The 115,343-nt window shown below is 72.9% G+C and carries 94 protein-coding genes, 2 pseudogenes and 1 riboswitch (2 of these 97 cut by a window edge); of the genes and pseudogenes, 48 read left to right on the plus strand and 48 right to left on the minus strand.

Going from position 1 to position 115,343, the window contains the following annotated elements; translation table 11 throughout:
• Positions 1–292, plus strand: partial view of a hypothetical protein gene (locus O7595_RS05880; RefSeq protein ID WP_269727666.1) — the 3' portion only. The gene continues 101 nt to the left of window position 1, outside the view; the window shows 292 of its 393 coding nt (coding positions 102–393); its start codon lies off the left edge, out of view; the stop codon is at positions 290–292.
• Between the two features lie 5 nt (positions 293–297).
• A complete protein-coding gene (locus O7595_RS05885) occupies positions 298–966 on the plus strand; it encodes a nucleotidyl transferase AbiEii/AbiGii toxin family protein (RefSeq protein ID WP_269727667.1) in 669 nt (222 codons plus the stop codon).
• A 648-nt stretch (positions 967–1,614) separates the two neighbouring features.
• Here the strand turns inward: O7595_RS05885 and O7595_RS05890 are convergent.
• The 5 genes and pseudogenes from O7595_RS05890 to O7595_RS05910 form a co-directional block, all read right to left on the minus strand.
• Positions 1,615–2,871 carry an ABC transporter substrate-binding protein gene (locus O7595_RS05890; protein WP_269727668.1) on the minus strand — a complete coding sequence of 419 codons (1,257 nt, stop codon included), beginning with the start codon at positions 2,869–2,871 and terminating at the stop codon, positions 1,615–1,617.
• Positions 2,868–4,121 carry a branched-chain amino acid ABC transporter permease gene (locus O7595_RS05895; RefSeq protein ID WP_269727669.1) on the minus strand — a complete coding sequence of 418 codons (1,254 nt, stop codon included), beginning with the start codon at positions 4,119–4,121 and terminating at the stop codon, positions 2,868–2,870. Before O7595_RS05895 ends, O7595_RS05890 begins: the two co-directional genes overlap by 4 nt.
• Positions 4,114–5,004 (minus strand): branched-chain amino acid ABC transporter permease, encoded by an 891-nt coding sequence (locus O7595_RS05900; RefSeq protein WP_269727670.1) that lies wholly within the window; start codon positions 5,002–5,004, stop codon positions 4,114–4,116. Before O7595_RS05900 ends, O7595_RS05895 begins: the two co-directional genes overlap by 8 nt.
• A 224-nt stretch (positions 5,005–5,228) precedes the next feature.
• Positions 5,229–6,053, minus strand: a pseudogene (locus O7595_RS05905) (ABC transporter ATP-binding protein); the annotation flags it as partial.
• Positions 6,050–6,913, minus strand: coding sequence for an ABC transporter ATP-binding protein (locus O7595_RS05910; protein ID WP_269727671.1), 864 nt, complete (start codon positions 6,911–6,913; stop codon positions 6,050–6,052). The pseudogene O7595_RS05905 and the gene O7595_RS05910, both read right to left, overlap by 4 nt.
• Before the next feature lie 354 nt (positions 6,914–7,267).
• Here O7595_RS05910 and O7595_RS05915 point away from each other — a divergent pair, with 354 nt between their 5' ends.
• The 3 genes from O7595_RS05915 to O7595_RS05925 all read left to right on the plus strand — a co-directional run bounded on the left by O7595_RS05915 (position 7,268) and on the right by O7595_RS05925 (position 10,880).
• Entirely contained in the window at positions 7,268–8,557 is a 1,290-nt protein-coding gene (locus O7595_RS05915; protein WP_269727672.1) for a PucR family transcriptional regulator, read from the plus strand.
• Positions 8,558–8,979: 422 nt separating this feature from the next.
• On the plus strand, positions 8,980–9,261 hold the full coding sequence (locus O7595_RS05920) for a hypothetical protein (RefSeq protein ID WP_269727673.1): 282 nt from the start codon (positions 8,980–8,982) through the stop codon (positions 9,259–9,261).
• A complete protein-coding gene (locus tag O7595_RS05925) occupies positions 9,261–10,880 on the plus strand; it encodes a sodium/solute symporter (protein WP_269727674.1) in 1,620 nt (539 codons plus the stop codon). The genes O7595_RS05920 and O7595_RS05925 overlap by 1 nt, the downstream gene beginning before the upstream one ends.
• On the opposite strand, the gene O7595_RS05930 is transcribed toward O7595_RS05925, so the two are convergent.
• Complete coding sequence (locus O7595_RS05930) at positions 10,870–11,196, minus strand: hypothetical protein (protein ID WP_269727675.1); 327 nt, start codon at positions 11,194–11,196, stop codon at positions 10,870–10,872. The two genes, O7595_RS05925 and O7595_RS05930, sit on opposite strands and share 11 nt — an antisense overlap.
• 655 nt (positions 11,197–11,851) lie before the next feature.
• On the opposite strand from O7595_RS05930, the gene O7595_RS05935 reads away from it, so the two are divergent.
• Both O7595_RS05935 and O7595_RS05940 read left to right on the plus strand, forming a co-directional pair.
• Positions 11,852–13,609, plus strand: coding sequence for a right-handed parallel beta-helix repeat-containing protein (locus O7595_RS05935; protein WP_269727676.1), 1,758 nt, complete (start codon positions 11,852–11,854; stop codon positions 13,607–13,609).
• Positions 13,610–13,646: 37 nt separating this feature from the next.
• Positions 13,647–14,261, plus strand: a complete 615-nt coding sequence (locus O7595_RS05940; protein ID WP_269727677.1) for a transposase family protein — start codon at positions 13,647–13,649, stop codon at positions 14,259–14,261.
• A 154-nt stretch (positions 14,262–14,415) separates the two neighbouring features.
• On the opposite strand, the gene O7595_RS05945 is transcribed toward O7595_RS05940, so the two are convergent.
• Positions 14,416–15,441 carry a hemolysin family protein gene (locus O7595_RS05945; RefSeq protein ID WP_269727678.1) on the minus strand — a complete coding sequence of 342 codons (1,026 nt, stop codon included), beginning with the start codon at positions 15,439–15,441 and terminating at the stop codon, positions 14,416–14,418.
• Positions 15,438–16,772: a hemolysin family protein gene (locus O7595_RS05950; protein WP_269727679.1), complete on the minus strand. Its 1,335-nt coding sequence runs from the start codon at positions 16,770–16,772 to the stop codon at positions 15,438–15,440. The genes O7595_RS05945 and O7595_RS05950 overlap by 4 nt, the downstream gene beginning before the upstream one ends.
• 439 nt (positions 16,773–17,211) lie before the next feature.
• On the opposite strand from O7595_RS05950, the gene O7595_RS05955 reads away from it, so the two are divergent.
• Positions 17,212–18,267, plus strand: a complete 1,056-nt coding sequence (locus O7595_RS05955; RefSeq protein WP_269727680.1) for a sporulation protein — start codon at positions 17,212–17,214, stop codon at positions 18,265–18,267.
• A 191-nt stretch (positions 18,268–18,458) separates the two neighbouring features.
• Here the strand turns inward: O7595_RS05955 and O7595_RS05960 are convergent, their stop codons facing one another.
• Positions 18,459–19,397, minus strand: coding sequence for a M56 family metallopeptidase (locus tag O7595_RS05960; RefSeq protein WP_269727681.1), 939 nt, complete (start codon positions 19,395–19,397; stop codon positions 18,459–18,461).
• 4 nt (positions 19,398–19,401) lie between these two features.
• Positions 19,402–19,812 carry a BlaI/MecI/CopY family transcriptional regulator gene (locus O7595_RS05965; RefSeq protein ID WP_269727682.1) on the minus strand — a complete coding sequence of 137 codons (411 nt, stop codon included), beginning with the start codon at positions 19,810–19,812 and terminating at the stop codon, positions 19,402–19,404.
• A 169-nt stretch (positions 19,813–19,981) separates the two neighbouring features.
• Between O7595_RS05965 and O7595_RS05970 the strand changes: the two are divergent.
• Positions 19,982–20,125, plus strand: a pseudogene (locus tag O7595_RS05970) (TerD family protein); the annotation flags it as partial.
• A 101-nt stretch (positions 20,126–20,226) separates the two neighbouring features.
• Here the strand turns inward: O7595_RS05970 and O7595_RS05975 are convergent.
• Positions 20,227–20,517, minus strand: coding sequence for a DUF5133 domain-containing protein (locus O7595_RS05975; RefSeq protein ID WP_269727683.1), 291 nt, complete (start codon positions 20,515–20,517; stop codon positions 20,227–20,229).
• A 203-nt stretch (positions 20,518–20,720) separates the two neighbouring features.
• Between O7595_RS05975 and O7595_RS05980 the strand changes: the two genes are divergently transcribed.
• Positions 20,721–21,383, plus strand: coding sequence for a pyridoxamine 5'-phosphate oxidase family protein (locus tag O7595_RS05980; RefSeq protein ID WP_269727684.1), 663 nt, complete (start codon positions 20,721–20,723; stop codon positions 21,381–21,383).
• Between the two features lie 25 nt (positions 21,384–21,408).
• Here the strand turns inward: O7595_RS05980 and O7595_RS05985 are convergent, their stop codons facing one another.
• A complete protein-coding gene (locus O7595_RS05985) occupies positions 21,409–22,305 on the minus strand; it encodes a YihY/virulence factor BrkB family protein (RefSeq protein ID WP_269727685.1) in 897 nt (298 codons plus the stop codon).
• A 263-nt stretch (positions 22,306–22,568) separates the two neighbouring features.
• On the opposite strand from O7595_RS05985, the gene O7595_RS05990 reads away from it, so the two are divergent.
• Together O7595_RS05990 and O7595_RS05995 are read left to right on the plus strand one after the other, a co-directional pair.
• Positions 22,569–23,069, plus strand: coding sequence for a MarR family transcriptional regulator (locus O7595_RS05990; protein ID WP_269727686.1), 501 nt, complete (start codon positions 22,569–22,571; stop codon positions 23,067–23,069).
• Between the two features lie 287 nt (positions 23,070–23,356).
• Entirely contained in the window at positions 23,357–23,878 is a 522-nt protein-coding gene (locus O7595_RS05995; RefSeq protein WP_269727687.1) for a MarR family winged helix-turn-helix transcriptional regulator, read from the plus strand.
• 46 nt (positions 23,879–23,924) lie between these two features.
• Here O7595_RS05995 and O7595_RS06000 read toward each other — a convergent pair whose 3' ends face one another.
• On the minus strand, positions 23,925–25,163 hold the full coding sequence (locus O7595_RS06000) for a PP2C family protein-serine/threonine phosphatase (protein WP_443071567.1): 1,239 nt from the start codon (positions 25,161–25,163) through the stop codon (positions 23,925–23,927).
• Between the two features lie 244 nt (positions 25,164–25,407).
• Between O7595_RS06000 and O7595_RS06005 the strand changes: the two genes are divergently transcribed.
• Positions 25,408–25,785 carry an STAS domain-containing protein gene (locus O7595_RS06005; protein WP_269727688.1) on the plus strand — a complete coding sequence of 126 codons (378 nt, stop codon included), beginning with the start codon at positions 25,408–25,410 and terminating at the stop codon, positions 25,783–25,785.
• A gap of 115 nt (positions 25,786–25,900) precedes the next feature.
• Here the strand turns inward: O7595_RS06005 and O7595_RS06010 are convergent, their stop codons facing one another.
• A complete protein-coding gene (locus tag O7595_RS06010) occupies positions 25,901–26,473 on the minus strand; it encodes a DUF4383 domain-containing protein (RefSeq protein WP_269727689.1) in 573 nt (190 codons plus the stop codon).
• 254 nt (positions 26,474–26,727) lie between these two features.
• Between O7595_RS06010 and O7595_RS06015 the strand changes: the two genes are divergently transcribed.
• Both O7595_RS06015 and O7595_RS06020 read left to right on the plus strand, forming a co-directional pair.
• Positions 26,728–27,246 (plus strand): MarR family winged helix-turn-helix transcriptional regulator, encoded by a 519-nt coding sequence (locus O7595_RS06015; protein ID WP_443071568.1) that lies wholly within the window; start codon positions 26,728–26,730, stop codon positions 27,244–27,246.
• Positions 27,247–27,499: 253 nt separating this feature from the next.
• On the plus strand, positions 27,500–29,623 hold the full coding sequence (locus O7595_RS06020; RefSeq protein WP_269727690.1) for an MMPL family transporter: 2,124 nt from the start codon (positions 27,500–27,502) through the stop codon (positions 29,621–29,623).
• Between the two features lie 149 nt (positions 29,624–29,772).
• On the opposite strand, the gene O7595_RS06025 is transcribed toward O7595_RS06020, so the two are convergent.
• Complete coding sequence (locus tag O7595_RS06025) at positions 29,773–30,549, minus strand: GAF domain-containing protein (RefSeq protein WP_269727691.1); 777 nt, start codon at positions 30,547–30,549, stop codon at positions 29,773–29,775.
• A 359-nt stretch (positions 30,550–30,908) separates the two neighbouring features.
• On the opposite strand from O7595_RS06025, the gene O7595_RS06030 reads away from it, so the two are divergent.
• The 3 genes from O7595_RS06030 (at position 30,909) to O7595_RS06040 (ending at position 33,280) form a co-directional block, all read left to right on the plus strand.
• Positions 30,909–31,301 carry a DUF2267 domain-containing protein gene (locus O7595_RS06030; protein ID WP_269727692.1) on the plus strand — a complete coding sequence of 131 codons (393 nt, stop codon included), beginning with the start codon at positions 30,909–30,911 and terminating at the stop codon, positions 31,299–31,301.
• Between the two features lie 148 nt (positions 31,302–31,449).
• On the plus strand, positions 31,450–32,328 hold the full coding sequence (locus O7595_RS06035) for an RNA polymerase sigma factor SigF (protein ID WP_269727693.1): 879 nt from the start codon (positions 31,450–31,452) through the stop codon (positions 32,326–32,328).
• A gap of 577 nt (positions 32,329–32,905) precedes the next feature.
• Complete coding sequence (locus tag O7595_RS06040) at positions 32,906–33,280, plus strand: STAS domain-containing protein (RefSeq protein WP_269727694.1); 375 nt, start codon at positions 32,906–32,908, stop codon at positions 33,278–33,280.
• Between the two features lie 107 nt (positions 33,281–33,387).
• Here O7595_RS06040 and O7595_RS06045 read toward each other — a convergent pair whose 3' ends face one another.
• The 6 genes from O7595_RS06045 to O7595_RS06070 all read right to left on the minus strand — a co-directional run bounded on the left by O7595_RS06045 (position 33,388) and on the right by O7595_RS06070 (position 38,951).
• Entirely contained in the window at positions 33,388–33,825 is a 438-nt protein-coding gene (locus tag O7595_RS06045; protein WP_443071569.1) for an ATP-binding protein, read from the minus strand.
• A gap of 130 nt (positions 33,826–33,955) precedes the next feature.
• Entirely contained in the window at positions 33,956–34,492 is a 537-nt protein-coding gene (locus tag O7595_RS06050; RefSeq protein ID WP_269727695.1) for a DUF6328 family protein, read from the minus strand.
• A 186-nt stretch (positions 34,493–34,678) separates the two neighbouring features.
• Positions 34,679–35,116: a response regulator gene (locus O7595_RS06055; RefSeq protein WP_269727696.1), complete on the minus strand. Its 438-nt coding sequence runs from the start codon at positions 35,114–35,116 to the stop codon at positions 34,679–34,681.
• Positions 35,113–36,747: a sensor histidine kinase gene (locus O7595_RS06060; protein WP_443071823.1), complete on the minus strand. Its 1,635-nt coding sequence runs from the start codon at positions 36,745–36,747 to the stop codon at positions 35,113–35,115. The genes O7595_RS06055 and O7595_RS06060 overlap by 4 nt, the downstream gene beginning before the upstream one ends.
• Positions 36,748–36,821: 74 nt before the next feature.
• Positions 36,822–38,117 (minus strand): PP2C family protein-serine/threonine phosphatase, encoded by a 1,296-nt coding sequence (locus O7595_RS06065; RefSeq protein WP_443071570.1) that lies wholly within the window; start codon positions 38,115–38,117, stop codon positions 36,822–36,824.
• 393 nt (positions 38,118–38,510) lie between these two features.
• Complete coding sequence (locus tag O7595_RS06070; RefSeq protein ID WP_269727699.1) at positions 38,511–38,951, minus strand: hypothetical protein; 441 nt, start codon at positions 38,949–38,951, stop codon at positions 38,511–38,513.
• A gap of 466 nt (positions 38,952–39,417) precedes the next feature.
• Between O7595_RS06070 and O7595_RS06075 the strand changes: the two genes are divergently transcribed.
• The 4 genes from O7595_RS06075 (at position 39,418) to O7595_RS06090 (ending at position 43,925) form a co-directional block, all read left to right on the plus strand.
• Positions 39,418–40,140 (plus strand): sigma-70 family RNA polymerase sigma factor, encoded by a 723-nt coding sequence (locus O7595_RS06075; protein WP_269727700.1) that lies wholly within the window; start codon positions 39,418–39,420, stop codon positions 40,138–40,140.
• 141 nt (positions 40,141–40,281) lie between these two features.
• Complete coding sequence (locus O7595_RS06080) at positions 40,282–41,520, plus strand: lycopene cyclase family protein (protein WP_269732385.1); 1,239 nt, start codon at positions 40,282–40,284, stop codon at positions 41,518–41,520.
• Between the two features lie 48 nt (positions 41,521–41,568).
• Positions 41,569–42,297, plus strand: coding sequence for a class I SAM-dependent methyltransferase (locus O7595_RS06085; protein WP_269727701.1), 729 nt, complete (start codon positions 41,569–41,571; stop codon positions 42,295–42,297).
• A gap of 38 nt (positions 42,298–42,335) precedes the next feature.
• Positions 42,336–43,925, plus strand: a complete 1,590-nt coding sequence (locus O7595_RS06090) for an FAD-dependent oxidoreductase (protein ID WP_443071571.1) — start codon at positions 42,336–42,338, stop codon at positions 43,923–43,925.
• Between the two features lie 404 nt (positions 43,926–44,329).
• Here O7595_RS06090 and O7595_RS06095 read toward each other — a convergent pair whose 3' ends face one another.
• The 9 genes from O7595_RS06095 to O7595_RS06135 all read right to left on the minus strand — a co-directional run bounded on the left by O7595_RS06095 (position 44,330) and on the right by O7595_RS06135 (position 57,556).
• The gene (locus tag O7595_RS06095; protein ID WP_269727703.1) at positions 44,330–45,388 is read right to left on the minus strand and encodes a DUF5914 domain-containing protein; all 1,059 of its coding nucleotides are present in this window, start codon (positions 45,386–45,388) and stop codon (positions 44,330–44,332) included.
• Positions 45,385–46,401, minus strand: a complete 1,017-nt coding sequence (locus O7595_RS06100) for a phytoene/squalene synthase family protein (protein ID WP_269727704.1) — start codon at positions 46,399–46,401, stop codon at positions 45,385–45,387. Before O7595_RS06100 ends, O7595_RS06095 begins: the two co-directional genes overlap by 4 nt.
• Entirely contained in the window at positions 46,398–48,020 is a 1,623-nt protein-coding gene (gene crtI / locus O7595_RS06105; protein ID WP_269727705.1) for a phytoene desaturase family protein, read from the minus strand. The genes O7595_RS06100 and crtI overlap by 4 nt, the downstream gene beginning before the upstream one ends.
• Entirely contained in the window at positions 48,017–49,567 is a 1,551-nt protein-coding gene (locus O7595_RS06110) for a polyprenyl synthetase family protein (protein ID WP_332328123.1), read from the minus strand. Before O7595_RS06110 ends, crtI begins: the two co-directional genes overlap by 4 nt.
• A gap of 644 nt (positions 49,568–50,211) precedes the next feature.
• Positions 50,212–51,747, minus strand: a complete 1,536-nt coding sequence (locus O7595_RS06115; RefSeq protein WP_269727706.1) for a cryptochrome/photolyase family protein — start codon at positions 51,745–51,747, stop codon at positions 50,212–50,214.
• 11 nt (positions 51,748–51,758) lie between these two features.
• On the minus strand, positions 51,759–52,763 hold the full coding sequence (locus O7595_RS06120) for a MerR family transcriptional regulator (RefSeq protein ID WP_443071572.1): 1,005 nt from the start codon (positions 52,761–52,763) through the stop codon (positions 51,759–51,761).
• A gap of 65 nt (positions 52,764–52,828) precedes the next feature.
• Positions 52,829–54,073 (minus strand): NAD(P)/FAD-dependent oxidoreductase, encoded by a 1,245-nt coding sequence (locus tag O7595_RS06125; RefSeq protein WP_269727708.1) that lies wholly within the window; start codon positions 54,071–54,073, stop codon positions 52,829–52,831.
• A 178-nt stretch (positions 54,074–54,251) separates the two neighbouring features.
• The gene (locus tag O7595_RS06130) at positions 54,252–55,634 is read right to left on the minus strand and encodes a cryptochrome/photolyase family protein (protein ID WP_269727709.1); all 1,383 of its coding nucleotides are present in this window, start codon (positions 55,632–55,634) and stop codon (positions 54,252–54,254) included.
• A gap of 356 nt (positions 55,635–55,990) precedes the next feature.
• Entirely contained in the window at positions 55,991–57,556 is a 1,566-nt protein-coding gene (locus O7595_RS06135) for an SDR family oxidoreductase (RefSeq protein ID WP_269727710.1), read from the minus strand.
• A gap of 358 nt (positions 57,557–57,914) precedes the next feature.
• On the opposite strand from O7595_RS06135, the gene O7595_RS06140 reads away from it, so the two are divergent.
• From O7595_RS06140 to O7595_RS06160, 5 genes are all read left to right on the plus strand, one after another.
• On the plus strand, positions 57,915–58,340 hold the full coding sequence (locus tag O7595_RS06140; RefSeq protein WP_269727711.1) for an ATP-binding protein: 426 nt from the start codon (positions 57,915–57,917) through the stop codon (positions 58,338–58,340).
• Between the two features lie 381 nt (positions 58,341–58,721).
• Complete coding sequence (locus tag O7595_RS06145) at positions 58,722–59,258, plus strand: hypothetical protein (protein WP_269727712.1); 537 nt, start codon at positions 58,722–58,724, stop codon at positions 59,256–59,258.
• A 351-nt stretch (positions 59,259–59,609) separates the two neighbouring features.
• Positions 59,610–60,050: an ATP-binding protein gene (locus O7595_RS06150; RefSeq protein ID WP_269732386.1), complete on the plus strand. Its 441-nt coding sequence runs from the start codon at positions 59,610–59,612 to the stop codon at positions 60,048–60,050.
• A gap of 229 nt (positions 60,051–60,279) precedes the next feature.
• A complete protein-coding gene (locus O7595_RS06155) occupies positions 60,280–61,305 on the plus strand; it encodes an alcohol dehydrogenase (protein WP_269727713.1) in 1,026 nt (341 codons plus the stop codon).
• Positions 61,306–61,432: 127 nt separating this feature from the next.
• The gene (locus O7595_RS06160; protein ID WP_269727714.1) at positions 61,433–62,221 is read left to right on the plus strand and encodes a GPP34 family phosphoprotein; all 789 of its coding nucleotides are present in this window, start codon (positions 61,433–61,435) and stop codon (positions 62,219–62,221) included.
• Positions 62,222–62,425: 204 nt separating this feature from the next.
• On the opposite strand, the gene aspA is transcribed toward O7595_RS06160, so the two are convergent.
• Together aspA and O7595_RS06170 are read right to left on the minus strand one after the other, a co-directional pair.
• Entirely contained in the window at positions 62,426–63,898 is a 1,473-nt protein-coding gene (gene aspA, locus O7595_RS06165; RefSeq protein WP_269727715.1) for an aspartate ammonia-lyase, read from the minus strand.
• Between the two features lie 75 nt (positions 63,899–63,973).
• Positions 63,974–64,993, minus strand: coding sequence for an asparaginase (locus O7595_RS06170; RefSeq protein WP_269727716.1), 1,020 nt, complete (start codon positions 64,991–64,993; stop codon positions 63,974–63,976).
• A gap of 216 nt (positions 64,994–65,209) precedes the next feature.
• Between O7595_RS06170 and O7595_RS06175 the strand changes: the two genes are divergently transcribed.
• Positions 65,210–65,665, plus strand: a complete 456-nt coding sequence (locus O7595_RS06175; protein WP_269727717.1) for an Lrp/AsnC family transcriptional regulator — start codon at positions 65,210–65,212, stop codon at positions 65,663–65,665.
• Between the two features lie 204 nt (positions 65,666–65,869).
• Here O7595_RS06175 and O7595_RS06180 read toward each other — a convergent pair whose 3' ends face one another.
• The 4 genes from O7595_RS06180 to O7595_RS06195 all read right to left on the minus strand — a co-directional run bounded on the left by O7595_RS06180 (position 65,870) and on the right by O7595_RS06195 (position 69,495).
• Positions 65,870–66,688: an ABC transporter ATP-binding protein gene (locus O7595_RS06180; RefSeq protein ID WP_269727718.1), complete on the minus strand. Its 819-nt coding sequence runs from the start codon at positions 66,686–66,688 to the stop codon at positions 65,870–65,872.
• The gene (locus tag O7595_RS06185) at positions 66,685–67,743 is read right to left on the minus strand and encodes a FecCD family ABC transporter permease (RefSeq protein ID WP_443071824.1); all 1,059 of its coding nucleotides are present in this window, start codon (positions 67,741–67,743) and stop codon (positions 66,685–66,687) included. Before O7595_RS06185 ends, O7595_RS06180 begins: the two co-directional genes overlap by 4 nt.
• A 119-nt stretch (positions 67,744–67,862) precedes the next feature.
• Positions 67,863–68,852 carry an ABC transporter substrate-binding protein gene (locus tag O7595_RS06190; protein WP_443071573.1) on the minus strand — a complete coding sequence of 330 codons (990 nt, stop codon included), beginning with the start codon at positions 68,850–68,852 and terminating at the stop codon, positions 67,863–67,865.
• Between the two features lie 250 nt (positions 68,853–69,102).
• Complete coding sequence (locus tag O7595_RS06195; protein ID WP_269727719.1) at positions 69,103–69,495, minus strand: (2Fe-2S) ferredoxin domain-containing protein; 393 nt, start codon at positions 69,493–69,495, stop codon at positions 69,103–69,105.
• A gap of 41 nt (positions 69,496–69,536) precedes the next feature.
• A riboswitch (cobalamin riboswitch) is annotated at positions 69,537–69,719 on the minus strand.
• 242 nt (positions 69,720–69,961) lie between these two features.
• Here O7595_RS06195 and O7595_RS06200 point away from each other — a divergent pair.
• From O7595_RS06200 to O7595_RS06215, 4 genes are all read left to right on the plus strand, one after another.
• Complete coding sequence (locus O7595_RS06200; RefSeq protein WP_269727720.1) at positions 69,962–70,360, plus strand: hypothetical protein; 399 nt, start codon at positions 69,962–69,964, stop codon at positions 70,358–70,360.
• Between the two features lie 181 nt (positions 70,361–70,541).
• Positions 70,542–71,144: a carbonic anhydrase gene (locus O7595_RS06205; protein WP_269727721.1), complete on the plus strand. Its 603-nt coding sequence runs from the start codon at positions 70,542–70,544 to the stop codon at positions 71,142–71,144.
• A 91-nt stretch (positions 71,145–71,235) separates the two neighbouring features.
• Entirely contained in the window at positions 71,236–72,831 is a 1,596-nt protein-coding gene (locus tag O7595_RS06210; protein WP_269727722.1) for a SulP family inorganic anion transporter, read from the plus strand.
• 350 nt (positions 72,832–73,181) lie between these two features.
• Positions 73,182–74,300 (plus strand): selina-4(15),7(11)-diene synthase, encoded by a 1,119-nt coding sequence (locus O7595_RS06215; RefSeq protein ID WP_269732389.1) that lies wholly within the window; start codon positions 73,182–73,184, stop codon positions 74,298–74,300.
• Positions 74,301–74,458: 158 nt separating this feature from the next.
• Here O7595_RS06215 and O7595_RS06220 read toward each other — a convergent pair whose 3' ends face one another.
• A complete protein-coding gene (locus O7595_RS06220) occupies positions 74,459–75,865 on the minus strand; it encodes a cytochrome P450 (RefSeq protein WP_443071574.1) in 1,407 nt (468 codons plus the stop codon).
• A gap of 452 nt (positions 75,866–76,317) precedes the next feature.
• Between O7595_RS06220 and O7595_RS06225 the strand changes: the two genes are divergently transcribed.
• Positions 76,318–77,652 carry a cytochrome P450 gene (locus tag O7595_RS06225; RefSeq protein ID WP_332328124.1) on the plus strand — a complete coding sequence of 445 codons (1,335 nt, stop codon included), beginning with the start codon at positions 76,318–76,320 and terminating at the stop codon, positions 77,650–77,652.
• Between the two features lie 363 nt (positions 77,653–78,015).
• Here the strand turns inward: O7595_RS06225 and O7595_RS06230 are convergent, their stop codons facing one another.
• Both O7595_RS06230 and xylA read right to left on the minus strand, forming a co-directional pair.
• Entirely contained in the window at positions 78,016–79,314 is a 1,299-nt protein-coding gene (locus O7595_RS06230) for an ROK family transcriptional regulator (protein ID WP_269727723.1), read from the minus strand.
• Positions 79,315–79,401: 87 nt separating this feature from the next.
• Positions 79,402–80,571 carry a xylose isomerase gene (gene xylA, locus O7595_RS06235; protein WP_269727724.1) on the minus strand — a complete coding sequence of 390 codons (1,170 nt, stop codon included), beginning with the start codon at positions 80,569–80,571 and terminating at the stop codon, positions 79,402–79,404.
• A 195-nt stretch (positions 80,572–80,766) separates the two neighbouring features.
• Between xylA and O7595_RS06240 the strand changes: the two genes are divergently transcribed.
• The 7 genes from O7595_RS06240 to O7595_RS06270 all read left to right on the plus strand — a co-directional run bounded on the left by O7595_RS06240 (position 80,767) and on the right by O7595_RS06270 (position 94,990).
• Positions 80,767–82,290 (plus strand): FGGY family carbohydrate kinase, encoded by a 1,524-nt coding sequence (locus tag O7595_RS06240; RefSeq protein ID WP_269727725.1) that lies wholly within the window; start codon positions 80,767–80,769, stop codon positions 82,288–82,290.
• A gap of 349 nt (positions 82,291–82,639) precedes the next feature.
• A complete protein-coding gene (locus O7595_RS06245) occupies positions 82,640–84,370 on the plus strand; it encodes a right-handed parallel beta-helix repeat-containing protein (RefSeq protein ID WP_269727726.1) in 1,731 nt (576 codons plus the stop codon).
• Positions 84,371–85,095: 725 nt separating this feature from the next.
• On the plus strand, positions 85,096–86,835 hold the full coding sequence (locus O7595_RS06250) for a right-handed parallel beta-helix repeat-containing protein (protein ID WP_269727727.1): 1,740 nt from the start codon (positions 85,096–85,098) through the stop codon (positions 86,833–86,835).
• Positions 86,836–88,295: 1,460 nt separating this feature from the next.
• Positions 88,296–89,957: a right-handed parallel beta-helix repeat-containing protein gene (locus tag O7595_RS06255; RefSeq protein WP_269727728.1), complete on the plus strand. Its 1,662-nt coding sequence runs from the start codon at positions 88,296–88,298 to the stop codon at positions 89,955–89,957.
• 608 nt (positions 89,958–90,565) lie between these two features.
• Positions 90,566–92,284 carry a right-handed parallel beta-helix repeat-containing protein gene (locus O7595_RS06260; protein ID WP_269727729.1) on the plus strand — a complete coding sequence of 573 codons (1,719 nt, stop codon included), beginning with the start codon at positions 90,566–90,568 and terminating at the stop codon, positions 92,282–92,284.
• 391 nt (positions 92,285–92,675) lie between these two features.
• Positions 92,676–93,320, plus strand: coding sequence for a TetR/AcrR family transcriptional regulator (locus O7595_RS06265; RefSeq protein ID WP_269727730.1), 645 nt, complete (start codon positions 92,676–92,678; stop codon positions 93,318–93,320).
• Complete coding sequence (locus O7595_RS06270; protein ID WP_269727731.1) at positions 93,317–94,990, plus strand: acyl-CoA dehydrogenase family protein; 1,674 nt, start codon at positions 93,317–93,319, stop codon at positions 94,988–94,990. Before O7595_RS06265 ends, O7595_RS06270 begins: the two co-directional genes overlap by 4 nt.
• A 171-nt stretch (positions 94,991–95,161) precedes the next feature.
• On the opposite strand, the gene O7595_RS06275 is transcribed toward O7595_RS06270, so the two are convergent.
• Positions 95,162–96,394 (minus strand): FAD-dependent oxidoreductase, encoded by a 1,233-nt coding sequence (locus O7595_RS06275; protein ID WP_269727732.1) that lies wholly within the window; start codon positions 96,392–96,394, stop codon positions 95,162–95,164.
• Positions 96,395–96,522: 128 nt separating this feature from the next.
• Positions 96,523–97,743, minus strand: coding sequence for an IS110 family transposase (locus tag O7595_RS06280; protein ID WP_269727733.1), 1,221 nt, complete (start codon positions 97,741–97,743; stop codon positions 96,523–96,525).
• 239 nt (positions 97,744–97,982) lie between these two features.
• Between O7595_RS06280 and O7595_RS06285 the strand changes: the two genes are divergently transcribed.
• Positions 97,983–99,281 (plus strand): cytochrome P450 family protein, encoded by a 1,299-nt coding sequence (locus O7595_RS06285; RefSeq protein ID WP_269727734.1) that lies wholly within the window; start codon positions 97,983–97,985, stop codon positions 99,279–99,281.
• A 380-nt stretch (positions 99,282–99,661) separates the two neighbouring features.
• Here O7595_RS06285 and O7595_RS06290 read toward each other — a convergent pair whose 3' ends face one another.
• The 3 genes from O7595_RS06290 to O7595_RS06300 form a co-directional block, all read right to left on the minus strand.
• Positions 99,662–100,486 (minus strand): anti-sigma factor, encoded by an 825-nt coding sequence (locus tag O7595_RS06290; RefSeq protein WP_269727735.1) that lies wholly within the window; start codon positions 100,484–100,486, stop codon positions 99,662–99,664.
• Positions 100,483–101,082 (minus strand): sigma-70 family RNA polymerase sigma factor, encoded by a 600-nt coding sequence (locus tag O7595_RS06295; protein ID WP_269727736.1) that lies wholly within the window; start codon positions 101,080–101,082, stop codon positions 100,483–100,485. The genes O7595_RS06290 and O7595_RS06295 overlap by 4 nt, the downstream gene beginning before the upstream one ends.
• A 352-nt stretch (positions 101,083–101,434) precedes the next feature.
• Positions 101,435–101,713 carry a hypothetical protein gene (locus O7595_RS06300; protein ID WP_269727737.1) on the minus strand — a complete coding sequence of 93 codons (279 nt, stop codon included), beginning with the start codon at positions 101,711–101,713 and terminating at the stop codon, positions 101,435–101,437.
• 433 nt (positions 101,714–102,146) lie between these two features.
• Between O7595_RS06300 and O7595_RS06305 the strand changes: the two genes are divergently transcribed.
• A complete protein-coding gene (locus tag O7595_RS06305) occupies positions 102,147–103,241 on the plus strand; it encodes a hypothetical protein (RefSeq protein WP_269727738.1) in 1,095 nt (364 codons plus the stop codon).
• Positions 103,242–103,374: 133 nt separating this feature from the next.
• Entirely contained in the window at positions 103,375–104,064 is a 690-nt protein-coding gene (locus O7595_RS06310) for a class F sortase (RefSeq protein WP_269727739.1), read from the plus strand.
• Positions 104,065–104,367: 303 nt separating this feature from the next.
• On the opposite strand, the gene O7595_RS06315 is transcribed toward O7595_RS06310, so the two are convergent.
• The 3 genes from O7595_RS06315 to O7595_RS06325 form a co-directional block, all read right to left on the minus strand.
• Positions 104,368–105,288 (minus strand): MurR/RpiR family transcriptional regulator, encoded by a 921-nt coding sequence (locus O7595_RS06315; RefSeq protein ID WP_269727740.1) that lies wholly within the window; start codon positions 105,286–105,288, stop codon positions 104,368–104,370.
• Positions 105,289–105,444: 156 nt separating this feature from the next.
• Entirely contained in the window at positions 105,445–105,924 is a 480-nt protein-coding gene (locus tag O7595_RS06320; RefSeq protein WP_269727741.1) for an SPW repeat protein, read from the minus strand.
• Positions 105,925–106,108: 184 nt separating this feature from the next.
• Positions 106,109–107,026 carry a DMT family transporter gene (locus tag O7595_RS06325; protein ID WP_269727742.1) on the minus strand — a complete coding sequence of 306 codons (918 nt, stop codon included), beginning with the start codon at positions 107,024–107,026 and terminating at the stop codon, positions 106,109–106,111.
• A gap of 335 nt (positions 107,027–107,361) precedes the next feature.
• On the opposite strand from O7595_RS06325, the gene O7595_RS06330 reads away from it, so the two are divergent.
• The 4 genes from O7595_RS06330 (at position 107,362) to O7595_RS06345 (ending at position 112,810) form a co-directional block, all read left to right on the plus strand.
• Positions 107,362–107,547: a hypothetical protein gene (locus O7595_RS06330; RefSeq protein WP_269727743.1), complete on the plus strand. Its 186-nt coding sequence runs from the start codon at positions 107,362–107,364 to the stop codon at positions 107,545–107,547.
• Positions 107,544–109,733, plus strand: a complete 2,190-nt coding sequence (locus O7595_RS06335; RefSeq protein WP_269727745.1) for an FUSC family protein — start codon at positions 107,544–107,546, stop codon at positions 109,731–109,733. Before O7595_RS06330 ends, O7595_RS06335 begins: the two co-directional genes overlap by 4 nt.
• Before the next feature lie 11 nt (positions 109,734–109,744).
• On the plus strand, positions 109,745–110,911 hold the full coding sequence (locus O7595_RS06340) for a PP2C family protein-serine/threonine phosphatase (RefSeq protein ID WP_269727746.1): 1,167 nt from the start codon (positions 109,745–109,747) through the stop codon (positions 110,909–110,911).
• Positions 110,912–111,133: 222 nt separating this feature from the next.
• Complete coding sequence (locus O7595_RS06345) at positions 111,134–112,810, plus strand: SpoIIE family protein phosphatase (protein WP_269727747.1); 1,677 nt, start codon at positions 111,134–111,136, stop codon at positions 112,808–112,810.
• Positions 112,811–112,894: 84 nt separating this feature from the next.
• Here O7595_RS06345 and O7595_RS06350 read toward each other — a convergent pair whose 3' ends face one another.
• On the minus strand, positions 112,895–114,229 hold the full coding sequence (locus O7595_RS06350) for a DUF6777 domain-containing protein (RefSeq protein WP_269727748.1): 1,335 nt from the start codon (positions 114,227–114,229) through the stop codon (positions 112,895–112,897).
• A 179-nt stretch (positions 114,230–114,408) separates the two neighbouring features.
• Between O7595_RS06350 and O7595_RS06355 the strand changes: the two genes are divergently transcribed.
• Positions 114,409–115,343, plus strand: partial view of a streptophobe family protein gene (locus tag O7595_RS06355; protein WP_443071575.1) — the 5' portion only. 340 nt of this gene lie beyond the right edge of the window; 935 of the gene's 1,275 nt are visible here — the first part of the coding sequence; its start codon is at positions 114,409–114,411; its stop codon lies beyond the right edge, outside the window.

Consider the following 115,343-nt stretch of genomic DNA (forward strand, 5'->3'; position numbering starts at 1 on the left):
GCCGGAGTCACTTGACGAGCTGCACGGACCGGCCCAGGGCGTCGTGGAGCTGCCGCTGCACCTGGCCTGGTCCGGGATGACCTCGTACGGCCTGGACAAACCTCGCCAGCGCATGGGCCTGTACCGCACCGTCCTGCACGAGGGCCTGCACGACGACCTGCCCCGCTACCTCAACCGGGATCTGCTCCTCGAGCTATGGCCCGTACTGCGCACCCTCGTCGGCCGCACCGTGCGCACCGTGTGGGAGGACGCCTTCCCCGAGCTCGCCTCCCGCACCCGGGCAGCCGCGTGACGGACATGCCGGAGCTGCACACGCGGCTCCTGGCGGATGTGATCGCCCTCGGCTCGCCGTATCCCCTGGTCCTCACCGGCGGGTACGCCGTGCGGGCGCACCGCCTCGTGAACCGCCCCAGCCAGGACCTCGATGTCGCCACTGAGAACCCGGCACCCATGGCCGACATCGCAGCCGCGCTCTGCAGCGGCCTGACAGCCCGGGGCTGGAAGGTACAGGCGTTGGAGACTGCCCCGCTGTCCGCTCGCTTCACCGTGACGGACCCCGCCACCGGGCAGGAGTGCGAAGTCGACATCCTCAAAGAGATCTTCTGGCGGCCCGTCGCCCAGAGCCCGTACGGGCCTGTCCTCGCCGAGGAGGACGTGATCGGGACCAAGGTTCGCGCCCTGGCTGACCGAGGAGCGCCACGCGACCTGATCGACGTGTACGCAGCCTCCCACCGCTGGAGTAACGCCGAGCTCGAAGAGTTCGGTCGCCGACACGCCCGCGGCCGTTTCGAGCGCGAGGACCTCCAGGCGAACCTAACGGGCGCCGAGTGGACCGACGACGAAGCCTTCACCGCCTACGGCCTCGACGAGACCACCATTAGCGCTCTGCGCGCCTGGGCCGTGGAGTGGGCCGACGACCTCGCGACCCGTCTGCTCGAAGAGTCCCATGACCGCGACATCGACTGATCACGCCCAGGCGAGACTCCATCTGGCAGGTACCCCCGTGCCAGTAGATCCGTTGCGGAGCGGAAAACCGTTCCTCAAAGGTCTCTACACTCACACCGACCCGCCGGGTTCACTCTCCAACGGCATCGCGGGCAGACGGTCTTCGAGGACTCGCCGAGCTTCTGCGAGCTGTGACTCGGCACGTTCCAGAGCAGCGATCAGCTTCGGGAGCCCTGTGCCTGGGGCCGGATCGTCATCGGCACCATCGGTGTACGTCTCGAGGGTGCGTGCCAGCCGAAGGAGGGCGTCCCGCGCCGCTCGTTGTTCGTCCTCTTCGAGATGCCCAGAGACCTGATCACCCATATTTCTGCAGGTCAGGGCCTCCCAGGTGGCGCCCACGAACCCCGCAGCACTTCTCCGGCCGCCGTGATGGGGCCATGTCCTCCAGCCCACAGCACCCCGCACCCGCGCCGAGAGACCTCTCGGGCGCGGACGCCGAGGGCCTCGCGCGGTACCGGGAGAAGTTCCGGCGCCGTCTGCCGTCGCCGGACGAGCTGCACGGGCCGACCCGCGGCGTCGTGGACTGCCGCTGCAGCCGAGGGACCGGGCGGGCGTTCTTCCCGGTCCGGATGCTGAGCCGCCGGTCAGCATCCGGACCGTCGGGGCGGCTCAGCCCTTGGGCAGGGTGTAGGTCTTCGCCGCGGGGACCTCGCGGGCCGGTTCGACGTTCGCGAGGCCGCCGGGGGCCGTCTTCGCCGGCTTGTGGATGAAGGACTGGTACGTCGCCGGCTTGGCGCGGTCCGAGAAGTCCAGCGGCACGCCGAGCACCGTGAGCTCGGACTGCTTGCGGTGAGCCGCCGCTATGCCCTCGCGGGTCAGGTCCTTCGCCCGGCAGGCCGCCTTCAGGTCCTCGCCGAGGACGCTGATCGCGTTCCAGCCGCTGACGACACCGGCGTCGAGCAGGTCCTTCGGGTACTTCGCCTTGTAGTCGTCGGCGAGCTTCTTCATCGCCGGGTTGTCGGCGCTGAACGCCGGGGCGGGGCTCACCACCTGGAGCATCTTCTCCAGGGCGGGACCGACCGGGGTCGCCAGCAGCTGCGGGGCGAAGCCCGGCGAGCTGGTGAGGACCGGGACGGCGAAGCCCGCGGCGGCCGCGGTACCGACCAGGGCGGCCGTCTGGCGCGGGCCGGCACTGATCAGGATCGCCTTGACGCCGGCCTGCTTGAGGGCGGTGACCTGGGCGGTCAGGTCCTGGTCGGTGGGCTTGATCTTCTGCCCGACGATCGTCAGCTTCTGGTTCTCGGCCGCGTACGTGGCACCGGCGAGCGCGTTCTCGCCGTACTCGCCCTCGAAGTAGACGTGGCCGATCTTGTCGCCCGCCTTCAGCTTGGCCGTGCGGACCACGAAGTCGACGCCGTTGATCATGTCGACGTCATACGTGGAACCGACCACCTGTACGTACTCGCGGCCCAGCAGGGTGGAGGCCCAGGCCATCGGGAACGTGAGCAGGTGCTTTGACTCCAGCTCCTGTTGGAGCGAGGACACCACGGGAGAGCCGACCATCTGGGACACGGCGGCCACGTTCGGCTCGGTCTCGGTGAACGCGGACACGGCCTTCTGCACGTCGTAGCCGTGGTCCTTCACCGTGATCTCGACGGTCCGGCCGCAGATGCCGCCGGAGGCGTTGAGCTGGTCGACGTACAGCTGCTGGGCGTTGACGATGCTCCTGCCGAGCGAGGCGTACGGGCCGGTGAGGTCGGTCAGCGCGCCCAGGGTGATGGTCTTCTCCGTCACTCCGGGGCCGGTCTTGATGCCGTCGCTGCCGGCGCTGTTGGCGTCGGTTCCGCTCTTGGTGCTGCAGGCCGTGGCGCTCAGGGCGAGTGCGGCGATGACGGCTGCGGCCGGGGCGAGTCGGGTGTGTCTCACGGGGTGTGCTCCTTCGGGGTGGTGCGGGTGCGGAGAGGGGAACGCCGGGTGCGGGGGGAGCCGTCGCCCTTGCGGCGCGGCCGTCGGTGGGCCAGTCCGGCCAGGCCGCCGGGGGCGAAGATCAGGACGAGGACGATCGCGGTGCCGTAGAGGTAGCGGGCCGCGTCGCCCGGGGACACGCCCGATCCCGTGGTGCCGGGAGCGGTGAGCAGGGGCAGGTCGTCGGCGTACTTGGTGAGCAGGTGGGGGATCAGGGCGACGAAGACCGCGCCGCAGGCCGCGCCGCCGACCGAGCCGAGGCCGCCGATGACGATCATCGCGAGGTAGTCGATGGACAGCAGGAGCCCGAAGTGGTCGGGGACGACGCGCTTGAACACCAGGGCCAGCAGGGCACCCGCGGCGCCCGCGTACATCGAGGAGATGATGAACGCCGAGGCGCGGTAGCGGGTGAGATGGACTCCCATGACGGCCGCGGCGACCTCGCTGTCGCGTACGGCGCCGAGTGCGCGGCCGGGGCGCCCGCGCAGGAGGTTGTGCGCGGCGAGCCAGGCCACGGCGACCAGGGCCAGGCCGACGTACCACAGGCGCTCCAGCCCGCCGAAGGGGACGCCGATGACGGTGAGACCGTCGGGTGAGGTGTCGGTGAAGGAGAAGCCGAGGATGTCCAGCGGCGGTACGGAGCGGCCGTTGAACCCGCCGGTGACATGCGGGGCGTTGAGCATCATGTGGTGGCCCAGGAAGACCAGGGCGAGAGTGGCGATGCCCAGGTACATGCCGCGCAGCCGGCCGGAGATGGGGCTGAAGAGGCCGCCCGCCGCACCGGCGAGGACGATGGCCAGCACGAAGGCGAGCACGGGCGGGAGCCCGAGGCCGTACAGGCTGCTGGAGCCGGTACCGGACGGCTCGGACGCCAGCCACACATAGCCGTACGCGCCGACGGCGAGGAAGAAGGCGTGGCCGAGGGAGAGTTGTCCGGTCGTCCCGGAGAGCAGGTTCAGCCCGATGGCGCCGATGACGGCGGCCATGGCGAACAGGCCCGTCTGGAGCCAGAAGGAGCTGACGTAGAAGGGCAGGGCCAGCAGGACCAGCACGCCTGCGGCGAGGGTGGCCGCACGCCGCCCGCGCGGGGAGACCTTGCCGGACCGACTGCCGGGGGCGGACGGGGAATGGGGGGCCGCGGCGGGAGCCGTCACGGTGCCCGTAGGTTCCGTGGGTTTCGTGGGTTCGGCAGTGGCGCGGGTGTCAGACACGGGTCAGCTCCTTCGATCCGAAGAGGCCGGTGGGCCTGACCAGGAGCACGAGCACCATCACGAGGTAGGGGGCCACATCCGGGAATCCGGCGCCCAGGACGCTGAGTTCGTTCTGGTAGCCGGCGGCCATCGCCGCCGTGAGGCCGATCACCAGGCTTCCGACGAGCGCGCCGACGGCCGAGTCCATGCCGCCGAGGATCGCCGCGGGGAAGGCACTCAGGGCGATCTGACTGGTCGTGCGATCGAGTCCCGGTGCGGGGAAGGCGGCCAGGAACACGGCGGCGACGGCGGCCAGTGCCCCGGCGACGCACCAGGCGATGAGGCGTACGCGGTCAAGCCGTATCCCCATCAGCGCCGCGGCCTCCGGGTCGGCGGCCGCGGACCGCATGGACAGGCCCCAGCGGGACCAGCGGAAGGCGGCGAAGAAGGCGCCGATGACGACGACCGCGACGACGATGCTCGCCATCCGCGCATCGGCGACGGTGATGCTGCCGAACCGGGTCACATCGGCGCCCCAGGGGTCGCCCATGGTGAGGTAGTCGGCACCGACCTGCCGGTTGAGTTCGGTGCTGAGCAGGACGTCCACGCCGATGGTCAGGATCGTCAGCGTGTGGATCTCCGCGCCGCGCAGGCCGCGGGCGGCCAGGAGCTGCACAAGGCCGGCCAGTGCCGCGGCGAGCACGGCGCCGACGAGGACGGCGGGGATGAAGCCGATGGCCTCGTGGAGGCGGGCCGTGACATAGCCGCCGAAGAGCAGAAGGGAGCCGTGCGCGAAGTTCATGACGCCGGACGCCTTGAAGATCACGACGAAGCCCAGGGCTATCAGCGCGTAGACGGAGCCGAGCGCGAGTCCGTTGAGGACGGTTTCGGCGAACTTGATCATGATTCTTCCTCCGAGTCGCACTCGGTGTCCTTGGCGGGGTCCGAGGCGGCGGCCGTGGCACGTCCCGGGTCCGGCTCGCCGTCCGGTTCGGTCCCGTCCACCGGCTCGGGTGCCGGGATGGGCTCCGGCTCGGGTGCCGGGCCGGCTTCCGCCTCGGGTGCCGGACCGGGTTCTGGTTCGCGTGCCGGGCCGGACTCTGGACCCGGTTCTGTTTCCTGGACCGGAGTGCCGAGATACGCGCTGATGACCACCCGGTCGTTCTGGATGCGCTCGGGCGGTCCGTCAGCGATGAGCCGGCCGAAGTCGAGCACCGTCACCGAGTCGGCGATCCTCATGATCAGGCCCATGTCGTGCTCGACGATGAGGATCGAGATCTTCAGGGCGTCACGGACCCGGGCGATCGTCTCGGCCATCGCCGAACGCTCGGTCGGGTGCATACCGGCGACGGGCTCGTCGAGCAGCAGCAACTGAGGCTCCATGCACAGCGCGCGCGCCATTTCCACCCGCTTGCGGTCACCGTAGGCAAGCCCGGCGACCGGCTTGTCGAATGCGGGGCCGAGCCCCAGGAAGTCGGCGATCTCGGCGGCCCGCTCCCGGTGGCGGCGCTGCTCGCGCACCGTGTGCGGCAGTCGCAGCGCGCTCGCCGTGAAGCCCGCCCGGGTCAGCCGGTGGCGGCCGAGCATGAGGTTGTCGGCGACTGTCCCGTGGGTGAGCACGATGTTCTGGAAGGTGCGGGCGACACCGAGCTGCGCGATGCGGTGGGGTGCGAGGCGGGTGAGGTCCTTGTCCGCGTACCGGACGCTTCCGGCGGTGGCTCGGTAGACGCCGGAGATGACGTTGAAGCAGGTGGACTTGCCCGCGCCGTTGGGGCCGATGAGGGCGTGGATCGTGCCGGGCGGGACCGTGAAGGAAAGGTCGTCGAGGGCGACCAGGCCGGAGAAGCGCACGGTCAGGTTCTCGACCGTGAGGGCCGGGACCGGGTCGGGCCCCGCGTCCGGTCCTGGGGCCGTGGCGGCCTCGGGGGTGGTGGCCGTCGCGTCGACGCTCATCCGTTCCACCTGCCGAGCTCGGTCAGTCCCGGTCCGGTCACGGCCGGAGTGCTCGCGGACGTCGCGTACCGCGCGTCGGCGTCGGGCGCGCCGCAGCCGGTCTCGTAGCTCTCGCCCAGATACAGCCGCCGCACCTCGTCCGCCGCGGCGAGATCGGCCGAGGCCCCCTCCAGCCGCACCTGGCCCACGTCCAGCACCGACGCGCGGTCGGACAGTTCCAGCGCCATGGCGGCGTTCTGCTCGACGAGCAGGATCGAGGTCCCCCGGGCGTTGATCTCACGGATGATCTCCGCGATGCGTCGGACCATCAGCGGTGCGAGGCCCAGCGAGGGCTCGTCGAGGAGGAGCAGGCGTGGCCCGGCCATCAGCGCGCGGCCCATCGCGAGCATCTGCTGCTCTCCGCCGGACATCAGCCCGGCGGCCTGCCGCCGGCGTTCGGCCAGTACCGGGAACTGCGTGAAGACACGGTCGCGGTCGGCTCGCAGCTCGGCGCGCGAGCGGCGTGCCGACCCGAGGAACCCGGCCTTGAGGTTGTCCTCCACGGACAGGGCGCCGAAGATCCGCCGGCCCTCGGGCACCTGCACCACCCCCGCGGCGACGGACCGCGTGGCGTCGCCGCTCAGCCGTACGCCGTCGAAGTGCACGGTGCCGCTGTCGACCGTGCCGCGGTGCAGGGCGAGGGTCCCGGAGACCGCCCGGAGCAGTGTGGACTTGCCCGCGCCGTTGGAGCCGAGCACGGCGACGATCCGGCCCTGCGGGACGGTCAGCGACACCCCGTGGAGCGCCTGCACGGACCGTCCGTAGCTGACGTGCAGATCACTGACCCGGAGGGTCCCGGCCTCGGTCTCTGGTGGGCTCATCTGGGCGTTCTCCTTGCTTCTCGGCGAGCGGGCGCCGGACTGGAGCGCTACGGGAACACGGCGGGGGCGGGGCGTCCATGGACGGGGAACGAGCCGCTGTCAGCTCCCAGCCGGGGCGCGCCGCGCTTGTGAGGGGGCACAATCCGTACCTCCTGCTGTGCGTGGGTCATCACGATTTGGCAGAGGTCCCGCCCCAATACGTGACCGACTGCTTAGCATGTGGATTCCTTGAAGGTGCGCCGCCGCCACACGCCGATCGCCGACCGGTGGAGCACCCGCACCTGCTACCCGCGCAGCACAAGACATGGCGACCCGCCGTGGTGTCCCAGCACGCCCCGTCCGTCTGGAGGGTCCATGCACACCAGTTCCGTCCGTGGCTCGGTCCGCCCTCGCGTCACCACCGTCGGTCCGCTGCCCCAAGCCGCCGCCGAGCCCTCGCCGCTCCAGCTGTTCGACCACGCCTGCCGGCGCCTTCTCGGGCGGGGCGCCTCCTTCACCGACTCCGTGGTGCACCAGATCCGCACCGAGGTGCCGTACTACGCCGACCCGGTACTCTCGCCGCCCGACCTCAAGCAGTCCGCGGACACCGGCATCCGCTTCGCGCTGGAGGCCGCCCTCGACCCGGGCCGCATCGTGGACATCGAGCGCTACACCCGTGAGCTCGGCATACGCCGTGCCGAGGAGGGCCGCCCCCTCGACGAGGTGATGCACGCCTTCCGGGTGGCCGGCTCGGAGGTCTGGAGCGGGATCATCAGCGTCGTGGAGCGGGACGGGCTCGGCGACCAGCGTCATCTCGTGCACGTGGCGGAGCTGGTGTGGAAGATGAACGACCGCGACGCCGTCCTGGTCGCCGACGCCTACCGGCAGGTCGCCAAGGGCGTGGCCAGCCGGCACAACGAGCGGATGCGCCTGATCCTCGCCGCCGTCCTGGAGAGCCGTAACGACCCGGCGTTCATCCGGGACGCCGCGTCGATCCTCGATCTGCCGCCCGACGGACGCTTCGCGGTGGCGGAGCTGCGGGCCACGCCGCCCTTCGGTCGAGCACCCGACGCCGTTCCGGAGATCCCCGGCATGCGCGTCCTGCGCCACGTCGGCGCACAGCGCGATGTGCTCGTCGCCCACCTCGGCGACCGCCCACTCGACGCGCTCGCCTCCGCCCTCGACGCCGGACCAGGCATGCGCATCGGCATCAGCCCCGTCGTCCACGGCCTGAAGAACCTGCCCCGGGCGCGGGACTTGGCCGGACTCGCCCTGCGCACCTGCCGCGCGGACGGGGAGGTCGCCCAGCTCGACGCCCGTCTACCCGACGGTCTGCTGGTCTCACGGCCCGACCTGTCCGCCGAGCTGGCCCGAGTGCTCCGGCCGCTGTACGACCTGGAGCCCGCCGACCGCGAAACGCTGATCGACACGCTCGGAGTGTGGATCGAGAAGGGCGGCTCCGCGGTCCAGGCGGCCCGGCACATGCTGTGCCACCGCAACACGGTGCTGAACCGGCTGCGCCGCTTCGAGCAGATCACGGGTCTCGAACTGTCCCGCCCCCGCCACCTCGTACGGCTCACGCTCGCCTTCGACACGCTCCAACTGCTCGGGCCTGCTGCCGTCCTCGGCTGCGGGGACGCCTGGGACTCCGACCCGGAGAGCTGAAGCCGCGGTACGCCCGTCCGGCACGGGTACGGCCGCACGGCGGTGGGCAACTCCCGACACGCGTACGGCTCCACGGCGGTGGGCAACTCCCGGCACGCGTACGGCCGCACGGCGGTGGGCAACTCCCGACACGCGTACGGCCGCACGGCGGTGGGCAACTCCCGGCACGCGTACGGCCGCACGGCCGGTACGCCCCTCCCCGCACGCGTATCACCATGGCCGGATTCCTTACCGCGGATGGCCGAATGGGCATCAGCACAGTCGCGCCCCTACGGCGTTGGGAGCGGACAGCGGGGTGTCCGAGGCGCATGGACTGACCGGTCGGTACGTGCTCTGGTGAGCCCTCGTCAAGGGGCGGTGCCTCGCCAGGCATCGCCCGAGCGAAGCGATGCGCGCGCATCCCTGCCCGCCAGGAGAGCTCCATGGCCCATCAGCACGCCCATCCGCACACCCCCCGCTTCCATCAAAGACCCCGGCCCCACCGGGTGAGCAGATCCTTCGCGCTCGTCAACGGAGTGACCTTCACGGTCCATCTCCTGCTTGCCTGCGCCGCAGAGGACCTGCTGGCCACCCCTGTCGCCGGACAGATCAACCTCGGCGTCGTCGCCCTTCTCGCGCAGGGCTCGCTCCTGTTGTGGACGGCGGCGCGTTACGACCGCGCCACCCACGAGGAGGCCGCGTACGAGTCGGCGGAGGAGCACTGATGCTTCCTCAGATCCTGCTCGCCGCAGGGGGTCCCGGCACCCTCGACCTGGACACGGACACCCGCTCCTGGGTTCTCGTCGGCTTCCTCACCTTCATCGTCCCGATCCTGCTCATCTGCGTGCTCAACGGACCCGAGCGGGACCGGGTCGACGACTTCTACACGGCGGGCCGCGGGCTGGGACCCGTCCAGGGCGCCCTCGTCCTCACCGGCGTCTACCTCTCCGCCGCGACCGTGCTCGGCACGACGGGAACCGTCGCGGTCTTCGGCTTCGACGGACTGTTCATCGCCCTGTGCACCGTGCTGTCGCTCGGCGTCCTGCTCCTGCTGTCCGGCCCGCTGCGGGAACGCGGCAGCTACACCCTCGGCGACACGTTCGCCCTGCGGGCCCCGGGGCCCTCGGTCAGGATCGCGGTCGCCGTCGTCACGCTGAGCGCGTGCGTCCCGTATCTGATCGTCCAGCTCTCCGGTGCGGGCAGGACCACCGCCATGCTGCTCGGCCTGTCCGGTCCCGGCGCCGAGCAGACCGCCATCGTCATGATCGGCACCCTCGTCGTCTGCGCCACGGCCTTCGGCGGGATGCGCGGCATGATCGCGATCCAGGTGATCAAGACGGTGATCCTGCTCGCCATGGCCGTGGCCGTGGCGGCGGTGCTGCTCCACCGCTTCCACTGGAGCCCCGACTCCCTCATCGAGGCCGCCGGGCGGGGCAGCGGCCGTCCCGAGGGCTATATGCGTCCGGGCCTGCGGTTCGCTGCCAGCAGCCCGGTCGAGGGGACCCTCGACTTCATCGGTCTGATGATCACCGTCGTACTGGGCGTCGCCTGCATGCCCCATGTCGCCACCCAGCTCAACACCGCGCCCGACACCGCCACGGCACGCCGTACGGTCCGCCACACCATCGCCATCGTCGGTGCCATCTGCCTGCTCACCACCGTGCTGGGTTTCGGGGCCGCGGCGCTGATCGGCGCCCCGAAGATCCTCGCCGCCGACCCCGGGGCCACCAGCAGCCTGCTGATGCTCACCGGCGATCTGGCGGTCGGCTCGTCGGCGCAGACGGGCGAGGCATGGCTCGTCGTGCTGGTCTCCTGCGCGGTGTTCCTCACCACGCTGGCGGTCGTCGCGAGCGTGACGCTGGCGGCCGCAGGCTCGGTCGCCCACGACCTCGTCACCAACGTCTTCCGCCGCGGGCGCACGACCGAGGGCCGGGAAGTGGCCGCGGCCCGTATCGCGTCCGCCTTGGTCGGAGTGCTGAGCATCTGCCTCGCGGTGTGGGTGCAGGGCTGGAACATGGGATTCCTGTCCACGATCTCCCTGGCGGTGGCGAGCTCCTGCCTGCTCCCGGCGCTGGTGTACTCGCTGTTCTGGCGCGGCTTCACGCACAGGGGGCTGCTGTGGACGCTGTACGGAGGTCTCGGCTGCGCGCTCGGACTCCAGGTCGTGAGCCCCGTCTTCTCCGGCAGCCCGATGGCACTGTTCCCCGAATGGGACATCTCCTGGTTCCCGCTGCAGACGGTCGCCCTGGTGTCGCTGCCCGTCGCGTTCCTGCTCGGCTGGCTGGGGAGCGTCACGGGACAGCGGCGTGCGACCGCGTTGCCGGAGCAGCCCGTCAGGGCGTGACGCACGAATGCGGCGGCCGGTGGAGCGCCCTCACACGCTCCACCGGCCGCCGCCCCGTGCGGCGTTCAGCCCGCGGCGACGTCGTCGATACGTCGACGCAGGCGCCGCATCCCGCGCAGCACCGGTCGGTGTCGCTCGCGCGGAAGGCGCGATGGTCCCGTACCTCACCGTGGGGAAGGATCCGGAACCGCCCGCCCTCCAGTCCTTTCATCACCTCGTCGGCCACGACCTCGGGGTCGAGCACCGGGCCGCCGGGCGACCCCGATGGCCCGAACCCGGCGCCGGTGACCACGACACCCGCGCCCTTGAGCTCCATGGGTGCCATCCGTCTCACTCGCCTGCGACGGCGAGCACGAGCTTGCCGTGGTTCTCGCCGCGGAAGAGCTCGAGCAGCGTGGAGCGGCCCCCCGTGAGCCTCCGCCAACGTGAAGCCGCAGGTCAAAGGGCTGGTCTGACGGTTGTTCTGGGTGCTCATGCTGGTCAGGGGCGGCAGTCTGTGCAGTAGATCATCCGTCATCCCGATCCCCAGTGCGACGGATGATCGGGGGTTGCAGAGCGGGGGCTGCCAAGGGACAGAACCTCTTGGTACATCAGCCGCGTTGGTATCTGGCTGCCATCGTGTGGAATACCTTCCTCGGTTCCCAGCGCCTCTCGTCGAGCATCCTGACGACGCCGTAGGAGCCAAGGTATTGCTTCCCGGGCGCTGTATCCGGCGAAGGTGAACCAGAGCGCGGTGTCCTCGAAAGCTCGAGTGCCGGGCCGATGGGCCGGTCACGTCGACCGACACTCCCACCTTCCACCCGATTATCGTATTTGCGACTTTTTCTGTGTTTTGATGCACCCGCTGGCGCTCGGGCGCTGCGGTGACGGCCCATCACAGAAGGAGAGCGTGTCGGATGTTCGGATCCCGGGGTAGAGATGACGCTGATCGCGCACGGCCGGCGACACTGAGCCGGCATTGGAAGACGGCCGTGGTGGCGGCCGCAGGCTTCGCCACCATCGCCGGCACGACGGCCCTGGTCGCCGTCACCGACGACGACAAGGCGGGAGCGAAGACCGCCTCCGCGGCGGCCGACCAGGCCAAGGGCACGACCCAGCCCGCACCCGCCAAGGACGCCACGACCCGCGGCGGAAGCGCCGAGGACACCGAGGACGACAAGGACGCCGACTACTGGGCCGAACACGCCGGAAACCCCGGCTGGAACGACAGCGACAACACCGAAGACCACGCAGGCAGCAGGGACGTGAGAACGGGCCCGGACACCACTGACTCCGGCAACCACGACGACAGCGACGCGGACGAAGACCACGACGAGAGCAGCGCCGACCAGAGCCACTCCGGCGAGCCCGAGGGGAAGCCCGGCCCGGCGGCCGCGGACACGCAGAAGCGCGCCGGCAACCCGAACGGCCCCGAGGGACAGAACGGCCCCGAGGGACACAGCAGCCACGACCGCGGCCATGACGGGCAAGGCGACCACGGCGAACAGACCGACCACGACAACGACAGCGACCGCGGTCGTGACGGGCAGAGCGGCCGCCACGAAGAATCCGGCCGCCAGGGGCAGGACGGTCACCGGGACTCCCGCGAGGCCGGGGACAAGGCGAGGTCCGTCGGCTGCGACCCCAACGACCTGATCTCGGCGATCATCGACGCCAACAGCGACGGCGGAGGAACCCTCTCGCTCGCCGAGAAGTGCACCTACACCCTCACCGCCAACCAGGACGGCAACGGCCTTCCCGAGATCATCCAGCCCATCACCATCCACGGCAACGGCGCCACCATCGCCCGCGCCGCGGGCGCCGACCAGTTCCGCATCTTCGAAGTCGGCACCGGCGGCGACCTCACACTCCGCCACCTCACCCTCACCCGCGGCAAAGCCGCCGCCGACGAGGACGGCGGCGCCATCAACGTCAACGCCGCCGGCCGCCTCACCCTCGACCACACCACCCTCCACAACAACACCGTCGACGACACGAGCACCGACAACGCCGGCGCCATCTACAACCAGGGCATCACCACCATCCGCAACAGCACCCTCAGCAAGAACTCCGGCGAAGACGGCGGCGCGATCCACAACGACAACGGCAAACTCGACATCGCCAAAACGGAACTCACCCGCAACACCGCCGGCGATGGCGGCGCCATCTACAGCGCCGGCTCCACGACCATCGACAAGAGCCTGTTCAAGAGCAACACCGCCAGCGGCGCCGGTGGTGCCCTCTACGTCCCTGCGGGTGCGACCGACATCGACAGCAGTGCCTTCCTCTACAACTACGCCGAAAGCGGTGGCGGCGCCTTCTACAACGACGGCGTCGGGAGCCTGTACGTCCGCAGCAGTACCGTCGCCCGCAATACCAGCGACGACGGTGGCGGCCTCTACGCCGACGGCAACTCCCACACGGTGATCTCGGACAGCCGCTTCCGTGGCAACACCGCCTTCGAAGGTGACGGCGGCGGCATCTACCAGGACGGCGATCTCGCCCTTCAGCGTACGGTGGTCAGCGGTAACCAGGCTCCCAGCGACGGTGCTACCGGCGGCGGCATCTACGTCGGAGTCGAAGTCCTGAACCTGACCGACGTCGAGGTCACCGACAACACCTCCGACACCGCGCCCGGCGGTATCGACAACAACGGAACCGTCACCACCCACGGCAAGATCAAGATCATCGACAACGTGCCGACCAACTGCGAGGGCAGCGCCAACCCCGTCCCGAACTGCTTCGGCTGACACCCCCACCAAACAAGGAAAACTGCCATACAAAGCAATGAATCACCCCGCACCCGCCCCCGGCACCCTGCCGGGGGCGGCCACGGGCACCGGCCGGGCGGAGCTGATCGGACTGCTCGCCGCCCAGGCCCCGCGCCTGGACCGCGTCCTGAAGAAGGTCGCCGGGCAGGGCGGGGAGGTGGTCCTGATCGACGGCACCCTCATCCGCACCCAGCGCCGTACACGCAGCGCCGACCGACGGAACTACTCCGGCAAGCACCGAACCCATGGCCTGCACTTCCCCACCCTGACCGACGAGAAGGGACGCCTGATCTGGATATCCGCCGCGCGGCCTGGCCGCACCCACGACAACACCGCCGCCCGCCACGACCACATCCTGGCCCACCTGCGCGCCGCCGGCCTCGGGGCGCTGGCTGACCTCGGCTTCCGCGGCCTGGACAACGACATCTTCGACCCAGTGATCGTCACCGGCTACGCTGCCAGCCGCACCCACAAGCTCACCCCAGGCGAGAAGGAAGCCAACCGCGTCCTCCCGTGGGACGCGCGCCGGTCGAGCACGGCTTCGCCCACCTACAGAACTGGCGGATCCTCACCAAGCTGCGCACCGACCCCGCCCGCGCCACCCAGCTCCTGCGCGCCCTGCTCGTCTTGACGAACCTCGAAGTCAACCGCTGACGGATGATCTTCGCCGTGGACTCCCGCCCACAACCAGCATGAGCGCCCCGAGGAGCGGTCACACCAGCCCTTTGACCTGCGACTTCAAGTTGGCGGAGGCTCCGTGCGGTGCGCGGTCGGAGGTTCGCCGATCAGGCGACCGCGTCGGGAGCGGGGCCCACCAGTTCCTCCAGGACGTCCTCCATGGTGACGAAGCCGATGACGGTGCCCTTGGTGCCGGTGACGGCGGCGAGATGGGTGCCGGCGCCCCGCATGGCGGTCATGGTGTCGTCGAGAGGGGTGTCGATGGCGACCTTGATGATGGGGTGCAGGGCCGTGCGCGGGAAGGGCTTCGTGCGGTCGGCGGCGCCGAGCGCGTCCTTGATGTGCAGGTAGCCCAGGATCGCACCGCCCTCCGCGACCACCGGCAGCCGGGAGAACCGGTTGGCGACGGAGGCCCTTTCCAGGCCCTGGGGGGTGATTCCGGCGCCGACGGTGAGCATCTTGTTGAGCGGCACCATCACCTCGCCGACCGGCCGGGTGCCCAGTTCCAGCGCGTCCTGCAGTCGCTCCCCGTCCTCCGGTTCGAGGAGCCCGGCCTCGCTGGAGTCCTTGACCAGGCGGGCCAGTTCGTCGTCGGTGAAGACCGAGGCGACCTCGTCCTTGGGCTCGACCCTCAGCAGCCGCAGGAGGGCGTTGGCGAAGGTGTTGATGCCGAAGATCACCGGTCGCAGGGCCCGGGTCAGCGCCACCAACGGGGGGCCGAGGAGCAGCGCGGTCGGCGCCGGGGCGGCGAGGGCGATGTTCTTCGGGACCATCTCGCCGAAGAGCATGTGCAGATACGTCGCCAGCGTCAGCGCGATGACGAACGCGATCGGGTGGATCAGCGCATCCGGGACGCCGATGGCGTGGAACGGGGGCTCCAGCAGATGGGCGATGGCCGGTTCGGCGACGGCGCCCAGCACCAGCGACGACACGGTGATGCCGAGCTGGGCCGTGGCCATCATCGCGGACAGGTGCTCGATCCCCCAGAGGGTGCTCCGGGCACGCAGGTTGCCCTTGACCGCGGCCGGCTCGATCTGGCTGCGGCGCACGGAGATCAGGGCGAACTCGGCCCCGACGAAGAAGGCGTTGGTGACGAGGGTGAACGCACCGATCAGCAACTGGAGGGTGGTCATCGGGTCTCCTCCACGCTCTCCGCCACGGCGGCGGGGGCGGTGATGCGGACACGGTCGGCACGGTGGTGCTCGGTGTGGAGCACGGCGAGCCGCCAGCCGTCGACGTCGAGGCGGTCGGCGGTGGTCGGGATGCGCTCCAGCCGCATGGCGATCAGTCCCGCCAGGGTCTCGTACGGGCCGTCGGGCGCGGCGAAGCCGATCTCCCGGAGCTGGTCGATACGGACGCTGCCGTCGGCGTGCCACACCGGACGGCCGTCGAGCGCGGGCTCGGCGGGCGCCAGGTCGGGCGTCTCGTGGGGGTCGTGCTCGTCGCGGACCTCACCGACGACCTCCTCGACGATGTCCTCGACGGTGGCGACGCCGGCGGTGCCCCCGTACTCGTCGATGATCACGGCCATGGTACGGGCTCTGCGCAGCCGGCCGAGGAGCTTGTCCACCGGCAGCGAGTGCGGCACCAGGAGGGGCGCGGTGGCCAGGTCGGCTATCGGCGTGAGCGGCCGCTTGTCCTCGTCGAGGGCGAGGACGTCGCGGATGTGCACGGTGCCGATGACCTCGTCGAGGCTGTCCCGGTAGACCGGGAAGCGGGACAGGCCGGTGGCGAGGGTGAGGTTCGCCGCGTCCGCCGCCGTGGCGTGCACTTCGAGGGCGCGGACGTCGACGCGGGGCGTCATGACGTTCTCCGCCGTCAGCTCGCCCAGGTGCAGGGTGCGGACGAACAGTTCCGCCGAGTCGGCCTCGATGGCGCCCTCCCGGGCCGAGTGCCGCGCGAGCGCGATCAGTTCCTCGGGTGTACGGGCCGACGCCAGCTCCTCGGCGGGTTCCAGCCCGAACCGGCGCACGATCCGGTTCGCGGTGTTGTTCAGGTGGTGGATCAGCGGTCCGAAGGCGGCGGTGAAGCCGCGCTGCGGCCCGGCCACGACCCTGGCCACGGCGAGCGGGCGCGAGATCGCCCAGTTCTTGGGCACGAGCTCGCCGACCACCATCAGGACGACGGTCGAGATCGCGACGCCGAGCAGCGTCGACACGGTCGGGACGACGCCGGGGGGCAGTCCCACCGCCTCGAGCGGGCCGCGCAGCAGGGCCGAGACGGACGGTTCCGCGAGCATGCCGATCACCAGCGAGGTCACGGTGATGCCCAGCTGGGCACCGGACAGCTGGAGGGTGAGGCGCTTCACGGCCTTGAGGGCGCTCTCGGCGCCCCGGTCGCCGGCCCGCGCCGCACGCTCCAGCTCACCGCGTTCGACGGTGGTGAGGGAGAACTCGGCCGCGACGAAGACGGCGCAGGCGAGCGTGAGCGCCAGGGCGACGAGCAGCAGGAGCACTTCGGTCACCGTGCCACCTCCCGGCCCTTGGAGAACGGTGGGCGGGACGGGGCACGGCTGGGACTGGGAGGTTCACCCATTGCGGGTCTGCTGCTCCTTCGTGGCTCGACGGACCGGGATCGGCCCTGTTGGGGTCATGGTCGGGACAGTGTCCGCCGAACCATGGTAAAGGAGGGGTAAAGCGACTGGCCATTCCCTTTGCACTGGCCACCCGTAGGGCGTTTTCGGCCGTTCCGGTGCCGCGCCCGGTGTGTACGGGCCGCGGCGGGTGCTCCCCTCCTATGCTTCTACATGCGTGTAGATAACGCCAGGGCGGTACGGGTTGTTCCCGCGGTACGGGATGTTCCCGGGGACGAGGAGCGGTGCCCCGCGGGCCCACCCCGCCCGTCCCCGCGGAATCGCCGCGTCGTCCCACAGGAATCCCGCACACGAAGGAGTGAACGCCACGATGGTGTTCAAGCGACTGCTCGGCTCGGTCGGCGTCGGAGGCCCGGCCGTCGACACGGTCCTCGCCCCCGGAGCCGTCCCGCCCGGGGGCACTCTCACCGGCGAGGTCCGGCTCGAGGGCGGGGACACCGCCTTCGAGATCGAGCACATCACCCTGGAGTTCGTCGCCCGCGTCGAAGCGGAGAGCCGGGAAGCCGGCGAAGGGGAGCGGGAGGCGGAGGTCGCCTTCGAGCGGTTCACGGTGGGCGGCGGGTTCCGGCTCGACCCGGGCGTGCGGCACGTCGTCCCCTTCGCGGTGACGGTGCCCTGGGAGACGCCGGTGACCGAGTTGCACGGACAGGCGCTCGGCGTCGTGCTCGGTGTGCGCACGGAGCTCGGCGTGGCCGGCGCCCGGGACAGGGGCGACCTGGACCTGCTGGCCGTGCGGCCGCTCCCGGTGCAGGAAGCGGTACTGGAGGCATTCGGGCAGCTCGGCTTCGGCTTCCGGTCCGCCGACATCGAATACGGACGCATCGGGGGCACGGGGCAGCAACTGCCCTTCCACCAGGAGATCGAGCTCACCCCGCCCCCGCACGACGCCCACGCGGTCGACGAGGTCGAGGTGACCTTCCTCGCCGGACCGGGCCGTGTGGAGGTGGTCCTCGAGGCGGACCGGCGGGGAGGGCTGTCCGCGGACGGCCACGAAGCGCCGGCCCGTTTCGACGTCGCCCACGACGAGGCCGGCGACACGGACTGGAAGACCAGGGTCCGCGCCTGGCTGCACTATCTGCTGGAGCACCGCTCCGGCCCCGCCGGGCACGGGCCGCACGGCGGCAACGCCGCCCACGGCCTCGTCCACGGCGGCGGGCACGAGGACCACCACCACGCCGGGCACCACGGCCACCACCGCGGCGGTCACCACGGACCCGGCACGGGCGCCGCGGTGGCCGTCGGCGCGGCGGGCCTGGCCGTCGGCGCGGGCATCGTCGGCGCGGAGGTCGTGGACGAGATCGGTGACGCCTTCGAGGACGAGGGCCCGGACGGGAGCGACGCGGAAGGCGAGGGCGAGGAGGGCTGACGACCGACCGATCCTCCCGTGCCCGCGCCAAGGGCTGCCCCGTGGTCTCCGGTGGATCAGGGCGCGGCGTCAGATGCGGTGCATCGCAAGGCGCAGGGTCGTCCTCATGCCGGGTGCATTCGGGCGATCCGACAACGCAGCGAGGTGCCGCAGCCGTCGTCGTGCGCCCGCTGGGGAGCACGGGACAGCCCTTACAGCGGCGTCGCGGCCTTCAGCACCAGGAACAGCGCCACCGCCGAGTTCGCCGACGACAGCGCGGAAACCGCCGCCCCCGCCGCGGCGGTCCAGAGCGCCGCGCCCGCGGCGGTGAAGGCGGGCGGCCAGGTCCCGGCGGGCGGTACGGGCCCCAGCAGGGCGGCGACACGCCGCGGTACGGGGCCCGTCGCGAAAGCGGCCGGGACCGGGAACGGGGCGCCCCGGGACACCAGGCCCGCCTTGCCGACCGCCCTGGCGGTCACGCGCCGGTCGCCGATGGCCCCGGCGGCCTCCTCGTCCGCCCAGCGCTCCGCGCAGTAGGCGACGGCGGTGTGCAGGGGCAGCAGGAAGGGATTGGCGCGGGAGGCCAGCCGGGCCGCGAGGAGATGGCGGTGGTGACCCGCGGCCAGATGCGCGCGCTCGTGCGCGAACAGGGCGCGGCGCTCACGCGAGTCGAGGCGGGCCAGCATGCCGGTGGACACCACGATCCGGCCCCGCACCTGGCCCCGGCCGCCGGGCAGCGCGTAGGCGTACGGCGAGTCGTCGGGCAGCACCGCGACGGGGGACGGCGGCAGCCCTTCCAGGGCGCGCTCCGCCCGGCGCCGGACGCGGTGGTGCCGCCACACCGTACGGACCGCGGCCGCCGCCACGGCGGCCAGCGCGGGGATGGCGGCCTTGCCGACGACCTCGTCGTACGGCACCGCCTCGCGCACCTCGGGGTCGGACCAGGTGTCCGGGAGCGGGTTGCCCGGCAGTTGCGCGGTGCCCACCACCATGATGAGCGCGAGGCAGAGGGTGCTGCACAGGGCCATCAGGGCGCCGACCCCGGCCAGGAGACGCGTGGCGGTGCGGGGGTGCAGATGCTGCTCGGCGAGGCGCGCGATCGGCCAGGCCGTCAGGGGCAGCACCAGCGGCAGGAAGACGAAGACGCCCACCCGGTCACTCCTCGGGATCGTCGTCCGCGTGGCCGAGCAGTTCGCGCAGCACCTGCTCGTCCTCGGGTGACAGGGAGGTGACGAAGCTGGTGAGCACCGCCTCCCGGTCCCGTTCGCCGTCGAGGACGCGGCGCATGCGCAGCGCGGCGAGCCCCGCCTGGTCGGCGGTCGCCTCCCAGGCGAACGACCGGCCCTCCCGCTGCCTGGTGACGGCGTTCTTGGCCTGCAGCCGGGACAGAATGGTCATGACGGTGGTGTACGCGAGCTGCCCGGGCAGGCGCTCCTTCACCCAGGCGGCCGTGACGGGTCCCGGCGCGGTCCTCAGCACCGACAGCACCTGTGCCTCGAGCTCGCCCTGTCCGCGTCTGCGTCCACCGCCCTCAGGGAGGGAACCGCCCGTTCCCCGGTTGCCCAACTCCGTCTCCCTCCCGCCTCGTCGGCGTCCTCGCGGCCTCGCCGCCTCATCGTACTGATTCACGGCGAGTCTGGGCGCGTCACCGGACAGGCGACTTCTACACATCTGTAGACTTCGAGTGTCCCCAGTTCCGTCGCCCGCGTGCCGCCGCATCCGGGCACTCACGTTCCTCTCCGAGGACGCCTCCACCGAGACCGCCATGGTGTTCGGGGAGCTGTAGCGCGACGGCGACGAGTGGAGGTTCCGCGCCGTGAGCCAGGGGCACGCCTCGGGGCTGACCGGCATCGCCTCCGACTTCGGCGGGGCGGTCTGACGCGAAACCCTGCGCCGCACGGCGGAACACCGCCCCGGGGCGAACGGCGCGATGCCGTTCGCCCCGGGGCGGCGCCTTGCGCGGCGCTGCGACACGTCCCGTCAGGCGACGAGGGTGATGCCGCTGTCGTCACGGGGCTGGGCGGTCTCCTTCGACGGTCCGGGGAGCGGACCGCCGGTGGCGGGCGGGGGCACCTTCCCCGCTGCCGCCGCCCCCTGCAGCAGCGCGTCGGCCCGTTCGAGCGCGTCCGCGACGGTGCTCGTGGCCGTCATCACGCACAACGTGTAGCTCACGTCGTCCAGAGCACGACGGTTCTCGTCGTTCTTCGGTGCGGCGATGCGCAGGTCCGCGTAACGCGCCAGGAGGCTCCGAAGCGCCTTGGGGTCCGGCATCAACACAGCGTCCACTCCTTCTTCTGATGTGCTCACCATGTGCCCCGGAATCACCGTCGCATGCACGGCATTTCAGGCGTCCCTCACACGACGTCACAAGCTCGCCCGTATGTCCGTACGGTCGACGACACCGTGTTCCGGCGGCGTTAGAGTGCCGGGGCCCACCCCCCGAACGGACGTCCCACAGGAAGACCGAGCCCTTCGTGAACGACATCCACGAGTCCGGCTCCGTCGGCGAGCGCCGTCTCCAGCAGCTCCTCGGCACCGCCGAACAGGCAGAGAACTTCTACGACCGCCAGGTGCAGTCACGCCTCACCGGGCGGATGGCGGGCTTCGTCGCCCGGCAGACGATGATGTTCCTGTCGACGGCGGACGCCGGCGGCGCCTGCGACATCACCTTCCGGGCCGGGCCGCCCGGCTTCGTCACCGTGCTCGACGACCGCACGCTGACCTATCCCGAGTACCGGGGCAACGGCGTGCTCGCCAGCGCCGGGAACATCACCGAGAACCCCCATGTCGGCCTGCTCTTCGTCGACTTCACCCACGACCACGTCGGCCTGCACGTCAACGGGACGGCACGGCTCCGGGCCGACGAGGAGCAGCGGCCGGCGTGCCCCGGTCTGCCCGTGGACACCGCTCCGGGGCGCCGGCCCGAGTTCTGGGTGCACATCACGGTGGAGGAGGCGTACGTCCACTGCTCGAAGCACATCCCGCACCTGGAGCCGGCGCCCCGGCCCCGCCAGCGGACCGACCGGCCGCGCGACGGCGAGTACTTCGTCGCGCCCGAGCGGCTCGGGGCCCCGGCGTACGGGCCGGTTCCGCCCGCCCGGCCCTCCGGCGCACCGCACCCCGGCGCCCCGGTGTGAGGCGCCCGGCACCGGGCGAACGCGGTCACCGCGCCCGCGCCTTGACGAGCTCGGCCTCGAACTGCGCGCCCGCAAGCAGGGCGAGGTTGGAGACCCACAGCCAGACCAGGAACACGATGAACCCGGTCAGCGGCCCGTACAGCCGGTCGTAGGTGCCGACATGGGCGGTGTACGAGGTGAACACGGCGGAGGCGGCGAGCCAGAGCAGAACGGCGAGTCCGCCTCCGAGCGCCCGCCGCCGCTTCCCTCGGGCAGGTACCGGTCCCGAGCGGAAGAGCACCAGCACCATCGTGGCCGCCAGGCAGAGCAGCAGGGGCCACTTGAGCACGTCCCAGGTGACGACCGCCGCCCCGTCGAGACCCAGCGCCCCGCCGAGCGCCACGGCCAGCTCGCCACTGAGGGTGAGCACCAGCGCGCTGGAGACGAGGGCGGCCAGCAGGACGCACGCCGTGACGACCGCACGGGGCACGGTCCGCCAGGCGGACCGTGCGTCCTCGACGCCGTGCATGGAGTGCAGGGCCCGGCGGAAGACGGCCAGATAGCTGGAGGCGGACCAGAGCGAGCCCACGAAGCCGATCAAGGCGACCAGCCGCGCCTGGGACTGCCGCCCCGCCAGGTCCCGCAGCGTTCCCTCCAGCAGCGGCCGGGTCTGGGACGGCACCAGCGCGGCCGCACGCTCGATCAGGGCACCGGTCTGCGTGGCGTCGGCGAGCCCGGTGAGCGAGACGGTGACCAGCAGCATGGGGATCAGCGCCAGTACGGCGTAGTACGTCAGTGCCGCGGCCCAGTCCATGACGTCGTCGTTCCAGACGGACACCGGCGTCCGGCGCAGGGCGGTGAGCAGATCGGCCCGCGGGGGCAGCACCGCGGACGGGGTGCCGTCCGGCACGGCCCCGCCGGTACGCGTCCGGTCACCGTGCATGTCGTCTCCTGTCGCGAGGGAGTGCCCCGGTCCGTGTGCCCGTGGACGGCGAGTCACGCGGGCGGCGGCCCCCGACATCTGCCCGCATCCCGCCGGGCCATCCGTCCCGCGCGGACGTCATCGAGCGGGTGTGTCGTGGCCCCGGGTGTCCCCGGCCGGTAAAAAGATATGGTTGCGGTGGCGGGGACGGCCTCTGCCTCTGGATCTGCGGCGCTGCCACGGCCCCGCGAAATGAGGGTGACCGATTCGGGGTGTCGGAAGGTATGGACGCGAACCACTCTGCTTCCGGGCCCCGCCGGCGCGACGACCCGGCGGTGGGCCACGAGTTCGTCGAACTTCTCGAGGCCCTGTGGACACGGGGCCGTGAGGTGCCCTACGCGCCGGTCTCCGCGTCGCAGCTCCGTGTCCTCTACACCCTCGACCGCGACGAGGGGATCAACCTCCGGACCCTGGGCGAGCTGCTGGGCTCGGCCCCGCCCTCCGTCAGCCGGCTCTGCGACCGGCTCGAGGCGCTCGGTTTCGTCCGCCGGCTCCCCAGCCAGGTCAGCAGGCGCGAGCTGGAGCTCCATCTGACCGGCCGCGGCCGGACCTACCTGCAGGAGCTGCGCAGCCGCAGGGACGCGTCGTTGCTCGAAGTGATCGCCGCGATGCCCCCGGCCGCGGCCAGGTCCCTCCTCCTGGGCCTGTCGGGCTTCCGGGACGCGCTCGGTGAGACGGGCTCCGCACCGGGGTTGCGCCCCGCCGACGACGCACGTTCCGCCTGACCAGCCCGCCGGGCGCCGTCCGGGCGGTCCGGCGAGCGGGCGTTCTTCACGCCCGCCGCACCGGATCGTTCCCCAATCGTTCCCCCACCGGCACAAGGATCTGCGGCCGGTCGGGTAGTCGGGGGGAGGGATATGGTTGCCCATGTACCCGCCTCGTGCCCGCGCGACGACGCCGGCCGCCGGAACCCCGGCCACCGGTATCCGTCCGGCGCCGGCGCGCGCGAGGCAGGGGCGCGGCACCGGGTCCGCGGCATCGGCGGAGCACGTCTGATTTGGAGTGTCACGGCATGAGCACGAGTCCGGCTCCACGCTCGCGGCGGGCGACCGATGCGGCACGAGCGGCCTGCGACGTCATCGAGATGCTCGAGATCCTGTGGGAGCGGGGCAGGGACACCGCCTCGGCCGTCTCCGCCTCACAGCTCCGGGTGCTGTACAGCCTGGAGCGCGCCGACGGGATCAACCTGCGCACGCTCGGCGACGTCCTGGGCTCGGCGCCGTCGTCGGTCAGCAGGCTGTGCGACCGGCTGGAGGCCATGGGGCTCGTGGAACGCACCCCCAGCCCGGTGAGCCGCAGGGAGCTGACGATCCGCCTGACCGGCCACGGCCGGGCGTACCTCTCGGAGTTGCGGTCCCAGCGCGAGGAGGTCCTGCTGGCGGCGATCGAGGCGATGGACCCCGCGTCCCGTGCGGCGCTGCTCGAGGGACTCCACGGATTCCGGGAGGCCGTGGTGGCGGACGGAGCCCGCAGCCCCGGTCCGGGCGGCGCCGGGAGCGCGGGCCCGGACGGCGGTTCCGCGAGGCACGCGTAGCGGCCCAGGGCACTCCGCACCGCGCAGGCCGTCTCGTCCCGCCCGGTCAGCCCGCGGTGTGCGCCCTGCCGCCGGAACCACTCCCCCGTCCGTACCAGTCGAGGCAGACCACGAGCGCGTCGTCGTCGAGGGGCTGGTCCCCGCGGTGGCCGGCGAGCTCACGCAGCACGGCCCCGGGGACCTGGGTGGGCGGGAGCAGGCTGGTGGCCAGCAGCGTACGGGCGAGGGTCCGCAGGCCGTAGGACTCGCCCGCGGGGGACACCGCGTCGTAGACGCCGTCGCTGCCGAAGACCAGACGGTCGCCGGGGAGCACGGTGAACCGCTCCGGTACGTACACCGTCTCCTCGAACATGCCGAGCGGCAGCTGCGCGTCGAACGGGATCGGCTCCACCTCGCGGTCGCGGAGCCGCCAGAGCCGCGGCGACCCGGCGTCGATGACCTCGACCTCGCCCGTGGCGAAGTCGAAGCGCAGCAGCAGCACGGACACGTAGGCCCGGCCCCGGTAGTGGGCCCAGACGGCCTGGTCGGCGAGGGCGGCCTGGTCGGCGAGGCCGAGGCCGGCGCGGCGGGCGTTGCGCAGGGCGTTGACGGCGAGATTGCTGAGGAGGGCCGCCTCGATGCCGTCGCCCATGCCGTTGGTGACGGCCATGGTGAGGTGGTCGGACGACACGGACCAGTCGTAGTTGTCACCGAAGATCGCGTAGGCCGGTTCCAGCTGGGCGCCGAGCGCGAACTCGTCCCGTGCGCAGGCGTGGCCGGGAAGCAGCTGCCACTGCATCTCGGCCGCGAGGGTCAGCCGTGCCGCACGGCGGGCCAGGACGTAGAGGTCCGTGTCGCGCTCCGCGACGAGGATCTCGTGGCCGAGCGCCTCGCAGGCCAGTCGGAGGTCCGGGAGGTCGCCCTCGGTGAAGGCGTCCGCGGCCATCCGCACCGTCAGCACGCCGAGCCGGTCACCGCGCACGGTGACGGGCAGGTGCACCGCGACCCGGCCGCCGCCGTCCTCGGTGATGTGAGGCTCCTGGGAGCCGAAGACACGGCCCTCGGGGGTGCCGTGGATCGGCACCGGCTCCGACGTGCCGGTCCCGGGGGCCACGGCCTGCAGTGACCGCAATCCGTAGTCGGCCAGCCGGAGTTCCACCCCGGCGGTGCCGTACCGCTCGTCGAGAGCGGCGCCCACCACATCGAGCAGGGTGTGGGGAGCGGCACCGCGCAGGGCCTGCTCGAGGGCAGCGAACTTGTCCACGTCATCCGATTTCTCGTCGTGCCGGGAGTACAAGCCCAGCATGCCGTCAGTGTGCGCGCATCCACGGACTCCGAGGGCACGGACGCCGAGCACGAGCACGTGATTCTACGAACCGGAAGCAACATTTGTCACGCGACAACGGTATGCGGGCGGCAAACTCGGCCCGGGGAGGTGTGCGAACGGCGACACGGGGCACACGTGCTCCGGTCAGCACGGGTGTGCGACTCACACCGCGCGGCGCCCGCCACGGACGCGCCGGCCGAACGAACCATCCGAAAGCGGAGGCATGTCCACCATGGAACAGAACCTGGACGTCGAGGTCGAGATCCACGACCCCGGTACGGCGCTGGTGACGATCCGCGGCGAACTGGACGTCGACACGGCGACGCTCCTCCACCACCACCTGGCGAACCAGGCCCTCCACGGCCGCCGCCACCTGGTACTGGACCTGTCCGCCGTGGGCTTCATGGACTCCTCCGGACTGAACGTGCTGATACGGGCCACCCGCGAGACCCGGGCGACGGGCGGCGACCTGCACCTCGCGGCTCCCACGCCGCCCGTCGCCAAGCTGTTCGACCTCACGGGCCTGAGCCTGACGACGGCCGTTCACGAGGACGTCGAGGCGGCGCTCACCGCCGTGGAGCGGGCGGGGGCACGGCCGTGACGGACGCGGCTCCCTGAGGGAAGCGGGGCCGGGAGGGCTCCGTGTCACGCCCCTGCGACGACGGCCTCGCCCCGGGGCGGGACGTCCGGCGCGAGGGGGTCGCGGGAGCCGGGCGTCACGGGCGGTCCTCGGCGCCTCGGGCCGGGGCGGCGGGGAGGGGGCGCCGCGGGCGGGTGGACACCGGACCCCCGAGGGCCCGCCCGGGCGCCCGGGCCTCGCGGCGGGCCTGCTCCGGATGGCGGCCGCGCCAGTAGGGATTGTCGTGCGGGAGCCCGCCGCTGACCCGCCCGTACATGCCGAAGGTGACGATCAGCAGGCCCATCACGAAGCTGAAGACGACATTGGACATGCCGAAGTCGAGGATGTTGGCGGGGCGGCCGAGCAGGAACAGGTGCACGAATCCGCTGAGCAGGAAGGACGCACCCACGATCATGTTGAGCGTGCTCGCGGCGTTCCCGCCCACGAGGGCGCCGCCGAGCAGCAGCAGGCCCACGCACAGGGAGATCAGACTGAGCAGGCCGTTGCTGGACAGCCCGGCCACCCGCGCGCCGTCGGTCTCGAAGAAGCCGAGCCCGTCGGCGAAACCGAGGCAGGCGAAGACCAGCAGCACCGCACCGCAGAGGGCGGCGCCCGCGCGGTAGACGGTGGCGAGAGAGTGGTCGACCGGAAGTTCGTCCCCGAGCCTCACCGTGTCCTCCTCCCCGGCCGTGGACGGTCCCGTTCCGCCCGGCCGGATACGCGTTGCGCTCCGTCACGGTCCGGCTTTCCCCCGCTCCCGGACCGGTCCTCCGTCTGCAGGCTGCGCCACCGCGGTGGGGCGGACGAGTCGCATCGGTGCTGCGTCGTTGACCGCGGGCATCCGGGACCGCGCCCTCCCGGCCCCCCGGCGCTCCAGGTGACCGGCGGCGACGAACGCCGACCGCCGCTCTATAGGCTGAGCGCGTGGCGAGTACGAACGAGACGGGGCCGGCGGACGCCGCCACCACCTCCACCCGGAGCGACGCGGCCGCGGGGGGCGCGGGCCGCGACCTGCGGGCGTTCGCGGTGCAACTGCGCCGTATGAACGGCGAGATGAACCGGCTGATCCACGGCTTCGCCGCCGCCCAGGGACTGCACGCCACCGACGTCCAGGCGCTCGCCGCGATCCTGGACTCCGACACCCCCCTGACCCCCGGGCGCCTGCGGGAGCACCTCGGCCTGACCTCGGGCGCCGTGACGGCCTGCCTCGACCGGCTGGAACGGGCCGGCCACATCCGCAGATCCCGCGACAGCAAGGACCGCCGGGTCGTCCATCTGCACTACGCGGCACGCGGCAGGTCCGCGGCCCGGGCGCACTTCCTGCCGCTCGCCGAGGCGACGGCCCGCGCCCAGGAGGGCTTCAGCGGCGACGAACTGGGCGTCGTCCTGCGCTTCCTGAACGCGATGAACGAGGAACTGGACCGTCTCTCCGGCCGCGGCTGACCCCTGCGGCAGGTCCGCGCCACCTCATCGGGCCGCGGGGCATCCGGCGGCAGCCCCTCCGCCGAAGAGCAAACCGGCACGGCGCCGCACCGCCCCTCCCCCGCCGTCCCCTGCGGACGGCTCCGGACGACCCCTCCGCGCAGCGGAACCGGCGCATGCCAAACTGTTTCAATCATTGAGATAGTCGATGAGTGAAATACTTCGTTCGGGGTGAAGAAAACGGATGAAACGACCGCACACGACCGGGAGTGCCATGTCCCCCTCCTCGCGACCGGCCCGCAGGCTGGTGCCGCTCCTCCTGCTGGCCGTCTGGCTCGTCTGCGGCGCCGCCCTCGGCCCGTACGCCGGGAAGCTCGGCGAGGTCGCCACCAACGACCAGGCGGCCTTCCTGCCCCGCAGCGCCGAGTCCACGCGGGTCGTCGACACCCAGGAGGCCTTCCGGCAGGACGAGACCCTCCCGGCCGTCGTCGTCTGGACCGTCGGAGGCGACGGAGTCGTGGGCCCGGCGGTGCGGCGGTCGGCGACCCAGGCGCTCGCCTCGCTCGAGGGGACACCCGGGATCACGGGCGCCGCCTCTCCCGCCCTGCCCGCCGAGGACGGCCGGGCGCTCCAGGGCGTCGTCCAGTTGCGCCCCGCCCCGGACGGCGAACTCCCCGACGTCCTGGCGGCGGTGCGCGAGGCGGCGGACCGGGTGCCCGGCACGACGGTCCACATCGCAGGGCCGGCCGCGACGCAGGCCGATCTGTCCGAGGCGTTCGCGGGGATCGACGGGCTGCTGCTCGGCGTCGCCCTCGCCACCGTGCTGCTGATCCTGCTGCTCGTGTACCGCAGCGTGCTGCTGCCGCTGGTGGTGATCGCCGGGGCGGTCCTCGCCCTCGGCCTGGCCTGCGCCGTCGTCCACGCCCTCGCCGACCGGGACATGGTGCGGGTCGACGGCCAGGTGCAGGGCATCCTCTCGATCCTGGTCATCGGCGCCGCCACCGACTACGCGCTCCTGCTGACGGCCCGCTACCGGGAGGAACTGGCAAGGAACGCGGACCGGTTCACGGCCGTGCGGGCCGCGCTGCGCCGCTCCGCCGGCCCCGTCGTGGCGAGTGCGGCCACCGTCGCCCTCGGGCTCCTCGCGCTCCTCTTCAGCGATCTGACCAACAACCGCGCCCTCGGGCCGGTCGGCGCCATCGGCATCGTCTGCGCCGTGCTCAGCGCCCTCACCTTCCTGCCGGCCGTACTGGTCCTGCTCGGGCGGGCCGCGTACTGGCCCGCGCGGCCCAGGCAGCCGGCCGGCGACGGCTCTTCGGCCCGGGGCGTCTGGACGCGAGTGGCGGCTCTGGTGGACCGTGCCCCGCGCAAGGTCTGGGCGGCCACACTCGCCGGACTGCTGGCGTGTGCCGCGTTCGCCCCGGGTCTCGTCCCGAAGGGGGTGCCCCTGGACGAGATCTTCGTGAACGACGCCCGGTCCGTCACCGCGCAGGCCGTTCTCGGCGAGCACTTCCCCGGCGGCTCGGGCAACCCGGCCGTCGTCATCGCCGACGCCGGCCGGGTCCGGGACGTGACGGCCGCCGCCGCCGCGACGGACGGTGTGGACTCCGCGGCTCCCGCGACCGCCTCCGGGCGCCCCGGCGCCGGAGAGCCGCTGGTGGCGGACGGGAAGGCCCGCATCGACGTCACCCTGGAGGACGCCGCCGACAGCGACGCGGCCAAGGACACGGTGGTGCGGCTGCGCGACGCGGTGCACGCCGTGCCGGGCGCGGACGCCCTCGTCGGCGGATACACGGCGCAGCAGTACGACACCCAGCGGACCGCCGAGCGTGACCGCCTGGTCATCGTGCCCGTGGTCCTCGTGGTCATCCTGCTCATCCTGGTCGCGCTGCTCCGGTCCGTGGTGGTGCCGGTGCTGCTCGTCGCGACGGTCGCCCTCAACCTCCTCGCGACACTGGGCGTCTCGGCGCTGGTGTTCCAGGGCGTGTTCGGCTTCTCGGGCACCGACGCCTCGGTGCCGCTGTACGGGTTCGTGTTCCTGGTGGCCCTCGGCGTGGACTACAACATCTTCCTGATGTCCCGCGTCCGCGAGGAGTCCCTGCCGCACGGGACGCGCGAGGGCGTCCTGCGCGGCCTCACCGCGACCGGCGGGGTCATCACCTCCGCGGGCGTGGTGCTCGCCGCGACCTTCGCCGCGCTCGCCGTGATCCCGCTGGCGTTCCTGCTCCAGATCGCGTTCATCGTCGCCTTCGGGGTCCTGCTCGACACCCTCGTCGTGCGGTCCCTGCTCGTCCCCGCGCTCGTCAGGGACATCGGCCGCGCGGCCTGGTGGCCCGGGCGGCTGAGCCGCGAGCAGGGGCACCGGAAGTCGCCCCGGGTGCCGGCGGACATCGCCTGAGCCGCGCCCGGGGTCCGCACCGACTCGGCGCCGGTGCCCCGCCGCGTGCCGACCCCCGGCGTGCGGGCCGCTCACACCGGGGGCCCGCGCGCCGGAGCCTCAGGGCCCGCGGCCGTGCCCGTAGGCACCGCCCCGGACCGCGCAACGCCCTACCGGGCCGGCGCGCACGCCCCGGGACCGGAGAGGGCCGGCGCCGGCCCGTCCTCGCGGGGTACGGGCACGTCGTGTGCGAGGGCGTCCCGGGGCTGGAGCAGCGCGTCGGAGACATCGAGCAGGGAGAGTCCGTCCCTCGCACCGGCGGCCTGGAGCATCGACAGCGCCTCGGCGACGGGACAGTCCTCGCGCGCCGCCAGATACCCGGCCGCCCGGTGGATGCGCTCCCAGCGGGCCGCCCGGGTGTCGGTGGTCCAGACCGGACAGTCGCACTCGTCGCTGCCGTGCACGGGGCGCCAGCGCAGCAACGCGTCGAGCGCGAGGCCCGCGGCGTGCTGCGCCTCGGCGATATGAGCGTCCGTCACTTCGGTGCGCACGGTGTAGTACAGGCAGATCACACCGACCGGGGCGCGCTGGACGTACATGGGGAGCGCCAGCACCTGGCGGACGTCGGTGAGCCCTTCGTGAAGCGGCGATCCCGCACGGCACGGCGCGCTGCGCAGGTCCCGGACATGGACCGGCCGCATGCGCAGGGCGGCGCTGACGGACGGCCCGTCGCCCAGGGTGAACTGCGCGGCCTCGCCGCGAAGGGCCGGTTCGTCGGTGGCGTGGAGCAGCCTCCAGCGCTCCACACACGGCAGGAACGACAGGGCCGCCCGCTGGGCGCCGAGCGCCTGGGTGAAGGCGGCGCACAACCGCTGCGGCAGGGTCCGGCGGCCGACCGCCGCGGCGACCGAGACGTCATGAACGATCGACGGTGGTTCCTCCAGCATGTCCAATTCCCTTCAGCCGTGGCTGCCGTGGGGCAGCCGCCCCGCGGGCGAGTCCGGGACGCCTGGTCCGGACGCCCCCGGGGATGCCCGTTCGTCTACCACGCTTCCGGGGCCTCATGTGCGATCCGTCCGTTCTGTCCCACACCGGACACATTCGGGCGGTAGCCGAACGGCCGTCGACCGGAGCCGCCCCGCGGGCGGTCGACACCGCTCCCGCAACTCGCCCCCTGGGCCGTTCGGGTCATCGCGGACCTGCCGCGGTGATTACCGTCCGCCATCACGGGTAGCCGGTCGATCACGTTCAGTGGCCGCACTGTTCCGGCGCGGGCCGGCAGAACGACCACGGCAAGGAGCGCGCTATGAAGAGCCGATTGGAAGCGTTGCTGGACCAGGTGCGGGAGCGGGGCCGCTACGTCAGGCGGCAGGAGGCCGCCAGGGCCGTCGAGAGCGTCCTGGACGTCCTGGGTGCCCATCTCGTGGGCGACGACCGCAGCGATCTCGCCCGACTGCTGCCCCACCAGTGCGGCCCGCTGCTGACGGGCGGCCCACCCGCGAGCGAACCCCTCACCCCGCGCGGCTTCGTCGCAGCGGTCGCGGCCCGCGACCACGGCGACTTCGGCGAGGCACGGCGCGCCGTCACGGCCGTGCTCGGCATCGTCGCCGAGGTGGCGGACGACGCCCTGCTGCGCCGCATCCTGACCCAACTCCCGCCGGGTCACGCGGGGTTGTTCGGCCGTACGGAGCCGGTATGACCGGGGCGGAGGCGATGGCCGGGCCCTCGTCGGACGCGTTTCGCGCGACCGCCGGTCCGATCGGCGAAAGGAGGGGAATGCACTCCGGTATCCCGGGTATGCGGACCGGGCACGGGGGTTGGAGACACGGACGACAGGGGTGGATGGCATGGCAGCCGTGACCGCAGTGACAACCGCGGCACCGGAGACGACGTCGGCAACCGGGGCGATCGGCATCACGCCCATCGCGGACCCGTCCAAGGTGGCTCCCCAGGACGCACGCGACCTCTCCCGACAGTTCTTCGCCCGGCTGGCGCAGCTCGAAGAGGGCACGCACGAGTACCAGTACGTGCGCAACACCCTGATCGAGATGAACCTGTCGCTGGTCAGGTACGCGGCGGGTCGCTTCCGCAGCCGGGGCGCGGACGAGATGGAGGACATCGTCCAGGTCGGCACGATCGGTCTGATCAAGGCCATCGACCGGTTCGACCTGTCCCGCGAGGTGGAGTTCACCACCTTCGCCGTGCCCTGCATCGTCGGTGAGATCAAGCGCTTCTTCCGGGACACCAGCTGGGCCGTGCACGTCCCCCGGCGGCTCCAGGAGGCCCGCGTCGAACTGGCCAAGGCCACCGAGGAGCTGCGGAGCCGACTCGGCCGGACCCCCACGGTGAGGGAACTCTCCGAGCTGATGTCGCTCTCGGAGGAGGACGTCATCGAGGCCCGCAAGGCCTCCAACGCCTACAACTCCGCTTCCCTGGACGCCGCCCTCACGGGCGACAACACGCAGGACAGCGAGGCGGCCCTGGCCGACTTCATCGGCGAGGAGGAGGCGGCCCTCGAACTCATCGAGGACTTCCACTCCCTCGCTCCCCTGATCGCCGAGCTGGAGGAGCGCGACCGCCGGATCCTGCACCTCCGCTTCGTGGAGGAGCTGACACAGGCCCAGATCGGCGAGCAGCTGGGCATCTCCCAGATGCATGTCTCGCGGCTGCTCACCCGCATCATCAAGCGGCTCCGCGCCGGTCTGCTGGAGACCGGCACCGGCTGAGCCGCCGGACGCGGACAGCGCACACACGCACGAACGGCGGTGCCCCCCGGCCCGGCAAGGGCGAGGGGGCCACCGCCGTTCGGCGTAGTGGGGTGCCGGTGGACAGCCGTTCGGCGTAGCAGGGGTGCTGGTGGGCCGTCGGGCGCGGACGGGACGTCCGGGTACGCGCGGGAGCCCCGTCCGGGCCGGCGTCCGGTGACGGGGCGCCCAGGGGAGCCCGCGCGGCGTCCGGCGCCGCATCAGCGGACGCCGCGAACCGGATTCGCATCCCGGCAGCCGCCGGTACCGGCCCGGCCGTGTCCTTCCCTCCCGCCCCACCACCGCCCGAGGGCTTCGGGGCCCGCCGTGCCCTGCGGGTCACCCGGGTTCTCCCCGTCCACGCGAGAGTCGTTTCCCCTTTCCCCGGGGCCGCTCGACCGGGATCCGTCCGGGAGGCACGGCGGGTCGGGTCTCGGGGCGCAATGGCGCGGCCCGGGACAGGCTGATCCGGCCGCGCGGGCTCGCCTCGCGGCCGGATCCGCCCGGACGGCGGCTTCGTGACTACCGGAGCGGTGCGGTGACGGGCATACTCGCCACCATGGACGCGAGCAGCGAAGACCAGCCCCGCACCGACGTCGGGTTCCGGCAGGACGGAGAGGGTCCGGTGGGCGTCCAGTACGCGGCCGGAGGGGCTTGGGTGATCGCCGCACGCGGCGATCTGGACCTGACCAGCCTTCCGCCGCTGGACGCCGCTCTGACCGCCGCGTCCGCGGAGCACCCCCAGGTGGTCCTGGACGTCTCCGGCGTCACCTTCGGCGACTCGGCCTTCCTGAACCTGCTGCTGCGCGTCCATCAGAACGCGGCCCTGCGCATCGTGGGGCCGCAGCCCCAACTGCGGCGGCTGCTGGAGATCACGGGAGCCGACCAGGTCCTGGACGTCAGGGACGACCTGGACGCCGTGCCCCGTCCCTGACCCCGTCCCCCTGATGGGGCGTCACCGCTCCGGAGCGGCCGGAACGCTGCGGACCGCCGGCGCACCGCAGCGTTCGCGTGGCGACGACGCGTCCGGCGCACACCCGGTCAGGGGCAGGCCACACGCACCGTGATGCGCTTGCCGACCGGCTGGCGCTCGACGGTGAATCCCTCGCACAGTGCCAGGACGATCTCCAGTCCGTGCTGGCCGACGCGTCCCGGGTCCGCGGCCCGCGCGAGGGGCAGGGTCGTGCTGCTGTCCCACACGGTGACCTCGATGCCCGACGGGATCCTCTCCAGGTCCAGGGCGCACGGCCCGTGGGCGTACTTGCACGCGTTGGTCACCAGCTCCGACACGATCAACTGGACGGCGCCCACCGCCTCCGAAGCCGCTTCAAAGCCGTGCCTGTCCACCAGGAACCGCGTGGCGAAGCCGCGGGCCTCGGCGATGCTCCCCGGGCCGCCGTCGTACACGGCGCCCGCCCATGCGTCCGAGGCCCATGCCGCGGCAGCCCCGCGCCCCGTCCCGATCACCCTCGTACTCATCTGCTGGTCGTCCCGTTCGTCCCTGCCGTCCCTGGGTCGGCGCTCTCCTACCCCGAATCCGCGCGACGGCACCTCCCGGCGGACGGAAATCGAAAACGGGCGGCGAACGCAAGGGGGCGCGTCCGGCCGGTCAGTTCCCGGCCGTGTGACGCCGACGTGCCCAGAACGGCAGGACGAACCAGCACAGCAGGTACCAGGCCAGGACCCCGGAGACCACCCAGGGGACGAACTCGTCGTGCGTGGCGGCCCTCAGGATGAGGAACAGGGCTGACGTGAGCGTGGCGAGCAGCAGGACGATCCCGGTGAACGTCAGCCGGGACGCCCAGACGACGGCCTGCGGCTTGATGCGGCGGCCGGAGACGATCCGGTGCAGCGCGACGGGCCCGATGAGCGCACCGGTGGCGAGGGCCCCCAGGACGACGGTGATGAGGTAGATCGTCTTGTCGGTCTGCCCCAGGCCCTGGAAGTGGGGCGTGAAGACCACCGTGAGGAGGAAGCCGAAGAGGATCTGGACCCCGGTCTGGGTGACGCGTATTTCCTGGACGAGTTCCTGCCAGCGCCGGTCGGCGCGTTCGTCCTCCGTCTCCCGTCTGCCCTCGGCGCGCCCCGCCGTCTCCGGTCCGCCTGCGCCGAGGTCTTCGTGGTCGGTTGCCGGGCCGGGGTTCATGGGCGCTCCTTCGGGGCACGGTGCGCACGGCTGCGCATCGTTCGGGTGACCTTTGCCAGCCACCCGTTTGCCCCCGGTTCGCCTGGGGAATCCTCGGCCCCCGCACCTTTCGCACCGCCGCCCGGCCCGGGGTCCCGGCCCGGGCTCCGCGCCCGGGACCGCGTGGCCGCGTGCAGGGGGTCTGAGTCAGGAGCGGGGCAGCCGCACCACGGTGACGAAGAAGTCGTCGATCTTCCTGATCGCGGCGATGAACTGCTCCAGGTCGACCGGCTTGGTGACGTAGGCGCTGGCATGGAGCCGGTAGCTGCGCAGGATGTCCTCCTCCGCCGCGGACGTCGTCAGCACCACCACGGGGATGTGGGTGAGATCCGAGTCGGCCTTGATCCGCTCGAGCACCTGCCGTCCGTCGTACTTGGGCAGATTGAGGTCGAGGAGGATCAGGTCGGGGCGCGGGGCGTCCTGGTGGGCTCCCCTCCGGTAGAGGAAGTCCAGCGCCTCCTCGCCGTCGCGCACCACGTGGAGCGTGTTGCCGATCTTGTTGTCCTCGAACGCCTCGCGGGTCATCAGTTCGTCGCCCGGGTCGTCCTCCACGAGGAGGACCTCGATGGGCTTGGTGGCGTTCATGCGTGATCTCCTGTGGTGAGGGGCGCGCGACCGTCCGGGGACGGACCCGCTGCGGGGTGCTGCGGTACCGCGTCCACGGACTCCGTCCTCGCGGGGGGTTCCTCCGCGGGGACGGCCGGCAGGGTGAAGTGGATCCGCGTCCCCTCGGCCTGCTCGGTGTCGATCCAGATCCGGCCGCCGTGGTGTTCCACGATCTTCTTGCAGAGGGCCAGGCCTATGCCCGTACCGGTGTAGGCGTCCCGGCCGTGGAGCCGCTGGAAGATCACGAAGACCTTCTCGGCGAACTCCTCAGGGATGCCGATGCCGTTGTCGTCGACCCGGTAGTGCCAGGCCGGGACCTCGCCGTCGTTCTCCGCCTCCACGGTGACGCGGACGACCGGCGGCCGGCCGGGGGCCCGGAACTTCACGGCGTTGCCGATCAGGTTCTGCCACAGCATCGTCAGCAGCATCGGATCGCCGGTCGTGGAGTGGAGGTCGTCGGGGCGCTCGACGGCGGCGCCCGCCTCCTCCACGGCCGCGCCGAGGTTCGCCAGCGCCCCCTCCAGCGCGGAGTCCATGCCGACGGCGTCACTGGCGTCGTTGAGCCGTCCCACCCGGGAGTAGGTCAGCAGATCGTTGATCAGGACCTGCATGCGCTTGGCGCCGTCGACGGCGAAGTCGATGTACTGCTTGGCCCGGTCGTCGAGCTGGTCCCCGTACCGCTTCTCCAGCAGCTGGCAGAAGGAGGCCACCTTCCGGAGCGGCTCCTGCAGGTCGTGCGACGCGACGTAGGCGAACTGCTCCAGTTCGGCGTTGGAGCGGCGCAGTTCCACCGTCTGTTCGTCGAGGACGGCCGTGCGCTGGGCGAGCAGTTCCTCGCGCTGCTGCGAGGCCCTCAGGGCGTCGAGGACGCGGACGCGCATCGCCTCGACGGCCGCGGCGAGGTGCCGGGTCTCCGCAGGCCCACCGGGCTCGATGCGGTGTTCGAAGTCGCCGTCGGCGACCCGCTGGGCCGCCGTGCGCAGCCCGTCCAGCGGCCGTCCGACGGCTCGCTGGAGCACGACCACCAGCACCGCGACGAACGCGACGAAGGCGGCCAGCATCCCGGCCAGGACCCAGTCGTGGCCGGTGCGGGTACGGTGCATCTCCGCCCTGGCGGTGGTCCGTTCCTCGGTGAGGGTCCGGTTGAGTTCGTCGAACCGCTCGCGGAGCCCGTCGAAGGCGGCCTTGCTCCGCTGGAGTTCCGTCGTCGCGGACGCGGGCAGAGTGCCCCGGCGGGCCCGTTCCACGAGCGGCCCGGCGTGGCCGGTCCGCCAGGCCTCGGCCGCCTCCTCCGTCGCCGACACGACGGCGAGCAGGGCGGGGTCGCCGGCGAGCGCCTCGCGCAGGGACCGCTCGGCGGACTCCTCCTCCTTCTGGCCCTGGGTGTAGGGCTCCAGCCAGCGGGTGTCCCGGCTGAGGACGAAGCCGCGCACCCCGGTCTCCTGGTCGAGGAGCGCCTTCTGCATCCGGTAGGCGTCCACCCTGGCCGGCTGGATGCGGTCGACGAGGTCGTCGGACTCGGCGGCCGTCCGGGAGAGCAGCTGCGCCCCCACCACGGCGAAGCCCGTCACCACGACGAGGATGGCGACCAGGACGATCCCCAGCCACATCGGGACGGTCAGCACGGTGCGCCGGTCCCGCGCGGGTGGGGCGCCGGTGGGCGTCAGCGCTTCTTCGCGACTGTTCACTTCTGCTTGTCCCATTCGAGGTGGAGGAGGGCGACGTCGTCGCTGTGGCCGCCGTGGTCGGCCGAGAGGGCCCGCGTCTCCGCGATCACGGCGGTGACGAACTCCTCGGCGGGCCGGCCGGTGTAGCGGCGGGCGAGCGCGAGAAGGCCGTCCTCGCCGAGCCGCCCGCCGTCGGCGCTGACGCGCCCTTCGAAGAGTCCGTCCGTGAACAGGGCCAGGCCCCCGGCGGCCGGCAGGTCCAGATGGTCCTCCCGCCAGTGGCAGCGGCCGTCGGGGAGCAGGCCGAGCGCCGGGCCGACGGCGGTCTCCACGAGCCGCACTCCCCCCGGTTCCCGCAGCAGCAGCGGTGGATGACCGGCGCGGACGACCTTGGCCTTCGTCAGGCCCGGGGGCAGTTCCACGGTCGTGACCGTGGCGAAGATCTCGGCGCCGGTCCGCTCGGCCACCAGGACCTTCTGCATGAGTTCGCACACGCCGGTACCGGTGACACCGGCGAGGGTGAAGGACCGCCAGGCGACACGGAGGCACACGCCGAGCGCGGCCTCGTCGGGGCCGTGGCCGGACACGTCGCCGATGACGGCGTGGACCGTGCCGTCCGGGGTCTCCACGACGTCGTAGAAGTCACCGCTGAGCAGGCCGAGGGACCTGCTCGGCTCGTACCGGGACACGACCTGCACCCCGGCGCCGTGCAGGAGCGGTGAGGGCAGCAGTCCCCGTTCGAGCCGGGCGTTCTCCTGGGCGCGCATACGGCTGGCCTCCAGGGCCATCGCCGCCTGCTCGATCTGGCGGCGCTGCACGGCGTACCTGACCGACCGTGCCAGCACGGTGGGCTCGAAGACGCCCTTGATCAGGTAGTCCTGGGCGCCCGCCGCGACGGCGGAGAGCCCCACGCCCTCCTCGGCCAGTCCGGTCAGCACGACCACCGCGGCGCGGGGCGCCTCGGCGAGCACCTGTCCGACGACGTCCAGTCCCTGGGCATCGGGCAGGTGCAGATCGAGCAGGACGCACTGGGCGGGACGGCCGTGCTCGCCGCTCAGCTCCCTCCGCGCCTCGGCCATGGACCGGGCGCGGGTGAGCCGGACGGCAAGACCGCTGTCGCGGAGGGTCTCCTCCACGAGGAGCGCGTCGCCGTCGTCGTCCTCGACGAGCAGGATCGTGAGGACGAAGTCGCCGTCGGCCGCGAGTCCGGCCGGTGACACGCGGGCCAGAGGCACCTGCGGGACCGAAGCCCTCGGCCCCGGCACCTCCTGGCCTTGCCCTCCGACAGGGCTCCTCACAGCCGACCTCCCCATCCCCTTCGGCCGCACGCGGGCCGTGGGGCGCAAGCAGAATACTTGCCGCTCGCGAATAATTGCACTCGCGCGGCTCCTGCTCGACCGTACCGTCCCGATCAGGTCAAACGGCGCATGGATCTTGCTCGTTCACCCTCGCGCGACGGGCTCGTCCACCCTCGCGCGGCGGTGGCGGCGGGCGGCGCCCCGGGTCGTGCGGCCGGAGGCACACCACGGCCGCGCAGAGGCCCCGCACCGGCTGTGGCCTGCGGTCCGGCGGCGGGCAGCACCAGATTTCACCCGGGACGAACGGACGCGGGGATTCCGGGAACGTGGCGGAGGTCACGCCGCACGGGCGGGTCGCGCCTCGTCGCCGTGCGGTTCATGCCCGGGATCGGAGTGGGCCTTGTCTCATCACCGGACGGTGGCTCGCGCCGCTCGTCGGCGGCGACGGCACCACGCGGCGGCGCCTCCCCCCGCGGCCACCGCGAGCACGGCGGCGGTGATCCGGAGTGCGGCACCACCTCTGCCCGTCCGGCGGGCGGGTCCGCCGGCCTCCGGCACGGACGACCGCCCCTCGGCCGGCGCGGAGGGCCGTCCGCCACCCGGCGCGGGAAGCCGACCCTCGCCCGTCTCGCGTGCGAGGCGGGCCCACACCCCGGGCGGCGGCGGTCCGACCAGGTCCGACGGTGTCGCCGAGCGGACGGCCCGCACGAGGCGGCGCAGCGAGTCGAGTTCACCGCGGCAGGCATCGCACGTCCGCAGGTGCTCCCGCACCCGCGGATCCGCCTCGTCGAGCACACCGCCCGCGAGGGCGAACTCGGCCAGGTCCGCCGGATCCGGATGCCCCGTCACCGGTCACCGGTCACCGGTCGCCGTGCACGCGGGCCGCGGGGCCCCGAAAGCACGGCGGCCCCGGGCGCACCCTCCGCACCGCGCAGGTCCACACTGCGAGTTCCGCGGCGTTTCGTCATGGAACGTCCTGCGATATCGACGCGTCCTGTCATCCCGGATGTCCTGTCATGTCGACTCGGAGCGGGGCCCGGAGGACCCCACGACCCGTTCCCGCGGAGGAGGGTGTCCGGATGCGGCCGGGCACACCGGGCAGGCCGCCCGATCCGCTCGGGCGTTTGCCCGAAGGCGCCGTTCTCCGATGATTGCGACGCAGAAACGTTGCAAGTTGTGGGCATCCGGCGCGGCGATGAGTCTGACCGTGCTGCGGCGCACGGAAGCGCCCAGGCACGGCAGGCCCGGTCCCAGCGAACGGGCCCGTGTCCGGAACCAGCGCCGGGCCGACGGCCCGGCACGAGGAGCCGAGATCATGGTCCTTGTCGGATCCGCAAGGCCCCACCGCCCGTCCGGGGTGCCAGGGCCGGATGCCTCCCGCCCGGCAACCGGAGCCGACGCACCTCGCCCGGCGCCGGGAACCGCCGTCCCCGGCCCGGCGCCCGTGGCGCGCGACCCCCGTCCGGCCCCGGGAACCGGCGGCGGCACCGCCCCGGGCGACCCCGACGACGCCGCGCTGGCGGCCGGGTTCGTCGCGGGCGAGGAGGGTTGCCTCGAGGTCGTCTACCGCCGCTGGGGTTCCCTCGTGTACACCCTCGCCCGGCGGACCCTGGGGGACGAGCGCGAGGCGGAGGACGTGACGCAGCAGGTCTTCCTCGCGGCCTGGCGCGGACGGCACGGCTACCGGCCGGGACGGGGCGGGCTCGCGGGCTGGCTGGTCGGCATCACCCGCCACAAGGTCGCGGACGCCCTCGCGGCCCGCAGCCGGCGGGCCGAACTCGTCGCCGCCGCCGGCGCGTTCCTCGCCCCCGCGCCCGCCGCCGGTGTCGGTCCCGAGCAGGTCGTGGACCGGGTGCTCGTGCTGCGCGCCCTGCAGGATCTGCCCTCCGCCCAGCAGCACGTCGTACGGCTCGCGTTCTACGCCGACCTCACCCAGACCCAGATCGCCGAGCGGACCGGACTCCCCCTCGGCACGGTCAAGAGCCATATGCGCCGCGCACTGCTGTCCCTCCGCCGCTCGCTGTCGGCCCCGGCGTGAGGCGGGCTCCCGTCACCCGGTCCGCGACACGCGCCCGGTGACTGCATCCGCCGGCGGCCCTTTCGCGGAAGCATCGACGGCATGGCCTTCCCGCCCGGGAGGACCGTTCGCCGTGCCGTCACCACTGCGGGAGGGACCACCGTGCACGACGTGGACGTCGTCATCGTCGGTGCGGGTGCGGCGGGTCTGTCCCTGGCCCGCCGGCTCACCTCACCGGAGGCGGGAGCCGGTCCGTCCCTGGCCGTCGCGCTGGTCGACGCCCCGGCCGGACCGCTGCGCCCGCCCCCGCGCACCTGGTGCTTCTGGGAGGAGACCGGCGGGGAGTACGACGACGTCCTCGCGGCGAGCTGGGACCGCCTGCGGGTCACCGCTCCGGACGGTGCGGCGGTGACCGTGCGGCCCGCGCCGCTGCGCTACAAGATGATCCGCTCCACGCACTTCGAGGAGCGCACCGGCACCCTGCTCTCCCGGTCCGGCTGCCTGCGGTACGAGGCCGCCGTGGACCGGGTACGGGACCTGCCCGGCGGCGGCGCCGAGGTGTGCGGACGGGACGTCGCCGGCGCGGAGTTCCGGCTCCGGGCCCGCTGGGCGTTCGACTCGCGGCCGCCGCGGCGGCCGCGTGCCGCCCGCACGACGCTGCTCCAGCACTTCCGCGGCTGGTTCGTCCGCACCGCCCGCCCGCGGTTCGACGACGGCGTCGCCGACCTCATGGACTTCCGCACGCCGCAGCCCGGCCGTGGCCTGGCGTTCGGCTACGTCCTGCCGCTCGGCCCGCGGGAGGCCCTGGTGGAGTACACGGAGTTCTCCCCGTCCGTCCTCGGCACCGCCGCGTACGAACGGGCCCTGCGCCACTACACCGACGACGTGCTGGGCCTCGGCCCGTTCCGCGTCACCGCCACCGAGCAGGGCGTGATCCCCATGACCGACGCGCGCGTCCCCCGCCGGGCGGGACGGTCCGTGTTCCCCATCGGTGCGGCGGGGGGCGCCACCCGGCCCTCGACCGGCTACACCTTCGCCGCGGCGCAGCGCCACACCCGGGCCGTCGCGGACGCGCTGGCCCGGGGCCGCACTCCGCTGGTCCCCGCGCCGCACTCCCCGCGCTCCCGGCTCATGGACGCGGTGCTGCTGCGCGCCCTCGACACCGGGCGGGTGGACGGCGCCGCGTTCTTCACCGGGCTGTTCCGCGAGGTGCCGGCGCACCGTCTGCTGCGCTTCCTCGACGGCGGCACCCGCTGGTGGGAGGACGTCCTGATCGGGCTGCGCACCCCCGTACGGCCGATGCTCAGGACCGTGCTCGAACTGCCCGCGCTCCCCCGCCGCGCCCACGAGCCCGGCGGGTCCGCTGGGCCCCGGGGGTCCACGGGGCCCCGACAGCACTAGGGTCCGTCGCCGTTGCCCGTCCCCGCCCGCCGTCCGAGGAGTTCGCCGATGTCCCTGCTGCACGACGCCGATCTGTCGGCGGCGTTCGACCACGCCGCCCGCTCCTACGACCGTATGGTCGCGGCCAATCCCGGCTACCACCGCCAACTCCGGCGCTCCGCCCGGCGGCTCGGCCTGCCGGGCCGGGGCGTGGGGATGCGGGTGCTGGACCTGGGCTGCGGGACGGGAGCGTCGACCGCCGCGCTGCTCTCGGCCGCACCGTACGCGGAGATCACTGCGGTGGACGCGTCGGAGGGGATGCTGGCCCGGGCCCGGCGCAAGTCGTGGCCCCGGAGCGTCTCGTTCGTGCACGCCTCCGCCGAGGGGCTGGCCGGGGCCGGAGTGACGGGGCCCTTCGACGGCGTCCTCGCGGCCTATCTGTTCCGCAACGTCTCCGACCCGGACGAGGTGCTCGCCCGGGTGCGCGGCCTGCTGGCACCGGGCGGTCGCCTAGCCGTCCACGAGTACACGCTCAGCGGACGGCCCGCGCACCGCGCTCTGTGGACGGCCGTGTGCCGGGGGCTGGTGCTGCCCGTCGCCCGGTGCTCGGGGGACGGCTCGCTGTACGAGCATCTGTGGCGCAGCGTCGTCCGGTTCGACACCGCGGACGCGTTCGCCGCGCGGATGGAGCGGGCGGGGTTCGTGGGGGTACGGGTCCTCCCGCTGCCCGGGTGGCACACGGGCATCACGCACACGTTCGTGGCGCGGGTGCCTGCCGCGGAGGGCGAGGGCGCGTGAACGGCGACGGCAGGCACACCGGCGGAGGGCCGGGGCGCGTGAACGGCGGCGCGGACGGTCGGGCCCACGCGGGCGCCGGGGCGGACGGGGCTGACGGGGGCGCCCGTGGCCGGGACCGGCTCTCGCGCGTCCTGCCCGCCCGACCCGGCAGGGCACGGGTGGACGGATCCGCCCCGCACGCCGGGATCGTGGGAGGCGGCATCGCCGGTCTCGCGGCAGCCACGGCCCTGGCGGAGCGCGGTGTCGCCGTCACGCTCTACGAACGCGACTACGGGCTCGGCGGCAGGCTCGCCGGCTGGCCCGTCGAACTGGCCGACGGTTCCGTCGCCACCATGAGCCGGGGCTTCCACGCCTTCTTCCGGCAGTACTACAACCTGCGCGCGCTGCTGCGCCGGACGGACCCGGGACTGCACTCGCTCACCCCGCTGCCCGACTATCCGCTGCGGCACAGCGGCGGGATGCTCGACAGCTTCGCCCGCGTGCCGCGCACTCCCCCGCTCAGCGCGCTCGGATTCGTCGCGCAGAGCCCGTCGTTCGGCTGGCGCGACCTCCTGCGGATGGACCCCGGCGCCGCGCTGCCGCTGCTGGACGTGCGCGTGCCGAGGATCTACGAGTCGCTCGACACCGTGAGCGCGGCGGACTTCCTCGCCCGGATCCGCTTCCCCGAGGCGGCGCAGCACCTCGCGTTCGAGGTGTTCTCCCGCAGCTTCTTCGCCGATCCGCGGGAGCTGTCGGCGGCGGAACTGGCGCTGATGTTCCACATCTACTTCCTCGGCTCCAGTGAAGGGCTGCTGTTCGACGTCCCCCGGGAGCCCTTCCCGCAGGCGCTGTGGGAACCGCTGGCGGAGTATCTGCACCGCCTCGGGGCCACGATCCGTACGGCGGCGCCGGTCGACTCGGTCGAACCCGCGCGCGGCGGACGGTTCACGGTCACCGCGGCGGGCGGCACGGCCACGCACGACGCGGTGGTGCTCGCACTGGACACGGCGGGCCTGCGGCAGGTCGTCGCGGCGTCGCCCGCGCTGGGCGGCGCGCAGTGGCGGGCGCGCGTCGCGGCGCTGCGCACCGCGCCCCCTTTCCTGGTGTCCCGGTTCTGGCTGGACCGGCCCGTGGCCGCGGACCGGCCCGGATTCCTCGGTACGAGCGGCTACGGCGACCTGGACAACATCAGCGTCCTCGACCGCTGGGAGGGGGAGGCGCACCGGTGGGCGCTGCGGACGGGCGGTTCCGTGGTGGAACTGCACGCCTACGCGGCCCGCACCGACAGGGGCCGGGCGGCCGTGCGGGACCGGCTGCTGGAGCAGTTGCACCGCGTGTACCCGGAGACCCGCGGCTCCGGGGTGGTCGACGAACGGCACGAATGGCGCGACGACTGCCCGCTGTTCTCCGTCGGCGGCCATGCGGCCCGGCCGACCGTCCGCACCCCCGACCCGGCCCTGATGGTGGCCGGGGACCTGGTCCGGACGAACCTGCCGGTCGCCCTCATGGAACGCGCGGCCACGAGCGGCTTCCTGGCGGCCAACGCCCTGCTAGCCCGCTGGGGCGTGCGAGGCCACCCGCTGCGCACGGTCCCCGCCCGGGGCCGCTCGGCGCTGCTGCGGGCCCTGGTGAGACTGGGCGCTCGGTGAGGGCGCCGGAACAGGCACGGGGGGCAACGCATGCCGGGCCCGGAGGCCAGAAGACCCCTTTCGGAGCCACGGGGAAGGTGACGGGGACGACCGGGGAGCGTCGAGGACCGTTTCCGTACCGGGCATCAGTGGCCGGCCGGTGACACCCACCGACCGGCCGGCACCGTCACCCTTGTCGTCACCGGCCGACCACCACCGGCGTCACCGTCACCCTTCGTCACCGGCCGACCACCGGCACCGGCACCGGTGAGCTTCCACCGGCGGACGGATACCGGCACGGCCGACCGTCGTCGTCGCCCCTCGCCCCCGCCCCTCGCCCCTCGCCCCTCGCCCCTCGCCCCTCGCCCCTCGGGTCAACGCGAACGCACCGGCGGCGGTCCGGGACAGCGCCGCCCCACCCGCCGTCAGCCCGGAAAACGGCCGGTGCTGCGCAGGTTCCAGCGGCGTTCCGCGTAGGCGAGGTCGTCGCGCCAGAGGCGGGCCGCCGCCGCGCGCATCAGCGGACGCAGGGCGGGGGCGGCGGCGCGGGCCGCGGCGAAGCCGGGACGGCCGGAGACGGCGACCACCGCCTCGACGACCGCGGTGCGCGGCCTGTCGAGGTGGTCGGGTCCGAGCGGTGTGGCGTGGGTCTCGACGACGGACCCCTCCCCTTCACCACCGGTGATGTGCATGACCACCGTACGAGGTTCGGGGGCCGTGAAGACCGCGGTGACCGGGACGACGACCCGTCCCGCCACCTTGAACGACACCTCGACCGTGAACGCGTCGCCGTCACCCGCCGTGCCGGCGGGCGTGCCGGAGCCCTCACCGGTGCCGGGGCCCGGGGCGTCGACCACCGTGAGGTCGACGAACGAGTACGGATGGAACCAGGAGCCGTGCCAGGGGTCGAGGCGGTTCGCCACCACGTCCTCCGGCTCGCAGACTCCCGCACCGGTGTGGACGGCGGCCACCGACGCCGCCGGCCGCGGCCGTGCCGGCAGCACCGGCCGTTCCAGCGGCTCCTCGCCGCCGACCTCGTCCAGCCGGACCCATGCGAGCACACCGTCGTCGTATGCCGGGAACGGCTCCCAGCCCGCGAACGGCCCGCCGTCCAGGGCGAGTCCGTGCCAGTGGCAGATGAGCGTTCCGCACCGGACACGGCTGTCGCGCAGGGGCGCGCCGAGGTGGGGACACGCGCCGGGTCCGGCGACGAGGCGTCCGTCGGGGTCCCTCCAGGCGACCACTTCGACTCCGGCGACGGTCCGACCGAAAGGGGCGCCCGGCCGGACGGCGCGGGTGTCGCCGAGGACGTACCAGTTCCCCGAGGGGCGGGCGAGCGCGCGCTTGAGGGCGCTGTCGATCAGTGCCGGGCGGGCGTCCCGCCAGGTGGGGCGCTGGCGCTCCCACACGGTGGCGGGGCGGCGCAGCCGCAGCGGCAGGCGGCCGCGGAGCGGGCCGGTGCCGGGCGTGGTGGGGCGCGTCATACGGTCGTCTCCTCCACGGTCGGTGCGAACTCCTCGTGCCGGTGCGCCCGTTCGGGCCCGACCTGCCCCGCCGGACGGCGCGGTGCGGCGAGACGGGCGGCGGCCACCCTGACGAGACCGTCGAGGGCGACCGCCGCCCTACGGGCCGGAGCGACGACGGCGCGCCGGTGCACGCACGCGTACCCGTCGTCGGCGATCGCCTTCAGGATGCCCCCGTACAGGACGAACGCGGTGCGGATGCAGGGCCTGGACACCGGGTCCAGCATGGGCAGTCCCGGTGCCGCCTCCCGGTACACGCTCCGAGTGAGCGCGGCGGCGGCCCCGAGGGCCCCGGTGATGCGGGGGTCGCGCCGGCCCGTGGCACGGCTCCAGAGCAGCAGGTCCCGGCCCACGCCGTGCGCGGCGAGCAGATCCGCGGGGAGGTAGACGCGTCCGCGGTCCAGGTCCTCGCCGACGTCGCGCAGGAAGTTGGTCAGCTGGAAGGCGACTCCGAGGGCGGCGGCGTGCGGAGCCGCCTCCTCGCGCGGGACGACGGTGCCGAGGACGGGCAGCATCTGCAGCCCGATCACGGCGGCGGAACCGTGCATGTAGCGGCGGAGTTCGCCGTAGTCGGCGTAGTCCGTCACCTCCAGGTCGCTGCGCATCGACGCCAGGAAGTCGGTGAAGTGGCGGTGGTCGATGCCGTAGCGGCGGGCGGTGTGTGCGAGCGCGTGGACGACGGGCTCCGGGCTGCGGCCGACGCGCAGCCCCAAGTCGAGCCGATCCGACAGCCGTCGCAGCGCGGCGGCGCGCTCGGCGGTGGTGGCGTCGCTGTCGAGATCGTCCACGATGTCGTCCGCCCAGCGGGCGAAACCGTACAACGCGTGGACGGCGGGACGGCGTTCGACGGGCAGCAGCCGGGTGGCGAGGAAGTACGTCCGGCCGTGGCGGGCGTTGAGCCGACGGCAGTCGGTGTAGGCGGCGCGCAGATCGGGGTCGGTGATCCCGGCGGCGTCGAGTTCCCGGCGCGTCATGCGGTCCCGCCTTTCGGAGTGCGGAGGCTGTCGGGCGGGGCCGTGCCGGTCCGGGAGGTGCCGGTGTCCCGGCGGACGTTCGCGGCGGTGGGCGGACGGTGCGCCACGCCGGTGGTACGGTGCGCTCCCTCGGCGGCCCGGTGCGCACCGGTGATGCGGGCGGCGGCGAGCTTTCCCGAGATCAGAACGGTGGGCACGCCGACTCCGGGCGTGGTGCCGCAGCCCGCGACGACGGCGTTCTCGATGCCGTTCACGAGGTTGCGCGGCCGGAACGGTCCGGTCTGGGCGAAGGTGTGCGCGACGGAGAACGGGGTGCCCGCCGCGTGGCCCTGACGGGTCCAGTCAGCGGGTGTGACCAGGCACTCCTCCTCGATGGCGGCGTCGATGCCGGTGAGGCCGCGGCGATCGAGCTCGGCGAGGAGGGCGGCTCGGTAGCGGGGTCCGAGGTCCTGCCACCGCGCCGCGCCCGGGCCGACGTCGGTGTTGGGACAGGGCGCCAGGACGTAGTGGACGTGCCGGCCTGGCGGCGCCAGGTCCGGGTCGGTGGCGGTGGGCCGGGTGACGAGGAGGGACGGGTCCGTCATCAGGCGCCCGGTGCGCGTCAGTTCGCGGAACGTGCTCTTCCAGGCGGCGCCGAACGAGATGGTGTGGTGCGCCAGTCCGGGCCAGGTGCGGTCGGTGCCCAGGTGCAGGACGACCGCGGACGGCGAGTGGCGCAGGGCGAGGGGTCGCCGGGGCTCGCGGCCGAGGAGCCGGTAGGTGGCCGGCAGGTCGGGCGTGAGCACGACGGCGTCACAGGGCAGCCGCTCCCGGTCGGTCACGACGGCGGTGACGCGTTCGCCGGTGCGCTCCAGCCGCGTGACCGTCCGCCCGTACAGGAAGGCCGCGCCCGCGTCGGCCGCGGCACCGGCCATGGCGCTGGGCACGGCGTGCACCCCGCCCCTCGGGAAGTGGACCCCGGCGACCGTGTCCATGTAGGCGATGACCGCGTAGGCGGCGAGGGCCCGGGACGGGGCGACCCCGGCGTAGAGGGACTGGAACGAGAAGACGCGGCGCAGCCGTTCGTCCCGGAGGAAGCCCCCCACCCGGGCGTCGAGACGGCCGAAGCCGCCGAGGGCGGCGAGACGGGCGAGGTCGGGGGTGAGCAGTTGCAGCGGCGAGTCGAAGTTGGCGTCGATGAACCGGCCCATCTGCACCCGGTACAGCTTCTCCAGCCAGCCGCGCAGACGCCGGTAGCCGACCGCCTCGCGCGCGCCGGCGAAGCGCTCGATCTCCGCCTCCATGGCCTCGGGCCGGGTGTGCACGTCCAGGACGCTGCCGTCGGCGAACGCCGCCCGGTACGCCGGGTGCAGCGGGACGAGTTCCAGCCTCTCCTCCAGTGTGTCGCCGACCGCCGCGAAGGCGTCGGCGAGGAGGCCCGGCATGGTCACGACGGTCGGTCCCGTGTCGAAGCGGTAGCCGCCCCGCTCGATCCTGCCCGCGCGGCCCCCGGGCAGGGGGTCGCGCTCGACGACGGTGACGCTGCGGCCCGCACCGAGGAGGTGCAGCGCGGCGGACAGGCCCGCGAGCCCGGCCCCCACCACCACGACGTGGTCGGTGCGGCCCCTGACGGTCCTCATCGGCTGCTCCTGTCGGCTGTCGTACCCGACGGCTGCCGCGCGGCCGGTCCACCGCCCGGTCGGACGCGCCGGGCCGGCGGGTGCGGGAGGGTCACGGGGTTCGCGGGCGCGGCGGCGGGTGTGACGGGAACGGGCCCCGGCGCGGCGGCGGTCGGCGTCGCAGGAGAGTCCGCCGCCGAGTGCGCGGGCCCTGCGGGCGCGGACGTCACGGGGGCTTCCGCGGACGGCCTCACGGCTGCGGCCGACGGCGCCGGACGGCCGGGCACGGGCGCCCCGCGCGACCCGGGCCCGGCGGACGAGGCCGACGAGGCCGACGAGGCCGCGTCAGGCATCACGCCGTCGTCCTCGGCCGGGGTCTGCTGTGCGGCGGACGCCGCGCAGCAGACCCCGGCCGAGGGGACGGGCCGTCCGACTGGTGGCGCTTGCGCTGCCGAACCCGGCGGCACGGCGGGCGCCGGACGGGCCGTGGGACTGGTGGGGGCGGCCACCGCGGCGAGCAGTGCCCGCAGCCGACGGGCCGGGGCCGGCTCCAGGGCGGCCGCGGCCAGCCGGCGTTCGCCGGCCGCGAGCAGCCGTCCGATCCGCTTCTCCACGGCCTCCAGGGCACCGGTGTCCGCGAGGACCCCCCGCACCCGCAGCAGCCGGTCCTCCGTCAGATCCGCGTCCCCGAAGGCGGCTTCGAGGACGGACAGTGCCACGCGGTCCCGGCGGGACTCGGCCCGGGCCCGTGCGACCGCGACGAGATACGTGACCTTCCCGGAGCGTATGTCGTCGCCCGACGGTTTGCCGGTGAGGAGGGGGTCGCCGAACACGCCCTCGATGTCGTCGCGGAGCTGGAAGGCGATGCCGGCGTACCGACCCGCCGCGCACAGGTCGAGGACCGTCCGCGGGTCGGCACCCGCGACCGCCGCACCGAGGGAGAGGGGCCTGGCGACCGAGTAGAGCGCGGTCTTGAGGCAGGCGGTGCGGATCGCCCGGGCGGCGGAACGGGAACCGGTCGCCTGCCCGTGGAGGTCCAGGTACTGGCCCGCGACCATCTCGGTGCGCATGGCCCGCCAGTTCTCCAGCACGCCGTTGCGGGCGGCGTCGCCGCCGAAGTCCGTCCCGGCGACGATGTCGTCGGCCCAGGCGAGTGCGAGATCGCCGGCCAGGACCGCCGCCGAGGACGCGAAGGGGGCCGCCGCGGTGCCCGGGGACGCGGCACCGGGGTACCGGGCGGCCAGCCGGGCGTGGAACGAGGGCCCGCCCCGGCGACGCGGCGACCCGTCCATCACGTCGTCGTGGACGAGCGCACAGGTCTGGATCAGCTCCAGCGCCGCGGCCGTGCGGAGCGCCGCGGGCGTCTCCCGCGCCGCTCCGCCGCAGGCCCGCATCGCCCACCACAGGAAGCGGGAGCGCATCCGTCCGCCCCCGTCCAGGGTGAACCGTGCCACGGACGCGGCCAGGTCTGCAGCGAAGTCGCCGTCGAGTACGGCGGCACCCACCACCCGTTCCCTCAGCAGGAGGTCCAGCTCCCGTCCCACCGCGGCGGGTACGTCGGCGTCCACGGCGGCCGGTGCGACGGCGTCCCCCGCCTCGTAGGAGGTCTCGCGGGAGGGCCCGTCCGCACCGCGGCAGGGCCCGTCCGCCTCACCACTCGGGTTCGTCGCACAGGTGGGGTCCGTCCCGGGGTTCGAAGCCGTCCCGGGGTTCGGGTCCGTCTCACGGGTCGGAGCCGCCCCGGAGTTCGAAGCCGTCTCACGGGTCGAAGCCGTCCCCGGGTACGGGGCCGTCCCGGGGTTCGGCCCGGTCGGGGTCGGTGCGTGGGCCCCCGGTCGGTGCATGCGGTCCTCCGCATCGGTCGGCTGCTGTCACTCGTCCTTCCGCGGAGGTGCGGCGTTCGGATGCGCCCGGCACGGCGTGGCGCCCGGCGGGGAGGCCGGTTTCGACCAGTCGACCACGCCCGGGCGGGATCCGCGGCAGCACACGGGCGAACGGTCGCCCGCTTCCGCCCGATTGCCCCATTCACCGGCACCGGGGCTGCCTCACGTCCCCCTCGGCCCGCCTCGGCGGCGGCCGCTCACGGCCCGGTGCCTGGCGACACCGGGCACCGGCCGTCCCCGGCCCCCGGGACGAGCCTCTCGGCCCGCCCACCCGCCGGCCGGCCCTCCGCCCCGCGCCGTGCGGCGCGCCGGCGGCGGGACGCGGCGGCTCAGGGCGCCGACCGCCCGCGCCGGCGCTCCTGCTCCAGGAGTTCGGGGAGGTCGGGGAGCCGGTCGAGGCCGGCGACGGGCCGGGCCATGCGGTGGTTGCGCGACAGCCGCTCCCGGTGCCGGTGGAGGAACGCCCAGTATCCGGCGGTGTACGGGCATGCCCTGTCGCCGACGCGCACGGCGGGCCGGTAGGCGCATCCGCCGCACAGATCGCTCATCCGGTTGATGTAGGCGCCGCCCGAGGTGTACGGCTTGGTGGTCATGAGCCCGCCGTCGGCGTACTGGGACATGCCGACGACGTTGGGCAGCATGACCCAGTCGTGGCCGTCGACGAAGTTGCGGTGGAACCAGTCGGTGACCTGCGCCGGGTCCCAGCCGTCCTGCAGGGCGCGGCTGCCGAGGATCATCAGCCGCGGGATGTGGTGCGTCCAGCCGGTGTCCCGGACCTGTGCCAGCACGGTGGACAGACAGCGGGCGGTGACCGCGTCCGCGTCCAGCCCGGCGAACCAGTCCGGCAGCGACCTCCGGTGGCGCAGCACGTTGCGGCGCCGGTAGTCCTCGCCGAAGTGCCAGTAGAGGTGCCAGACGTACTCGCGCCAGCCTGCGATCTGGCGGACGAATCCCTCGGCCGACGCCACCGGCACCCCGCCTTCGCGCCACCCCCGTTCGGCGCGCTCCACGCACTCGGCGGGGTCGAGCAGCCCGAGGTTGAGCGGCGCGGACAGCATGCTGTGGCTCATCCAGGGGTCGTCGGCGAGGACGGCGTCCTCGTACCTCCCGAAGCCGGCCAGCCGGTGCTCGGCGAAGCGGTCGAGGGCGGCCAGGGCCTCGGCGCGGGAGGCGGGGAAGAGCCGGGGACCGTCGCGGCCGGCGAAGGAGACGTCACCGGCGCGCTCCCAGGAGTCCAGATCGTGCCGTACCGCTTCGTCGATCTCGTCCTCCCGTGCCGTCCACGGCGAAGGCGCGCCGAGGGTCGGCCGGCCCCGCGGGGGCGGTTCGCGGTTGTCCCGGTCGAAGTTCCAGCGGCCGCCTGCCGGTTCGCCGCCGTCCATCAGCAGGTCGTGGCGCCGGCGCACCCAGCGGTAGAAGTCCTCCAGCCGCAGGGCCTCGCCCCGCCGCTCCGCCGCCCAGGCGGCGAATTCCTGGCGGGGCACGAGGAAGCCGCGCGCGGGCAGCACGTCGACGTCCGGCAGCCCGGCGACGAACCGGGCGGCCGCGTACGAGGTCGGGTGACGGACCGTCGTACGGCTCCTCCCCGCGACGCGGGCCAGCCCCTCCCGGTAGGTGTCGGCTTTCACGTACCGGACCCGGTCGCCGAGTTCGGCGGCGCGGTGGCGCATGGCCGAGAGCACGAGGTGGGCCTTGGCGCGGTGGAAGCTCCGCCGGCGGAACACGGCGCGGGACTCGATCATGACGATCGGCGCGTCCTCGTCGGGTCCGTCCGCGCCGGGCTCGGTGAAGCGGGGACCGAGCTGGTCCCCGAAGAGCAGGTGCGTACGGGGCGTACGGGACGGGCGTTGTGCACGACGGGACATGGGCGCTCCTGTCAGCGCGGGAACAGTGCCTCGACGACGTCCACCGCGGAACCCAGACCGTGCAGCCGCAGGGTCCCCGGGTACGCGCCGCCCGCCCAGCCGGGTCCGGCGAGGAGCACGGAGGGGCGCTTCCGCGCGCCCTTCACGCCCCAGTGGATGCCGGAGACGATCCGCACCAGTGAGCGGTCGGCGGTGGACCGGGACTGGGCCCAGAGCACCACGGCGGCGGGGCCGAGTCGTCGTACGGCCTCGTGGAGCGCGTCCGCGGGCAGTGCGGGCCCGAACATCCTGGCGGGCACACCCCGTTCCCCGAGCGCGGCGGCCAGCGCCTCGACGGGAAGGCTGTGCTGCTCGCCGGGTACGCAGGCGAGCAGCACGGGCGGCGCGTCGGGCCGTTCCACCGCGGGCCGTACCCGGCGCAGCGCCGACGACACGTGCCAGGACAGCAGGTGCTCGACCTCGACGTAACGCTCGCCGGACGTCGCCCACTTGCGCCCCACGGCGTGCAGGGTCGGGGCGATGACCTCCTCCCAGGCGACGACGAGACCGTGCTCGGCGAGCACGGCGTCCAGCAGGGCGTCGACGGCGGGGGCGTCGAGACGGACGGCGGCGCGCGCCAGCCCCCGGCATTCCTGCCGCACGTCCCCGAGGGGCAGGGCGTTGGGTCCGCCCGGCGTGTGCGAGGGTCGGACGTCGTGCTGCCCGGTCTGCGCGGCCGGCCCCCGGCGCAGCGTCGTCGCGGGGGTGCTCATCGCCGCACGGGCGGCCTCGGCGGGCGGGACGCCTTGCGCGGTGAGCCGGCACATCTCCTCGAGCCGGGCGATGTCCTCGGGCGTCCAGCGGCGGTGCCTGCCGTCCTCGCGCGTGGCGGGGCCGATCGCGTAGCGCCGTTCCCAGGACCGGAGGGTCGTGGGCGCGACACCGAGCCTGCGGGCGACCGCGCCGGTGCTGAGCGCGGCGGTGACGCCGTCCTCCGCCGGGCCCTCCGGGGCACTGTCGGCCTTCACCAGGCCCATGGTACGGCGCCTGGCGCGGCCTGCCGCCGCGGTGGACGGGTGGCCGTCGCGGCCCGGGCGGCCGTTCACCGTGCCCGCCCGGCCAGTACTTCGCGGGCCGCGCGGGTCCCGGAGGCCATGGCGCCCTGGACCGAACCCGTGGCCCGATGGTCGCCGCAGACGTGCAGCCCGTCGGCGATCCTCGTGGTGCGGCTCAGCGGCCACGGCGGGTCCATGGCGGGGAGGGCGCCCCGCACGGTGCGGGCCGCGAGGAGCTCCCAGCCGCCGGTCTCCGTCCCGTACACCTCGGCGAGCACGTCGCGCAGCGATTCCTCGCGGCCGGGGGCGTCGGCGCCGAGCACCGAGGTCGAGACGAGCGCGCGGCCGTCGGACGCGTAGCCCGGCACGACCTCGGACAGGACCGCGGTGTTGAGGAAGCGGCGCTCCGCGTCGAGCAGCAGCGTCGGTTCCCGCAGCGGCGGGGCGGCCGCCGCGTGGTGGTACGTCGTCACCGTGCGGGTGCGGGGCGGGTCCAGATGCGGGACGAGGGCCGAGGCGGTGGCGGCGTCGGTGGCGACCACCACGGAGGGTGCGGTACGCACCGATCCGTCGGCGAGCGTGACACCGCCGCCGTCGACACCCGACACCGGCGTCCCCGTCTCCACGGTGCCCACCGGCAGCCCGCCGGCGAGCTGGGCGGGGACGGTCCCGACACCGGCGGCGGGCAGCGTCATGCTGCCTCGGACGAAACTGCGCCAGACCAGGTGGAACATCCTGCTGGTCGTGCGCAGTTCGTCCTCCAGGAACACGCCGGCGAGGAACGGGCGCACGAGACCGTCCACGACCTCCTCGGACACCCCGGCCCGGGAGAGCTCGGTGAGCGTCGTGTACTCGGGGAGACCCTTGAGCACACGCGGTGGCAGCAGGGTGTCACGGGCCGTCAGGGCGCCGAGGGCCAGCAGGTCGCGTGCCGGGACGTGGCGGCCGGTGACGAGGGCGGCGGCGTCGCGGGGCCGGCGGGTCGGATCGCCGAACCGGACCCTGCCCCTCGGCGTGTGCACCAGGACGCCGGGGGTGAAGGGCCGCAGCCGCAGGTCCGCCAGCCGCAGCCGCCGCTTGACCTGGGGGTAGGAGGTGTTGAACACCTGGAAGCCGCGGTCCAGCAGGAAGCCCCGGTGGCGGTCGGTGCGCATCCGGCCGCCGACCGCGTCGGAGGCCTCCAGCACGGCCACCGAGAGGCCCGCCGCGGTCAGGTCGAGGGCGCAGGTGAGACCGGCCAGGCCGGCGCCCACGACGATCACGTCCGTGTGCGTCCCGTGGGGCCTCTTCATCGCTGTCACCGTCCTCGGTGCGTGGTGATCGGTGGGTGGTGGGCGGTGGGTGGTGGGTGCCGGTGTGCGGACTCGGTTCCGGTGTGCGGCCCCGGAGGTCCGTTACTCCAGGGCGGCTGCGGTACCTCTCGCCGCGTCGCCGGGGCGTAACGGCCGTGCGTGGCGCTCGCGCGTGTGGTCAGCCGCTGCCGCGGCCCTCCTTGAACCGGGTCAGTCCGTCGCCGAGCGCCACGATCGGGCCGGGGTAGTCCAGCCGGGCGCGGTCGGCGTCGGGCAGTTTCCAGGGTTCGTGCACGGCGGGCCCGCCGATGTCCGCCAGTTCCGGCACCCAGCGGCGCACATAGGTGCCGTCCGGGTCGTAACGGTGGGCCTGGCGGACGGGGTTGAGCACTCGGTTCGGCCGGGTGTCCGTGCCGGTGCCCGCCACCCACTGCCAGTTGAGCTGGTTGTTCGCGAGATCGCCGTCGACCAGCAGCTCCAGGAAGTACCGGGCGCCGACGCGCCAGTCGACGTACAGCGTCTTGGTGAGGAAGCTCGCGGCCAGCAGCCTGCCGCGGTTGTGCATCCAGCCTTCGTGGCGGAGCTGGCGCATCGCGGCATCGACGACCGGGTATCCGGTGCGGCCGTTCTTCCACGCCTCGACGTCGGCCTCGGCCTCCTTCCCGGAGCGCCAGCGGTCGTGCCGGGGCCGGTAGTCGGCGACGGCCGCGTCCTGCCGGGCGGCGAGCACCTGGTGGTGGAAGTCGCGCCAGCACACCTGTCGTACGAAGGCCTCGGCGCCGGGCCCGCCGGCCGCCCGGGCCCGGTGGACGGCCTCGGCCGGGGAGAGGGTGCCGAAGTGCAGATGGGGCGAGAGCCGGGAGGTCGCGTCGCCCGCGAGGTCGTCGTGGCGCTCGTCGTATTGGGAGAGACCGCCGCGCGCCCAGGCGTTCAGCCGCTTGCGCGCCTCGCGTTCGCCACCGTGAGCGAGCCCTTCCGACACTCCCCCGGCCTTCTCGGCGTCCGCGCGGCAGGGCACCGGCTCGGAGCGGATCCCGTCGGGCACCGGGACGGTGCGCGGCGCCGCGAGCACGCCCCGGATCTCCCGCTGCGACCAGCGGCGGTGGTACGGGGTGAACACGGCGAAGTGGTCCCCGCCGGACGGGACGACCGCCCCGGGGGCGAGGGCGGTGACGACCGCGTCGTGGACGCGCAGCGTACGGCGGTCCTCCGCCAGCGCGGTGCGCAGCCGTTCCTCGCGTGCGTGGGCGTAGCCGCTGACACCGGCCGCCATGTGCACTTCACCGGCGTCCGCCTCCCGCGCGACCGCACGGACCTCCTCGACGACGTCACCGGAGCGGACGATGAGCCTCCCGCCCCGCTCGCGCAGTCCTTCGTCGAGGTCGGTGAGGCAGTCGGCGAGGAACGCGCGCCGGTTGGGGGGCGCGAATCCCGCGGCCTCGACGCGGTCGTCCCGTACGAACAGCGGCACCACCCGGTCCGCCGCCGCGAGTGCGGAGCGCAGCGGCGGGTGGTCGTGCAGACGCAGGTCGGAGGTGTACAGGACGACCGCGGTACTCATGGGACTCCAGGCTGGGACGACTGGGACGGCTGGGACGGTCCGGTGCGGGTCGACGGCCCGTGAGGACCGGCCGTCCGGGGTGGGGGCGCCGGCCGGCCCGGTCGGCGCGTCCCTCGGGACGTCCGTGGGGCGGGCCGTCCGGGGCGCTGGTCCCGGGGACCGGCTCACGGGCCGCGGGATGCTCCCGTACGGTTCTTCCGCAGGCGTGCGCCTGCCGGATGCACGGCGTTCGGCGCGTCGCGCGAAGTCGCCGGAAGGCCCCGGACGTCCCGGAGGCCACACGAAGACACCGAAAGGCCCCGGACGTCCCGGAGGCCGCGAGGAGGTCCCGCCGTGCCGCACGGGCCGGGCGGCGGTCAGCGGACACGGGCCGAGGGGGTGCTGTCCGAAGCGGGCCCGGTGCCGTCGGCGCCGTCGGATCCGGCCTTCGCTGCCGCCCGGGCGATGTTGCGTGCCATGCCTCCGAACACGACGGCGTGGAAAGGGGAGACGGCCCACCAGTACACGTGCCCGAGCAGTCCGTGCGGATGGAACAGGGCCCGCTGCCGGTAGCGGCTGCGGCCCCCCTCGCCGCGTTCGGCGTGCATCTCCAGCCACGCGAGACCCGGCAGCCTCATCTCGGCCCGCAGCCGCAGCATCCGGCCCGGTTCGATCTCCTCGACCCGCCAGAAGTCCAGCGAGTCTCCGACCCTCAGCCGTGCGGCGTCCCGCCGGCCGCGGCGGAGCCCCACGCCGCCGACGAGCCGGTCGAGCCAGCCCCGTACCGCCCAGGCGAGCGGGAAGGAGTACCAGCCGTTGTCACCGCCGATCCCCTCGATGACCCGCCACAGGGCCTGCGGCGAGGCGTCGACGTCGAGCCCGCGCCGGTCGGTGTAGAGACTGCCCCCGGCCCAGTCCGGGTCCGTCGGCAGCGGGTCGCTCGGAGCACCGGGCAGCGCGGCGGAGGACCAGCGGGTGGTGACCTGCGCGTCGCGCACCCGCTGGAGCGCCAGCTCCAGGGCCCGGTCGAAGCCGAGGGGAGTGCCGGGCGGATCGGGGACGTGGCGGGCGATGTCGTGCTCGCGGCAGACCACCTCGTGGCGCAGCGATTCGGCGAGGGGCCGGGCGAGGGCGGGCGGCACCGGTGTGACCAGGCCGATCCACAGACTGGACAGCCTGGGCGTCAGCATCGGCACGCCCAGGATCAGGCGCCTCGGCAGCCCGGCCACCTCGGCGTAGCGCCGCATCATCCGCTCGTACGTCATCACGTCCGGCCCGCCGATGTCGAAGGACCGGTTCACGTCCGCCGGCATCCGGGCGCTGCCCACGAGGTAGCGCAGCACGTCACGGACGGCGATCGGCTGGACGCGGGTGCTCACCCAGCTGGGGGTGACCATGACGGGCAGCCGCTCGGTCAGGTAGCGGAGCATCTCGAAGCTGGCCGAGCCGGAGCCGATGACGACCGCGGCACGCAGCACCGTCGCGGGCACGGATGAGCGGAGGAAGATCTCGCCCACCTCGGCGCGGGAGCGCAGGTGCGGCGAGAGCTCGTGGCCGGGCACCTCCGCGGGCGTCAGCCCGCCCAGATAGACGATGCGCCCCACGCCCGCCCCACCCGCCCGGTCGGCGAACGCGCCGGCCGCCTTGCGGTCGGCGTCCTCGAAGGACGGCCCGGAGCGCAGCCCATGCACGAGGTAGTAGGCGACGTCCACGTCGCGCAGCGCCTCTCCGAGCGAGTCCGGGTCGGTGACGTCGCCCCGTACCGCCTCCACCCGCCCCGCCCAGGGGTGGTCGCGCAGCTTCTCCGGCGAGCGGGCCATGCAGCGGACCCGGAAACCGGCGTCCAGCAACTCGGGCACGAGCCTGCCGCCGACGTAGCCGGTCGCACCGGTCACGAGGCAGCGCGGGCCCTCCGTGTTCCGACCGTCGCCCTGTCCGCTCATGCAAACCTCCCGTTCCCGCGGGGCGGCGTTCCCCCGCCGACCCCCGGCCGGCCCACCCCTGTCACCTTGCCCCCTGCGGGCTGCTTCCGCTCGGGGAGGGACGGCGGATGCACGGCGGTCCCGCTCGGGGACCGCGTGGGACCACGCTGCCGGAAGCGGCCGGTGCCCCGCCTGCTCCCGGCCGGTCGGCGGGGCGCCTTTCGCCGTTCCCGCGCGAGCGGGTCGGGAGGCGGCCTGGAGCGTGCCGGGGCGGCGTCCGGGACGGCCGCGGGCAGGGCCTGGGCGAGGTTTGCGCCATGCACCCGCGGTCAGACGAAGAACACGTACGTTCCGTCGCGTACGCAAGGAGCGGTGGAGGATGTCTGCTGATGAACTGACCGGGACGAACCGCCCGGAAGCCGTGGTGCCGCGCACCCCCTCACAGGCGCGCACCCGGGTGGAGGCGTTGCTGCGGGAGTGGCTGATGCCCGCCGGCGGGATTCCCGACGACACGCACGTGGTCGGCGATGCCATCCTCGTGACGTCCGAGCTCGTGACCAACGCCCTCCGGCACGGCGGCGGCCTGACGAGCTTCGACGTCGAGATGACCGACCAGGGCTGCCGCGTGAGCGTCGGCGACCGCAGCGACCGGCTCCCGGAGTTCGCCTCCTCCCGGGACGGCAGCGGCAGACTCCGCGTCGGGGGGCACGGCTGGCGCGTGATCCGCAGGCTGGCGCGGAGCATCACGATCACCCCGGAGGCACATGGGGGAAAGCGCGTGAGCGTGCTGATCTCGCTGGCATGAGGCACGACGTACGGCCCGGGTGAGCCGTCCCCGCGGCGCTCCCGCGGTGCGCGGACACAACCCGTCGTCTCCCCTGGGTACCACGTGGTTTCCGGGCGCTCCACGGTCTCCGGGCCCCGGGGCGCACCTGGCTCGCGGGGCGCTCCGCGGCCTCCCAGGCGCCCCTCCCGCCCCCGGGTGTCGCGCCTCCGGGTGTCCCGCAGTCGAAGCCTGCGCGTGCTCCGCCTCGAGGCCGAGCCTGCCGATTCGCCGAACACCCGTCGTGAAGACGAGGTTTACCCACAGCCACACTGGTAACGCTCAGTAGCACATGGTCACCGAGAGAGATGAAAGCCTTACCGACAGATCCCCGTAAAGCAGATCCCCGCAGAGGAGGAAATCATGTCGATCACTGCGCTGGCCATCCTCGGGGTGGCGGCCGTCATGATCCTCGCACTCGTCATGGCACGGCCCGTTCGGCGCGCACATCCCGGACGCTTCCGTCGCCGGCTCGTCACGCCGCGGCTCAAGCCGATGAGCCGGAGTGAGGCCGAGCAGTACCTGGCCCGATGGACCGTGATCTCAGGCCGGTTCGTGGAGTCGCCCGGGGAGGCGACCATCATGGCCCATGAACTGCTGGACACGGTGGCCACCGCGCGCGGCCTCCCCACCGCCTCGCACGAACTGCGGGCACGTGCCCTGCACACCCTCTTCCCCGGTCACGCCGAGGCCGCCGGCCGACTGCGCGCCGCCTCGGGGCGCGCGGCGGCGGGGAAGGCGGACGTGGAGAGCCTGCGACAGGCCATGCTGGCGGGCCGTGCACTGCTCACGGAGCTGCTGGCCGCGGCGCCCCGCGTTCCCGACGTCGCCCCCGTCCCGCAGCGGAGGGTCCCAGCCCGGCGGGTTCCACCGCAGCGCTCGGCGACCCTTCATCCGTGAGGTCCGTACGACCGCAGGGTCCGTACGTCCGTGAGATCCGTCAGCGCGTCGTGAGATCCGCACGTCGCGGGGATCCACGCCATCACACGAGCCGCGTGCCCGCGGGCCCGCCGGTCCGGGCGGTTCCATGGAGGACGGTCCCACAGCCCACGTGCGACGCCGGAGCGGCGCGGTCCCCCGTCGGGGGCCGCGCCGCTCCGTTCCCCGAGGCCATCGACGGGACCGGCAGCACGGCCTCGGGGAACCGCCCGAAGCGGACGACACCGCGCGAACACCCTTCGGCCCGCGGGTGAAGAAGGCATCCTTCTGGGTAAGCGGCGTTCGCGAACGAAGAATTGCGCGGGGGTGAACATGCTGTCAGGCGACGTGGCCGGAGAACGGCACCGACCTTCGCGGCCGTCGGTGCCGACGAGCGCGGCCGCCGCCCGCGACCGGGTCGAACGGCTGCTGGAGGACCATTTCCGGGACGCGCCCCAACCCCGGCCGCCGGCCGTGGTGCTGACGGACGCGCTGCTGGTCACCTCGGAGCTGGTGACCAACGCGATCCGGCACGGAGGCGGGGTCACCGGCTTCGCGGCACGGGTGACCGACGAGGGGCTGGAGCTGACGGTGCGGGACCGCGACCCCGCCGCGCCGGTCGCGCGACCCCGCCCGGAGGGGCAGACGTTCCCCGTGGGCGGCTACGGCTGGCCTCTCGTCCAACGGCTCGCCACGCGCATCGACATCGTCCCGCTGCGCGAGGGGAAGAGCATCAGGGTCCTGCTCCCCCTCGATCCGCACTCTCCGGCCTGAATCCCAGTACGTCGCATTCAGGCCGATGCGCTACGGATCACGGCGTTCGCACGCGAGAGCCCCTTTACGGAAGGGTGGAACGTCGGCCCGGCCCTCCGCCCCAGCCCTTTGACCGGTCCCGACCGGTCCCGACCGGTCCCTTCCCGTCCCGCCCTCGGCGCGCGGGATCGTGCCGGAACTGGTCTGCTGGATTGCGGGGGCCGTCCGAGCTGTCCTGGGAGAGATCCGGATGAGTACGTACCGAGTCGCGCAGGTCGCCGTCGCCGGCGGTCCGTTCGAGATCGTCGAGCGTGAGGTGCCGCAGCCCGGCCCCCGTCATGTCCGGGTCGCCGTGGAGGCCTGCGGCATCTGCCACAGCGACGCCTTCTTCGTGACGGCCGGGCTGCCGGGCGTCACGTTCCCGGTGGTCCCCGGTCATGAGATCGCAGGACGCGTCGACGCGCTGGGCGAGGGCATCGAGGACTGGGGCCTGCAGATCGGCGACAGGGTCGCCGTGGGCTGGTTCGGCGGCAGCTGCGGCCACTGCACCCCCTGCCGGCAGGGCGACTTCATCGTGTGCGAGAACCTCAAGGTTCCCGGCTGGGCATACGACGGAGGCTTCGCGGAGTCCGTCATCGCGCCGGTCGACGCCCTGGCCCGGATCCCCGACTCGCTGACGGCGGCCGACGCGGGGCCGATGGCCTGTGCGGGAGTGACCACCTACAACGGTCTGCGACGCAGTTCCGCCCGGCCGGGAGACCTGGTCGCCGTGCTCGGCATCGGCGGTCTCGGCCACCTCGCGGTGAAGTACGCGGTCGCGATGGGTTTCGAGACCGTGGCCATCGCCCGCGGCGCCGACAAGGCCGACTTCTCCAAACAGCTCGGCGCCCACCACTACGTCGACAGCACGGCCGGCACCTCCGTCGCGGACGCCTTGCAGTCGCTCGGCGGTGCCAGGGCCGTCCTCGCCACGGCCTCCAACTCCGCCGCCATCACGGCCACCGTGGACGGGCTGTCGCCGCGCGGTGAACTGGTGGTGGTCGGCGCCGATCCCGATGCCCTGGGGATCAACCCGGTGCAGCTGCTGATGAGCGGCCGGGTCGTCCGAGGCCACCCGTCCGGCACCGCACAGGACGTGCAGGACACCATGGAGTTCAGCGCCCTGCACGGGATCCGCCCGGTGGTCGAGACCCTGCCGCTGAGCCGGGCCGACGAGGCGTACCGGAAGATGCTGTCGGGCAGCGCGCGCTTCCGCATGGTGCTCACCGCGGGCTGACGGGCCGGCCCTCGGCGATGCGCCGACCCAGCCACCCCCGGGGACCCACGGGCCCGCTCCGCGCGCGAGCCGGTGACGGCGCCGGCCGCGACGCTTCCCCCGCACCCTCTCGAGGCGGACGTGACCCATGACCACTGCACGGGACCTGATGATCATCGCCATGGACGTGGCGCCCAGCCGCCCCGTCGCGCAGGGCGATCTGTCGCTCGCGCTCGCGGGAGCGGAGGTCGTCGACCTGCTCGCCGCCGAGGCCGTCACCCTGGACGGCGATCGCATCGTGCCCGGCCTCGGCCCCGCCACGGACGATCCGCTGCTGGACCGGGCCGTGTCGTCGCTGGTGCGCGAGGCACCGTACGAGCTCGTCGGCGACTGGCTCTGGCGACGGGGCAGAGGCCTGTCCGCCGCGTATCTGGCCGCGCTCGAGGCGGAGGGGCTGTTCGGCCGGCCACGCCGCCGCGGGCTGCGCTTCCGGGCCGGCCGCGACGCGCCGGCCGATTCGGCGGACCGGCGGGCGGCGGCGGAACGTCTGGCCTCGGACGAGCCGGTCCTGGCCGCTCTGGCGTCGGCCGTCGGGATCCGTGACGAGGGCGCGGACGGCGGCGAGGACGGGCCGGACCGCGAGCAACCCGAGTACCCCGACGACCCCGAGTACCGCGAGAACCCGGAAAACCCCGAAACGGGCCGAAACGGGACCGGGGGCGAGGGCGAGAGCGGAAACGGGAACGGCGGCGACAGGGCGGGGGACGGGAACGGGACGGGTGGCCTCCGGGAGGGCTCCGGTGGCCTCCCGGGCGTGTCCGACGACGTGGACACCGTAATCGGGGCCGTGCTCGACGCGCTGACGCAGTTGGCGGCCATCCGGCAGCGTCGCTCCGTCGAGCAGGCCGCGTTCGACAACATCTGGCGAGGCGACTGACGCGGAGCCGGGGCCGGTCCCCCGCCACCGGTCCGTCCACCGCCCCGCCCGCGGTCCGGCCCTTCCGGGACGGCTGTCCGGCCTCCCGTCCCGCACTCCGGCGCCAGGCGGGAGCGGCGCGAGCCGTACCGGCCCGCGTCCCAGCGGCCGGTACGGCATCCCCGCGTGCGACCGCGCCCACGGCCGCCGCGATCGGAGCGGCCTCTAGGCGAAGGCGTCCCGGACGGGCTGACGGTCGTGCGGGCGGGCCAGGTTGTCCGGGAGCAGGACCAGCCGGAGCTGCTCCTCCGTCAGCAGGCCCTTGGCGAGGACGAGTTCGTGGACGCTGCGGCCGGAGCTCAGCGCCTCCTGGGCGACGGCGGTGGCCTGTTCGTAGCCGATGTGCGGGTTGAGCGCGGTCGCCAGGCCGATGGAGCGGGTGACGAGGGCGGCGAGGTGGTCCCGGTTGGCGGTGATGCCCGTGACACAGCGCTCGGCGAGCGTCAGACAGCCGGCCCGCAGATGGGTCAGGCTCTTGAGCAGACTGTGGGCGATCAGGGGTTCGAAGGCGTTGAGCTGGAGCTGCCCCGCCTCGGCCGCCATGGTCACCGCCATGTCGTTCCCGATGACCTCGAAGGCGATCTGGTTGACGACCTCGGGGACAACGGGGTTCACCTTGCCGGGCATGATGCTCGAACCCGCCTGCACCGGCGGCAGGTTGATCTCGGCGAAGCCGGCGCGCGGGCCGCAGGACAGCAGCCGCAGGTCGTTGCAGGTCTTGGAGAGCTTGACGGCGATCCGCTTGAGGACGCCGGACAGCTGGACGAACGCGCCGGCGTCCTGGGTGGCCTCGACGAGGTCCTCGGCGACGGTCAGCGGCAGGCCGGTGATGGTCCGCAGGTTCCGGGCCGCCAGCGCCGCGTACCGTGGGTGGGCGTTGAGCCCGGTACCGATCGCCGTGCCGCCGAGGTTGATCTCCCGGATGAGCTCACGGGCCTCGGTGAGCCGTTTGTGGTCCTCGCCGAGCATGACGGCGTACGTCGCGAACTCCTGGCCCAGGGTCATCGGGACCGCGTCCTGGAGCTGCGTACGGCCCATCTTGAGGACGTCCGCGAACTCCACCGCCTTCGCGTCGAAGGCTCCGCGCAGCACCTCCATGGCGTCCAGCAGCCGCTGGGCGGCGAGGTCGAGTGCGATCTTCACGGCGGTGGGGTAGACGTCGTTGGTGCTCTGGCCGGCGTTGACGTCCTCCAGCGGGTGCAGCCGGGCGTACTCGCCCTTGCGGAGGCCGAGGAGCTCCAGGGCCCGGTTGGCGACGACCTCGTTGGCGTTCATGTTCGTCGAGGTGCCCGCACCGCCCTGGATCACGTCGACGACGAACTCGCGGTGGAGTTTCCCGGCCCGTATCTCCTCGCACGCCGCCACGATCGCGTCCGCCTTGTCGGCTTCCAGGAGCCCGAGTTCACCGTTGGCGAGCGCCGCGGCCTGCTTGACGGAGGCGAGGGCGGTGACGAGGTCCGGGTAGGCCGAGACGGCGGTGCCGGTGATGGGGAAGTTCTCGACTGCACGCAGGGTGTGGATGCCGTAGTAGGCGTCCGCGGGGACGTCGCGGTCGCCGAGCAGATCGTGCTCGCGGCGGAACGCGGCGGGGGCCTCGTCGCGCTGGTCGTCGGGCTGGGCCTGGTCGTGCGTGGGCATGGCGCTGGGGACCTTCGTGTCGGGTGACTGCGCGGGGAGGGGGCGAGGGAGGGGCGGGATGCGGCGGGAGCGGGGCTACACCCGCGCCAGGTCCGCGGTCCGGGCGTCCGCGGCCGCCGGTTCACCGAGCGCGTGGCGCAGCACCCGGCCCCGCTCCTGGGGGTCCGCGGTGGCGAGCAGCGCGCTCAGCACGGCGATCCGGGCCTGCCCGGCGCGGAGCGTGCCGGTCGGCACGGCGCCTGCGGCCACCAGGTCGACGGCGCCGCCGTGCGTGTAGATCTCGGTGACCGGGCCGGCCTGGACCCGGGTGGTCAGGGCGACGAGCACGCCGCGGGAGGTGGCGGCGGCGACGGTCTCCGCGATCTCCGGGGTCGCGTTCCCGGCCCCGGTGGCCACCAGGACGACGCCCTGGGCCCCCGCGTCCAGTGCGGCGTTGAACAGCAGGGCGTCGGCGTCGCAGTGGTGCATGACCATGTCGACGCGGGGTGCCGTCTCCGGGACGGCGGGCAGCGCGAGCGGGGCTGGGCGATGCGGCCGGCGCAGTACGGACACCCGGCCGAAGCCGATGCTCCCGAGGCGGGCGCCGGAGGGGTCGGCGAAGGCGTCGGGGGCGAGGGTCTGCGTCTTGACCGTGCCCCGGGCCGGGTGCACCTTGCCGTCGAAGGCGATCACGACGCCCAGGCCGCGGGTCGTCGCGGCGGTCAGCAGGGCGTCGTGGAGATTGCCGGGACCGTCGCCGTCCGTCGCCCCGAGCGGGAGCTGCGCGCCGGTGAAGACCACCGGTCGCGGGTCGTCGTGGTGGAGGTCCACGAGGAAGGCGGACTCCTCGAGGGTGTCGGTGCCGTGGGTGACGACGATTCCGTCGACGCCGGGGTCCGCGAGCACCTCGTGGACCGTGCGGAGGAGGGTCAGCTGGTGGTGGGTGGTGAGCCGGGGGCTGTTCACACTGAAGAGGTCCACGACCTCGACGCTGACACCCTCCGGCAGCGGAGCGGTGGCCATGACCTCTCCGCCGTTCGCGTCGGCGGCGAAACCGGAACCCTGCCAGCGACTGGCTATCGTCCCTCCGGTGCTGATGACGACCATGCGTCCCACGGTGCCCGTCCTCCTTCGTGCCGTGTCGTGCCGCAGTGAGGCGGCTGTCCCGACGGGGCACGCGGCCCGGCGTCGCTCATGACTCCGGCCGGGCAGCGCCCCATGGCTGACTCCGGGGGTGACCGGAGCAGTCGACGCAATCATAGGAGTTATGGTGCGCAATTTGATCGCCACTTCACCCCTGGAGGTCCGGGATCCATGGTGGATAATTGCGTCATGGACGACATCGACAGGGCAATCTTGCGTGAGCTCCAGAACGACGGCCGGCTGAGCAACCAGGAGCTTGCGCAGCGCGTCGGCCTCACCCCGTCGCCCTGCATGCGCCGCGTGCGGCAACTGGAGCAGGACGGCGTGATCCAGGGATACCGGGCGGTGATCGACCCCGATGCGGTAGACCGGGGCTTCGAGGTGCTGGTCTCCATCGAGGTGGCGCGCGACCGCGAGGCGGTCGAGTCCTTCGAGGCGGCCCTGCAGGACATCCCGGACGTCATCGAGGCGCACCGCCTGTTCGGCAGCCCGGGGTGCCTGCTGCGGATCGCGGTGAGCGATCTCCGTGCCTACGAACGGCTGTGGATCGAGAAGCTGACGGCGCTGTCCGGCGTGACCGAGGTCAACTCCCAGATCATCATGAAGCGCATCAAGGAAGCCCGGGGTCTCCCGGTGGACGGCTGAGGCGGCCCGCACGGGATTCCGGCGGGGCCGGCCCGTCCGCACCGTACTGCCCGCACCCTCGCATCCCCGCCTCCCCCGCGGCACGGCCGGCAGGGGCGGGGGGCCGGCTCTCCGTCTCCCGGCCCACCCCGTCCCCACCCGTCCCGCACCCACCACCGTGCGAGACCTCCTGCGAGCGCCGTACCGGCCCCGGTCGGCCCTGACTCACCGCTCCGCAAGCGGCTGTTCGGAACCGGCGAGCAGGGTGACGTGCGGTACGCCGGTCCGGGGGTGCTCGGCCACGTCCGCCTCCACGCGGTAGACCTCGGCCAGGAGGGCGGGGGTCAGCACCTCCCCGGGAGTGCCCAGGGCGACGAGGCGGCCGCCGGCCATCACACAGATCCGGTCGCAGAACGCCGCCGCCAGGTTGAGGTCGTGGAGGGCGACGACGGCGGTGACGCCCAGGCGTCGGACCAGCCGGAGGGCGTCGAGTTGGTGGCGCAGGTCCAGGTGGTTGGTCGGCTCGTCCAGGACCATCGACCCCGCGCGCTGGGCCACGGCCCGGGCGATCAGCACCCGCTGCTTCTCTCCGCCCGACAGGCGTCCGAACGGCGCGGAAGCCAGCCCGGCGGCGCCGAGTTCGGCCAGCGCGGCCATGACGACGGCGCGGTCGTCCGCGGTGTCCCCCTCGAAGGCCCGCTTGTGCGGAGTGCGGCCCATGGCCACCACCTCGTACACGGTGAGCTCGAACTCCCCGGGGGACTCCTGCAGTACGGCCGCCAGCCGGCGCGCCAGGCGCTTGCCGGGCATCCGCCGTACGTCCTCCCCGTCCAGCAGCACCCGCCCCGTCGTGGGGCGCAGCGTCCGGTAGACCGTGCGCAACAGGGTCGACTTCCCGGCGCCGTTGGGGCCGACGAGGCCGACGACCTCGCCGGGGGCCGCACTCAGCGACACGCCCTCCACCAGGGTCCTGCCGTCCAGGACCACCGAGACGTCCTCCACGGTCAGACGTCCCGGCGCGCCCACGGCTCCGTTCCCCCTCATGCCGTCCTCCGGCGCATCAGCCACAGGAAGAACGGCCCTCCGACGAGGGCGGTGAGGATGCCCACGGGTATCTCCTCGGGACTCATGAGAGTACGGGCGGCCAGGTCTGCGGCGATGAGGAAGGCGGCGCCGAGCAGGGCGGCGGCGGGCAGGGCGCGCCGGTGGTCGGCGCCGACCAGCAGCCGCACCACGTGCGGCATGATCAGGCCGACGAAGCCGATCTGCCCGCTCACCGCGACGATCGTGCCGATCATCAGGGCGACGAGGGTGAACAGCGAGGCGCGGAAGCGGTGCACGTCCAGACCGAGCGCGACGGCCGCCTCCTCCCCCGCCAGCAGCAGGTTCAGCGAGCGGCACACCCCGAGCAGCACGGCCGTGCCGGCCAGGACGGCCCCGGCGGGGATCCACACCGTCGCCCATGTCGTGCCCGCCATGCCGCCGAGCATCCAGCGCAGCGCCGACTGGGTCTTGTGCGGGTCGTTCGAGGTGACGACGAGGAAGCTCGCCACCGCCGACAGCACCTCGGCCGTGGCCACCCCCGCCAGCACCAGCCGCACCGTGGTCATCCGCCCGCCGGACCGCGCCAGGAAGTACACGGCCACGAGTGCGGCCAGCGCGCCGAGGAACGCCGCCACGGGCAGCGAGAACACCCCGAACAGACTCACGTTGAAGACGACGACCGTCACCGCGCCCACGGACGCGCCGGACGACACCCCGAGCAGCATGGGGTCCGCCAGCGGATTGCGCACGAGTGCCTGGAGCGCCGTCCCGCAGACGGCGAGGCCGGCTCCGACCGCCGCGCACAGCAGCACACGGGGCAGCCGGACCTCGACGACGATGGTCTCGCGGACCTGTGTCCAGTCGGGGTCCGCCAGTGCGGGATGCACCCGGTGCAGCAGGATGCCCCACACCTGTCCGGCCGGTACGCCGATGGAGCCCACGGCGGTACCGAAGGTCGCCGCCACGAGGACCAGCGCGCCCAGCGCCGCGAGCACGACCGGGTAGGGGACGGCAGGCGCGCGCCGGCCCGGGCGCCGGGGCGCCGCGTCGTGCACCTGGCCGGCGGTCGCCGTCGCCGTGCCTCCGGTGCCGGCGCCGCCCGAGGCCGGCCCGGTGGTCGCCGTCCTGTCCGTGCCCGTTTCCTTCGAACCGGCGCCCACGTCCGTCGTGCCGGTCACTTGAAGCGGTCCGGGTGGAGCCGGCGGGCCAGGGAGTCGACGCCGGCCGGCACCCGCACACCCAGGACCGTCGACGACAGCGGCAGCACCGCGAACCGCTTGTCCCTGATCGCGGGCACGTCCTTCAGCGCCGGATTCGCCAGCAGGAACCGCTTCTTCTCCTCGACCGACTGGTCCCCGTAGTCGTAGATCACCACCACCTCCGGAGCCCGCTCGGCCACCTGCTCGAACGACACGTCACCGAACGCCTTGTCCAGATCGGCGAAGAGGTTCACCCCACCGGCCCGTCTGATCATCTCGTTGCCGACCCCGGCCCCGCCCGCCGTGAACGCCGTCTTGTCCCCGCTGTCGTACACGAAGACCTTGACCGGCCTCACCCCGGAGAGCCGGCTCTCGACCCCGTCGAGCACGGCGTGCAGCCGCTCCAACTCCCGCTCGGCACGCTCCGGCACACCGAAGATCCTCGCCACGTTGCGGATCTCCTGATCCATCGTGGCCATCGTCACCGGCCCGGACGGACACTCCTCCACGTTCAGATAGGAGTCGATCCCCGCCTTCGCCAGAGCCGCACGGCCGCGCCCCTCCTTCTCGTCGAAGGTGCTGGCGAACCCGCCGTAGACGAAGTCCGGTTCGGCCGCGAGGAGGGTCTCGAACGAGGGGTACTCCTCGGCCAGCACCTCGATCCGGTCGTAGGCCGGACGGTACTCCGGCAGGATCCGGTCATCGAGGTAACCGGTGCCCACCATGGACTTCTCCAGACCGAGGGCCAGCATCACCTCGGTCGCGTGCTGGTTCAGCGACACCGCCCGCTGCGGCGGACGCTGATACGTCGTCCTCACCCCGCAGTTGGTCAGCGTCACCGGGAAACCCTCGGCGGCGGGACCCGCAGGGGCGGCGTCCTCCCGGGCACCGGGAGCGCCGCAGCCGGACACCAGCAGGGCCGCCGCCAGCGCGGACAGCAGGAACTTCAGGCGTATGCCCATCATGGGGGTGGGTCCTCTCACCGCGGTAGGGAATCGGAGGGCGGCCGGGTCCGGGCGGTCCGGGCGCCGTCGCGCGGGACCGCCGGGGAGGAGTTGCCGGCGCCGCTCCGGGGAACGGTCGGTACGGTCGGCGGAAGTGGTGGGACGTCAGTCGGAAGCGGTCGTACGTGACTGCGCCTGCCCGACGGCACCGAGGCGCCTGATGCGGTCGTGCGTCCGTCGGGCGCGTTCGTGCGGCGGGGGGCCCGACGGCTCAGCCGGCGTCACGGAGCGGCCCGGAACGGACGCGCCGTGGCGGGGTGAAGGCGTACAGCCCGAGGATCTCCGGCATCTCGGCGAGCCCCGGGCCGCCCGCGCGCACCCACGCGGCCACGTCCTCGGTCGCGGCCGGATCGTTCACCAGGCCGAACCAGGCCGGTCGCCCGCCCGCGGCCCGTCCCTCGGCCGACGGCTGCACGACGACGACGTTCGCCTGGTCGCACACGTCCAGGCAGTCGGAGATCCGCACCGGCGCCTGTTCCGCGAGACGCGCGGTCTGCCGTGCGTGGTCGACTCCGGTCACCTTGGGACTGCCGCAGCAGCAGTCCCGGCACACCACGATCCGGCACGGCACCGGACCGGTGTCCACCGGCCCCCTGGGCACCATGACAAGCCCTCCCCTCTGGGGAAATCCGCCCCAGTCAGCTCGAGGAGGCGACCGCGTGAGTCTCCTGGCTCTCGGGTCACCGCTCGCCCCGGCCTTCCCACCCGCATCCGGGCAGTGGTCCGTTCGGGGTCCGCTCGCCGATCACAGTGGCGGGACCGCGCCGGATTCACACCGGCTTCCTCGTTCCGCCGTCGCCTTTTACGGCGCACATCATCGCAGAATCCCGCGCCGTGTTCACGCAGAGTCCGGGATCCGGCGGACCGGACGGCCCGTCACGCCCTCGGCCGGGAGCGCCAGGACGTCGGGCCGTACCGCGAACGGACGCCCACCGGTGGCACCCGAACACCGGACGAACCAGGCTGACAACACCACATACTGCAAAAAACGCAGTAATCAACCGGAAAACGAGGCAAAGGAACGGTAATGTTCGGCCCGGCGCAGCACTGACATCCAAGGAGTCCGGCCAGTGATCTCACGTGTGTCAGCGGGCATTCTGCTGATCTGCGCGGTGCTGCTGCACGTGGTGACTCCGCTGTGCGTCACCCCCGACGCGCCCCGGGCCGAGGCGGCCGTCGTCTCCACCGAGAGCAGGAACCCCCACACCGCGGCCGTGGTCGTCCGCGCCGACGGCGCCGGGCTCCACCACGACGAGTACGACCCGCGCAACCATCCCTCGCGACTGACCCCGCTCGGCGCCCAGGCCCCCGCCGGCCCGGGCTACGGGAACACGGGCCACGGCGGCGGCGCCCCGGACGAGGCGACGGGCCCCCCGCCCGGCACGTCGGCCGGGACCGCGAGACACAGCCGGAATCCCGGAGCCGCACCGGCGCCGACCCTGAGCACCCTGCAGTCGTTCCGCTGCTGACCGGCAGGTGCGCCACCGGTCACCGCCCCTCCCCGAGCCACCGGGGCACCGCTCCGGCACGCCCCGGGACGGACACCCGGTGCGGGGCCGACGCCCTCGTCACGGGGCGTCAGGGCCACCGCGGCGCACCCCTCTTCGACGAAGCAGACCCGTTCCGCATCGAAGAGACCGAGGTACGACCATGCAGTCACTCATCGAGCACGCCCGGCAGTTCCCCGCGCGGATCGCGGGCCAGCAGGACGCCTACGCGGCGCTCGCGCGGGGGCAGCGGCCCCAGGCGCTGTTCATCACCTGTTCCGACTCCCGGGTGGTCCCCTCGCTGATCACCGGCGCCCGGCCCGGCGACGTGTTCGAGGTACGCACCGCCGGGAACATCGTCCCGCCCTGGCGGCCGCGGGCGGCCTGCGCCGTCGGGGGCAGCCTGGAGTTCGCCCTGGAGGCCCTGGAGGTACCCGACATCGTCGTGTGCGGGCACTCGCACTGCGGTGCCGTCCAGGGCCTGTTGCGGGAGCAGGACGTCCGGAGCATGCCGCTGGTACGGCGCTGGCTCACCAGGGCGGGGCACCGCACCGGGCACGACGCGCCCGCGCCGTCCACGGACGAGGAACTGACGCCCGCCGTGCAGCGGCACGTCCTCACCCAGCTCGGCCATCTGCGGACCTACCCCTGCGTCGCCCGGCGGCTGGACTCCGGCCGGCTGCGGCTGCACGCCTGGTTCTACACGGTCGAGTCCGGCGAGGTCCTCTCCTGCGCGGCGGACGGCCGCACCTTCCGGCCCCTGTGATCCGGGCCGGCACCCCGGCCACCGGCGTCGGCTGCCGCCGCACCGGCCCGGACGCCCACGACGTTCCTTCCTCACCTCCTGAAAGAACGCCATGCCCCTGATCACTGCAGAGCAACGGCGCACCCTCCGCGCCGATGTCACCGCCTCCCTCGTCGTCTTCCTCGTCGCCCTTCCGCTGTGCGTGGGGGTGGCCGTCGCCTCCGGCGTCCCGGCCGAACTCGGCCTCATCACCGGCATCGTCGGCGGTCTGGTCACCGGACTGCTGCCCGGCAGCAGCCTCCAGGTCAGCGGCCCCGCGGCCGGGCTGACCGTCCTCGTCTTCACGGCGGTGTCCGACTACGGGCTGCCCGCTCTCGGGGTGATCGTGCTCGGCGCCGGGCTGATCCAGCTCGTGCTCGGCGCCCTGCGGCTCGGCCGCTGGTTCCGCGCGATCTCCCTGGCCGTCGTCCAGGGCATGCTCGCCGGCATCGGGCTGGTCCTGATCGCCGGTCAGCTCTACGCGCTGGCGGACGCCAAGGCTCCGGGCGGTGGCCTGGCCGACCTCGCGGGTCTGCCGCGGCTCGTCCTCGCCACCGTCACCTCGCAGAACGCCCTCCTGGCCCTCGCCGTGGGCGCGGGAACGGCGCGGCTCATCGCCGTGTGGCCGCGCCTCTCGGGACGGGCGCGGGTGGTGCCGGGAGCACTGGTCGCGGTCGGTGTCGCGACCGCCCTGACCGCCCTGTTCGACCTGCCCATCGCACGGGTCGAGGTCACGGGGCTGCTGCACGCGATCCAGCCCCTGGGCCTGTCCGACGCGAAGCGGCTCGCCGACGTGGGACTGGCGGCCACGGTCGTGGCGTTCGCGCTGATCGCCTCGGCCGAGAGCCTGTTCAGCGCGAACGCCGTCGACCGGCTCCACTCGGGCCGCCGCACCGACTACGACAAGGAGCTGATGGCGCAGGGCGCGGGCAACAGCGTCTGCGGTCTGCTCGGCTCCCTGCCGATGACCGCGGTGATCGTGCGCAGCTCCGCGAACGTCCAGGCCGGTGCGCGCACCAAGCTCTCCCGGGTGCTCCACGGCGTGTGGCTGCTGCTCTTCGCGGCCTTCCTCCCGCAGGCGCTCTCGTACGTCCCGACCGCCGCGCTCGCCGGCGTCCTGATCCACGCGGGGTGGAAGCTGATCCCGGTGAAGGAGATCGGGCCACTGTGGCGGGACCACCGCGGCGAGGCGGTCGTCCTGGTCGTCACGGCTGCGGCGATCGTGACGACGAACATGTTCGAGGGCGTGCTCATCGGTCTGCTCCTCGCCGTCGTCAAGACGGCCTGGGCCATGTCCCACGTCCACATCTCCGTGTCCGACAGCGGCATCGGGCCGGTCCGGGTCCGGCTCAGCGGCAATGCCACGTTCCTGCGGCTGCCCCGCATCCTGGACACCCTGGAGGCGCTGCCGCAGCGCCATGTGGAGCTCGACCTCTCCGGGGTGCGCCATCTGGACCACGCGTGCATGACCGCCCTGCAGAGCTGGGCCGACGAGCGCAACGCCCACGTCTCCCAGCCGGACGCGGAGGCCGGGGTCCTGGGCGGGCCGGGCAGGGCCGGTACGGCAGCCGAGTCGTCCGCGGGCCCGGATACGGCAGGTACGGCGGGTGGCGCGGGCGGTCAGGCCCGGGGTTCGGCCGGAATCCACCCCAAGGGGCCGCAGCCGTAGCGCACCTGACGCCACGTCCGGTGTCGGGAACGCGCCACCCGCCGGACGGACCGCCCCCGGGCCCGCGCACGCTTCGGCTGCCGGCACGGGGGCGTCGTGCGACCGCCCGGACGTTCCGGTTCTCATGGAACGCAGCAGGTCCTGGGCCCCTGCCGAGCCGCTGTGTCCCCCCGCCGCGTCCCACTCCCCGCCCCCGCGGGGGCCGCGATCGGTGGTCGCCCTATTGGATCGGCCGGAAGGGCTGGCTACTATGCGCCATAGTTGATCACTCTGAGGTGAGAGTGATCGGTGTGACCACTGTGGCGCCGGCCACGTCGGACCTGGCGCAAACCGCGAACGAGAGGACGGCCGTGGGGCCCGAGCTGACAGTTCCGCCGATCTACTCCCCGATAGCCCCGGCGATCCATCCCCGCCACGCGGACATCGACATCCGGACCGCCGCGTGGGCGGAAACGTTTCGAATCGGCTCCGAGGAGCTGCGCGACCGCCTCGTACGTCAGGACATCGGCACCTTCGCCGCCCGCATCCTGCCGGAGGGCCGCCAAGAGGTGATCTCCCTCCTCGCCGACTTCGTGCTGTGGTTGTTCGGTGTCGACGACGGGCACTGCGAGGAGGGCGAACTGGGCCGGCGCCCGGGCGACCTGGCCGGTACGCTCCACCGGCTGCTGCGCGTCGCCCAGAACCCCGAGGCGCCGATGCTCCCCGACGACCCGCTGGCGGCCGGTCTGCGCGATCTGCGCCTGCGGGCCGACCGCTACGGGACCTCCGGCCAGACGGCCCGCTGGGTGGGCACGCTGCGCGAGTACTTCTTCTCCGTGGTCTGGGAGGCCTCCCACCGGAGCGCGGCGACGGTGCCCGACCTCAACGACTACACCCTGATGCGCCTGTACGACGGCGCCACCTCGGTCGTCTTCCCCCTGCTGGAGATGGGTCACGGCTACGAACTCCAGCCGCACGAGCGCGACAGCACCGCGGTGCGCGCGGTGGAGGAGATGGCGTCGTTCGTCATCACCTGGGACAACGACATCTTCTCGTACCACAAGGAGCGCAAGGGCACCGGCTACTACCTGAACGCGCTGCGCGTGCTGGAGCAGGACGGCCTCACCCCCGAACAGGCCCTCACCACGGCGATCGCCCAACGGGACCGCGTGATGGGCCTGTTCATGCGGATGAGCGCGCACCTCTCGCAGGACGGCAGCCCGCAGCTGAGGCAGTACCTCGCCGGGCTCGCCTCCTTCATCCGCGGGGCACAGGACTGGGGGATCAGTTCCATCCGCTACACGACGCCGGACGACCCCGCACGCATCCCGTCCGTCTTCCGTGACACCCCGACGGACGAGAGCAGGGAACCGCTGGACATCCCCGCGGTCGCCTGGTGGTGGAACCTCCCCACCGGCCGACCGGCACCCGTCCAGCCCCGCAGCCGCACGCGGGAGAACCAGCACCGGAGCCTCGCCCCGGTCCACTGAAGCGTGTTCGAAAGTGGCGTCGTCCGCCCCCGCCCAGACGGACTTTCGCAAGAAGCCCCAGTGCCGCCCCTGGCACCGCGAGAGGGGAACGGGCACCGCGGTGCGGTACCCGTTCCCCTCTCCGCCGGCGGAGCGCCGGCCCGTCGGGCGACCGGAGTTCAGCGCGACAGCAGGGTGCGCCACCACGATCGGGAGGCCGTCGCCGCGGGGACCGGATCCTCCTCCCGCGGGGGGAGGGGCAGGGCCGCCGCGGGCAGCGGCTGGGCCGCGATCGGGGCACCGTACGGCGGAAGCCGGGTACCCAGCGAGCGCGGGCGGGTGAACCGGACCGGGAGTGCGGAGGGCCGGCGGGTGAGCCAGTCCGCGTTGACGCCGATCTCCGTCTCGGGAACGGCGAGTCTCATGTCCGGCAGCAGTGACATGAGTTCGTCGATGCCGGTGTCCGCGATGGCACGGCCGATGTCACCGCCCGGGCACTCGTGGGGACCGCTGCTCAGCGCGAGGTGCGAACGGTTCCCGTGCATCGGGACACTCAGGTCGGGCCGCTGCTCGGGGTCCACATTGGCCGCGGCGATGCACAGCAGCAGCAGATCGCCGGACTTGATCGCCTGGCCTCCCAGCTTGGTGTCGGAAGTGGCCCAACGGCCCGGAACCACGCCGATGCTGGGGTTGTCCCACATGACCTGCTCCAGCGCGTCGGGGAGTGTCATGTGGCCGCCCGACAGGCTGCCGCGGAACCGGCGGTCCGTCAGGATCAGCCGCAGAGTCTGGGCGATGAGATTGACCGTGCCCTGGTGGGCGGCCACCAGGGTCAGGCGCAGATGCTCGACGATCTCGGTGTCCGTCAGGCGTGACTCGTGCAGGATGAGCCGCGACGCCAGGTCGTTGCCCGGCGCGGTCTTCTTGTACGCGACGAGGTCCTCGAGGACCTGGGTCACGAGCGCGTTGCTCGCGGCGGCCGTCTCGCTGCCGCGCATCAGGTCGAGCGTCGGCTCGACGAGCAGCGGACCCTTGTCCGGAGTCATTCCGAGCAACCGGCTGACGACCAGCATGGGCAGCGGCTCGGCGTACTCGCGGACGAGGTCGGCGGTGCCGTCCGCCCCGAAACCGCTGACCAGCTGACGGGTGTAGTGCGTGACGTACCGGCGCATGCCCCGGCGGTTGAACTGGGCCAGTCCGTCCACGACGGCGCCGCGCAGGCGCGCGTGCTCCTCGCCGTCGGCGAAGACGCACAGGGGCTGCCAGCCCACCATGGGGATGAGCGGGGAGTCCGCGGGGACGCGGCCCTCGCGGAAGGCGGTCCAGCGCCTCGAGTCCCGGCTGAACAGCAGGGGCGTGCGCATCACCTCCAGGTTCTCCCGGTACCCGAGCACGATCCACGCCGGGATGTCCCCGTGCAGGAGGACCGGGGCCACGGGCCCGTACTCCCGGCGCAGTTCCTCGTACGTGCCGACCGGGTCGGTGATCTCCGGCAGGCGCCGGAGGCTGCCGGCGGCCATGCCGTGGGCGGGGCACCCGGGCGGTGGCACGAGCCCGTCGGCGGATATCGGGGGTTGGGGGGTCACGGGGCCTCCGGAAATGGGGAGCGACCCCCTTCACGAAGGCCGGCCGGGGGCGCTCATGATCGTCACTGCTGACCGCGAGCAGCGGTCTCGGCTGCCGGTCTCCGCTGAGCAAGATCGGCACTCCGGCAGCATATCCCCGGCGGTCCCGGACCCGACAGGGAGTCAATGCTCCCTCACACCAAGGGTGTTGGACCTCACGAAAAGGTCCGCGGGATGCGTCGTGCCGCCGGTGCGACGGACCGTTCAACGCAGAACGATGTTTTCCCGGACCGGCGTGTGTCGAGAAAATGACCATGATGGTGTCCGAGGGGCGGCTTCCCGGCCTCCCCTTCCCCCGGTTCGTCCCGGCATGCCCCCCGCGGGCCCGCCCGGGCAGCGCCGCATGCACCACATCCCCCCACGCCGGGCCGGCAGCGGCCCCGGCACGAGAACGTCTCGCGAGAGGACGCACCGTGTCACTGGAAGCCATACCTCGTGCCAAGGGCCGGGTGCCCGGCCTCGGTCATGTACCGCGGCTGGTGCGAGCCCCGCTCAGGGTGCTCAGCTCCCTCCACGCCGAAGGCCCGGTACTGCGGCTCGACATCGGCACCATGCCGGTGGTCATGGTCACCAGCGCCGAGACCGTCGGCGAGGTCATGGTCAAGAAGGCCCGCTCCTTCCGCAAGGGGCGGCTGTTCGAACGGGTCCGGCCACTGGTCGGCAACGGGCTGGCCAACTCCGACGGCTCCCAGCACATGCGCAACCGGCGGCTGATCCAGCCGATGTTCTACAAGGAGCGCCTGGAGGGCTACGCCGACGTCATGAACGAGCGGGCCCGGGCCCTCGCCGACTCGTGGAAGGACGGTCAGGTCGTCGACGTCGACCAGGCCATGGGGACCCACGCGATCGAGACCCTGGCAGCGACCCTCTTCAGCACCGACATCGGCGCCCCTGCGGTACGGGCCGTCCGGGAGGACCTCCCCGTCATCCTGAACACCATGCTGTTCCGGGCTCTCGCCCCCAAGGCCCTGGACCGGCTGCCGGTCTGGCGGGCGTTCGACCGGTCCGCGGCCCGGATGCGTTCCGTGATCGACGACGTCGTCGCCGCCACCCGCGCCTCCGACCCCGAAGGCCGCACGGACCTGCTCTCCCTGCTGCTCTCGGCGCGGGACGACACGGGGGCGGGCCTCACCGACGAGGAGATCCGCGACGAACTGACCACCATGCTGTTCGCCGGCACCGAGACCACGGCCTCCACGCTCGCCTGGGCGCTCCACCACCTGAGCCGGCGGCCCGACGTGGAGGCCGCGCTGCTCGCCGAGATCGACGAGGCGGCAGGCGACCGGCCCGTGACGTTCGCCGATGTGCCGCGGCTGCCCGGCATCACCAGGGTCCTGGACGAGGTGATCCGTCTCCATGGTGTGGTCAGCCTGATGCGGCGTACGAACGAGGCGGTCACCATCGGGGGCTACGACATCCCCGCGGAGACCGAAGTGCTGCTGAGTCTCTACGCCCTGCACCGGCATCCCGGACTGTACCCGGACCCCGACCGGTTCGACCCGGACCGCTGGCTGCCCGAACGGGTCGCGGAACGTCCTCGTGAACACGTCGTGCCCTTCGGGGCAGGCAACCGCAAGTGCATCGGTGACAAGTTCAGCCGGCTGGAGGCCACGATCACCCTGGCCACGATCCTGCGCCGCTGGCAGTTGCGTCCGGTCCCGGGCAGCAAGCCGCCGCGTGAGGCCACCGCGGCGATGGCGCACCCGACCCGCATGCCGATGGTCGTGCGTCGCCGCGGCGACGGCTGACGTGCTCCGGGCGGCGACCGGGAGTTCGCGCGGCGGCCGGGGCCGGCGTGCTCCGGGTCGCCGCACCCGCGGGAGTCGCGCGCGTCGTGCCACCCGGCCGGACGGCGTGGTCGCAGCTGCACGCGTCGTGCCGCCCGGCCGCCGCACCGGGTTCTCGGTGCCGGACCGGCCGGGCGCGGCCGGGCCGGACCGACGCGCGGGAGGCGGGACGGGCCGCACCGCCGGGGCGCGCGGACACCGGCGGGCCGCCTCGGTCGCCCTCGCGGGATCCGCTGTCGCGTACGTTTGAACGCCACCCCGGGATCGCCGTTCGCGGGGGCCTCGCGACCGTCCACGGCGACGGCGCTCCACCGGTCGTCGGCATCAGCCCGGCTGGCCCGGCACCGCCGCCCCGGCCGCAGGCGGCAGCAGCCGGGCCGGGTCGGCGAAGACCTCCTCCACGATGACGCCCGCGGCGCCCCGCACCGCGGCGGTGAAGCCCAGGGCGGATCCGGTGACCCGAGCGACCGCGGGGTCGCCGGCCACGGCCCGTTCCCGCAGCTCCCGCATCGCGGCGGGCAACAGGTACGGGGCGACCGTCGCGAAGTAGCCGCCGAGCACGATCACCTCGGGGTTGAGCAGATTGACCGGGATGGCCAGGCCGATGCCGAGCCAGCGGCCGATCTCGTCCAGCCCGCCCAGCGCCCGCGGGTCCCCTTCGGTGGCCCGCCGCAGCAACTCCGCCGCGATTTCCCGGGGATCGAGGGCGACCGCGCCCGAAGGTCCGTCCGCCGCCAGATCCGGCGCGGCGGTGCGGATCGCGGCGGTGAGCCCGATCTTGGTCTCCAGACAGCCGGTTCGCCCGCAGGCACACCTCTCCCCCGCCGGGTCCACCTGAAGGTGGCCCAGCTCGCCGCTGAAGCCGCCCGCACCACGCAGCAGCCCGCCGTCCGCGACGATGCCGGCGCCGATGCCCGCCTCGCCGGTGACGTACACCAGATCGGCGGCCCGGGAGCCGGCGTGGTCGCGTTCGGCCAGAGCCGCCAGATTGGCCTCGTTGTCGACGACGACGGGCACCTCGGCCGGCAGTCCGAGGAGTTCGCGCAGCAGCCGGTTGACGGGAACGTCCCGCCAGCCGAGGTTCGGGGCGGCCCGCACCGAACCGTCGGCGGCGTCCACCGGACCGGGCACGGCGACGCCGATGCCCGCCGTGTGCGCTCCCGCGGCCCTCGCCTCGTCGAGCAGTTCGGCCGCGATCTCCGCGAGCGCGCGGATCGTGTGCTCGGCGCCCTCGCGGGTGGCGTCGTGGACGAGGCGCCGCTCGTGCCGGGTGCCACCGGAGAGATCCGTCGACCAGGCCGCGAGATAGCGGGAGTTGACCTCCAGCCCCAGCGCGGCGACCGCCCGGCCGTCGATCTCCAGACGGCGCCCGGGACGCCCGACGCTCCCGTCCTGCTGGAAGTCCGTCTCCCGGAGCAGCCCGCGCTCGATCAGCTCCGCCACGAGGCTGGACACCGTGGCCCGTGTCAGCCCGGTGTGCCGGGCCACGGTCGCCCGGGACAGCGGACCGGCCGAGCGCACCTCGCCGAGGACGCGGACGAGGTTGGCCCGGCGGACCGCCACCTGGTCGGCCGGTGCCCGGCCCGGGCCGCGGGCTGCCGCTCCCGCGGCGCTCTGTGACACGTTCGCACTCCCCATCCGCCCCGGCCATGTGGTGCCGGCCGGGGACTTCAGTCTCGTCAATGGGCGACAGGGAAAATCGTCCCTCCGTCAGCGCACGCCGAGCAGGTGCTCCATCGCCAGCTGGTCGAGACGCTCGAAGGCCATGGACCGCTCGGCCGCCGCCCGCACGTCGAACTGCTCGTAGGCTGAGGCGTCGGCGAGCAGACCCCGGAGACCGTCGGCGGCGGTGGGCCGGGCGAGTTCGTCGAGCCGGGACGCGGCCAGCGCCTCCCCGACCTCGGGATCGACGCGGAAGGCGGCGGCGCGCTCCTTGAGGATCAGGTAGTTCCGCATGCAGTTCCTCGCCGACTCCCACACCCCGTCGAAGCCGTCGGTGCGCACCGGCTTGAAGTCGAAGTGGCGCGGGCCTTCGTAACCGGCCGTCTCCAGGAGGTCGACGAGCCAGAACGCCTGGCGCAGATCACCGGCGCCGAAGCGGAGGTCCTGGTCGTACTTGATTCCGGACTGGCCGTTCAGATCGATGTGGAAGAGCTTGCCCGCCCACAGCGCCTGGGCGATGCCGTGCGGGAAGTTGAGCCCTGCCATCTGCTCGTGGCCGGTCTCCGGGTTGACACCGACCAGTTCGGGGCGTTCGAGACGCTCGATGAAGGCGAGGGCGTGGCCGATGGTGGGCAGCAGGATGTCGCCGCGCGGCTCGTTGGGCTTCGGCTCGATGGCGAAGCGCAGGTCGTAGCCCTGCTCGGTGACGTACTCGCCGAGCAGGTCGAACGCCTCCTTCATCCGGTCCAGGGCGACGCGCACGTCCTTCGCCGCGCCGGACTCGGCGCCTTCCCGGCCGCCCCAGGCGACATAGGTGGTGGCGCCCAGCTCGGCGGCGAGGTCGATGTTGCGGATCGACTTGCGGAGTGCGAAGCGCCGGACGTCGCGGTCGTTGGCGGTGAAGGCGCCGTCCTTGAACACCGGATGCGTGAAGAGATTGGTGGTCGCCATGGGCACGGCGAGGCCCGTGCGCTCCAGGGCGGAGCGGAAGCGCTTGACGGCGGCCTCGCGCTCGGTGTCACCGGCGCCGAAGGGGATGAGGTCGTCGTCGTGGAAGGTCACGCCGTAAGCGCCCAGCGCCGCCAGCCGCTCGACGGACTCGACCGGGTCGAGAGCCGGACGGGTCGCCTCGCCGAAGGGGTCCCGGCCCTGCCAGCCGACGGTCCACAGACCGAAGGTGAACCTGTCCTGCGCGGTGGGAGCGTACTTCTCCGACATGGTGTGCCCCTTGGGAGACGACTGTCCGGAATTTGTTTACCCTCTCATCAATACCTCAGAGCTCGTTCCCTGCCAAGCGTCGACCCGCGACCGGCAAACGTCGGAATTGCGTAGGTATGATGGGCTTGTGACCTCCGATGACCTCGACATATTTTGTTTGCACGACAGACAGAATTGGCCCCAGTGAGGTGCGCAGTGCCGTCATCGCCCGTCGTCATCGGCGTGGACAGTTCCACCCAGTCCACGAAGGCCGTCGTCATCGACGCCGACTCCGGCCGCCTGCTCGCCGTGGGGCGCTCGCCGCACACCGTCACGGGCGAGGGCGGGGCCCGGGAGACCGATCCCGAGGTGTGGTGGCGGGCCCTCCGGGAGGCCGTCGCCTCGGCCCTGCACACGTCCGGAGCCCCGGCATCCGCCGTCACGGCGATCGCGATCGCCGGACAGCAGCACGGACTCGTCACCCTGGACGCCGCGGGGCGCCCGCTGCGTCCGGCACTGCTCTGGAACGACACCCGGTCCGCCCCGCAGGCCGCCGCCCTCACCCGCACCCTCGGCGGCGCGGACGCCTGGGTGGCCCGCACGGGCTCGGCACCCGTCGCCTCCATGACGGCGACCAAGTGGCGGTGGCTCCGCGAGCACGAACCGCGGACCGCCGACGACGCCGCCGCCGTACGACTCCCCCACGACTTCCTCACCGAGCGACTCGCGGGCACCGCCGCGACCGACCCGGGCGACGCCTCCGGCACCTGCTGGTACTCCACCGCCACCGGCGCGTACGACCCCGAACTGCTCGGCCTCCTCGACCTCGATCCGGCGCTGCTGCCGACCGTCGCCGCGAGCGGCGCCGAGCGGATCGGATCCCTGACCCGCCCCGCGGCCGCGGCGCTCGGACTGCCGGAGGGCATCGCCGTCGCCGCGGGGACGGGCGACAACATGGCGGCGGCCGTCGGACTGGGCCTCGGCGGTGCGGGGCTGCTCGACCACCCGGTGGTCAGCCTCGGCACCTCGGGCACGGTCTTCGCGGCCACCCGCACCCGCCCCTCGTCGCCCGCCCTGGCCGGCTTCGCCACCACCGACGGCGGCCATCTGCCACTCGCCTGCACCCTCAACTGCACACTCGCGGTCGACAAGATCGCAGCCCTGCTGGGGCTCGACCGCGAGGACGCCGAACCGGGCGGCGAGGCGGTGCTGCTGCCGTACCTCGACGGTGAGCGCACCCCCGACCTTCCGCACGCCTCGGGACTGCTCACCGGACTGCGGCACACGACCACACCGCGTCAACTGCTGGGCGCGGCCTACGAGGGCGCGGTGTTCACCGTGCTGCGCGCCCTCGGCCAACTCCCCCTCGATGAATCCACCCCCGGCGACTGCGCCCCCGGCGACGGGGCGGCGAACGGCGGTCCGCGGGGCTCCGGCGCGCACGAGCGGCCCCTGAGGCTGATCGGGGGCGGCGCGCGGGGACGGTTCTGGGTCGACACCGTGCGCCGCCTGTCGGGCCGCGCCGTGCTGATCCCGGAGTCGGAGGAGCTCGTCGCGCTGGGAGCCGCCGCGCTCGCGGCGGGCGCGGCGTACGGGCGGGACCCGGTGGCCGTCGCGACGGGGTGGGGTACGGGACGCGGCCGTGAACTGCCCGCCCCGCCAAGGGACGAGGCCGCGTGGCGGCGGATCGAGGCCGTACTCGCGGCCGTCACGGCGCGGGCCGGGCGGGCGGGCGGCTGAAGGGCTCGGCGGTCGCGTCCCTGGCGCGCGCCCGCCCGTGGCACACCCGGCCGGAGGACGCCGGTCGAAAGCTGCCTGCCGCCCGAACGCCCGGTGCGGCCTGCCCGGTGACCGCTTCGGGCCACCCGAGGGGCCTTCGAGCGAGGCCGACACTCCCACCCGTACGCGCTTATCCGATTTGCCGCTTTCTCTATGGTGTTATATGTCCGCTTTCATCCCCATGGTTGGGCGTGGGATGACGGACCATCACTGAAGAAGGAGAGCCTGGCGGATGTTCGGATCCCGGGGTACGGATGCCTCCGATCGCACACGATCGGCAACACTGAGCCGGCACTGGAAGACAGCGGTAGTGGCGGCCGCAGGCTTCGCCACCATCGCCGGCACGACGGCCCTGGTCGCCGTCACCGACGACGACAAGGCGGGAGCGAAGACCGCCTCCGCGGCGGCCGACCAGGCCAAGGGCACGACCCAGCCCGCACCCGCCAAAGCCGGCACCACCCGCGGCGGAAACGCCGAGGACACCGAGGACGACAAGGACGCCGACTACTGGGCCGAACACGCCGGAAACCCCGGCTGGAACAGCAGTGACAACGCCGAGGACCACTCCGGCGAACCCGAGGGAAAGGCCGGCCCGGCCGCCGCGGACTCCGGCGACCACGACGGCAGCATGAACCAAGACCGCTCCGGCGACCACACCGAGAAGGAGGACCCAGGCGCCGCGGACACGCAGAAGCGCGCCGGTGGCCCAGGCGGCTCCGACGGACAGAACGGCCCCGAGGGACACAACAGCCGCGACCGTGACCGCGACGGGCAAGACGGCCACGGCAAGCAGACCGGCCGCCACGGCGACCGCGACGGCGGCCATGACGGGCGAGGCAGCCACGGGGAGGAAGCCGGCCGCCAGGGGCAGGACGGTCACCGGGAGTCCCACGGGGCCGGGGGCAAGGCGAGGTCCGTCGACTGCGACCCCAACGACCTGATCTCGGCCATCACCCAGGCCAACAGCGACGGCGGAGGAACCCTCTCCCTCGCGGAGAAGTGCACCTACACCCTCACCGCCAACCAGGACGGCAACGGCCTCCCCGAGATCGTCCAGCCCATCACCATCCACGGCAACGGCGCCACCATCGCCCGCGCCGCCAACGCCGACCAGTTCCGCTTCTTCGAAGTCGGCACCGGCGGCGACCTCAAACTCCGCCACCTCACCCTCACCCGCGGCAAGGCCGCCGCCGACGAGGCCGGCGGCGCCATCAACGTCAACGCCGCCGGCCGCCTCACCCTCGACCACACCACCCTCCACAACAACACCGTCGACGACACGAGCACCGACAACGCCGGCGCCATCTACAACGAAGGCATCGTCAAGATCAGCAACAGCACCCTCAGCGGCAACTCCGGTGACGACGGCGGCGCGATCTACAGCTACTACGCCAAGCTCGAGGTCGAAACCTCCAAGTTCACCAACAACAAGGCCTACGCCGGCGGCGGCGGCATCACCAACGAGTACGGCACCAGCACGATCCGCAAGAGCCTGTTCAGCTACAACTACGCCGGGGACTACGGCGGCGCCATCTACAACTACGACGGCCTCACGGACATCGAGAAGAGCACCTTCAAGTACAACAACAGCGCCGAATACGCCGGCGCCGTCTACCACGACGACGGCTCACTCCACGTCCGCAAGAGCACCTTCGCCTACAACACCGGCTACTACGGCGGCGCCCTCTACCTCGACGACGACCAGGCAGTCATCGAGGACAGCAAGATCTACGGCAACACGTCCCTCGACGAAGACGGCGGCGGCATCCACAACGACGACGCCGAGACCCACATCCGCCGCACCGTGATCAGCGGCAACCAGGCCCCCGGCGACGGCTTCGCCGGCGGCGGCATCCACATCGACATCAGCGACGAGGTCACCCTCACCGACGTCAAGGTCACCGACAACACCTCCGACGAGGAGGCCGGCGGGGTGCACAACGACGGCACCGTCACCACCTACGGCAAGATCAAGATCATCGACAACGTCCCCACCAACTGCGAAGGCAGCGCCAACCCCGTCCCCAACTGCTTCGGCTGACACCCCACCGAACACACACCGGACGAGCCATCGCCATCCACAACACACAGCAAACCCACCCCGCCCCCGGCACCCCACCGGGGGCGGGGTGGGTTATGACAGCAGACGCCGACCACCCCCGAGGGCGCACACGCGGCAAGCGTCACTCACTTCCGCACTTGCGTGCGCCTGAGTTCTGATCCGGCACCGATCTTCATGGCTCGTGCGGTACGACCCCTTCCAGTCGAACACGCCAACCAGAAGTTTGACACCGAGCCGCGACCGTCTACCGGCGTCACGATGGGCGCCGAACGCGCTCTGGGATCACACCGAGGGCGACACCGGAGTGGTGCGTGCCACCTGCCGAGGCGGCGGCCTTTCACGCGAGCGGCGCACACTACGGGCCAGCGCCGTACCCGCCGAGCGGGCAGCGGACGACACAACGGCCCAAGAGCCAAACCATCACCGCAAGAGGCGCTGCAGCAGCGAGCACTGATGTGACATCGCGCGTTCGTCTCAGCGGTAAGGCACTTCCGAATGAGGTCGACACTCCCACCCGTACGCGCTTATCCGATTTGCCGCTTTCTCTATGGTGTTATATGTCCGCTTTCATCCCCATGGTTGGGCGTGAGATGACGGACCATCACTGAAGAAGGAGAGCCTGGCGGATGTTCGGATCCCGGGGTACGGATGCCTCCGATCGCACACGATCGGCAACACTGAGCCGGCACTGGAAGACAGCGGTAGTGGCGGCCGCAGGCTTCGCCACCATCGCCGGCACGACGGCCCTGGTCGCCGTCACCGACGACGACAAGGCGGGAGCGAAGACCGCCTCCGCGGCGGCCGACCAGGCCAAGGGCAAGGCCCAGCCCGCACCCGCCAAAGCCGGCACCACCCGCGGCGGAAGCGCCGAGGACACCGAGGACGACAAGGACGCCGACTACTGGGCCGAACACGCCGGAAACCCCGGCTGGAACGACAGCGACAGCACCGAAGACAAGGGCGGCGACCACGACCGGAGCGGCGCCGACGAAGGCAACGACGAGAGCGACGCGGACAAGGACCCCGACGGGAGCGGCGCCGACCGGAACCACCCCGGCGAACCCGAGGGAAACCCCGGCCCGCCCGCCGCGGACATCCAGAAGCGCGCCGGAAACCCAGGCGGCCCCGAGGGACAGAACGGCCCCGAGGGACACAGCAGCCACGACCGCGGCCATGACGGGCAAGGCAACCACCGCGAGGAGAACGGCCGTGGCGGCGACCGCGATGGACAGCATGGCCACCGGCAAGGAGCCGGCCGTCAGGGGCAGGACAGCCGCAACAGCTCCCACGAGGCCGGGAACAAGGCAAGGTCCGTCGACTGCGACCCCAACGACCTGATCTCGGCGATCATCGATGCCAACAGCGACGGCGGAGGAACCCTCTCCCTCGCGGAGAAGTGCACCTACACCCTCACCGCCAACCAGGACGGCAACGGCCTCCCCGAGATCGTCCAACCCATCACCATCCACGGCAACGGCGCCACCATCGCCCGCGCCGCCAACGCCGACCAGTTCCGCTTCTTCGAAGTCGGCACCGGCGGCGACCTCAAACTCCGCCACCTCACCCTCACCCGCGGCAAATCCTCCGCCGACTTCGAGGAGGGCGGCGCGATCAACGTCGTGGCCGGTGGCCGCCTCGACCTCGACCACACCACCCTGCACAAGAACAGCACCGACGACATCGAAGGCGACCAGGGCGGCGCCATCTACAACGAAGGCATCACCACCATCCGCAACAGCACCATCAGCAAGAACTCCGGCTACGACGGCGGCGCCATCGCCAACGAGTACGGCAAGCTGGAGATCGAAACCTCCAAGTTCACCGGCAACGTCTCAGGGGACTACGCCGGCGCCATCCTCAACGAGTACGGCACGACCACGATCCGCAAGAGCCTCTTCGACTACAACTACGCCGAGGACGGCGGCGCGGTCTACTCGTACGACGGTCTCACGGAGATCGAGAAGAGCGTCTTCAAGTACAACGTCGCCGAGTACGGTGGTGCCATCTACCACAGTGCGGACTCGTTCCATCTCCGCGAGAGCACACTCGCCTACAACACCGCCTACTACTACGGTGGCGGCCTCGCCCTCGACGACCCCGCGACGATCGAGAACAGCAAGATCTACGGCAACACCGCCACCACCCAGCAAGGCGGCGGCATCTACACCGACCTGAGCACCGACGAAAGGGTGGCCGTCCGCCGCACCGTGATCAGCGGCAACCAGGCACCCGGCAACGGGCAGACAGGCGGCGGCATCTACATCAGCACCGGCGACCAGGTCACCCTCACCGACGTCAAGGTCACCGACAACACCTCCGACGAACCCGCCGGAGGCATCCACAACGACGGCACCGTCACCACCTACGGCAAGATCAAGATCATCGACAACGTCCCCACCAACTGCACAGGCAGCACCAACCCCGTCCCCAACTGCTTCGGCTGACACTCCACCGAAGACACACCGGGCAAGCCCTCACCATCCACAACACACAGCAAACCCACCCCGCCCCCGGCACCCCACCGGGGGCGGGGACATGTCACGACGGCAGACGCCGAGCGTGGGATGCGGGTACGGCTCCAAGGGCCGCGATGCGCATGGAGCGCGCTGCACACGGCTGCCTCCGGCGTCCACGCGAGTCGCGGGGCACGACCGACTCCACCGGCCACTCTCGGTCAACACGAACGTGGAGCGCCTGCCGATAAGGGGGTTGCCGCAGCCCTCGCCCGCCGATCACGCTGGTCACAGCGGAGACGGTCGGCGATCCCACCCTCCGGGGCGGGCTGCGGCAGCCCGCTCTCGCAGTCGGCCCCCAGAGGCCTCGCCGTCCCGGTCGGCGTCGCCCACCGTTCGACCCATGGACCGCCGCCCCGGTCCCCGGGGCCGGCGACGTCGCGGACGGAGCCTGCCGACCGGCCCGCTGCCCCACCGCCCCGCTGCCCCACCGCCCCGCCGGCGAACCGGCTTCCGAGACAGCCGGCACGGCGGCGGTCGCCGTACCACCCGCCACGAACCCGGCGGGCGGCCGGCGCCGCCGACCCCCAGCGACGACTCAGCACCAAGGCTCTCCTCGCGCGCTGCGACGCATCCGGCCCCTGCGACTGCGACATCCGGCTCCCCGTTCCGTGTGAGAGGAACTGGGCGTGAGAGGGACTTCCGCAGGACAGGCCACAACGCCCCTTGTGCCGCGACGGCATCGCCGCACCGTCCGGCCGGAAGGGACATCAACACTCAACAGCACATCGCATAAGCAGAAAATGGGAGCGACCTGGCCGGATGGTCACCCCCGGGTCCGCCAGAGAGACGCAGAGACATCCCTGACCACACCAGGCCGGGAGAGGCTCCGACAGAAACAGCCTCGTCGCCCAAGCCCTGGAAACAGACTTCATGGAAAGCTGCACATCACATATTCCTCACGGAACTGAGGTGTGAATCCCCTCGGGCGGCACCCCTCGCGGATCCGGGGCCGGCTCGGGGCGCGAAAGCGTCGCGACCGCACGCTCGCCCGCTCGGTCAGGCCCGGGGTACGAAAGGGCATCCTCCCCGGCGAATGCCCCTCGCCACAGAGGCGCGCCCGCCCGGGACGAGCCGGCTCAACGCCCCAGGAGCAACCCCCGACCGGCAGCAGAAGCCGACAATTGACCGATTCCCACAATCACGGCCCCGAGAGCGAGACGGCGCAGTTGCCGAGGCCATTGCTCATGCGCCTCGACCGACACTCCCAGCTGTACTCGATTATCCGATTTGTGACTTTTCTCGTGCTTTGATATGCCCGCTTGCGCCCCAGGCGCTGCGGTGACGGTCCATCACAGAGAAGGAGAGCGTGTCGGATGTCTGGATCCCGGGGTACAGATGACGCTGATCGCGCATGGTCGGCAACACTGAGCCGGCACTGGAAGACGGCTGTGGTGGCGGCCGCAGGCTTCGCGACGGTCATCGGCACGACGACTCTCGTCGCCGTCACCGACGACGACCAGACGGCGGCGAACGCCTCCGCGGCGGCGGACCAGGCCAAGGGCAAGACCCAGCCCTCCCCCGCCAGGACCACTACCCGCGGCGGGAGCGCCAAGGACACCGAGGACGCCAAGGACGCGGACTACTGGGCGGACCGCGCCGGAAACCCCGGCTGGAGCGGCAGCGGCAGCAGCGGACCCCGCGCCGGCGACGGCCCGGCCCGGAGCCGATCCGGGGACCTTACGAACGACGAGGGCGCCACGGGCTCCGGCGGCCCCGAGAAGAAGGGCCCGGCTACGACGGACGCGCAGAAGCGCTCCGCCGGCCCGACCAAGTCCGACGGGCAGAACGGCCCTGAGGGACACAGCAGCCGTGACCGTGGTCGCGAAGGGCAAGGCGGCCACGGGGAAGAGAACGGTCGTCAGGGCCGGGACGGTCACCACGCCTCCGGCAATGCCCGAGGCAAGGCGAGATACGTCGACTGCGACCCCAACGACCTGATCTCGGCGATCATCGATGCCAACAGCGACGGCGGAGGAACCCTCTCCCTCGCGGAGAAGTGCACCTACACCCTCACCGCCAACCAGGACGGCAACGGCCTCCCCGAGATCGTCCAACCCATCACCATCCACGGCAACGGCGCCACCATCGCCCGCGCCGCCAACGCCGACCAGTTCCGCTTCTTCCAGGTGTCGGCCGGCGGCGACCTCAAACTCCGCCACCTCACCCTCACCCGCGGCAAAACCGCCGTCGACCAGAACGGCGGAGCGATCCTCGTCAACCCCGCCGGACGCCTCGACCTCGACCACACCACCCTCCACAACAACACCGTCAACGACACGGACTTCGATGACGGCGGCGCCATCGACAACCAAGGCATCACCACGATCCGCAACAGCACCTTCAGCAACAACTCCGCCGACGACGGCGGCGCCATCGACAACCGAAGCGGCAAGCTGGAGATCACGACTACCAAGTTCACCGGCAACACCGCCCTGGACGATGGCGGCGCCGTCGAAGAGCAGCAAGGAACGACCACCATCACCAAGAGCCTCTTCAGGCACAACTACGCCGGCGGCGACGGCGGCGCCCTCAGCGTAAGCAGCCTCGGCGGCCTGTTGAACATCGAGACGAGCACCATCACCCACAACACCGCGAACAACGACGGTGGCGGCATCGAGCACGCTGGTAGCGCACTCCATGTACGCAAGAGCACCATCGCCCACAACACAGCCGCCAATGTCGGGGGAGGCCTGGGCATCACGTCCACCTCGGTGATCGAGGACAGCAAGATCCACGACAACACCTCCGTCGACGGGAGCGGCGGCGGCATCCACATCGCCGCCGAAGGCCAGGAGGTGGCCGTCCGCCGCACCGTGATCAGCGGCAACCAGGCACCCGGCAACGGGCAGACAGGCGGCGGCATCTACATCAGCACCGGCGACCAGCTCACCCTCACCGACGTCAAGGTCACCGACAACACCTCCGACGAACCCGCCGGAGGCATCCACAACGACGGCACCGTCACCACCTACGGCAAGATCAAGATCATCGACAACGTCCCCACCAACTGCACAGGCAGCACCAACCCCGTCCCCAACTGCTTCGGCTGACACCCCACCGAAGACACACCGGGCAAGCCCTCACCATCCACAACACACAGCAAACCCACCCCGCCCCCGGCACCCCACCGGGGGCGGGGACGCGTCACGACGGCAGACGCCGAGTGAGGGATGCGGGACGGCACCAAGGACCGCGATACACACGGAGCGTCTCAGTGGCTGACTCCGGCACTCGGGCATGCCGAGTCCCACACGGGAAGGGCGTGGAGACGGAGCACACGTGAAGCCCGGCGCGTGCCGCGGCCGGAGGATCTCGCGAGTGACGGCACGATGGCATCGAGGGCGCCGTCACCGGGGACGAGGACAGTCCGTTCGTCGAGCGGAACGAAGTGTCAGCCGCCGACTCTCACCACCCCGAAAGGGAGTCCACGGCCGGGCCGATTGGCTGCACACCTGGACACGACACCCCCATCCGCACGAGATTATCCGATTTGCCATCTTTCTTATGGTGTTATATGTCCGCTTTCATTCCCATGGTTGGGCACGGCATGACGGACCATCACAAAGAAAGAAGGGCCTGGCGGATGTTCGGATCCCGGGGTACGGATGCCTCCGATCGCACACGATCGGCAACACTGAGCCGGCACTGGAAGACAGCCGTGGTGGCGGCCGCAGGCTTCGCGACCATCGCCGGCACGACGGCCCTGGTCGCCGTCACCGACGACGACAAGGCGGGAGCGAAGACCGCCTCCGCGGCGGCCAACCAGGCCAAGGGCACGACCCAGCCCGCACTCGCCAAAGCCGGCACCACCCGCGGCGGAAGCGCCGAGGACGGCAAGGACGCCGACTACTGGGCCGAACACGCCGGAAACCCCGGCTGGAACGACAGCGACAGCACCGAAGACGACTCCGCAGAGCACGACGGTGGCGACGCGGACAAGGACCCCGACGGGAGCGGCGCCGACCGGAACCACCCCGGCGAACCCGAGGGAAACCCCGGCCCGCCCGCCGCGGACATCCAGAAGCGCGCCGGAAACCCAGGCGGCCCCGAGGGACAGAACGGCCCCGAGGGACACAGCAGCCACGACCGCGGCCATGACGGGCGAGGCGACCACCGCGAAGGGGAGAGCGGCGACAACGGCCATGGCGGGCATGGCGGCCACCGCGAGGATGCCGGCCGCCAGGGAGAGAGCGGCGGCCGCGGGCCGGACGGTCACCGGGAGTCCCACGGGGCCGGGGGCAAGGCGACGTCCGTCGGCTGCGACCCCAACAACCTGATCTCGGCGATCACACAGGCGAACAGCGACGGCGGAGGAACCCTCTCCCTCGCGGAGAAGTGCACCTACACCCTCACCGCCAACCAGGACGGCAACGGCCTTCCCGAGATCGTCCAGCCCATCACCATCCACGGCAACGGCGCCACCATCGCCCGCGCCGCCAACGCCGCCCAGTTCCGCATCTTCGAAGTCGGCACCGGCGGCGACCTCAAACTCCGCCACCTCACCCTCACCCGCGGCAAAGCCGCCGCCGACGAGGACGGCGGCGCCATCAACGTCAACGCCGCCGGACGCCTCACCCTCGACCACACCACCCTCCACAACAACACCGTCGACGACACGGACAGCGACGACGCCGGCGCCATTCGCAACGAAGGCATCACCACCATCCGCAACAGCACCCTCAGCGGCAACTCCGGCTACTACGGCGGCGCGATCCACAACTACTACGGCAAGCTGGAGGTCGAAACCTCCAAGTTCACCAACAACAAGGCCTACTACGGCGGCGGCGGCATCATGAACGAGTACGGCACCAGCACCGTCCGCAAGAGCCTGTTCAGCTACAACTACGCGGTCCAGTACGGCGGCGGCATCTACCAATACGAAGGCCTCACGGACATCGAGAAGAGCGCCTTCAAGTACAACTACAGCGGCGAGTACGGCGGCGCCGTCTACCACGAGAACGACGCTCTCCAGGTGCGCAAGAGCACCTTCGCCTACAACACCGGCTACTACGGCGGCGCCCTCTATCTGGATGACGACCAGGCGGTCATCGAGGACAGCAAGATCTACGGCAACACGTCCCTCGAAGGCGACGGCGGTGGCATCTACAACGAAGGCGCCGAGACCCACATCCGCCGCACCGTGATCAGCGGCAACCAGGCCCCCGGTGACGGCTACACCGGCGGCGGACTCTACGTCAACAGCGGCGACGAGGTCACCCTCACCGACGTCAAGGTCACCGACAACACCTCCGACGAGGAGGCCGGCGGGGTGCACAACGACGGCACCGTCACCACCTACGGCAAGATCAAGATCATCGACAACGTCCCCACCAACTGCGAAGGCAGCGCCAACCCCGTCCCCAACTGCTTCGGCTGACACCCCCACCGAAGACACACCGGGCAAGCCATCGCCATCCACAACACACAGCAAACCCACCCCGCCCCCGGCACCCCACCGGGGGCGGGCGCACGTCACCACAGCAGACCCCGACCCGCGGCGCTCCGCTCCGGAGCACCGGTACGCCACCCCGTTCCTGTCCACGGTGGGCCGGCCTCCTCGACCGCGCACGGCCAACGGACCGGGACTGCGCCTGGTTCGCCCCTGCCTCAGACGGCCGCCGGCCGCCGGTCGCCGGGACGGTGGCCGTCAAGGGCCTCAGGGTCCCGCCGACCCGGACGGCACGGCCCGGCAGCCGACGGAGCGTGCCCCCCTCCGCCCCCGACCGGCAGGTCTGGCCCAAAGCTCTGAACGGTGGTTCACTGTTTCCATGCCGTACCGCAGGACGCCCGCCGTCGAGGACCGTCTGGCCGCCGCCAGGGAGCATCTGGTCGAGCAGGCCACGTCCGTGGTCGCCGAGGCCGGATGGGCGAACGCGTCCGTCACCGCGGTCGCCGCCGCCGCCGGTATGTCGGTCGGCTCCGTCTACCAGCACTTCCCGTCCAAGCAGGCACTGGCCGTCGAGGTGTTCCGCCGGGCCTCGGGCCACGAGGTCGACGTCCTCGGCGACGTGCTCCGGGAGGGCAGCGGCGACCCGGTGGAGCGGCTGGCCCTCGGTGTCAGCGTCTTCGCGCGCCGCGCCATGGAGCGGCGCGGACTGGCGCACGCGCTGCTCGCCGCACCGGCAGAGCCGGCCGTCGGCCAGGAGCGCCTGGAGTTCCGGCGCCGCTACCGCGCCGTGTTCGCCGAGGTCGTCCGGGAGGGCGTCGAGGCCGGGCTGCTCCCCCGCCAGGACCCGGAGATCACCGCGGCCGCCCTGACGGGCGCCATCGGCGAGGTGCTGGTGGACCCGCTCGCCGCCCCGGCGGAGGGTCCCGAGGCCGGCCGGCTGGTGGACGAACTGGTGGCGATGTCCCTGCGCTGCGCGGGCGCCCGGCCCGCGGCATGCCCCGACGACCCCGGAGGACCCCCATGACCGCGACCACGGACGCGTCCCCACTCAGCAACCCCACCGCCCGTACGCACGAGGTGACCAACCAGCCGCCGCCGCTCACCGGTCACGACGTCGCCGAGGACCCCGTACTTCTCGAGGGACTGCGGCGCGAGGGCGCCGGCTGGTACGCGGAGGACCTGCACCGCCTCGGAAGGCTCGCGGGATCGGAGCAGGTCCTGCGCTGGGCCGAGGAGGCCAACCGCCACGAGCCGGAGCTGCGCACGCACGACCGCTACGGCAACCGGATCGACGAGGTCGACTTCCATCCCTCGTACCACGCGCTGATGGACGTGGCGATCCGAGAGGGCCTGGGCGGGGCGCCGTGGGCGGACGACCGGCCGGGCGCGCACGTCGCCCGCGCCGCCGGCTTCATGGTGTGGAGCTCGGCCGAACAGGGCCACGGCTGCCCGGTGTCCATGACCTACGCCGTCGTGCCCGCTCTCCGGTCGGCGCCCGAACTCGCCGCCGTCTACGAGCCGTTGCTCACCAGCCGGGTGTACGACCCGGGCCTGCGGGCGCCGGGGGGCAAGCGGGGACTCCTCGCCGGTATGGGCATGACCGAGAAGCAGGGCGGCACGGACGTGCGCGCCAACACCACCGCGGCCACCGCACAGCCGGACGGCAGCTGGCGGCTGCGGGGGCACAAGTGGTTCACCAGCGCTCCGATGAACGACCTGTTCCTGGTGCTGGCGCAGGCACCGGGAGGGTTGTCCTGCTTCCTGGTGCCCCGGGTGCTGCCGGACGGCTCGCGCAACACCTTCCGCATCCAGCGGCTGAAGGACAAGCTCGGCAACCGCAGCAACGCCAGCAGCGAGCCGGAGTTCGACGACACCGTCGCCTGGCTTGTCGGCCGGGAGGGGCAGGGCGTACGGACGATCATCGACATGGTGACCATGACACGGCTCGACTGCATCCTGGGCTCGGCGTCGGGGACCCGCGCGGCGCTGGCACAGGCCGCGCACCACGTACGCCACCGGGCCGTGTTCGGCACCAAGCTGATCGACCAGCCGCTCATGCGGAACGTCATCGCCGACCTGGGGCTGGAGTCGGAGGCCGCGACGACGCTCGCGCTCCGGGTCGCGGGCGCGGCGGACCGGGCGCAGCGCGGCGACGCGCAGGAGCGGGCCTTCCTTCGGCTGGCCACGGCCGTCGGGAAGTACTGGGTCTGCAAGCGGCAGCCCGCGGCGGTCGCGGAGGCGCTGGAGTGCCTCGGCGGCAACGGCTATGACGAGGCGTCCGGGATGCCGCGGCTGTACCGCGAGGCTCCGCTGAACGGCATCTGGGAGGGCTCGGGCAACGTCAACGCCCTCGACGTGCTCCGTGCGCTCGCCCGCGAGCCGGAGTCCCTCGAGGCGTTCCGGGCGGAGGTCGAGGCGGCCGCGGGCGCGGACGCGCGACTGGACGAGGCGTGGCGGAAGCTGCGCGGCGAGCTTGTGCTCACCGCCGACGCGGAACTGCGCGCACGGCGGCTGGTCGAGCGCCTCGCCCTGGTACTGCAGGGCTCCCTCCTCGTCCGTCACGCACCGCCCGCCGTGGCCGACGCGTTCTGCGCCTCCCGCCTGGCGGGCGACACGGGCTTCGCCTTCGGCACCCTCTCGCCGGCCGCCGACCTCGCCACGATCCTCAGCCGGGTGCCGGGCGCGGCTCACTGAGGCACCGGCCCCTCCGCCCGGCCCGCTGCTCACCGCACGACGCCGCCGGGCGGAGCGGACCGGTGCCGGCACGACCGGCACGGCGGCGCGGCGGCGTCGGTCCGGCACGGAGGTACCGGCCCGGCAGCGGCGAGGCCCGGCACGGCAGCACGGCGCCGGCCCGCCCCGCCGTCACCGCACCGATTCCCTCGGTGGCCGTTCGCGCAGGGCGCCGTAGGCGAGGAAGTACGCAGGGAGCCGCTTGAACCGGCGGGAGGTGGTGATCAGCTCGGTGAGGCGCTTGGCCAGCCGGGGGTTGCCGAAGGCGGGCTCCCCGGCCAGCAGGGGCTCGATGACCCTGGCGTGGGCGAGGCGCTGGAGGGCCTGGGTCCCCGCGGTGGTGGGCCACCGGCGGCGCTGGACGCGGCGTACGTCCTCAAGACCCACCCGGCCCTCGCCGAGGGGTCCGACGAGATGGCGTGCGGCGGCCACCGCGTCCTCGACGGCGAGGTTGATGCCGATACCGAAGACCGGTGACATGGCATGGGCGGCGTCGCCGATGCACAGCAGCCCCGGACGGTGCCAGCGCCTCAACCGGTCGAGCCGTACGTCGAGCAGCTTCACGTCGTCCCACGAGGTGAGCGCGTGCGTCCGGTCCGAGAGCCAGGGAGCGGCGGAGGTGAATCGCGCCATGAACCGGTCCAGTCCCTCGGCGCGCCGCTGCGCGTCGGTGCCCTTCGGGATCAGCGCGGCGATCTGCCAGTAGTCACCGCGGTCGATGAGCGCGCTGAAGAACCGGTCGCCGACCCCGCCCACCAGCCCGCTCGGGTCGCCGTCGTGCCGGGGGAGCCTGAACCACCAGGCGTCCATCGGGCAGTTGAAGCTCTCCAGACCGAGCTCGGGCAGCGTCCTCGCGATCGAGCCGCGGCCGTCGCACGCGACGGTGAGCGTGGCCCGCAGTTCGCCTGTGCGGCCGTCGGAGGTGCGGTAGCGGACGCCGTTCACCCGCCCGCGTTCCATGAGGAAGGAGGTCGCCTCGGTGTTCATCCGGACGGAGAAGGAGGATTCCCGGCCCGCCTCGTCCACGAGGAGGTCGAGCAGGTCCCACTGGGGCACCATCGCGATGTAGTTGTACTTGCCCCGGAGAGCGCCGATGTCCCCGACGGTGATCAGCGAACGGTCCGGTCCGATGGGCAGCTGCACGGTCGTCACCCGGCGCTGCGGCAGCCGGGCGAACCGCTCGGCCAGCCCCAGATCGTCCAGCAGCGCCAGGGTGGAGGGGTGCACGGTGTCGCCGCGGAAGTCGCGCAGGAAATCGCCGTGCTTCTCCAGGACGGCGACGTCCACCCCGGCCCGGGCCAGTAGCAGGCCGAGAACCATGCCGGCGGGCCCTCCACCCACCACGCAGCACGTGGTCCGCTCCATGGGAACCGCTCCCTTCGGTGGAATCCCGGGGTCAGCAACAATTGGACATATACCCTCAAGCTGGACATTCGTGGCACGGACGGCCGTGCCGCTTCCCGGGAGGCAACATGAGTTTCCTGAGTCAACCTCTATGCCGCCATCCGCGTCTCCGCGGTCGTGTTGATCTTGCTGTTGGATTGGTGGATCACGGGGTCATAGCAGGTGCCGTCGCGCCAGCAGGCCCACATCACGCGGAGCCATGCTCGGGCCAGGATGCGGATCGCGTGGGGGTGTCGCTTCTTGCGCGCCCTGGCGTCGTTGTAGATCTTGGCGGCCCAGTCGCTGCCGTGGCGGCTGTTGTCGGCGAAGGTCGTCAGCGCGAGTCGAGCTCTTCGGTTGGTCGCGAAGCGGAAGGAGACCGTGCGGGCCTTGCCCGAGGCCCGGGTGACCGGGACGACGCCAGCTTCGGCGACGAGTTGTTCGCAGGTCTGGGCGCGTTCCAGGATCGGGCCGATCTCGCCGATGATCTGCCCGAGGCTGACCTTGCCGATGCGCGGCATGGTGGCGAAAAGCGGTGCGTAGGGATGGGTTGCGGCTGCTTCGGCGATGGACTTGTCCAAGACACGGATCGTCGCGCGTATGCCCTGCACCAGCTGCACCTGGACTCGGACGAGCTGTCCGGCGACCTGTTCGCTGAGGCGGGAGGCGGCCTTCGGGGCCAAGCGCAGGCGTTCGATCAGGACGCTGCCGGGCTTCTTCCCGGAGTATCCGTGGCGCTTGCACCAGGCTTCGAGGCGTCCGGCGGTGAGCCTGGCGGCGGAGGCCGGGGTGGGGTAGCGCTCCAGGAAGGCCATGGCGATGTCGCTGTCGAGTTCGTAGAAGACGGCCTTGCCCCCGGGCCAGTGCTCGTCCAGCAGGGCGGCGAGCTGGTTGACGGCGGCGACCTTGGCCTCGATGTGGTCGGCACGCTGCCGGGTGAGGGCCTGGAGGTCGAGGGTGGCCTGCTCGGTGGGTTCCAGTCTGGGCAGCATGTGCCCGTCGGTGCGCAGGTAGTCGGCGAGTTTCATGCTGTCGCCGGCGTCGGTCTTGGCCTTGGAGGCGCCCCAGCGTGCCCGCATGGCGTGGAAGGCGTTGGGGTGCACCGGCACGATGGGGTGTCCGGCGGCAAGGAGGCGGTCGACGGCCAGGCCGCGGGTGGTCTCGATCGCTACGGGCAGGTCTGCCGGAGCACCGTGTTTGCGCAGCCTCGCCAGAGTCTTGGTGAACCCCTCCTCGGTGTGGGCGAGTTCCCACCGGTCGATGCGTTTTCCGGCGTCGTCCATGACGGTCACGTCATGGGTCTCGGTCGCCCAGTCCCACCCGATGAACACGAAGGTCGTACTCCTGTGCCTGTGACGGAGCACCTGCCCGGTGATGAGGTCGTCTGCCGGGAGCTCATTAATCGGCCCTCTGCGGGGCGTGTCCCTGAAGCCGATCAGACGGCCTCGGCCCGGCGGGGCTGGCGTAACTCATGTTGGCCGTCGAGCAGCTCGCGACACTGGCCATGCACCCACCGGGACCGAGAGGTCACAACCCTACCGAAGAGGGCTGCAGAAAGGATGGTCCTCTAATGAGCGAGCAGCCGGTCCTTCTCCCCTACGCCGACCCTGCCTTCGTCGCGGATCCCTTCCCCCTCTACCGCCGGCTACGCGAGGAGGGCCCGGTGCGACGGGCCGTGATCGCGGGCGGAGTGGAGGCCTGGCTGGTCACCCGTTACGAGGACGGCCTCGCGGCCCTGTCGGACTCCCGGCTGAGCAGCGACGTCCGCGACGCCTCGGACCCGCGGCTGATGCAGCAGCTGCCCTCGACGGAGCGCGAGTCGATGGTGAGCAACATGCTGCGCTCCGATCCGCCCGACCACACCCGGCTGCGCCGTCTGGTCTCGAAGGCGTTCACCGCGCGGCGGGTGGCGGAGATGCGGCCCAGGATCCAGGAGATCACCGACCGGCTGCTCGACGGGCTGCTGCCCGCCGGGCGGGCGGAACTCGTCGCGGACTTCGCACTGCCGCTCCCCGTCACCGTCATCAGCGAACTCCTGGGCGTCCCCCTGGACGACCGGCACGAGTTCCAGCGCTGGACCGACGACATGCTGCTGCGCCGCGCGGAGATGCCGGACCCGGCCGTGGTGGACTCGGCATGGCAGCGCATGCGCGCGTATCTGACCGGGCTCATCGCGGACAGGCGGGCCCGGCCGGGGGACGACCTGCTGAGCGCGCTGATCACCGCCCGTGACGAGGAACAGCGGCTGAACGAGGACGAACTGATCGCCATGGCGTTCCTGCTCCTCGTCGCCGGATACATCACCACGGTCAATCTGATCGGCAGCGGGGTCGCGGCGCTGCTCGCCCACCCCGACCAACTGGCACTGCTGCGGGACGACCCGGAGCTGCTGCCCGGCGCCATCGAGGAGTTCCTGCGGTACGACGGGCCCGTCAGCCCCGGAATCGCGAGGTTCGCGCGCGAGGACGTGGAGATCGCCGGGGTGACCGTCCCGCGGGGTGCGACCGTGCTGATCGCCTCCGCCATCGCCGACCGCGACCCGGCGCGGTTCGCCGACCCGGACCGGCTGGACATCACCCGGCGCGACAACGCGCACCTCGCCTTCGGGCACGGGATCCACTACTGCCTGGGGGCCCCGCTGGCCAGGCTGGAGGGGCAGATCGCCATCGGCACCGCGCTGCGGCGTCTCCCCGACCTGGCGCTGGCCGTGCCGCCGGAGGAACTGCACTGGCGGCCGGGCGGGCTGCGGGGTCCGGCGCGGCTGCCGGTCACGTTCACGGCCAAGGACGGGCACCGCCCCGGCTCCACCCGGGGACGGGACGCCGCCGGGTCAGCCCCGGGGGAGGTCGCACCGTTCGGCACGGGCTGACGGACCGACAGGCCGATATGACGACGGGCGACGGGGGACGTGACGACGGGCGATGTGACGACGGGCCGACGCAGTCGCCCCCGGGCCGGGCGGGGCTCCCGCGCGACCGAGGCGCGGGGTGGCTCGTTCCGGGACCCCCGGAGCACCCGGCTCGCCCGGGATCGGACCGCAGCGCACCGCTCCGCCGCGCGCGGGCGAGCAGGCGGCACTGCCGGCGGCACGCCCGCGCCCCTGCTGCCCGCGCTCGGCGCCGCGCTGTGCGCGTCCGGCGCGCCGGCCCGACCCGGGCCCGGACGCGCGCGGCGTCCCGCCCGGCGAAGCCGCACGCACCCGCACGTCACCCCGTCTACAGGACCGGGGCGGGCCCTCAGGCGGGGATGTCAGACGGGGATGTCGATCATTCCCAGCGGCGGGCTGGTGGGCTGCAACGAACCCCCGACCGGCTCGATGGTGATGCCGACCGCCGTCGCTCCCGAGACCGGGCCGTTGAGCATCTGCATGTCCTGGGCCTCGGCACCGCTGACCAGACCGGCGGGCCGGTAGGAGCCGTCCTCGCTGAACCACAGGGCGTACGTCTGGCCGACCGGCAGCGGCGGAACTCCCGTCGCGAAGAACACCGCCGCGTCCTGGCTCCGGGAGACGGCGACGGTGCCGGTGCCGCCGTCCGCGAGCTGCTGGGTGTGGAGCTCGACGTCCGGCGCGGCGAGCACGTCGGCCACACCCGCGTACCGCTCCTCGGCCCAGTGGAGCTGGGAGCGCGCCTGCTCGGCGGCCTGGTACTGCCAGGCGGCGACTCCGCCGAACGCCACGGCCAGCGCGGCGCAGGCCGCGAGGGCCAGTTGCAGGATCCGCGGGACGGGAGAGCGCCCGGTCCCGAACGGAGCCGGCTCCCCGGCGGCGGCCCGGGCCTGCGGAACCTCCTCCTCGGGCTGTTCGCGCGGAACGCGGGGAGCGTACGGGGCCTGGGGTGTGACGGCGATCCGCTCCAGCACCCGGCGCCGCAGGTGCTCCGGAGGTTCGGCCGTGACCGGCTGGGCGAGGCGTGCCGCCGAGTCCGAGAGGTCCGCGATCTCGCGCGCGCAGACCGCACAGGACGCGAGGTGGTCCTCGAAGGCCCTCCGCTCGTCCTCGGGCAGCGCGTGCAGCACATAGGCGCCGGCGGCGGAGTGCAGCTCGTCGCCGTTCCTGTCCCGGACCTCGCTCATGGCCGCACCTCACCCTCGTACAGACAGTCACGCAATCGCATCAGCCCGTCACGCATCCGGGCCTTCACCGTGCCCAGGGGCTGGGACAGCTGCTCGGCCACCTCCCGGTAGGTGAGCCCGTGGTAGTACGCCAGGACGACCGACTCCCGCTGGAGCTCGGTCAGCGACTGCAGACAGCGCCGGACCTGCTGCTGCTCCAAGCCGGTCTCGACCTGCTCGACCACGTCGTCGAACGGCGGCACGGACTCCAGCAGCGCCGCTCTGCGCTCCCGCTCGGTCCTGGCCTGCGACGACCGGACCCGGTCCACCGCACGCCGATGGGCCAGCGTCAGGACCCAGGTCAGGGCGCTGCCCTGCTCGGGCCGGAACCGGCCGGCCGTGCGCCACACCTCCACGAGCACGTCCTGGGTCACCTCCTCGGACTGGGCCGGATCTCTCAGGACTCTGCGAACGAGGCCCAGTACCGGGCCGCTGACCGATTCGTAGACGGGTACGAACGCGTCCTGGTCGCCGCGCCCCACCAGGACCATGAGCTCGTCCAGTCCGAGCTTGGCCAGCTGTTCGGCGGCGTCGGGATCCGCATCAGGTGGCGACACTCGCGCCCCCTCGCTCCTCGTGGGCACCAGGGGTGCCGTACGGGCTCGTTCGTCACCATGCCACCACCGATCGGAAGGGGCCGCACGCCTGGAGCCGCGAGGGGAGACCGGAAGTGTCCGGTGACATGTCACGTCCACCGTTCACCTCTCATTCGCCGCCTGCCCAGTTCTCCGTTCAGCACTCACACGTCCTCATTCAGCGGCCACCCGCCCTCGTACCGCAGTCACGCGTCCTCGGTCGGCGGTCACGAGTCGTCATTCGGTGGTCACGAGTCGTCATTCGGTGGTCGCCCACCATGCGTCCGGTCCGGGTCAGCCCACCATGAGTCCGTCCGGTCCGGGTCGCGGCCGGTCAGGCGCGGTCACCGCCGTCGCGGCAGTCCCAGCGTCCCCGGACCCACTCGTCCTTCCAGTGGTCCTTGACCCACTTCTGCTCCCAGTGGCCCTTGCGCCACTCGCAACGGTTCCAGTCCGGGCCCCCCGAGTCGGCCACGAGGAGGGAGACCCGCGCGGGGGCGGCAGGCCCGGACGAGGCCGCCGCAGTGCCCGAGGACGCCGCGGACAACCCGCCGACGAGCACACCCGCGGCGGCCGTGGCCACGAGACGGCGCACCCGGAGGGAAACGCCCATCTGACCCACCTCTCTCCCGCGGCCTTCCGGTTCTCCCAGTCCGGGGACCGTCCGGACCGCCGGACACGGAACCCGCACGACGTCGCTGCCGTGCGCACGTGACACGAGTAGTTCGAAGCCGAGCCGTCTCCGGATAGGCGCGCGAAGCGAAGAAGACGGAATGCGCAGCGCCGGGCGACCCCTCCGGCGGTTCTGCGCAAGCCGGATCGCGCAGGGTTCGGAGAGCGCCGCGAAGGCGCGTATCGACCGGCTGCCGTCCAAAGAGTGAATAGTCGGCGTGTCGCCACCCGAAGAGCGCACGGTGTCCCTCGAATGCGACGTTCTCGGCTGGTGCGAAGCCGCGATCCGTCTGACGGTGAATTCGTCGCTGCTGCGATCCGATGAGCCGACGATGTGTCAGCCCTCGCAGTCGCGGCGAAAGGAATGGGATCTCATGCGCTCTGCCCGCACCCTGTGCGCCTCGGCCGCCATTACCGCGGTCCTGACGATTGCCGCACCCACCGCTTACGCGATGACCCTGGCCGAGGACTGGGGTCACGACAACGGTTCTTCGTCCAGCAGCCACGAGGGCAAGAAGGACGACGAGAAGAAGGACGACCACGGCAAGGACGACCACGACAAGAAGTGGGACAAGAAGGACCACCACAAGAAGTGGGACAAGGACGACCACGACGACGACGACCACGACGACGATGACGATGACGACGACGATGACGACGACGAGCCCAAGGGCGGCGTCGACGCCGGCGGCGGCTTCCTGAGCCGCGCCGTGGCCGAGGACGACGAGAAGAAGGACGACCACGGCAAGGACGACCACGACAAGGGTGACCACGACAAGAAGTGGGACAAGAAGGACCACCACAAGAAGTGGGACAAGGACGACCACGACGACGACGACCACGACGACGATGACGACGATGACGACGACGAGCCCAAGGGCGGCGTCGACGCCGGCGGCGGCTTCCTCGCGTCGGTCATGAACGACGAGTGGGGCCAGGGCTCCAAGCAGGAAGACAACGGGTCCAAGCAGGAAGAGGACTCCAAGAAGGACGAGTACAGCAAGAAGGACGAGTACAGCAAGAAGGACGACAACGGGTCCAAGCAGGAGGACAGCGGATCCAAGCAGGAAGAGGACTCCAAGAAGGACGAGTACAGCAAGAAGGACGACAACGGGTCCAAGCAGGAAGAGGACTCGAAGAAGGACGAGTACGGCAAGAAGGACGACGAAAAGAAGGACTACGAGAAGAAGGACGACGAGAAGAAGGACTACGGCAAGGACGACCACGACAAGAAGTGGAAGCACAAGGACCACGACAAGGGCGACGACCACGACTACGACGACGACGACCACGACGATGACGATGACGACGATGACGACGACGACCCCAAGGGCAGCGTTGACGCCGGCGGCGGCGGCCTCGCGATGAACAACGGCAGCCTGGCTGCCGGTTCGCTGCTCATGCTCGGCGGCATCGGCGCCGGCGCCTGGAAGCTGCGCCGTCGTGGCGTGACCGGCACCTCGGCCTGATCGAGGTCGCATCACACGCAGCTCGCTGCGCTGTCGCGGCCGCCGTCCTCTCCGGACGGCGGCCGCGGCGATGCGTTTCCCAGCCCCGATCCGGATCTCCCCGCCGCGTCCCGGCACACGAAAGGCCTCTCGCATGAACGCCAGGCAACCGCTCGGCTCGCAGACGCCCCCCGAGCCCGCGCCGTCCCGCTCCCTCGGCCAGACCCTCCTGTGGCCGGTGCTGGCGGCCGCTTTGGGCGGACTGCTCTGCTACAACTCGCTCGGCGGCCAGACGGCCAACACCCCTCAGGCTCGCCCCGCGTCACCCGCCCCCGCGCCCGTCAGCCCGTCGAAGGCCGCTCCCGTCCACCCTCCGCTACCGCGTTCCGTCCCGACGCGCATCGCCATCCCGGCCATCTCGGTCAGCGCCCCCTTCACGGTGCTGACCCTCAACAAGGCCGGGCAGTTGAACGCGCCGCCGCCCAACGACAAGAACCTGGTGGGCTGGTACGGGAAGGGCGCCACCCCGGGCGAGAAGGGCACGTCCATCCTCGCGGGTCACCTGGACACCATGACGGGGCCCGCGGTGTTCGAGTCGCTCAGCGCGCTCAAGCCCGGGAACAAGATCGACATCACCCGCCAGGACCGCAAGGTGGCCACCTTCAAGGTCGACTCTGTGGAGACCTTCAGCAAGGCCGCCTTCCCCAGTTCGCGGGTCTACAACGACACGCCGACCGCTCAGCTGCGCTTGATCACCTGCGGCGGTCTCTACGACAAGAAGACCAAGGACTACAAGGACAACGTCGTCGTGTTCGCCCATCTCGACTCCGTCAGGAACGGCTGAGCCCACCGGGCGCGGCCGGGGCGGGGGCGTCGTGGTGCACGGCCGTGGGGCCCGCCGGTCGTGAGGCTGTTTACCGGCGGCTCCGGCCCAGGGGTTGACCGGAGCCGCCGGGGGCATCCGAGGGGAGCGGATTGCCCGAACAGAACACCGTGGGGCCGACGAGGAGGAGTGTCGTCCGCAGTGCCACACGCAGTAAATATATTTACCGCCAAGTAAGCAAGAGCATGAAAAAATTCATGCTCTTCTGGGCGTGAAAGTCCCCCTTTCCTCCCGCCGGGGGAGGGGGGTGGGCCGTGCTGTCGGTCAGTCCTCGAGGAAGAAGTCGTGCTGTTCGGCGGCGTGCTCGTACCGCTCAAGCCGCCGCTGCGTGCGTTCGGGGTCCGCGTCCGCCATCGCCTGGAGGATCGCCGCCGACAGCACACCGGGCGCCGAGTAGGAGTCGAAGACGAGTCGCGAGCCGGTGCCGGCGGTGAGGGCCACGTCGACCTCGTCCACGAGCGGCCCCAGCGTGAGGTCCGTGATGAGGGCGGTCCGCAGACCCGTACGGCGTGCGGCGCGCACCGCCGACAGGGTCTCCTTGGCGTGCCGGGGCATCGCGAAGGCCAGCACCCAGGTCCCGCCCGCCTCGCGCGACTGCAGCAGCGCGTCGTAGGCCACGCTCCCGCCCCGCGAGACCAGCCGGACGTCCGGGTGGATCCGCCGGGCCGCGTAGGCGAAGTACTCGGCGAGCGAGGTGGAGATCCGCAGCCCGAGGATCGTCAGCGGCACCGAGTGCGCCAGCTCTCGGCCCACCTCGAGCACCTGGCCGGTGTCGGCGAACCTGCGACGCAGGCTCTCGAGGTTCGCGATCTCGGCGTCGACCGCCGTCTGCAGTTCGTTGCGCCCGCTCTCGCCCGTCTCCGGGGAACCGGCGACCGCACTGAGCGCGATGGGCTGCAACGCCTCGCGCAGCGCCGGGTAGCCGCTGAAGCCCACCGACGACGCGAAGCGCGTCACCGAGGGCTGGCTGACACCCACGCGCTCCGCGAGATCGGTGATCGACAGGAAGGCCGCTTCGGTGAGGTTGTCCGTGATGTACTGCGCGATACGCCGCTGCCCGGGTGACAACCGGTGTCCGCCGAACAGCGCACGGACCCGCTCCACAGGAGCCGGCTCCGCGTCCGGAGTCCGTCTTCCCGGCGTGATCGCAGACGCCTGCGCGCGCGCCCGCTGATCTGATGGCACCGTGTGCCTCCCTCTCGTCCCGCTCTCGCTCAACATAGCTCACCATGCGTGGTCGCCCGCGAGACTCTTCGTACAACCGGAAGGCCCTCCGGCCGTACGACCGGAGGGCCCCGGCGCCCTGTGCGGGCGGCCGGGGCCCTCGCGGGGACGGGTGCCTCAGCTCAGGGGGCCGAGGTCGCGGCTCTGACCTCCGGTGGTACGAGCGGGACGCAGCGTGCCGGGGCGGTCGGTCATGCCGGCCATGGCCACGCCGAGGCAGAGGGCCACGATGCCGACGATGACGTTGCTGACGACACTGCCGGTGACGGCGACGTTCCCGGCGACGATCCACGGGGAGAAGATCGTGAAGGCGCCGATCACGATGGCGCACCACGCCATGGCGTGGGTCCGCTCGTAGGCCGAGCCGAACCCGCCCAGGCACAGGGCGAAGGCGACACCGCAGATCAGGTTGGTGACGGCCAGGGTGGTGAGGCCGTTGAAACCGACGATCCACGGTGACGCCGCGAGGTAGAGGCCCGTGAGGAGGGCCAGCGTTTCTGTCACCTGGCCGCGCGGCGACGCGGTGGCGCGTTCGAAGCGCGCGCGCATCTCTGCGAGATCAGGGTGCTGCTCGATGCTCGGTTGGTGTGTGGTCATGCGGGCCGCCTCCTTCGGAAGCGTCAAATCGGCCCCTTTCCCCTGTAATGAAACGCTTCTCGGGCGATTCCCTCAATCCCCCGGCAGTACTCGGCAACCACCCGGCGCTTCCCCGGCGTTCCCTCCGGCGGGACGGTGCACCGGTCCTTCGGCTGCCGGCCGGTGGTGCCGTCGCCGGGCGAGCTCAGGGCAGGGTCTGTCCGGCCTGGGGAGGGGCCGCACCGGAGGTCTGGTCCGGGGCCACCAACGACTCCGCGAGGGGGATCCGGGCGAGGGTGAACACGCCGACGGTGATCAGCGCGAGCCCCAGCAACTCCGGCAGCAGCCACCAGCCGGTGCGCACGTGCTCCTCGTACAGGGTGACGCCGAGCAGCAGGCTCAGGGTGGCATCGCCGAGGGTGAGCGCGGGCTGGGAGGCGACCAGCGGGCCCGCCTGCAGGGCGTTCTCCAACAGGAACAGCGCGGTGCCGCCGGCGACCGCGAAGGCGTACACCTCCCAGGAGGTGAAGAAGGCCGCGGCTCCCTCGTCCTCGAGGATGTGGGTCGCCGACTTCATGAGGGCCGCGGTGAGGGAGTAGCTGATGGCGGTGGCCGTGCCGAGCAGGGCGGCGCGGGTGCGCCCCACGGGCCGTCTCAGCGCCACGACCGAGAGCGTGACGACCGCTCCCCCGCAGAGGGCGAGCGCGGGCAGCCAGCGGTCCAGGGGCACCTGTGTGCGGTTGCCGGTGGGGGACGCCGCGGCCAGGGCGATGCCCAGGCCCACCACGACGAGGCCCACGGCGCCCCAGCCGACCGGGGGCAGATGACTGCGCATCACGAGCGAGGCGACGATGAGTGCGAGCGGCAGTTCGAGGACGAACAGCGGCTGGACGATCGCCAGCGGTCCCGTGTTCAGCGCCAGCGCCTGGCACACCCCCGCCACGAGGACCGCGGCGATCCCGGCCAGCCAGAGGGGACGGCGCAGCAGATCGAGCATCAGCCCCGGCCGGAAGCCGCTGGAGCTGGGCACCTTGAGGGCTTCCTGGCGCTGCAGCACGGTGGCGACGGCGTTGCTGAGCGCCGAGGCGAGGGCGAAGCCCACCGGCACCAGGAGTGCCTGCACCGTACGATCCTCCCGCCTCCGCCCCCGTGGCCGCCGTGGTTCCTGCCATCGTGCCCCCTGCCCGGGTCGCGCCGCGATCGGGGAGGGCCGGGCTGCGGTCCGAACGGGGTGGCCGGGGCCTCACCGCGAGGTCCACCCGTCCGCCCCCTCACGGACCGGTCGGCCCGCCCCCCGGGGCGGAACGCGGCCCAGCCCTCCGGCCAGGTCCGCAGTGCCGCCGTCGCTGCGAACTCCGCCGGGCTGCGGTCCGTTCGGGGGCGGCCGACAATGGCAGCGGGTCGCTGTCCGGCCCGCCCACGACGCCGCGGCGGCGTCGGCCCGAGAGGAACGTGCTCATGCGCGCTGAGTCTTCGCCGGCCGCGCGGACGGAGGCCTTCATCGCGGTCGCGGTCGCCCTGTTCCGCGTCCGGCCCGTCCTGGTGGCATCCGTGGTTCCGGTGGCCGTACGCCACGGGCTCGCGGTCCTCGGGAGGGTCCCGTCGCCCGGTTCGGGCGCGACGCCCGGCGAGGTCCTGCCGTGAAGAGCGGGGCGGAACGGACGGAGATCCTCCATCGGTCGCTGCGGGTGTCCCTCGCCGCGTCCGCGGGCTTCTACGCGTTCCTTTACGGGCTCCACGATCCGGAGCTGGCGCTGTACGCGCTGTTCGCGCCGATCGCCCTCGGTCTGCTGTCCTCGATCCCCGGGTCCGGGCGGCAGCGGGCCGCGGTGATGCTGAAGGCGCTGCCGGTGGGCCTGGTGCTGGTGGCACTGGGAACCTTGCTGGCGGTGGCGACCTGGGCGGCGGTGCTCGGAATGCTCGTCGTGGGCTTCCTCCTCGCCTTCGCGGCGATCGCGGGGCCGCGGCCGGCGGGCGCCGCGCCGGGACTCCAGCTCTTCTACATCCTGGCCTGCTTCCCGCCGTACGAGCCGCAGACCCTGTGGCTGCGGCTCGCCGGACTCACCTTCGGAGTGGTGGTGCTGGCGCTGTGCGAGCTGTTCCTGCTGCCTCGGCAGGCGGGCCCGACGTACCGGTCGACCCTGGCGGAGGCCGTGGCCACGGCCGGCGACACCGTGGCCGGACGCGTCAGCCTCTCCCCCGAGGACCTGCGGGCGGCCGGCTCGCGCCTGCGGCTGTCGAAGATCCCGCCCGCGGAACGCCCGGCGGGCCCGGGCCGTGCGGTGCGCGGACTGTCCCAGGCCGGGTCAGCCGCCCGGCGGCTGCTGGAGCAACTGGCCCATCAGACCGAGACCGGCGAACTGCGCCGGCTCGTCCGGAACGGTGCCGAGGCCGGTGGGCCCGGCGCGGAACACACCGACTCGGCGTCCGGGTCGCTGCTGCCGCGGGTGGCGGCCCTGTGCGACGAGACCGCCGCGGCCCTGCGGGCGGGGCGGCCCGCCCTCGGCCCGCAGCGGATGGAGCAGGCGATCGACGCCTTCCAGCGGACGCGCCTCCGGCAGGCGACGGGGCCGGCGGAGGGGGTGCCCCCGGTGCCGGTGCTGCGCCGGCAGGCGGCGCTGCTGGCCGTCGCCGAGTCGGTGCGGATCCTGGAGATCTCCGTACGGGTCGGCCTCGACGGGCGGCGCACTCCGCCGATCGAGCCCCGGGAGCTGTTCTGGTACGCCGAGGCCTCCACCCCCCAGCTGTGGCTCCGCCGGGTCACCGGCAACATGACGCTCCGCTCGGTGCAGTTCCAGAACGCGGTACGGATCGCGCTGGCCCTCGCGGCCGCCCGGTTCGTCGCGGGTTCGCTGGACCTGACCCACGGCTTCTGGGTGCTGCTGGCGGTACTGACGCTGAGCCGGACCACCGTCGGCCAGACCTGGGCGGCCATCCGCGAGGCGGTCGCCGGCAACCTGGTGGGGGCCGTCGCGGCGGGCGCCCTGCTCATCGGCCTGGGACAGCACACCGAGGCGTACGCCGTGCTCCTCGCGCCGGGCATGCTGATCGCGTTCGCGTTCGGGCCGCTGCTGGGCATCGCCTGGGCACAGGGGCTGTTCACGCTGGTGGTGGCCACCGCGTTCGCCCAGATCGCACCGGCGTCCTGGCAGCTGGCCGAGGCGCGGATCGTGGACGTGGTGACCGGGAGCGCCATCGGTCTGCTGTGCGCGATGCTCGCCTGGCCCGCCGGCGCCCGGCGGGAGGTGCGCAGGACCATGGCGGGGCTGCTGCTGGAGTGCGGACCGCTGATCAGGGGCACCGTCGCCGTTCTGACGGCCTCGCCGCCGGGCTCGGCCCCTCCCCCGCCGACGCTCCCCGCGTTGCACCGGCTGCGCCTCGCCGAGTCCGCCTACGACCAGTTCCGCAGTGAGCCGGCGGGCAGCGCGCCCGTCCAGACCGACTGGCACGGCGTGCTGATCGCGGCCAACCAGATCCTCCTCGGCGCCCACTGGCTGCCGCGGTTCGACCTGCCCGCGCACGCCCTGCCCCCGGACGCCGTCGACCGGGCACGTGCCGGCGCCCGGGCGCTGGCGCGGTGCACCGACCGGCTCGCCGCCCTGTGCACCGGTGAGCGGCCACCGCCCGACGGGACCCGGCCGGACCGCTCCCCGCCCCCGGGGCCGCCCCTGCCGGCACTGGTCGACCTCAACGTGTGGTTGCGCAGCCTCGACGCCCAGCTCGCCCGGATCGAGGCCCAGCTGCCCGACGCGGTCCGCCGGGCGGCACCCGGCACGTCCGAGCCGGGTGCCGCGGGCTCCGTGTCCGGTCCCGGCGGATCCGGAAGGTAGGACGCGCGCCCGTGTCCGGCCGGAGTCTCCGCACCGCGCTGCGGCCCCCGTCCCCCCGCCGCGGGTGGGTGTGGTGGCTGCCCCTGGTCGCGGTGGCCGTCGACCTGGCCGCGGAGTTCGCCGTCCGGGGCCGCGAACCGGTGAGCTTCATGCTCATCGCCGTACCGCCGCTGGCCGCGGCGACGCGCGGCCCGCGGGGCACGGCGCTGTCGGCCGTGGTGTGTCTGGGGCTGCAGATGTGGATGGCCGCACGCCGCCCCGGGCACTTCGACGAGCAGCACCATGTGGCCGTCTACGCCGCCACGTTCGTCATCGGCGCCGCCAGCGTCGCGCTGGCCTGGCAGCGGGAGCGGACCCGGCAGCATCTGATCCGCGCCCACTCGGTCGCGGAGGCGATGCAGCGGACCCTGCTGCGTCCCGTGCCGGCCCGGCTCGGGCCGGTGCGCGCGGCGGGGTTCTACGAGGCCGGGGAGGGCGGCACGCTCGTCGGCGGTGACCTGTACGAGGTGTGCGAGACGCCCTTCGGGGTGCGGGCGATCATCGGCGACGTCCGGGGCAAGGGACTGGACGCGGTCCAGACGGTCGCCGCCGTGCTGGGCAGCTTCCGGGTGTCAGCGCACGAGTGGCAGAGCCTGGGCAGTCTGGCGGAGAGGCTGGAGCTCAGCATCGCCCGCAACAGCCCGGCGGGCGACGAGGGCGACCCCGAGCTGTTCGTGACGGCGCTGGTGATGGAGTTCCCACCGGACGGCGGCGAGGTGCGGATCGCAGACCGCGGGCACCCGTCGCCGCTGGTGGTCGGCCCGCAGGGGGCACGGCGGCTGGTCACCGCGCCCGGGCTGCCGCTGGGCCTGGGCACGCTGGCGGATGAGGGCGACGACACGACGGTGCACCCGCTCGGGCCCGGGGAGGTGCTCGTCGCGATCACGGACGGGGTGAGCGAGGCACGGAACGCGGACGGCGCTTTCTACCCGGTGCTGGAGCGGCTCGCCGAGCGGTTCGGCGGTGAGCGCGTTCCGGACCCCGAGGCGGTCGTGTCGTTCGTGCGGACCGACTCGGAGCGCTGGTCGGCCCGGTCCGAGGACGACGACCGGGCCGTCCTCGCCGTGTCCCTGGACGGGACGGAGCCGCGGCGGCGGGGCGACGGGGGCGCCTCCGCCCGCCCGGGGCCGTGTGGTTAGGCTCGCCGCGCGGGCCGGTCCGCGGGCCTCCTCCGGGAGGCTCCCGCGGACCGCCGTCACGCCGAACCGGTCGGCGGACGGCGGCGGACCGGGCCGGGCCGCACGGGCCCTCCCGGGCGGTCCGCCTCCCGGGGCCCGCCCGGGGCTCCCCGCCCGCTGATGCGCGCGGGGAGGCTGTGGAGGAAGCTGGGGTCACCGCCCCGCGGGGGAGGAGGTGAGGGTGTGGCCACCGGCCCGTGGGACCGGCTCCAGGGCAGTCACGGCCTCCCCACCGCAGACGCCGACGGGACCCCCGGTCTGCCCGGGGGCCAGGACCTGTGGCACAGCGCGGCCGGGGTGGTGGTCCTGGACGCCGATCTGCGCTACCGCTACGCCAATCCGGCCTTCTGCCGGATCACCGGCGAGGCCGCGGCCGGTGTCGCCGGCCGGCTGCCGAGCCCCGCGGCGGAGCAGTACCTGGGCACCCCCACCGGACTGCCGGCCGAGGTGCTCGCCGACGGCGTCCCCCGCACCCGGGTCACCGGTCCCGGCGGGCGCTGCCACACCACCTGCCTCCGGCTGGAGAACGAGGGCACCGTCACCGGGCTGATGTGCGTGGTGGCCGAATCCTCCGCGCCCCGGCTCGAGGAGGAACTGGCCCGTGCGGACGCCCGGCTCGCCGCGGCGGACGAGGCCGTCGAGCGGATCGGCACCTCCCTCGACGAGGCCGCCACCTGCCGCGAACTGGCGGAGTTCCTGGGCTCGTGGATCGCGGAGGCCGCCGCCGTGGAGCTGCTCCCGCCGCCTGCGAAGAGCGGCGCGCCGCCGCGGCGGCGGCCCTCCCCTGCCATGATGCGCCGCGCCGCCGGGTCCGGGGCCGTGGAACTGCTCGCCGACGGCGACCGGCTCCGGCCGCGGGCGGAGTCCGCCGCCGCACGCGCCGTCGAGTCCGGGCTGCCGGCGGCGGAGTACGACGCCGCCGCGCGGGCCGCGGTCCTCGCCGTCCCGCTGACCGGGCCGCCGGACGGCGGCGGACCGGGCGGGACCGTCCTGGGCCTGACGCTGCTGGCCCGTACCGGCGCGGCGTTCACCGGCCACGACATCACCGTCGCCCGGCACGCGGCGCGGCGCGCGGCGGTAGGCGTCGTGCACGCGCGGGCGTTCGCCGCCGAGCAGGGGAAGTCCGTGGAGCTCCAGCGGGCCCTGCTGACCGAACCGGGCAAGCCGCACCCCAACCTGCGGTTCGCGACCCGCTATCTGCCGGCGGGCAGCAGCAACATCGTCGGCGGCGACTGGTTCGAGACCGTGCGCCTCCACTACGGCCGCACCCTCCTCGTCATGGGCGATGTCATGGGTCACGGTGTGGAGGCGGCCGTCGAGATGAACACGTACCGGGCGATGCTGCGCGACGTGGCCGCCGCCGATCTGCCGCCTCACCGGGTGCTGCGGCAGCTGGACATCGCCATATCCGAGACCATGGCCCGGCCGGCGACCTGCCTGCTGGTCCGGGTCGACCCGGCGCGCGGGCTGGGTTCCTTCGCGAGCGCCGGGCACCTGCCGCCCGTCGTGTTCACCGCCGACGGGCACGCCGAGCTCGTGGACGTACCCGCCGGGCCCCCGCTCGGCACCGGTGTGGGCGGCTACGAGCTGGTCACCCGGTCGCTGACGCCGGACGACACACTGCTGCTGTACACCGACGGCCTGGTCGAGCGGCGCGGCGAGGACATCGACGACTCGCTGCGGAGGCTGGTCCGGGTGCGGCTGCCGTGCACGGCCACGGTGGACGAGATGGTCGACTCGGTGGTCCGGGAGCTGGACGCCGAGCACGCGGAGGACGACGTGGCGCTGCTCGCGGCGCGTATCCGCCCGCGCCGTCGGCACCCGGCGGAGGAGCAGCCGTTCCTGGGCGGGGCGCGCTGACGCCCCGGCGAGGGCAGGGCAGGCGTGGGCGGGGCGGAGGGGCCGTCCGTCGCCTCCGGTTCACCTCCCCGGCGATCGCCGTGGTCAGGGTGCCGGGGCCGGAGACGTCGGTGTGCCGGCGGGCGGGACGACGGCGTCCGGCAGTGACGGCGGGACGGGCTCCTGGTCCTGGGGCGGAGGCCCCGTGGTCGGTGGCGGGTTCTCGGGGACGGTCTCCGGCGCCACCGGTGGCGGTGCGGGCGGTTCCTCGGGCGCGGGGCCGGTGGGCGGCTCCGCGGGCGGCTCGCTGACGGTGGTCTCCTCCGGGGGGCGGCCCGGCGAGGTCTCCTCCCCCGGGCTGCGCGGGCCGGGCGTGTCGGTGCCGTCGGTGGCCGGGCCGGGCGGCGACGTGTCGCCCGATCCGGGGCTCTCGCGCTCCGGGCTCCCGGAGGCCTCGTCGGACGGGCTGGCGGTCGCCTCCTCGGGCGGGACGAGAACCGGGGTCGACGGGTCCCGCGGCGGTGGGGCCGGTTTGTCCTTCGCCCCGTCGTCGCCCCTCTCGCGGGCGAAGTAGTCGTGCTCCGCGGGGTCGTACACGACGAAGACCTCGACGGGCCTCGGCGCCGGGGTGACGGCCACGGTCTCGGCCGGGTTGTAGCCGGGCCAGGCGTCGCCCCTGCGCTCCGCGGGGCCGCGGACGAAGACCGGCGGCAGCAGCGGGTTGCCGCAGGCGCAGCGCACGCGGGGCACGCCGCGGTCGTCGACGAGAACGGCGGTGCCGGTCTGCAGGACGGCCTGGTAGGGGTGGGCCGCGCCGTCCGTGAAACCGTGGTTGGTGACCCTGGTGTCCATCCGCAGGGTCACGGGGGTCAGGGAGCGCAGGTACGCGGGGACCGCGGCCGGCGCGAGCCCGAGGGCCGAGGCGAAGGCCCGGTTCCGGTCCGGCTGGTCGGCGAGGAACCGGATCTGCTGCTCGGTGTCGCAGCTGGCGGTCTTCTCCGTGCCGCCGTAGAGGCCCGGCGTCGCACCGTCCACTCCCCGGGTGACGTGGGCGCCGGCCGGGGACGGGCTCGCCGGGGAGGCGGGCAGTTTGGCACGCGGCTGCGGGGTCCCGGGGACCTTCGCCGTCGACCGGGTGAAGGGGTCGGGGCCGGTCGCGGCCGCGGCCTGCAGCTGGATCTCGGTGCCGGTCCCGCCCGTACCGCCGGGCCGGGTGAGGACGACGACGAGCGCGGCGGCCACGACGACGGCCGCGGTGAGCACGGCGATCCTCGGAACCGAGCGCCACCAGGGGCCCGGACCGCCCGGACCGCCGCCCGCGGGGCCTGACGGTCCGCCGACCGGGGGCGCGGGCGGAGGCGGTGGCGGAGTCGCCTCCCCGCCCGAGAGCGGGCCGGAGGGAGGTCCTGCGGGTCGCCCCGACGGCGGTTGCGCGCTCACGGGCCCTACTTCCCAGACCGGGACGTCCGTTCCCCGGGGGTCCCGGATCCACCGGCCGTGCCGGAGATCGAGAGTGCCTGTCCCCCAATTGTGTGCGCGGCCGCGGCGGGGCCCGCAAGCCGAACCGGTCGGAGCAGCCGGGCGGGCGGGCGGCGGTCCCCGCTGCTTACGGTGGCACCGTGAGCCAGCAGCCCCCCACCCCCCGGCGCGGCGGCGCGCACGGCCTGCGCGACTGGCGCGACGCGCTGGTGGCGGTCGTGGCGGGCTTCGCCGCGATGCTCGTCGTGGCCGCCGCGGGACTGTGGGCGGCGGGCGCGACGGACCTCCCCGAGAGTGCGTTCCCGCAGGTCGTGGCAGCGGTGGTGGTCCTGGCGGCCGGCGGTGAGGTGACGCTCGCCGGGGACGCGGGGTTCGTGGCGCAGTCCCAGGCCGAACTCGCGGTGATGCCGCTGTCGGTGAGCCTCGTGGGGGCCCTGGTGACCGCGACGGCGTTCCTGCGTCCGCTGCGGCACCGCGCCGTGGCCGGGACCCGCGAACTGCTCGGCCGGTTCGCCCGGCTGGCGGTCCTGTGGCTGGCGGCACTCGCCGGCCTCACCGCCCTGGCGCGTAAGACGTTCCGGATCCCGCTCGCGGAGGACTCCCCGCTGTCCGACATCGGCGAGTTCCTGGACGCAGCCCCCCGGCTCGGCTTCCGCGCGGAGCTCGGGACCACCCTGCTGTACGGGCTGCTGTGGCTGATCGGGGTGACCGCCCTGGCCCTGATCGTGTCGCGCCGGGCTCCGCTGCCCCCGCGGCTGGTGCCCTTCCAGGAGGCGGTGCGTCCCGCTGCGTACGCGATGGTGTGGCTGCTGCTCGCGTACGTGGTCGTCGGGCTGTGCGCCGGCATCGTGGTCGCGGTGACCCAGGGGCACCCCGGGCGTACCTTCGCGGTGATCCTGCTCGGTCTGCCCAACCTCGCCTGGCCCGCGCTCACCCTCGGTCTCGGCGCCACCTGGGAGGGCAAGGTCGAGGGGCCGTTCGGACTGCCGATGCCGCAGGTGCTGGACACGGTGCTGCGCGGCGAGGACCTCTCGACGCTGAACGTGGCCACGCTGGCCGAGCAGGACGGGCGGGC

This window comes from Streptomyces sp. WMMC940 (assembly GCF_027460265.1).
Classification (GTDB): domain Bacteria; phylum Actinomycetota; class Actinomycetes; order Streptomycetales; family Streptomycetaceae; genus Streptomyces.

Bases quoted from the DNA above. Each gene is read 5' to 3' on its own strand.
- O7595_RS06045 (WP_443071569.1), bottom strand. From the start codon at position 33,825: ATGAGTACGAGGGTGATCGGGACGGGGCGCGGGGCTGCCGCGGCATGG.
- O7595_RS06275 (WP_269727732.1), bottom strand. From the start codon at position 96,394: ATGGAGCGGACCACGTGCTGCGTGGTGGGTGGAGGGCCCGCCGGCATG.
- O7595_RS06195 (WP_269727719.1), bottom strand. From the start codon at position 69,495: ATGGTGCCCAGGGGGCCGGTGGACACCGGTCCGGTGCCGTGCCGGATC.
- O7595_RS06055 (WP_269727696.1), bottom strand. From the start codon at position 35,116: ATGAACGCCACCAAGCCCATCGAGGTCCTCCTCGTGGAGGACGACCCG.
- O7595_RS05920 (WP_269727673.1), top strand. From the start codon at position 8,980: ATGGCCCATCAGCACGCCCATCCGCACACCCCCCGCTTCCATCAAAGA.
- O7595_RS06060 (WP_443071823.1), bottom strand. From the start codon at position 36,747: ATGTGGCTGGGGATCGTCCTGGTCGCCATCCTCGTCGTGGTGACGGGC.
- O7595_RS06205 (WP_269727721.1), top strand. From the start codon at position 70,542: ATGCAGTCACTCATCGAGCACGCCCGGCAGTTCCCCGCGCGGATCGCG.
- O7595_RS06125 (WP_269727708.1), bottom strand. From the start codon at position 54,073: ATGAAGAGGCCCCACGGGACGCACACGGACGTGATCGTCGTGGGCGCC.
- O7595_RS06140 (WP_269727711.1), top strand. From the start codon at position 57,915: ATGTCTGCTGATGAACTGACCGGGACGAACCGCCCGGAAGCCGTGGTG.
- O7595_RS06000 (WP_443071567.1), bottom strand. From the start codon at position 25,163: ATGCTGGGCTTGTACTCCCGGCACGACGAGAAATCGGATGACGTGGAC.
- O7595_RS05985 (WP_269727685.1), bottom strand. From the start codon at position 22,305: ATGCACGGTGACCGGACGCGTACCGGCGGGGCCGTGCCGGACGGCACC.
- O7595_RS05900 (WP_269727670.1), bottom strand. From the start codon at position 5,004: ATGATCAAGTTCGCCGAAACCGTCCTCAACGGACTCGCGCTCGGCTCC.
- xylA (WP_269727724.1), bottom strand. From the start codon at position 80,571: ATGTCGGAGAAGTACGCTCCCACCGCGCAGGACAGGTTCACCTTCGGT.
- O7595_RS06035 (WP_269727693.1), top strand. From the start codon at position 31,450: ATGGCAGCCGTGACCGCAGTGACAACCGCGGCACCGGAGACGACGTCG.
- O7595_RS06160 (WP_269727714.1), top strand. From the start codon at position 61,433: ATGACCACTGCACGGGACCTGATGATCATCGCCATGGACGTGGCGCCC.
- O7595_RS05955 (WP_269727680.1), top strand. From the start codon at position 17,212: ATGGTGTTCAAGCGACTGCTCGGCTCGGTCGGCGTCGGAGGCCCGGCC.
- O7595_RS06030 (WP_269727692.1), top strand. From the start codon at position 30,909: ATGAAGAGCCGATTGGAAGCGTTGCTGGACCAGGTGCGGGAGCGGGGC.
- O7595_RS06100 (WP_269727704.1), bottom strand. From the start codon at position 46,401: ATGACGCGCCGGGAACTCGACGCCGCCGGGATCACCGACCCCGATCTG.
- O7595_RS05885 (WP_269727667.1), top strand. From the start codon at position 298: ATGCCGGAGCTGCACACGCGGCTCCTGGCGGATGTGATCGCCCTCGGC.
- O7595_RS06130 (WP_269727709.1), bottom strand. From the start codon at position 55,634: ATGAGTACCGCGGTCGTCCTGTACACCTCCGACCTGCGTCTGCACGAC.
- O7595_RS06330 (WP_269727743.1), top strand. From the start codon at position 107,362: ATGCGCGCTGAGTCTTCGCCGGCCGCGCGGACGGAGGCCTTCATCGCG.
- O7595_RS06290 (WP_269727735.1), bottom strand. From the start codon at position 100,486: ATGAGCGAGGTCCGGGACAGGAACGGCGACGAGCTGCACTCCGCCGCC.
- O7595_RS06005 (WP_269727688.1), top strand. From the start codon at position 25,408: ATGTCCACCATGGAACAGAACCTGGACGTCGAGGTCGAGATCCACGAC.
- O7595_RS06050 (WP_269727695.1), bottom strand. From the start codon at position 34,492: ATGAACCCCGGCCCGGCAACCGACCACGAAGACCTCGGCGCAGGCGGA.
- O7595_RS06040 (WP_269727694.1), top strand. From the start codon at position 32,906: ATGGACGCGAGCAGCGAAGACCAGCCCCGCACCGACGTCGGGTTCCGG.
- O7595_RS06190 (WP_443071573.1), bottom strand. From the start codon at position 68,852: ATGATGGGCATACGCCTGAAGTTCCTGCTGTCCGCGCTGGCGGCGGCC.
- O7595_RS06150 (WP_269732386.1), top strand. From the start codon at position 59,610: ATGCTGTCAGGCGACGTGGCCGGAGAACGGCACCGACCTTCGCGGCCG.
- O7595_RS06175 (WP_269727717.1), top strand. From the start codon at position 65,210: ATGGACGACATCGACAGGGCAATCTTGCGTGAGCTCCAGAACGACGGC.
- O7595_RS05945 (WP_269727678.1), bottom strand. From the start codon at position 15,441: ATGACCACCCTCCAGTTGCTGATCGGTGCGTTCACCCTCGTCACCAAC.
- O7595_RS06320 (WP_269727741.1), bottom strand. From the start codon at position 105,924: ATGACCACACACCAACCGAGCATCGAGCAGCACCCTGATCTCGCAGAG.
- O7595_RS06305 (WP_269727738.1), top strand. From the start codon at position 102,147: ATGCGCTCTGCCCGCACCCTGTGCGCCTCGGCCGCCATTACCGCGGTC.
- O7595_RS06120 (WP_443071572.1), bottom strand. From the start codon at position 52,763: ATGGGCCTGGTGAAGGCCGACAGTGCCCCGGAGGGCCCGGCGGAGGAC.
- O7595_RS06020 (WP_269727690.1), top strand. From the start codon at position 27,500: ATGTCCCCCTCCTCGCGACCGGCCCGCAGGCTGGTGCCGCTCCTCCTG.
- O7595_RS05910 (WP_269727671.1), bottom strand. From the start codon at position 6,913: ATGAGCCCACCAGAGACCGAGGCCGGGACCCTCCGGGTCAGTGATCTG.
- O7595_RS06270 (WP_269727731.1), top strand. From the start codon at position 93,317: ATGACCGCGACCACGGACGCGTCCCCACTCAGCAACCCCACCGCCCGT.
- O7595_RS06310 (WP_269727739.1), top strand. From the start codon at position 103,375: ATGAACGCCAGGCAACCGCTCGGCTCGCAGACGCCCCCCGAGCCCGCG.
- O7595_RS06145 (WP_269727712.1), top strand. From the start codon at position 58,722: ATGTCGATCACTGCGCTGGCCATCCTCGGGGTGGCGGCCGTCATGATC.
- O7595_RS06210 (WP_269727722.1), top strand. From the start codon at position 71,236: ATGCCCCTGATCACTGCAGAGCAACGGCGCACCCTCCGCGCCGATGTC.
- crtI (WP_269727705.1), bottom strand. From the start codon at position 48,020: ATGAGGACCGTCAGGGGCCGCACCGACCACGTCGTGGTGGTGGGGGCC.
- O7595_RS05915 (WP_269727672.1), top strand. From the start codon at position 7,268: ATGCACACCAGTTCCGTCCGTGGCTCGGTCCGCCCTCGCGTCACCACC.
- O7595_RS06180 (WP_269727718.1), bottom strand. From the start codon at position 66,688: ATGAGGGGGAACGGAGCCGTGGGCGCGCCGGGACGTCTGACCGTGGAG.
- O7595_RS06025 (WP_269727691.1), bottom strand. From the start codon at position 30,549: ATGCTGGAGGAACCACCGTCGATCGTTCATGACGTCTCGGTCGCCGCG.
- O7595_RS06285 (WP_269727734.1), top strand. From the start codon at position 97,983: ATGAGCGAGCAGCCGGTCCTTCTCCCCTACGCCGACCCTGCCTTCGTC.
- O7595_RS06065 (WP_443071570.1), bottom strand. From the start codon at position 38,117: ATGGGGAGGTCGGCTGTGAGGAGCCCTGTCGGAGGGCAAGGCCAGGAG.
- O7595_RS06300 (WP_269727737.1), bottom strand. From the start codon at position 101,713: ATGGGCGTTTCCCTCCGGGTGCGCCGTCTCGTGGCCACGGCCGCCGCG.
- O7595_RS05930 (WP_269727675.1), bottom strand. From the start codon at position 11,196: ATGGAGCTCAAGGGCGCGGGTGTCGTGGTCACCGGCGCCGGGTTCGGG.
- O7595_RS06265 (WP_269727730.1), top strand. From the start codon at position 92,676: ATGCCGTACCGCAGGACGCCCGCCGTCGAGGACCGTCTGGCCGCCGCC.
- O7595_RS05990 (WP_269727686.1), top strand. From the start codon at position 22,569: ATGGACGCGAACCACTCTGCTTCCGGGCCCCGCCGGCGCGACGACCCG.
- O7595_RS06115 (WP_269727706.1), bottom strand. From the start codon at position 51,747: ATGTCCCGTCGTGCACAACGCCCGTCCCGTACGCCCCGTACGCACCTG.
- O7595_RS06155 (WP_269727713.1), top strand. From the start codon at position 60,280: ATGAGTACGTACCGAGTCGCGCAGGTCGCCGTCGCCGGCGGTCCGTTC.
- O7595_RS05975 (WP_269727683.1), bottom strand. From the start codon at position 20,517: ATGCCGGACCCCAAGGCGCTTCGGAGCCTCCTGGCGCGTTACGCGGAC.
- aspA (WP_269727715.1), bottom strand. From the start codon at position 63,898: ATGCCCACGCACGACCAGGCCCAGCCCGACGACCAGCGCGACGAGGCC.
- O7595_RS06095 (WP_269727703.1), bottom strand. From the start codon at position 45,388: ATGACGCGCCCCACCACGCCCGGCACCGGCCCGCTCCGCGGCCGCCTG.
- O7595_RS06135 (WP_269727710.1), bottom strand. From the start codon at position 57,556: ATGAGCGGACAGGGCGACGGTCGGAACACGGAGGGCCCGCGCTGCCTC.
- O7595_RS06075 (WP_269727700.1), top strand. From the start codon at position 39,418: ATGGTCCTTGTCGGATCCGCAAGGCCCCACCGCCCGTCCGGGGTGCCA.
- O7595_RS05940 (WP_269727677.1), top strand. From the start codon at position 13,647: ATGAATCACCCCGCACCCGCCCCCGGCACCCTGCCGGGGGCGGCCACG.
- O7595_RS05925 (WP_269727674.1), top strand. From the start codon at position 9,261: ATGCTTCCTCAGATCCTGCTCGCCGCAGGGGGTCCCGGCACCCTCGAC.
- O7595_RS05995 (WP_269727687.1), top strand. From the start codon at position 23,357: ATGAGCACGAGTCCGGCTCCACGCTCGCGGCGGGCGACCGATGCGGCA.
- O7595_RS06085 (WP_269727701.1), top strand. From the start codon at position 41,569: ATGTCCCTGCTGCACGACGCCGATCTGTCGGCGGCGTTCGACCACGCC.